109 protein-coding genes and 2 pseudogenes (1 of these 111 cut by a window edge) are annotated in these 109785 nt (G+C 71.7%); 66 read left to right on the top strand and 45 right to left on the bottom strand.

All coding sequences use genetic code 11. The annotated features are described in order from the left end of the window. Positions 1 to 740, bottom strand: partial view of a molybdopterin-dependent oxidoreductase gene (locus ACIPSJ_RS44580; protein ID WP_401354825.1) — the 5' portion only. Its footprint begins 1999 nt before the window's first position; only the first 740 of its 2739 coding nucleotides appear in the window; it begins with the start codon at positions 738 to 740; its stop codon lies beyond the left edge, outside the window. Then, positions 737 to 1549, bottom strand: coding sequence for an FAD binding domain-containing protein (locus ACIPSJ_RS44575; RefSeq protein WP_401354823.1), 813 nt, complete (start codon positions 1547 to 1549; stop codon positions 737 to 739). Before ACIPSJ_RS44575 ends, ACIPSJ_RS44580 begins: the two co-directional genes overlap by 4 nt. Positions 1550 to 1735: 186 nt before the next feature. Here ACIPSJ_RS44575 and ACIPSJ_RS44570 point away from each other — a divergent pair, with 186 nt between their 5' ends. Continuing rightward, the gene (locus ACIPSJ_RS44570; RefSeq protein WP_401354821.1) at positions 1736 to 3211 is read left to right on the top strand and encodes a PucR family transcriptional regulator; all 1476 of its coding nucleotides are present in this window, start codon (positions 1736 to 1738) and stop codon (positions 3209 to 3211) included. Between the two features lie 30 nt (positions 3212 to 3241). Here ACIPSJ_RS44570 and ACIPSJ_RS44565 read toward each other — a convergent pair whose 3' ends face one another. The 4 genes from ACIPSJ_RS44565 to ACIPSJ_RS44550 form a co-directional block, all read right to left on the bottom strand. After that, positions 3242 to 3637, bottom strand: a complete 396-nt coding sequence (locus tag ACIPSJ_RS44565; protein WP_355714591.1) for a helix-turn-helix transcriptional regulator — start codon at positions 3635 to 3637, stop codon at positions 3242 to 3244. Between the two features lie 49 nt (positions 3638 to 3686). Beyond that, positions 3687 to 4220: a hypothetical protein gene (locus ACIPSJ_RS44560; RefSeq protein ID WP_401354819.1), complete on the bottom strand. Its 534-nt coding sequence runs from the start codon at positions 4218 to 4220 to the stop codon at positions 3687 to 3689. A 119-nt stretch (positions 4221 to 4339) separates the two neighbouring features. Continuing rightward, positions 4340 to 6295, bottom strand: a complete 1956-nt coding sequence (locus ACIPSJ_RS44555; RefSeq protein ID WP_401354818.1) for an APC family permease — start codon at positions 6293 to 6295, stop codon at positions 4340 to 4342. 311 nt (positions 6296 to 6606) lie between these two features. Next, on the bottom strand, positions 6607 to 8175 hold the full coding sequence (locus tag ACIPSJ_RS44550; protein ID WP_401354817.1) for a Na+/H+ antiporter: 1569 nt from the start codon (positions 8173 to 8175) through the stop codon (positions 6607 to 6609). 183 nt (positions 8176 to 8358) lie between these two features. On the opposite strand from ACIPSJ_RS44550, the gene ACIPSJ_RS44545 reads away from it, so the two are divergent. Next, entirely contained in the window at positions 8359 to 10857 is a 2499-nt protein-coding gene (locus ACIPSJ_RS44545) for an ATP-binding protein (RefSeq protein ID WP_401354815.1), read from the top strand. 172 nt (positions 10858 to 11029) lie between these two features. Next, complete coding sequence (locus tag ACIPSJ_RS44540; RefSeq protein ID WP_401354813.1) at positions 11030 to 12850, top strand: NAD-binding protein; 1821 nt, start codon at positions 11030 to 11032, stop codon at positions 12848 to 12850. Here ACIPSJ_RS44540 and ACIPSJ_RS44535 read toward each other — a convergent pair. Next, a complete protein-coding gene (locus tag ACIPSJ_RS44535; RefSeq protein ID WP_401354811.1) occupies positions 12828 to 13328 on the bottom strand; it encodes a hypothetical protein in 501 nt (166 codons plus the stop codon). The genes ACIPSJ_RS44540 and ACIPSJ_RS44535 overlap by 23 nt on opposite strands. Before the next feature lie 283 nt (positions 13329 to 13611). Here ACIPSJ_RS44535 and ACIPSJ_RS44530 point away from each other — a divergent pair, with 283 nt between their 5' ends. The 7 genes from ACIPSJ_RS44530 (at position 13612) to ACIPSJ_RS44500 (ending at position 23454) form a co-directional block, all read left to right on the top strand. Next, positions 13612 to 15453 (top strand): APC family permease, encoded by a 1842-nt coding sequence (locus ACIPSJ_RS44530; protein WP_401354809.1) that lies wholly within the window; start codon positions 13612 to 13614, stop codon positions 15451 to 15453. 241 nt (positions 15454 to 15694) lie between these two features. Then, complete coding sequence (gene kdpF, locus ACIPSJ_RS44525; protein ID WP_016434100.1) at positions 15695 to 15784, top strand: K(+)-transporting ATPase subunit F; 90 nt, start codon at positions 15695 to 15697, stop codon at positions 15782 to 15784. 7 nt (positions 15785 to 15791) lie between these two features. Continuing rightward, positions 15792 to 17456, top strand: coding sequence for a potassium-transporting ATPase subunit KdpA (kdpA, locus tag ACIPSJ_RS44520; protein WP_401354806.1), 1665 nt, complete (start codon positions 15792 to 15794; stop codon positions 17454 to 17456). Further along, on the top strand, positions 17453 to 19579 hold the full coding sequence (gene kdpB / locus ACIPSJ_RS44515; protein WP_401354804.1) for a potassium-transporting ATPase subunit KdpB: 2127 nt from the start codon (positions 17453 to 17455) through the stop codon (positions 19577 to 19579). The genes kdpA and kdpB overlap by 4 nt, the downstream gene beginning before the upstream one ends. Before the next feature lie 5 nt (positions 19580 to 19584). Further along, positions 19585 to 20217 (top strand): potassium-transporting ATPase subunit C, encoded by a 633-nt coding sequence (locus ACIPSJ_RS44510; protein ID WP_401354801.1) that lies wholly within the window; start codon positions 19585 to 19587, stop codon positions 20215 to 20217. 11 nt (positions 20218 to 20228) lie between these two features. Next, a complete protein-coding gene (locus ACIPSJ_RS44505) occupies positions 20229 to 20912 on the top strand; it encodes a response regulator transcription factor (RefSeq protein WP_355714560.1) in 684 nt (227 codons plus the stop codon). Between the two features lies 1 nt (position 20913). Further along, complete coding sequence (locus tag ACIPSJ_RS44500) at positions 20914 to 23454, top strand: ATP-binding protein (protein ID WP_401354799.1); 2541 nt, start codon at positions 20914 to 20916, stop codon at positions 23452 to 23454. Positions 23455 to 23458: 4 nt separating this feature from the next. Here ACIPSJ_RS44500 and ACIPSJ_RS44495 read toward each other — a convergent pair whose 3' ends face one another. Continuing rightward, the gene (locus ACIPSJ_RS44495; protein WP_401354796.1) at positions 23459 to 23998 is read right to left on the bottom strand and encodes a universal stress protein; all 540 of its coding nucleotides are present in this window, start codon (positions 23996 to 23998) and stop codon (positions 23459 to 23461) included. 301 nt (positions 23999 to 24299) lie between these two features. Here ACIPSJ_RS44495 and ACIPSJ_RS44490 point away from each other — a divergent pair, with 301 nt between their 5' ends. From ACIPSJ_RS44490 to ACIPSJ_RS44455, 8 genes are all read left to right on the top strand, one after another. Further along, complete coding sequence (locus tag ACIPSJ_RS44490) at positions 24300 to 24647, top strand: SAV_915 family protein (RefSeq protein ID WP_359216696.1); 348 nt, start codon at positions 24300 to 24302, stop codon at positions 24645 to 24647. Positions 24648 to 24685: 38 nt separating this feature from the next. After that, positions 24686 to 26020 (top strand): diaminopimelate decarboxylase, encoded by a 1335-nt coding sequence (lysA, locus tag ACIPSJ_RS44485; protein ID WP_401354793.1) that lies wholly within the window; start codon positions 24686 to 24688, stop codon positions 26018 to 26020. Between the two features lie 88 nt (positions 26021 to 26108). Further along, positions 26109 to 27926, top strand: a complete 1818-nt coding sequence (locus ACIPSJ_RS44480) for an APC family permease (protein WP_401354791.1) — start codon at positions 26109 to 26111, stop codon at positions 27924 to 27926. Between the two features lie 142 nt (positions 27927 to 28068). Then, complete coding sequence (locus ACIPSJ_RS44475) at positions 28069 to 29568, top strand: glycoside hydrolase family 43 protein (protein ID WP_401354788.1); 1500 nt, start codon at positions 28069 to 28071, stop codon at positions 29566 to 29568. A gap of 155 nt (positions 29569 to 29723) precedes the next feature. Next, a complete protein-coding gene (locus ACIPSJ_RS44470; protein WP_401354785.1) occupies positions 29724 to 31019 on the top strand; it encodes an extracellular solute-binding protein in 1296 nt (431 codons plus the stop codon). An 8-nt stretch (positions 31020 to 31027) separates the two neighbouring features. Then, positions 31028 to 32023 (top strand): sugar ABC transporter permease, encoded by a 996-nt coding sequence (locus ACIPSJ_RS44465; protein ID WP_365689518.1) that lies wholly within the window; start codon positions 31028 to 31030, stop codon positions 32021 to 32023. Next, on the top strand, positions 32020 to 32856 hold the full coding sequence (locus tag ACIPSJ_RS44460; RefSeq protein WP_359216713.1) for a carbohydrate ABC transporter permease: 837 nt from the start codon (positions 32020 to 32022) through the stop codon (positions 32854 to 32856). Before ACIPSJ_RS44465 ends, ACIPSJ_RS44460 begins: the two co-directional genes overlap by 4 nt. A gap of 29 nt (positions 32857 to 32885) precedes the next feature. Beyond that, complete coding sequence (locus tag ACIPSJ_RS44455; RefSeq protein WP_401354781.1) at positions 32886 to 33950, top strand: endo-1,4-beta-xylanase; 1065 nt, start codon at positions 32886 to 32888, stop codon at positions 33948 to 33950. Positions 33951 to 34058: 108 nt separating this feature from the next. Here ACIPSJ_RS44455 and ACIPSJ_RS44450 read toward each other — a convergent pair whose 3' ends face one another. Together ACIPSJ_RS44450 and ACIPSJ_RS44445 are read right to left on the bottom strand one after the other, a co-directional pair. Further along, a complete protein-coding gene (locus ACIPSJ_RS44450) occupies positions 34059 to 34265 on the bottom strand; it encodes a DUF5999 family protein (RefSeq protein ID WP_355714643.1) in 207 nt (68 codons plus the stop codon). 417 nt (positions 34266 to 34682) lie between these two features. Beyond that, positions 34683 to 35267, bottom strand: a complete 585-nt coding sequence (locus ACIPSJ_RS44445; protein WP_359216719.1) for a hypothetical protein — start codon at positions 35265 to 35267, stop codon at positions 34683 to 34685. A gap of 556 nt (positions 35268 to 35823) precedes the next feature. On the opposite strand from ACIPSJ_RS44445, the gene ACIPSJ_RS44440 reads away from it, so the two are divergent. Next, the gene (locus ACIPSJ_RS44440; RefSeq protein WP_401354779.1) at positions 35824 to 37344 is read left to right on the top strand and encodes a glutamate--cysteine ligase; all 1521 of its coding nucleotides are present in this window, start codon (positions 35824 to 35826) and stop codon (positions 37342 to 37344) included. Between the two features lie 94 nt (positions 37345 to 37438). Here the strand turns inward: ACIPSJ_RS44440 and ACIPSJ_RS44435 are convergent, their stop codons facing one another. Continuing rightward, a complete protein-coding gene (locus tag ACIPSJ_RS44435; RefSeq protein ID WP_401354776.1) occupies positions 37439 to 39199 on the bottom strand; it encodes a substrate-binding domain-containing protein in 1761 nt (586 codons plus the stop codon). Positions 39200 to 39319: 120 nt separating this feature from the next. On the opposite strand from ACIPSJ_RS44435, the gene ACIPSJ_RS44430 reads away from it, so the two are divergent. After that, entirely contained in the window at positions 39320 to 40120 is an 801-nt protein-coding gene (locus ACIPSJ_RS44430; protein WP_393544192.1) for a CPBP family intramembrane glutamic endopeptidase, read from the top strand. On the opposite strand, the gene ACIPSJ_RS44425 is transcribed toward ACIPSJ_RS44430, so the two are convergent. Next, positions 40110 to 40922 carry a PhzF family phenazine biosynthesis protein gene (locus ACIPSJ_RS44425; RefSeq protein ID WP_401354773.1) on the bottom strand — a complete coding sequence of 271 codons (813 nt, stop codon included), beginning with the start codon at positions 40920 to 40922 and terminating at the stop codon, positions 40110 to 40112. The genes ACIPSJ_RS44430 and ACIPSJ_RS44425 overlap by 11 nt on opposite strands. A gap of 142 nt (positions 40923 to 41064) precedes the next feature. Here ACIPSJ_RS44425 and ACIPSJ_RS44420 point away from each other — a divergent pair, with 142 nt between their 5' ends. Then, entirely contained in the window at positions 41065 to 41967 is a 903-nt protein-coding gene (locus ACIPSJ_RS44420) for an aminoglycoside phosphotransferase family protein (RefSeq protein ID WP_401354770.1), read from the top strand. 167 nt (positions 41968 to 42134) lie between these two features. Here the strand turns inward: ACIPSJ_RS44420 and argG are convergent, their stop codons facing one another. Both argG and ACIPSJ_RS44410 read right to left on the bottom strand, forming a co-directional pair. Continuing rightward, entirely contained in the window at positions 42135 to 43583 is a 1449-nt protein-coding gene (argG, locus tag ACIPSJ_RS44415; RefSeq protein ID WP_355714516.1) for an argininosuccinate synthase, read from the bottom strand. A gap of 64 nt (positions 43584 to 43647) precedes the next feature. Beyond that, entirely contained in the window at positions 43648 to 44745 is a 1098-nt protein-coding gene (locus ACIPSJ_RS44410; protein WP_401354767.1) for an FAD-dependent monooxygenase, read from the bottom strand. A 103-nt stretch (positions 44746 to 44848) separates the two neighbouring features. On the opposite strand from ACIPSJ_RS44410, the gene ACIPSJ_RS44405 reads away from it, so the two are divergent. The 3 genes from ACIPSJ_RS44405 (at position 44849) to ACIPSJ_RS44395 (ending at position 46996) form a co-directional block, all read left to right on the top strand. After that, positions 44849 to 45751, top strand: a complete 903-nt coding sequence (locus ACIPSJ_RS44405) for a LysR family transcriptional regulator (protein WP_401354765.1) — start codon at positions 44849 to 44851, stop codon at positions 45749 to 45751. After that, positions 45748 to 46257: a hypothetical protein gene (locus ACIPSJ_RS44400; protein ID WP_401354762.1), complete on the top strand. Its 510-nt coding sequence runs from the start codon at positions 45748 to 45750 to the stop codon at positions 46255 to 46257. The genes ACIPSJ_RS44405 and ACIPSJ_RS44400 overlap by 4 nt, the downstream gene beginning before the upstream one ends. Before the next feature lie 109 nt (positions 46258 to 46366). Continuing rightward, the gene (locus ACIPSJ_RS44395) at positions 46367 to 46996 is read left to right on the top strand and encodes a PadR family transcriptional regulator (protein WP_355714513.1); all 630 of its coding nucleotides are present in this window, start codon (positions 46367 to 46369) and stop codon (positions 46994 to 46996) included. Between the two features lie 65 nt (positions 46997 to 47061). Here the strand turns inward: ACIPSJ_RS44395 and ACIPSJ_RS44390 are convergent, their stop codons facing one another. Continuing rightward, a complete protein-coding gene (locus tag ACIPSJ_RS44390; RefSeq protein WP_355714510.1) occupies positions 47062 to 47490 on the bottom strand; it encodes an SRPBCC family protein in 429 nt (142 codons plus the stop codon). 125 nt (positions 47491 to 47615) lie between these two features. Continuing rightward, positions 47616 to 47810 (bottom strand): hypothetical protein, encoded by a 195-nt coding sequence (locus ACIPSJ_RS44385; protein WP_355714508.1) that lies wholly within the window; start codon positions 47808 to 47810, stop codon positions 47616 to 47618. A gap of 199 nt (positions 47811 to 48009) precedes the next feature. On the opposite strand from ACIPSJ_RS44385, the gene ACIPSJ_RS44380 reads away from it, so the two are divergent. Continuing rightward, positions 48010 to 48600, top strand: coding sequence for a Clp protease N-terminal domain-containing protein (locus ACIPSJ_RS44380; RefSeq protein ID WP_359216746.1), 591 nt, complete (start codon positions 48010 to 48012; stop codon positions 48598 to 48600). 46 nt (positions 48601 to 48646) lie between these two features. Further along, positions 48647 to 49621, top strand: coding sequence for an EamA family transporter (locus ACIPSJ_RS44375; protein WP_359216749.1), 975 nt, complete (start codon positions 48647 to 48649; stop codon positions 49619 to 49621). A gap of 25 nt (positions 49622 to 49646) precedes the next feature. Here ACIPSJ_RS44375 and ACIPSJ_RS44370 read toward each other — a convergent pair whose 3' ends face one another. Beyond that, positions 49647 to 50339 (bottom strand): pyridoxamine 5'-phosphate oxidase family protein, encoded by a 693-nt coding sequence (locus tag ACIPSJ_RS44370; protein ID WP_359216752.1) that lies wholly within the window; start codon positions 50337 to 50339, stop codon positions 49647 to 49649. 36 nt (positions 50340 to 50375) lie between these two features. Here ACIPSJ_RS44370 and ACIPSJ_RS44365 point away from each other — a divergent pair, with 36 nt between their 5' ends. Then, positions 50376 to 51707 (top strand): aminotransferase class I/II-fold pyridoxal phosphate-dependent enzyme, encoded by a 1332-nt coding sequence (locus ACIPSJ_RS44365; RefSeq protein WP_401354756.1) that lies wholly within the window; start codon positions 50376 to 50378, stop codon positions 51705 to 51707. Here ACIPSJ_RS44365 and ACIPSJ_RS44360 read toward each other — a convergent pair. Further along, positions 51704 to 52675 carry a DMT family transporter gene (locus ACIPSJ_RS44360; RefSeq protein ID WP_401354753.1) on the bottom strand — a complete coding sequence of 324 codons (972 nt, stop codon included), beginning with the start codon at positions 52673 to 52675 and terminating at the stop codon, positions 51704 to 51706. The two genes, ACIPSJ_RS44365 and ACIPSJ_RS44360, sit on opposite strands and share 4 nt — an antisense overlap. Before the next feature lie 74 nt (positions 52676 to 52749). Here ACIPSJ_RS44360 and ACIPSJ_RS44355 point away from each other — a divergent pair, with 74 nt between their 5' ends. Continuing rightward, a complete protein-coding gene (locus ACIPSJ_RS44355; RefSeq protein ID WP_359216761.1) occupies positions 52750 to 53652 on the top strand; it encodes a LysR family transcriptional regulator in 903 nt (300 codons plus the stop codon). Positions 53653 to 53658: 6 nt separating this feature from the next. Here ACIPSJ_RS44355 and ACIPSJ_RS44350 read toward each other — a convergent pair whose 3' ends face one another. Then, on the bottom strand, positions 53659 to 54126 hold the full coding sequence (locus tag ACIPSJ_RS44350; protein ID WP_355714488.1) for a pyridoxamine 5'-phosphate oxidase family protein: 468 nt from the start codon (positions 54124 to 54126) through the stop codon (positions 53659 to 53661). Positions 54127 to 54211: 85 nt separating this feature from the next. Between ACIPSJ_RS44350 and ACIPSJ_RS44345 the strand changes: the two genes are divergently transcribed. Further along, positions 54212 to 54859, top strand: coding sequence for a cysteine hydrolase (locus ACIPSJ_RS44345; RefSeq protein ID WP_401354750.1), 648 nt, complete (start codon positions 54212 to 54214; stop codon positions 54857 to 54859). 3 nt (positions 54860 to 54862) lie between these two features. Here the strand turns inward: ACIPSJ_RS44345 and ACIPSJ_RS44340 are convergent, their stop codons facing one another. Then, positions 54863 to 55360, bottom strand: a complete 498-nt coding sequence (locus ACIPSJ_RS44340) for a Rieske (2Fe-2S) protein (protein ID WP_359216769.1) — start codon at positions 55358 to 55360, stop codon at positions 54863 to 54865. Positions 55361 to 55534: 174 nt separating this feature from the next. Continuing rightward, a pseudogene (locus tag ACIPSJ_RS44335) lies at positions 55535 to 55822 on the bottom strand (response regulator transcription factor); the annotation flags it as partial. A gap of 170 nt (positions 55823 to 55992) precedes the next feature. Here ACIPSJ_RS44335 and ACIPSJ_RS44330 point away from each other — a divergent pair. From ACIPSJ_RS44330 to ACIPSJ_RS44300, 7 genes are all read left to right on the top strand, one after another. Continuing rightward, positions 55993 to 56757: a HipA family kinase gene (locus ACIPSJ_RS44330; protein ID WP_359216772.1), complete on the top strand. Its 765-nt coding sequence runs from the start codon at positions 55993 to 55995 to the stop codon at positions 56755 to 56757. Continuing rightward, positions 56754 to 57203, top strand: a complete 450-nt coding sequence (locus ACIPSJ_RS44325) for a DUF3037 domain-containing protein (protein WP_355714476.1) — start codon at positions 56754 to 56756, stop codon at positions 57201 to 57203. Before ACIPSJ_RS44330 ends, ACIPSJ_RS44325 begins: the two co-directional genes overlap by 4 nt. A 150-nt stretch (positions 57204 to 57353) precedes the next feature. Continuing rightward, positions 57354 to 58115 (top strand): 3-oxoacyl-ACP reductase FabG, encoded by a 762-nt coding sequence (fabG, locus tag ACIPSJ_RS44320; RefSeq protein WP_359216777.1) that lies wholly within the window; start codon positions 57354 to 57356, stop codon positions 58113 to 58115. Between the two features lie 41 nt (positions 58116 to 58156). Beyond that, complete coding sequence (locus tag ACIPSJ_RS44315; RefSeq protein ID WP_359216780.1) at positions 58157 to 58918, top strand: SDR family oxidoreductase; 762 nt, start codon at positions 58157 to 58159, stop codon at positions 58916 to 58918. A gap of 231 nt (positions 58919 to 59149) precedes the next feature. After that, positions 59150 to 60727 carry an ABC transporter substrate-binding protein gene (locus ACIPSJ_RS44310; RefSeq protein ID WP_401354747.1) on the top strand — a complete coding sequence of 526 codons (1578 nt, stop codon included), beginning with the start codon at positions 59150 to 59152 and terminating at the stop codon, positions 60725 to 60727. Between the two features lie 93 nt (positions 60728 to 60820). Beyond that, on the top strand, positions 60821 to 61507 hold the full coding sequence (gene ung, locus ACIPSJ_RS44305) for a uracil-DNA glycosylase (protein ID WP_393544223.1): 687 nt from the start codon (positions 60821 to 60823) through the stop codon (positions 61505 to 61507). Between the two features lie 215 nt (positions 61508 to 61722). After that, entirely contained in the window at positions 61723 to 62259 is a 537-nt protein-coding gene (locus ACIPSJ_RS44300) for a hypothetical protein (protein ID WP_359216789.1), read from the top strand. A gap of 42 nt (positions 62260 to 62301) precedes the next feature. Here ACIPSJ_RS44300 and ACIPSJ_RS44295 read toward each other — a convergent pair whose 3' ends face one another. Beyond that, positions 62302 to 62775 carry a hypothetical protein gene (locus ACIPSJ_RS44295; protein ID WP_401354743.1) on the bottom strand — a complete coding sequence of 158 codons (474 nt, stop codon included), beginning with the start codon at positions 62773 to 62775 and terminating at the stop codon, positions 62302 to 62304. Positions 62776 to 62887: 112 nt separating this feature from the next. Beyond that, complete coding sequence (locus ACIPSJ_RS44290; RefSeq protein WP_359216794.1) at positions 62888 to 63400, bottom strand: DinB family protein; 513 nt, start codon at positions 63398 to 63400, stop codon at positions 62888 to 62890. A gap of 98 nt (positions 63401 to 63498) precedes the next feature. On the opposite strand from ACIPSJ_RS44290, the gene ACIPSJ_RS44285 reads away from it, so the two are divergent. Continuing rightward, positions 63499 to 64410: a Gfo/Idh/MocA family oxidoreductase gene (locus tag ACIPSJ_RS44285; RefSeq protein ID WP_359216797.1), complete on the top strand. Its 912-nt coding sequence runs from the start codon at positions 63499 to 63501 to the stop codon at positions 64408 to 64410. On the opposite strand, the gene lnt is transcribed toward ACIPSJ_RS44285, so the two are convergent. From lnt to ACIPSJ_RS44270, 3 genes are all read right to left on the bottom strand, one after another. Then, complete coding sequence (lnt, locus tag ACIPSJ_RS44280) at positions 64328 to 65902, bottom strand: apolipoprotein N-acyltransferase (RefSeq protein ID WP_401354739.1); 1575 nt, start codon at positions 65900 to 65902, stop codon at positions 64328 to 64330. The genes ACIPSJ_RS44285 and lnt overlap by 83 nt on opposite strands. Positions 65903 to 65978: 76 nt before the next feature. Then, positions 65979 to 66461 (bottom strand): nuclear transport factor 2 family protein, encoded by a 483-nt coding sequence (locus ACIPSJ_RS44275; protein WP_359216803.1) that lies wholly within the window; start codon positions 66459 to 66461, stop codon positions 65979 to 65981. A gap of 92 nt (positions 66462 to 66553) precedes the next feature. After that, on the bottom strand, positions 66554 to 67222 hold the full coding sequence (locus tag ACIPSJ_RS44270; RefSeq protein WP_401354736.1) for a hypothetical protein: 669 nt from the start codon (positions 67220 to 67222) through the stop codon (positions 66554 to 66556). 191 nt (positions 67223 to 67413) lie between these two features. Between ACIPSJ_RS44270 and ACIPSJ_RS44265 the strand changes: the two genes are divergently transcribed. Continuing rightward, on the top strand, positions 67414 to 68154 hold the full coding sequence (locus ACIPSJ_RS44265) for an SDR family oxidoreductase (protein ID WP_401354734.1): 741 nt from the start codon (positions 67414 to 67416) through the stop codon (positions 68152 to 68154). A 13-nt stretch (positions 68155 to 68167) separates the two neighbouring features. On the opposite strand, the gene ACIPSJ_RS44260 is transcribed toward ACIPSJ_RS44265, so the two are convergent. Both ACIPSJ_RS44260 and ACIPSJ_RS44255 read right to left on the bottom strand, forming a co-directional pair. Continuing rightward, positions 68168 to 68347 (bottom strand): hypothetical protein, encoded by a 180-nt coding sequence (locus ACIPSJ_RS44260; protein ID WP_355714438.1) that lies wholly within the window; start codon positions 68345 to 68347, stop codon positions 68168 to 68170. A gap of 251 nt (positions 68348 to 68598) precedes the next feature. Then, positions 68599 to 69429, bottom strand: coding sequence for a helix-turn-helix domain-containing protein (locus ACIPSJ_RS44255; RefSeq protein WP_401354731.1), 831 nt, complete (start codon positions 69427 to 69429; stop codon positions 68599 to 68601). 134 nt (positions 69430 to 69563) lie between these two features. Between ACIPSJ_RS44255 and ACIPSJ_RS44250 the strand changes: the two genes are divergently transcribed. Together ACIPSJ_RS44250 and ACIPSJ_RS44245 are read left to right on the top strand one after the other, a co-directional pair. Continuing rightward, positions 69564 to 70271, top strand: coding sequence for an alpha/beta fold hydrolase (locus tag ACIPSJ_RS44250; protein WP_401354729.1), 708 nt, complete (start codon positions 69564 to 69566; stop codon positions 70269 to 70271). An 82-nt stretch (positions 70272 to 70353) separates the two neighbouring features. Continuing rightward, the gene (locus ACIPSJ_RS44245; RefSeq protein ID WP_401354727.1) at positions 70354 to 70650 is read left to right on the top strand and encodes a DUF4440 domain-containing protein; all 297 of its coding nucleotides are present in this window, start codon (positions 70354 to 70356) and stop codon (positions 70648 to 70650) included. Between the two features lie 14 nt (positions 70651 to 70664). On the opposite strand, the gene ACIPSJ_RS44240 is transcribed toward ACIPSJ_RS44245, so the two are convergent. Beyond that, positions 70665 to 71156 carry a MarR family winged helix-turn-helix transcriptional regulator gene (locus ACIPSJ_RS44240; RefSeq protein WP_401354724.1) on the bottom strand — a complete coding sequence of 164 codons (492 nt, stop codon included), beginning with the start codon at positions 71154 to 71156 and terminating at the stop codon, positions 70665 to 70667. Between the two features lie 96 nt (positions 71157 to 71252). Here ACIPSJ_RS44240 and ACIPSJ_RS44235 point away from each other — a divergent pair, with 96 nt between their 5' ends. Beyond that, on the top strand, positions 71253 to 71834 hold the full coding sequence (locus ACIPSJ_RS44235) for an NAD(P)H-dependent oxidoreductase (protein WP_359216824.1): 582 nt from the start codon (positions 71253 to 71255) through the stop codon (positions 71832 to 71834). Positions 71835 to 72072: 238 nt separating this feature from the next. On the opposite strand, the gene ACIPSJ_RS44230 is transcribed toward ACIPSJ_RS44235, so the two are convergent. Next, positions 72073 to 73059 carry a helix-turn-helix transcriptional regulator gene (locus tag ACIPSJ_RS44230; RefSeq protein ID WP_401354720.1) on the bottom strand — a complete coding sequence of 329 codons (987 nt, stop codon included), beginning with the start codon at positions 73057 to 73059 and terminating at the stop codon, positions 72073 to 72075. A 92-nt stretch (positions 73060 to 73151) separates the two neighbouring features. Between ACIPSJ_RS44230 and ACIPSJ_RS44225 the strand changes: the two genes are divergently transcribed. Then, positions 73152 to 73517 (top strand): VOC family protein, encoded by a 366-nt coding sequence (locus tag ACIPSJ_RS44225; protein WP_359216829.1) that lies wholly within the window; start codon positions 73152 to 73154, stop codon positions 73515 to 73517. Between the two features lie 265 nt (positions 73518 to 73782). Here the strand turns inward: ACIPSJ_RS44225 and ACIPSJ_RS44220 are convergent. After that, positions 73783 to 73896, bottom strand: a pseudogene (locus ACIPSJ_RS44220) (undecaprenyl-diphosphatase); the annotation flags it as partial. Positions 73897 to 74377: 481 nt separating this feature from the next. On the opposite strand from ACIPSJ_RS44220, the gene ACIPSJ_RS44215 reads away from it, so the two are divergent. The 15 genes from ACIPSJ_RS44215 to ACIPSJ_RS44145 all read left to right on the top strand — a co-directional run bounded on the left by ACIPSJ_RS44215 (position 74378) and on the right by ACIPSJ_RS44145 (position 86324). After that, complete coding sequence (locus tag ACIPSJ_RS44215; protein WP_401354717.1) at positions 74378 to 74992, top strand: TniQ family protein; 615 nt, start codon at positions 74378 to 74380, stop codon at positions 74990 to 74992. Between the two features lie 35 nt (positions 74993 to 75027). Further along, a complete protein-coding gene (locus ACIPSJ_RS44210) occupies positions 75028 to 75738 on the top strand; it encodes a hypothetical protein (protein ID WP_401354714.1) in 711 nt (236 codons plus the stop codon). Positions 75739 to 75767: 29 nt separating this feature from the next. Then, positions 75768 to 76007 (top strand): hypothetical protein, encoded by a 240-nt coding sequence (locus ACIPSJ_RS44205; protein WP_401354712.1) that lies wholly within the window; start codon positions 75768 to 75770, stop codon positions 76005 to 76007. A 13-nt stretch (positions 76008 to 76020) separates the two neighbouring features. Further along, positions 76021 to 76335 carry a hypothetical protein gene (locus tag ACIPSJ_RS44200; protein ID WP_401354710.1) on the top strand — a complete coding sequence of 105 codons (315 nt, stop codon included), beginning with the start codon at positions 76021 to 76023 and terminating at the stop codon, positions 76333 to 76335. Between the two features lie 628 nt (positions 76336 to 76963). After that, complete coding sequence (locus tag ACIPSJ_RS44195; protein ID WP_401354708.1) at positions 76964 to 77872, top strand: hypothetical protein; 909 nt, start codon at positions 76964 to 76966, stop codon at positions 77870 to 77872. A 142-nt stretch (positions 77873 to 78014) separates the two neighbouring features. Then, positions 78015 to 78182, top strand: coding sequence for a hypothetical protein (locus tag ACIPSJ_RS44190; protein ID WP_401354706.1), 168 nt, complete (start codon positions 78015 to 78017; stop codon positions 78180 to 78182). A 595-nt stretch (positions 78183 to 78777) separates the two neighbouring features. Beyond that, on the top strand, positions 78778 to 79413 hold the full coding sequence (locus ACIPSJ_RS44185) for a hypothetical protein (RefSeq protein WP_401354704.1): 636 nt from the start codon (positions 78778 to 78780) through the stop codon (positions 79411 to 79413). Between the two features lie 470 nt (positions 79414 to 79883). Further along, entirely contained in the window at positions 79884 to 80387 is a 504-nt protein-coding gene (locus ACIPSJ_RS44180; RefSeq protein ID WP_401354702.1) for a hypothetical protein, read from the top strand. A gap of 900 nt (positions 80388 to 81287) precedes the next feature. After that, positions 81288 to 81629 carry a hypothetical protein gene (locus tag ACIPSJ_RS44175; RefSeq protein WP_401354700.1) on the top strand — a complete coding sequence of 114 codons (342 nt, stop codon included), beginning with the start codon at positions 81288 to 81290 and terminating at the stop codon, positions 81627 to 81629. A 422-nt stretch (positions 81630 to 82051) separates the two neighbouring features. Next, positions 82052 to 83233, top strand: coding sequence for an amidohydrolase (locus ACIPSJ_RS44170; protein ID WP_401354697.1), 1182 nt, complete (start codon positions 82052 to 82054; stop codon positions 83231 to 83233). A gap of 21 nt (positions 83234 to 83254) precedes the next feature. Then, positions 83255 to 84301, top strand: coding sequence for a DUF5937 family protein (locus tag ACIPSJ_RS44165; RefSeq protein ID WP_401354695.1), 1047 nt, complete (start codon positions 83255 to 83257; stop codon positions 84299 to 84301). Positions 84302 to 84323: 22 nt separating this feature from the next. Beyond that, positions 84324 to 84857 carry a hypothetical protein gene (locus ACIPSJ_RS44160; protein ID WP_401354692.1) on the top strand — a complete coding sequence of 178 codons (534 nt, stop codon included), beginning with the start codon at positions 84324 to 84326 and terminating at the stop codon, positions 84855 to 84857. Positions 84858 to 84963: 106 nt separating this feature from the next. After that, positions 84964 to 85179: a hypothetical protein gene (locus ACIPSJ_RS44155; RefSeq protein WP_393814439.1), complete on the top strand. Its 216-nt coding sequence runs from the start codon at positions 84964 to 84966 to the stop codon at positions 85177 to 85179. A gap of 445 nt (positions 85180 to 85624) precedes the next feature. Next, entirely contained in the window at positions 85625 to 85831 is a 207-nt protein-coding gene (locus ACIPSJ_RS44150; protein WP_401354690.1) for a cold-shock protein, read from the top strand. 184 nt (positions 85832 to 86015) lie between these two features. Beyond that, positions 86016 to 86324 carry a hypothetical protein gene (locus tag ACIPSJ_RS44145; protein ID WP_401354864.1) on the top strand — a complete coding sequence of 103 codons (309 nt, stop codon included), beginning with the start codon at positions 86016 to 86018 and terminating at the stop codon, positions 86322 to 86324. Between the two features lie 490 nt (positions 86325 to 86814). On the opposite strand, the gene ACIPSJ_RS44140 is transcribed toward ACIPSJ_RS44145, so the two are convergent. Both ACIPSJ_RS44140 and ACIPSJ_RS44135 read right to left on the bottom strand, forming a co-directional pair. After that, complete coding sequence (locus tag ACIPSJ_RS44140) at positions 86815 to 87027, bottom strand: hypothetical protein (RefSeq protein WP_401354686.1); 213 nt, start codon at positions 87025 to 87027, stop codon at positions 86815 to 86817. 2 nt (positions 87028 to 87029) lie between these two features. Continuing rightward, positions 87030 to 87611: a hypothetical protein gene (locus ACIPSJ_RS44135; RefSeq protein ID WP_401354683.1), complete on the bottom strand. Its 582-nt coding sequence runs from the start codon at positions 87609 to 87611 to the stop codon at positions 87030 to 87032. Here ACIPSJ_RS44135 and ACIPSJ_RS44130 point away from each other — a divergent pair. Together ACIPSJ_RS44130 and ACIPSJ_RS44125 are read left to right on the top strand one after the other, a co-directional pair. After that, positions 87574 to 88410 carry an RHS repeat-associated core domain-containing protein gene (locus ACIPSJ_RS44130; protein WP_401354680.1) on the top strand — a complete coding sequence of 279 codons (837 nt, stop codon included), beginning with the start codon at positions 87574 to 87576 and terminating at the stop codon, positions 88408 to 88410. The genes ACIPSJ_RS44135 and ACIPSJ_RS44130 overlap by 38 nt on opposite strands. Beyond that, positions 88392 to 88838, top strand: a complete 447-nt coding sequence (locus tag ACIPSJ_RS44125) for a hypothetical protein (protein WP_401354678.1) — start codon at positions 88392 to 88394, stop codon at positions 88836 to 88838. Before ACIPSJ_RS44130 ends, ACIPSJ_RS44125 begins: the two co-directional genes overlap by 19 nt. Positions 88839 to 89144: 306 nt before the next feature. Here the strand turns inward: ACIPSJ_RS44125 and ACIPSJ_RS44120 are convergent, their stop codons facing one another. The 7 genes from ACIPSJ_RS44120 to ACIPSJ_RS44090 form a co-directional block, all read right to left on the bottom strand. Continuing rightward, complete coding sequence (locus tag ACIPSJ_RS44120) at positions 89145 to 89597, bottom strand: response regulator (RefSeq protein WP_401354676.1); 453 nt, start codon at positions 89595 to 89597, stop codon at positions 89145 to 89147. 122 nt (positions 89598 to 89719) lie between these two features. Next, complete coding sequence (locus ACIPSJ_RS44115; protein WP_359216875.1) at positions 89720 to 90469, bottom strand: calcium-binding protein; 750 nt, start codon at positions 90467 to 90469, stop codon at positions 89720 to 89722. A 287-nt stretch (positions 90470 to 90756) separates the two neighbouring features. Continuing rightward, positions 90757 to 92022: an alpha/beta fold hydrolase gene (locus ACIPSJ_RS44110; protein WP_401354674.1), complete on the bottom strand. Its 1266-nt coding sequence runs from the start codon at positions 92020 to 92022 to the stop codon at positions 90757 to 90759. Positions 92023 to 92109: 87 nt separating this feature from the next. After that, the gene (locus tag ACIPSJ_RS44105) at positions 92110 to 92808 is read right to left on the bottom strand and encodes a response regulator (RefSeq protein WP_401354672.1); all 699 of its coding nucleotides are present in this window, start codon (positions 92806 to 92808) and stop codon (positions 92110 to 92112) included. Further along, positions 92793 to 94805, bottom strand: coding sequence for a histidine kinase (locus ACIPSJ_RS44100; RefSeq protein WP_401354670.1), 2013 nt, complete (start codon positions 94803 to 94805; stop codon positions 92793 to 92795). The genes ACIPSJ_RS44105 and ACIPSJ_RS44100 overlap by 16 nt, the downstream gene beginning before the upstream one ends. Before the next feature lie 834 nt (positions 94806 to 95639). Next, the gene (locus ACIPSJ_RS44095) at positions 95640 to 95846 is read right to left on the bottom strand and encodes a hypothetical protein (RefSeq protein WP_401354667.1); all 207 of its coding nucleotides are present in this window, start codon (positions 95844 to 95846) and stop codon (positions 95640 to 95642) included. A 510-nt stretch (positions 95847 to 96356) separates the two neighbouring features. Then, complete coding sequence (locus ACIPSJ_RS44090) at positions 96357 to 97232, bottom strand: undecaprenyl-diphosphate phosphatase (RefSeq protein WP_359216916.1); 876 nt, start codon at positions 97230 to 97232, stop codon at positions 96357 to 96359. Between the two features lie 357 nt (positions 97233 to 97589). Here ACIPSJ_RS44090 and ACIPSJ_RS44085 point away from each other — a divergent pair, with 357 nt between their 5' ends. The 3 genes from ACIPSJ_RS44085 to ACIPSJ_RS44075 are packed head-to-tail and all read left to right on the top strand — an operon-like array spanning position 97590 to position 100395. Continuing rightward, complete coding sequence (locus ACIPSJ_RS44085) at positions 97590 to 98747, top strand: Gfo/Idh/MocA family oxidoreductase (RefSeq protein WP_359216919.1); 1158 nt, start codon at positions 97590 to 97592, stop codon at positions 98745 to 98747. Next, positions 98744 to 99673: a PmoA family protein gene (locus ACIPSJ_RS44080; protein ID WP_401354664.1), complete on the top strand. Its 930-nt coding sequence runs from the start codon at positions 98744 to 98746 to the stop codon at positions 99671 to 99673. Before ACIPSJ_RS44085 ends, ACIPSJ_RS44080 begins: the two co-directional genes overlap by 4 nt. Continuing rightward, on the top strand, positions 99667 to 100395 hold the full coding sequence (locus ACIPSJ_RS44075; RefSeq protein ID WP_401354662.1) for a cupin domain-containing protein: 729 nt from the start codon (positions 99667 to 99669) through the stop codon (positions 100393 to 100395). The genes ACIPSJ_RS44080 and ACIPSJ_RS44075 overlap by 7 nt, the downstream gene beginning before the upstream one ends. 7 nt (positions 100396 to 100402) lie before the next feature. Here the strand turns inward: ACIPSJ_RS44075 and ACIPSJ_RS44070 are convergent, their stop codons facing one another. Next, positions 100403 to 100873 carry a winged helix-turn-helix transcriptional regulator gene (locus tag ACIPSJ_RS44070; RefSeq protein ID WP_401354660.1) on the bottom strand — a complete coding sequence of 157 codons (471 nt, stop codon included), beginning with the start codon at positions 100871 to 100873 and terminating at the stop codon, positions 100403 to 100405. A gap of 114 nt (positions 100874 to 100987) precedes the next feature. Here ACIPSJ_RS44070 and ACIPSJ_RS44065 point away from each other — a divergent pair, with 114 nt between their 5' ends. Continuing rightward, positions 100988 to 102160 (top strand): thiolase family protein, encoded by a 1173-nt coding sequence (locus ACIPSJ_RS44065; protein WP_401354657.1) that lies wholly within the window; start codon positions 100988 to 100990, stop codon positions 102158 to 102160. 142 nt (positions 102161 to 102302) lie between these two features. Here the strand turns inward: ACIPSJ_RS44065 and ACIPSJ_RS44060 are convergent, their stop codons facing one another. After that, a complete protein-coding gene (locus ACIPSJ_RS44060; protein WP_359216933.1) occupies positions 102303 to 103064 on the bottom strand; it encodes a VTT domain-containing protein in 762 nt (253 codons plus the stop codon). 333 nt (positions 103065 to 103397) lie between these two features. On the opposite strand from ACIPSJ_RS44060, the gene tuf reads away from it, so the two are divergent. Then, positions 103398 to 104567 carry an elongation factor Tu gene (gene tuf, locus ACIPSJ_RS44055; RefSeq protein WP_393798815.1) on the top strand — a complete coding sequence of 390 codons (1170 nt, stop codon included), beginning with the start codon at positions 103398 to 103400 and terminating at the stop codon, positions 104565 to 104567. A gap of 129 nt (positions 104568 to 104696) precedes the next feature. Next, positions 104697 to 105542, top strand: a complete 846-nt coding sequence (locus tag ACIPSJ_RS44050; protein WP_401354655.1) for a spermidine synthase — start codon at positions 104697 to 104699, stop codon at positions 105540 to 105542. On the opposite strand, the gene ACIPSJ_RS44045 is transcribed toward ACIPSJ_RS44050, so the two are convergent. Then, on the bottom strand, positions 105504 to 106808 hold the full coding sequence (locus ACIPSJ_RS44045; protein ID WP_401354652.1) for an MFS transporter: 1305 nt from the start codon (positions 106806 to 106808) through the stop codon (positions 105504 to 105506). The two genes, ACIPSJ_RS44050 and ACIPSJ_RS44045, sit on opposite strands and share 39 nt — an antisense overlap. A 113-nt stretch (positions 106809 to 106921) precedes the next feature. Next, positions 106922 to 107938, bottom strand: coding sequence for a hypothetical protein (locus ACIPSJ_RS44040; RefSeq protein ID WP_401354649.1), 1017 nt, complete (start codon positions 107936 to 107938; stop codon positions 106922 to 106924). A gap of 190 nt (positions 107939 to 108128) precedes the next feature. On the opposite strand from ACIPSJ_RS44040, the gene ACIPSJ_RS44035 reads away from it, so the two are divergent. Then, positions 108129 to 108566: a DUF4442 domain-containing protein gene (locus tag ACIPSJ_RS44035; RefSeq protein WP_365689919.1), complete on the top strand. Its 438-nt coding sequence runs from the start codon at positions 108129 to 108131 to the stop codon at positions 108564 to 108566. Positions 108567 to 108774: 208 nt separating this feature from the next. Here the strand turns inward: ACIPSJ_RS44035 and galU are convergent, their stop codons facing one another. After that, positions 108775 to 109737: a UTP--glucose-1-phosphate uridylyltransferase GalU gene (gene galU, locus ACIPSJ_RS44030; RefSeq protein ID WP_401354647.1), complete on the bottom strand. Its 963-nt coding sequence runs from the start codon at positions 109735 to 109737 to the stop codon at positions 108775 to 108777. Positions 109738 to 109785: the final 48 nt, after the last annotated feature.

Raw genomic sequence — 109785 nt, 5'->3', positions numbered from 1 at the left:
ACGGTGTCGTCGAGGAGGCGGGTGTCGTCGGGGTCCTCCTCGGGGTGCTCGTGGCGGGCGGTGGAGTAGTGGCGTTCGGGGGCGTCGTGGTGGGTGAGGACCGCGTGGACGCCCGGCACGCGCAGGGCATCAGAGGTGTCGATCGACGTGATGCGGGCGTGGGCGTGCGGGGAGCGGAGCAGCTTCATGTGGAGCAGGCCGGGCACCTCGATGTCGAAGGTGTAGCGGGCCGTGCCGGTGACGACCTGCGGACCGGCGGGGGCGGGCAGGTTGCGGCCCACGGACTCGCCGGCGCCGGGCTCCTCGACGTGCGTGACCCCGCGGACGGCGTCCTCGATGGCCCGGTAGCCGGTGCAGCGGCACAGGTTGCCCTTGAACGCCCTGGGGAGGTCGCCGAGTTGGTCCTCGTCCAGGGCGGCCGTCGTCATCAGGAAGCCCGCGGTGCAGAAGCCGCACTGGAAGCCCTGGGCGTCCAGGAACCTCCGCTGCAGCGGGTGGAGTTCGCCGTCGGGGGCGGCCAGGCCCTCGACGGTGGTGACGGTGCGGCCGTCGGCGCGGAAGGCCGGGTAGAGGCAGCTGTGCACCGGTTCGCCGTCGACGTGCACGGTGCAGGCGCCGCAGTCGCCGGCGTCGCAGCCCTTCTTCACACCGAACCAGCCGCGGTCGCGGAGGTAGGTGCGCAGGCACTGGCCGGGGCGGGGGTCCTCGTCGTGGGACCGGCCGTTGACCTCGATCCTCACCGGGTCATCTCCCGGCGGATCTCCTCCGCGAAGTGGAATGTCATATGACACCGCCACTCCGGCAGACCGTGGATGTCGTCGATCCACTCGTCCTCGGCCACGGCGGAGCCGATCGCCGCACGCAGCGCCCCGGCCGTCGGCGGGAGCGGGAACCACAGCCGCACCGGGCGCACGGTGGACGCGGTGACCGTGAGGGCGAAGGAGTGGTCGACGGGGTCCAGGGTGCCGATGACCAGGACGCCGGAGCGGCCGAGGCCGTAGAGGGAGGCCTGGCGGAACGCGGTGCGGCGGCCGAGGGCGCGGGCGGGCAGGGTGACGGAGCGCAGGAGTTCGCCCTCGGCCAGGTCCTTGCGGCCGGCGCCGGTCACGAAGTCGGCGACCGGGACCCGCCGTCGTACCCCGTCCTGGGCGATCAGCAGGCACTCCCCGTCGAGGGCGGCCGTGAGGGAGATCATCGGTCCGGCCGGGAGGGCGTTGCAGAGGTTGCCGCCGACCGTGGCCATGTTCCAGATCTTGAAGGAGGCGAGGAAGGCCCGGCAGCACTGCTCGACGAGCGGAGCGGCCGGGACCTGCCAGGTCCTCGCGTGGCGCGAGAGCTGGGCGACGGTGCAGGTGGCGGCGATCTCCAGGGCGCCGTCCGCGGTGCCGCGCAGGGGCGGCCAGCCGGTGCGGCTCAGGTCGACCAGGCGGCGCAGCCGCGGCTGGGGTTCGGAGAAGAGGTACGTCCCGCCGCCCAGCCAGGCGTCGCCGGGGCGCCAGGGGGCCGGGTCCCGGGCGTCGCGGATCTCCACCACCGTGTTCAGGTCCATGACGGTCAGTGAAGCAACGCGCGGGTGCCCCGCACGACTGGTGCGGGGCACGGAAAAAACGAGCCGGGCGGGGCCGGTCCTGGATGATTCACCAAAGGGCGTTCCGTCGGCGAAAGACTTGCATTTACGATGCCGTAACTCGCACTCACCTGGTGAATGCGAGGCTGGCGCGAGGAGTCTGAGTACATGCACGTCGAACACCTCCTGAAGGACGTCTCCCTGGGGCTGCGTCTGCTGTGGGCGCGGGACGCGCTGCTGGCGCGGGAGATCACCGGAGTGACGGTCACCGACCTGGAGGACCCGGCCCGCTTCGTACGGCCGGGGGAGGTGGTGCTCAGCGGGCTGGTGTGGTGGTCGCCGGGGAAGGCGGAACGGTTCGTGTCGGGCCTGCGGGAGGCCGGGGCCGCCGCGCTGTTCGCGGGGGAGGAGACCCATGGAGCCGTACCCGGGGAGCTGGTGGAGGCGTGCGAACGGCACTCCGTCCCGGTCGCCGGGGTGCCCGCGCACATCATGTTCCGGGCGATCACGGACACCGTGTACCTGCGCCAGTGGGGCGAGCTGAGCCGGCGGCAGGAGCTGCCGGAGAACGCGCGGGTCCGGCTGAGCCGGCTGCTGGCCCAGGAGGCGGGCCCGGCGGAGGTCCTCGCGGCGGCCTTCGCGCATCTGGACCGGATCGCCGCGTATGTGTTCACGGCCTCGGGGCGGACCGTCGCGGCCACGCGGGCCGCGGCGGGACTGCCCGCGCGGGAGGCGGCGGCGCTGGTCGCGGACGGGCGCGGGATGACCGTGTCCGTGGCCGCCGACAGCGTCTCGCCGTACGAGCGCCGGCTGCTGTACCTGCCGGACCCCGACGGCGCGCCGGCCGGGATGCTGCATGAGGTGGCCGCCGCGCTGGGGCGCTGTCAGGAGACGGCGGTCCGGCGCCGGGCGGCCGAGCACCAGGCGGCCGACGAACTGGGCGCGCTGCTGGCGGGGCCGGGCGCGGGGGAGGCGGCCGTCGAGGCCGCGGTGCGGGAGTGCGGGCTGCCGGGCGAGGGGCCCTACCGGGTGATCGTCGCCGCCACCGGGGCGCGGCGGCCGGGGCTCGCCGAGGGGGCGCTGACGGAGGTCGCCGGGCACGCGTCGGCGACGGCGGCGGTGGGCCGGCTGCCGGACGGGACCGCCTTCGCCGTGCTGCCGGCGGGCGACCTGGGCGATGTCTGGGCGCTGGTCGCCGGCTGTGAGCCCGGCGTCCCGCTGCACGGCGGTACCGGTATCGCGGCGGACGGCACCGCCGGCCTGACCGGCGCGCTGGCGCAGGCGCGTTACGCGCTCGCCTCCGCCCGCACCACCGCCCCCGACGCCTCCGGCCTCACCGACGCGGCCGCGCTCACCAGCCTGGCGGCGCTGCTCACCGGGGTGCCGGCCGAGGTCCGCGAGGCCTACCGCCGTACCGTGCTCGGCCCGCTCCTCACCGGCGAACGGGCGGCCATGGCGGCGCTGTTGAGCACCCTGGAGACCTTCCTGGCCTGCGACGGCTCCTGGGCGCGGACCGCCGAGGCGCTGCATCTGCACGTCAACACCGTGCACTACCGGATGCAGCGGGTGGCCCACTTCACCGGGCGCGACCTGTCCCGGCTGAGCGACCGGCTGGACCTGTGGGCGGCGCTGCTCTGCCGCTGACGCACCCCGGTCGGACCTGGCCGGAAATGGTCAGACCCGGTCGATGTGCACGTTCGTGGACTTCACCCGGGCGGTGGCCTCCATACCGACCTCCAGGCCGAGTTCCTCCACGGCCTCCCGGGTCAGCAGGGAGACCAGGCGGTGCGGGCCGGCCTGGATCTCGACCTGGGCGGCGACGTCGCCGAGCTTGATCGCGGTGACGATGCCCGGGAAGGCGTTGCGGACCGAGGTGTAGGAGGCGTCCTCCTCGCCCGAGCCCGCCTTGGCCAGTTCGACGGAGAACGCGGCGAGGTCCGTGCCGTCGATGAGCCGCCGGCCGCCCTCGTCGCGGTGGGTGGCCATCCGGCCGGCGTCGGCCCAGCGGCGGGCGGTGTCCGGGCTGACGCCGAGCAGCCGTGCCGCCTGGCCGATCGTGTAGGAAGGCATGCGCTCACGATAGGGCCAGGTGGCAGGGGGCACGGACGGGGGCCCGCGGTCAGGTGAGGCCGGACGCCTCCAGGACCGCGCGGGCGTTCGTGTCGTCGATCTCGTGGCCGAGCTGTGCCAGCACCTCGGCGCCCCGGCGCAGGGTGCCGCGCTCCTGGGAGCGCCGGACCCCGGTGTCCAGCTCGTGCCAGAGCAGCGGGTTGGCGTGCAGGACGCCCGGGTCCAGCTCCAGCCGGCTGCCGTGGCTGTCGCGCAGCACCAGATGCGCGGAGACGTCGCCGTACTGGCCGACATAGACGAGGGAGTCGGTACGGACGGTACGGCGGCGGAACGGGCCGCGTACGGCCAGCCAGCCGGGGCCCGCCGTGACGTGTGCCGGCAGCAGCATGCTGAGGATCGCGGCCGACAGGGTGATCCAGAGCAGGGCGCGGGCCGGGCTGAGGGTGCCGGCGTCCCAGTCCACCAGGAAGGTGAGGCCGCCGAAGCCCAGGGCGGCGCCCACGGCCAGGCGGGCGCTGCCGCGCCAGGTGCGGTCACCGGCCGCCCGGCCCCTGCGTCTTCTGTCCTGCACGAGGTCCCGCATGAGGCCGACGGTAGGGGCCGGTGGGCGCGCCGGGGCCACCGCTGACGGGGTTCTTATACGGACCGAGCGGTTATTGACGGGATTCTTACGAGGCAGGGGGCCCGGGGGCCCCGGGATGCTCAGCCGGTGTGGACGCGGGGCCGCCGGGAGCGGTCCGGCTCCGCCTCGCGCAGCACCTCCCGGGTGACCGGGGCGACCTCGCCCTGGCCGAAGAGGAAGAAGCGCAGGAAGTTGGCGAACGGGCTGCCCTCGGTCCACTCGAAGTAGATGTGCGGGATGCAGCCGGTCTCGTCCCGGACGTGCAGCAGCAGGGCGGCCAGGGCGTTGGGGATGGAGGCCGACTCCAGGGTGAGGACGCGGTAGCGGTTGTGCAGGACCTCGCCGCGGACGGTCAGGCCGGCCTCGAACTCGGAGGGGTCGGTGACCGTGACCTCGACGAAGACGAAGTCCTCCTGTTCGGGCATGTCGTTGTCGGCCCGGATCTGGTCGATCTTGTCGCGGTACTCGGCCTTGTCGCGCCGGTCCGGCTCGTTGGCGATGAACCGGATCTTGCGGCTGGCAATGTCGCGGATGAATCGTTCCGCCATGTCGTCGAGGGTCATGCTCGTCACGCGCAGCTCGAAGGCGCGGGCGAGGCGGGAGAGCAGCGAGACCAGGATGATGCCGACGATGAAGCAGGCACCGATCTTCACACCGTCGGGGCGCTCGATGACGTTGACGACGGTCGTGTAGAGGAAGACCGCCGAGATGATCCCGAACCCGATCGTCCACTTGCGCTGGCCGGCCTTGCGGGCCGCGATGGTCACCGCGACGGCGGCGGAGCTGATCAGGACCAGCACACCGGTGGCGTAGGCGCCGCCCTGGGCGTCCACGCTGGCGTCGAAGATCCAGGTGACCAGGAAGGCGATCAGGGTGAAGACGATGACCATCGGGCGCACGGCGCGGGCCCAGTGCGGGGCCATGCCGTAGCGGGGCAGGTAGCGGGGCATGAGGTTGAGCAGGCCGGCCATGGCCGAGGCGCCGGCGAACCACAGGATGCAGATGGTCGAGACGTCGTAGACCGTGCCGAAGGCGTTGCCGAGGTACTCGTGCGCGAGGTAGGCGAGGGCGCGGCCGTTGGCGTCGCCGCCGGGCTTGAACTCGTTCTCCGGGATCAGCAGCGTGGTGATGAAGCTGGTCGCGATCAGGAAGCAGCTCATGATCAGGGCGGCCGTGGTGAGCAGCTTCCTGGTGTCCCGGATCCGGCCCGTGGGCCGCTGCTCGGTGTCGCCCGGGTCGCCCTTGACGTGCGGCATGACGGCGACGCCGGTCTCGAAGCCGGACAGGCCCAGGGCGAGCTTGGGGAAGACGATCAGGGCGACGCCGATCATGACGAAGACGTTGCCGTGTTCCTGGGTGAGGGCGCTGGTCCAGTCGGTGATGACGTGCTCGGCGGTGATCACGTGGTAGAAGCCGACGATCACGACGACGACGTTGAGCGCGAGATAGATGCCGACCAGGGCGACCGCGACGCCGATCGCCTCCAGGAAGCCCTTGAGGAAGACCGCGCCGAGCAGGGCCACCAGGATCAGCGTGATGATCATCTGCTTGCCGTGCAGCGCGTCCGTGAGATGCGGGTTCTCCACCAGGTGGGTGGAGGCGTCGGCGGCGGAGAGGGTGATGGTGATGAGGAAGTCGGTGGCGGCGAAGCCGAGCAGGGTCAGCACGAAGAGCTTGCCCTGCCAGAAGGAGAGCAGCCGCTCCAGCATGGCGATGGAGCCCTCGCCGTGCGGGCTCTCCTCGGCGACGCGGCGGTAGACCGGCAGGGCGCCGGCCAGGGTGACGATCACGAGCACGATGGTGGCGATCGGCGAGAGCAGACCGGCCGCGAGGGCGGCGATGCCCGGCTGGTAGCCGAGGGTCGAGAAGTAGTCCACACCGGTCAGGCACATCACCCGCCACCAGCGCTGGCCCTGGTGCGCGGGTTCCGGCTCCGCGTGGGAGCCGGCGTGGCCGCCGCCCTTGCCCATGTCGGACAGCCCCTCCAGCATCCAGGCGCGCAGGCGACTGGGAGGGGGATGTTCGGTCGTGGCCATGGGGTGGGCTCCTGGTGTCCGGCGCGGTCTGGGTGTGGCGCAGTTCGATTCCGGCCATCACGCGGACGGCGGCACCAGCGTAAGCAGAGAGTGACGCGTGGGCCCACGGATAGGCGCGGGCTGGGCGTCAAGCTTGCGTTAAGAACAGCCTGGCAGGCGGTGGCCGAGCATCAGGAAAGGGTGGCCCGGAGGACGTGACGAGGCGTTCGGCTGTACGGGGGACGGCGAACAGGCGCGGGCAGCCGGACACCGAGCGTTATCCCCTACGACGGTCACGCGCTCCGCCGATCCCCCGCGAACGGGCGCTGTCGTCAGGCGTCCGCCAGCCGCGCCTCCTCCAGGTCCAGCGAGCGCTGCAGCCGCCGTCGTGTCGTGTCGCTGATCGTGTGTGCGTCGTACAGCCGCCGCAGCTCCGCCGCCTCCACCGCGATCAGGTCGCGGCGCAGCTGCCGGTAGACCAGGTCGGCCGACTCGGACGACTCGGCCCCGCGGTCGGCCAGCCGGTCGCGGGCGTCGTCGAGGCGCGCGTGCAGACCGCGGCGGAGGCGGTCGAGGACCACGTCCGGTACCGCCTCCAGTTCGGACAGCTCCTCCAGGCGCCGGATGCCCGCGTCGGCCAGCCGGCAGCGGGCGGCGGCCTCCTCGCGCTCGGTGTGGTCGGGCTCCAGGGCGATACCGGAGCGGCGCACGACGGGGGCCAGGGTGAAGCCCTGGACGACCAGGGTGACGACCACGACGGAGGTGGTGAGGACCAGGACGAGCGGGCGTTCGGTGAGCACGGAGCCGTCCTTCGCCGCCACCGGGATCGACAGCGCGGCCGCCAGCGGCACCACGCCCCGGGTGCCGGCCCAGGTCAGCACCACCGGCATCCGCCAGTTCGGCCGCTGGACGCCGCCCTTGCGCTGCACCACCGCCGACAGCGGGGCGAGCCACAGCAGCCGTACCGCGATCAGCGTGCCGGCCACGGCGAGGGCGTACAGCGGCCAGACCCGGTCGCCGTCGGACAGCGCCCGCACCTGGGCGGGCAGCGCCAGCCCTATCAGGCTGAAGACCACGCTCTCCAGCAGGAAGACCACCGTGCCGTGGACGGCGTGCAGCTGGAGTCTTGTCCGGGCGTCGGTGAGCCGGTCGCCGCGCCCGCCCAGGACCACGCCCGCCACGACCACCGAGGTGACGCCGGAGGTGTGGGCCGCCTCCGCGAGCACGTAGGCCGCATAGGGCGTCACCAGCGATATCACCGTCTCCAGGACCGGGTCCTCGGTGCGCCTTCTGATCAGCGCGACGACGGCGGCGACGAGCGCGCCGATCAGCGTGCCGCCCCCGGCGAGCAGCAGGAACTCGCCCCCCGCGGCCCCCCAGTCCGCCGCCGCCGAGGCCACCGCCACGCTCACCGCGACCCGGTACAGGACCAGGGAGGTCGCGTCGTTGAAGAGGCTCTCCGCCTGCACCAGCATCTGCACCCTCGGCGGCAGCGCCAGCCGGCGGCCGAGCGCGGTCACCGCGACCGGGTCGGTGCTGGCCAGGATCGCCCCGAGGACCAGCGCCATCCGCCAGGACAGCGGGGTCACCAGGGAGGCCACCGCGCCGACGGCCGCCGCCGAGGCCAGCACCAGGCCGACCGCGAGCACCCCGACCGGCTTCCAGACCGCGCGCAGCTCACGCCAGGAGAGCTCCTCGGCGCTGGCGTAGAGCAGCGGCGGGAGGACGACGAGCCCGATCACCTCGGGACTGATCCGGATCTGCGGGGTGCCCGGCAGCAGGGCCACGGCCAGGCCCGCGACCACGAGGAGGGAGGGGGCCGGTATCCGCCACCTCCGGGCGAAGGTCGCCACGACCGTGGCCAGTACCACGAGAGCGAGAACCGTACCCACGCCGCGCATGCCGTCCCCCTGGGGTCCGACGGGAGCCACCCTGACTCCCGGCCGACCAGACTTCCCGGCACACCGCCTTCACCCTATCCGGCCCAGAGGCCGTCAAGACAGTGTCAACGTCGTCGGCGGCGGCGCCAGAGACGCGTCAAGACGGGCCACCCGGGGCGGTGCCGCGCGCTTCCCTTTGAGGTGATGAACGACGTACCGCGCGGACGACTGAAGGTCTACCTCGGGGCCGCCCCAGGGGTCGGCAAGACCTACCGCATGCTCGACGAGGCCCAGCGCCGCGCGTCCCGGGGCGCGGACGTGGTGGTGGGGTTCGTGGAGTGCCACGGGCGCCCGCGGACCGAGGCCATGACCGGCGGGCTGGCGGCCGTGGGGCGGCTGCGCTGCGGCTACCGGGCCGGCGAGTTCGAGGAGATGGACGCCGCCGCCGTGCTGGCGCGCCGCCCTCAGGTGGCGATCGTCGACGAGTTCGCGCACACCAACGTCCCCGGTGGCGGCCGGCACCCCAAGCGCTGGCAGGACGTCGAGGACCTGCTCGCAGCCGGCATCGACGTGATCACCGCCGTCAACATCCAGCACCTGGAATCCCTCAAGGACGTCGTCGAGAAGATCACCGGGGTGCCGCAGCACGAGACGGTGCCCGACGAGGTGGTCCGGCGGGCCGAGCAGATCGAGTTCGTCGACATCCCGCCCGAGGGCCTGCGCCGCCGGATGGCGCACGGCAACATCTACGCCCCCGAGAAGATCGACGCGGCCCTCGCCAACTACTTCCGCCCCGGCAACCTCACCGCCCTGCGCCAGCTGGCCCTGCTCTGGGTCGCCGACCGGGTCGACGAGGCCCTCCAGTCCTACCGCGCCGAACACGCCATCGGCGGGGTCTGGGAGACCCGGGAGCGGGTGGTGGTCGCGCTGACCGGCGGCCCCGAGGGCGACACGCTGGTACGACGCGCCGCGCGCATCGCCGACCGGTCCGCGGGCGGCGACCTGCTCGCCGTGCACGTGGCCCGCAGCGACGGCCTGGCCGCCGGGGTCTCGCACGCCTCGCTGACCCGGCAGCGCCGGCTGGTCGAGGACCTCGGCGGCAGCTACCACTCGGTGGTCGGCGACGACGTGGCCACCGCCCTGGTGGAGTTCGCGCGTGCCGAGAACGCCACCCAGCTCGTCCTCGGCACCAGCCGCCGGGGCCGCCTCGAACGCTTCCTGACCGGGCCCGGCACCGGGGAGACCGTGACCGCGCTCTCCGGCGACATCGACGTCCACCGGGTCACCCACGAACGCGCCGGACGTGGCACCCTGCTGCCCTCCCGCCGCCGGACCCTGTCGACCCGGCGCCTGATCGCCGGTCCGGTCGCCGGGCTCGTCCTCCCCGTGCTGCTCACCGTCGCCCTCGCCCAGGTCCGCGGCAGCGTCAACCTGACCAGCGAGGCCCTGCTGTTCCTGCTCGCGGTGGTGGGCGTGGCCTGCATAGGCGGGGTGACCTCCGCCCTGATCGCCTCCGTCACCGCGTCCCTGCTGCTCAACTACTGGTTCATCCCGCCCATCGGCGCCTTCACCCTCGACGATCCCAACGCCCTGCTCGCCCTGGGGGTGTTCGCGGTGGTGGCCGCCACCGTCGCCGGGGTCGTCGACCGCTCGCTCAGGCTGTCCCGGCGGGCGGCGCGGGCCACCGCCGAGGCGGAGACCATGTCGTCGCTGGCCGGGAGCATCGTGCGGGGCGGCCAGACCATCCCGGCCCTGCTGGAGCGCACCCGCGAGACCTTCGGCATGGACTCCGCCGAACTCGTCGACGAACCGCCGGACGGCGCCGACGCCACCGCGGTGCCCGCCGGACCCGGCAGCCACCTGGTCCTGCGCGGCCGTACGCCCTCCGCCTCCGAACGGAGGGTGCTCGCCGCGTTCGCCGCGCACGTCGGCTCGGCCGTCGAACGGGCCCGGCTCGCCCAGGCCGCCGCCGAGGTCGAGCCGGTGCGCGCCGCCGACCGGATGCGCACCGCCCTGCTGCGCGCCGTCGGCCACGACCTGCGCACCCCGCTCGCCGCCGGCTGGGCCGCGGTCACCTCGCTGCGCAGCCGGGAGGTGGAGTTCACCCCGGAGGACCGCGACGAACTCCTCGCCACCGCCGAGGAGTCCATGGCCCGGCTGAGCCGGCTCGTCGACAACCTCCTCGACCTCAGCCGCCTGGAGGCCGGTGTCCTCACCCTCAACCTGCGGGCCACGGCCCTGGAGGAGGTGCTCCCGGCGGCGCTGGCGGACACCCCGGCGGTGGAGGTGCACGGTGAGCCGGAGAACCTGCCGCCGCTGCTGGCCGACCCGCCGCTGCTGGAGCGGGTGATCGCCAACCTGGTGGGCAACGCGGCCCGGTACAGCCCGCCCGGCGCGCGGGTGCTGGTGACGGCGAGCGCGCTGGGCGACCGCGCGGAGCTGCGGGTCGTCGACCGGGGTCCCGGGCTTCCGGCGGACGGCCGGGACCGGCTCTTCGAGCCCTTCCAGCGGCTCGGTGACACCGACAACACCACCGGTCTCGGCCTCGGACTCGCCCTCGCCCGCGGACTCACCGAGGCGATGGACGGCACCCTGACGCCCGAGGACACCCCGGGCGGCGGACTGACCATGGTCGTCTCGCTGCCGCTGGCCGACCGGGCGCGACCCGTCCGGACACCGCAGCGCGTGGGAGGTGCCTCATGAGCGGGGAAGCCGGTTCCGCCGGTGGGGGTCGCGCCCTCTTGGCATGTTCTTGACGGATATTTGAACGGGTGTCAGGGGCCCGGCAGGAACCGGTGTCACCGCCGGTGCCGTTCTGGCTGATGTGACGTCAACCCTGCCCGCACCAGCGGTATCCGTGGAGCGCACCGGGCACATGGTGATCTGCGGCGACGACGGACTCGCGCACCGGCTCGCCGTCGAACTGGACGCCGTGTGCGGGGAGGTCGTCACCGTCGTGCTGCCGTCCGCCGACGACGTGCACGGCGCCCAGGTCGCCGCCCTGCACCGCGACCCGGACTCCGCCGTCCGGCTCCATGTCTCCGCCCGCCCGGACGAGGCCACCCTGCGCGCGGCCGGCGTCGAACGGGCCGCCGCGCTCGCCCTCACCTACCGCGACGACCAGGTCAACGTCACCGCGGCCCTGCTGGCCCGCGCCGTCAACCCCTCCGTACGGCTGGTGGTGCGGATGTTCAACCGGGAGCGCGGCCGCCATCTGGAACGGCTCCTGGACCGGGCGGCGGGCCTGTGCGACGCGCCCGCGGCGGACACCTCCACCACCGTCCTCTCCGACGCCGACACCGCCGTACCGGAGCTCGTCGCGGCCGCCGCCGTGGGCCACGGCCACACCCTCCAGGTCGACGGCAAGGTCTTCCGCGGGGTCGTCCGGCCCGCGGGCACCCCGCAGCACGCCACCGACCTCGCCACCCTCGCCGTGCTCTCCGGCGCCCACGAGGACGACCCGGCCAGCCAGGACAGCGCCGAGACGGCCGGCGAGGACGGGACCCAGCTGCTGCCGGACGACCACACCGCGTACCACCGGCAGTTCACCCACGGCCGGCTGACGCTGGAGGAGGTCGTCCACCTCCACCCGGCCCAACCGGCCCGCCGCAGCTGGCGTTTCCGGCCGGTGCGCTGGGTGCGGGCGCGGTTCGCCCATCTGCCGTGGCGGGTCTTCCTCTCCCGCCAACTGGCCGCCGTCTACGGCTCGCTGGCGGCCGTGGTCGTCGCGCTGACCACCGCCACCGCGCTCTTCGCCGACGAGCACCCCTGGTGGAAGAACGTCTACCTGCCGCTCCTGGACATCTTCACCATGGGCGACCCGGCCACCGAGGAGTCGCCCGCCCGCCGCATACTCCAGCTCGTCGCCGGTTTCGTCGGACTCGCCGTGCTGCCCCTCGTCGTCGCGGCGACCATGAACGCCACCGAGGCGTTCCGCACCGCCTCCGCGAACCACCCGCCAGGCGAGGACGTCAGCGGCCATATCGTCCTGGTCGGCCTCGGCATGGTCGGCACCCGCGTCCTGGACCGGCTGCGCACCACCGGACACCGGGTCGTCGCCGTCGAGCGCGACCCGCGCGCCCGGGGCGTCGCCCTCGCCCGCGAACTCGGCGTCCCGCTGATCCTGGAGGACGCGGCCGCCCCCGGCGTACTCGAACTCGCCCGGGTCCGGCAGTGCCGCTCCCTGCTCGTCCTCACCCGCGACGACGGCCAGAACCTCGACATCCTCATGGCCGTCCGGGAGTACAACCCCGGGGTACGGGTGGTGGCCCGGCTCTACGACGACGACTTCGCCGCGACCGTCCAGCGCACCCTGCGGGCGTCGTACCCGGACGCGCTGACCCGGAGCAGGAGCGTTTCCGCCCTGGCCGCGCCCTCGTTCGCCGCCGCCATGATGGGGCGTCATGTGCTGGGCGTGATGCCGGTGGAGCGGGGGTCGCTGCTGTTCACGTGCGTGGACGTGGCCGGGCATCCGGAGCTGGAGGGGCGGTCCGTGCACCAGGCGTTCCGGCGGCGGGAGTGGCGGGTGCTGGCGGTCGGGCCGGTCGGCGGGGACACCGGGGCCCCGGGGACGGGGGCCTTCGACTGGCGGCCGGCGCAGGGGCGGGTGCTGGCGGCGGGGGACCGGGTGGTGATGGCCACCACCCGGCGGGGGCTCGACGTGCTGACCGGGTCTACTCCAGGCCCGACGCCCTGAACACGCCGAGCGCGTTCTCCCGCTCGACCTGTTCGCCGAGGCGGCTCAGCGCGAGCGAGCCGCAGAGCAGGGTGCCGGCCGTGGCGGCCCTGCGGGCGCCCTCGTCCACGCGCAGCCAGAGTTCGGGGTTGTCGACGAGGACCTGGGGGTCCAGGGCGAGGCGGTCGCCGAAGGTGTCGCGGAACAGCAGCCGGGGGGAGATGCCGTCCAGGGGGCGGACGGAGACCAGGCGGTCCGTGCGGACCCTGCGGGTGCGGAGCAGCCGACGGGAGGTGAGCCAGCCGTCGCCGGCGCGGACCCTGGCGGGGCAGAGGACCGTGAAGAGGAGCAGGGCGAGGGTGGTCCAGAGGGTGCCGCGCCACCAGGTGAGGGTCCCCGAGCCCACGTCGACGAGGAGGAGCAGGGCGAGGAGGGCGCCTGCGCAACGGGCCGATGCGGAGACGTCTTTGGACCAGCGGCGGTCCTCGGCGGGCGGCATGGGGTGACGGTAGGGAGCGGGGGCGTACGGCGTCAGTAGGTGTGGGGTGTCTTTGATGGGACTCTGACGGGTTGTGGGTCACTGCGGGGCGGTGGGGGCTGGTCGCGCCCACGCGGCGGTAGCCGCACATCAGATACAGCCCCGCGCCCCTTGCGGGGCGCTGATGTCAAGGGCGTGTCAAAGTCGCTGTCTTTCGCGCGAAGAACGCGCAAGGGATCGTCAGGTGTGGTCGGGGCGGGACAGAACCTTGTCGGGCGTTTGTCCCGTTCTTAAGGAGCACCCCATGTCCGTACTGACCGTCGAACCGGGTGCCGTGCCCGCTGGTGAGGAGCCGCCTGACAGTGGGGAACGGCATCGGCTCACCGCTGTCACCGGGCTTGCCGCGCTGTCGTTGGACGCGATGGCGTCGGTGGCGTACGGGCCGGAGGCCATCGTGCTGGTGCTGGCCGCGGCCGGGGCGCACGGGCTCGGCTACACGCTGCCGGTCACGCTGGCCATCGCGGCCCTGCTGGCGGTGCTCGTCGCCTCGTACCGGCAGGTCATCGCGGCCTTCCCGGACGGGGGCGGGTCCTACGCGGTGGCCCGGACCCATCTCGGGGACCGGACCAGCCTGGTGGCCGCCGCCTCGCTGGTGCTCGACTACGTCCTCAACGTCGCCGTCGCGGTCACCGCCGGTGTCGCCGCCCTGACCTCCGCGTTCCCGGCGCTGTACCCGGACCGGCTGTGGCTCTGCCTGGCCGTGCTGGTGCTGGTCACGGGCGTCAATCTGCGGGGCATCGTGGAGTCGGCGCGGGCGTTCATCGTGCCGACGGTGGTGTTCGTCGGGTCGATCCTCGTGCTGATCGTCGTGGGGCTCTTCCGGTCCGCGCCGGCCAGTACGGTCACCGCCGCGGGGCATGCGTCCGTGCTCGCCGACAACGCCACCAGTGTCGGTGCCCTGCTCCTGCTGAAAGCTTTCGCCTCGGGGTGTGCCGCCCTCACCGGCGTCGAGGCCATCGCCAACTCCGTGCCCTCCTTCCGGGTGCCGCGCGTCCGGCGGGCCCAGCACGCCGAGGTCGCCCTCGGGGCCGTGCTCGGTGTGATGCTGATCGGCCTGTCCGTGCTGATCGGCCGCTTCCACCTGCAGCCCGTGGCAGGCGTCACCGTCCTCGCCCAGCTCGCCGACGCCTCCCTCGGCCACAACTGGGGTTTCTACGTCGTCCAGTTCGCGACGATGATCCTGCTGGCGCTGTCCGCCAACACGTCGTTCGGCGGGCTGCCGGTCCTGCTGAAGCTGCTGGCGCGCGACAACTGCCTGCCGCACGTGTTCGCCCTGAAGGCCGACCGCCAGGTGCACCGGCACGGTGTGTTCGCCCTGGCCGTGGTCTCGGCCGCGCTGCTGGTGTTCTCCGGCGGTGACACCAACACGCTGGTGCCGATGTTCGCCATCGGGGTCTTCGTCGGGTTCACCATCGCCCAGGTGGGCATGGTGCGGCACTGGCGGCTGGAGCGCGGCGCCGGGTGGTGGGGGAAGGCGCTGCTCAACGGGTTCGGGGCCGTGCTGACCGGGGTCGCCACCGTCGTGGTCACCGCCGGCAAGTTCGCCGAGGGCGCCTGGCTCGTCGTCGTGCTGCTGCCGTTGCTCGTGGCCGCGTTCGTCGCCGTGCGGCGCGCCTACGCGCGGATCGGGGAGCGACTGGGGCTCGGGCGGATTCCCGAGCCGCCGCACCGGGAGCGGTCGGTCGTGCTCGTGCCGGTGTCGTCGCTGTCCCGGCTCACCTCCGAGGCGCTCTCCGCGGCCGCCTCCCTGGGCGACGAGGTCCGGGCCGTCACCGTCTGCCACCCCGACCCCGAGGACCGGGCCCAGCTGCACGCCCTGGAGCGCGCCTGGGCCGAGTGGGACCCCGGGGTGCCGCTGGTCCGGCTGAGCTGCGAGCGGCGCTCCCTGGGCCGTCCCATCGCCGCGTACGTCCGTGAGGTGAGCGCGGCCGAGCCGGCCACCCGGGTGACCGTGCTGATCCCGGAGGCCGAGCCGGAGCGGCTCTGGCAGCGGCTGCTGCAGAACCAGCGCGGTGCCGTCGTCGCGCATGCCGTGCGGCGGGAGACCGACGCGGTGATCTGCCGGCTGCGGTTCCGGTTGTTCTGAGGCCGGCACGCCTCCGACCTGCGTGATCGTCCCGCCGTAAGAGTCCCGTCAAAGCCGCGTCCACGGCCGTAAGGGAGCCGTCAACGGCGGTCGAAACCGGCCACGAAGGCTGTTTGCTCTAACCGTCCGAGTCCGTTCCCCACCTCATCCAGGAGTTCACGATGGCCGATCTGGCCTTCGTCGTCACCATCCTCGCGGGTTTCGCGCTGGTGGCGCTCGTCGCCAAGGGGGTGACGAAGCTGTGACCGCCGAGAACATCGTCGGCCTCGTCGTGGCCGTCGCCCTGCTGGGCTATCTCGTCCTCGCCCTGATCTTCCCGGAGAGGTTCTGAGACAGTCATGGGTCCCGTACTCGCAGGCGTGCTCCAGCTGCTCGCGCTGATAGGCGCGCTGGCGCTCTGCTACATCCCCTTCGGCACCTACATGGCCAAGGTCTACTCCTCCGACCAGCACTGGCGGGTCGAGAAGTGGATCTACAAGGGCATCGGTGCCAACCCCGACACCGAGATGCGCTGGCCCGCCTATCTCCGCGGTGTGCTGGCCTTCTCGCTCGTCGGTGTCCTCTTCCTCTACCTGCTCCAGCGGCTCCAGGGCGTGCTGCCCGGCTCGCTCGGCTTCTCGTCCGTGAACCCGGCGCAGTCGTTCAACACGGCCGTCTCCTTCGTGACCAACACGAACTGGCAGTCGTACTACGGCGAGCAGACCATGGGGCACGTCGTGCAGACCGCCGGTCTGGCCGTGCAGAACTTCGTGTCGGCGGCCGTCGGCATCGCCGTCGCGGTGGCGCTGGTGCGCGGGTTCGCGCGCTCGCGCACCGGTGAGATCGGCAACTTCTGGTCCGACCTGGTGCGCGGCACGATCCGCATCCTGGTGCCGGTCGCCGCCGTGGCCGCGGTCGTTCTCGTGGCCTGCGGTGCGATCCAGAACTTCTCCGGCATTCATGAGGTCGGTCAGTTCATGGGCGGTTCGCAGCAGTGGAACGGCGGGGCGGTGGCCTCGCAGGAGGCCATCAAGGAGCTGGGGACGAACGGTGGCGGTTACTTCAACGCCAACTCGGCCCACCCCTTCGAGAACCCGACGCCGTTCACGAACCTGTTCGAGATCTTCCTGATCCTGATCATCCCGTTCTCGCTGACCCGCACTTTCGGTGTGATGGTCGGTTCGGTGAAGCAGGGTTACGCGATCCTCGCGACGATGTTCACCATCTGGGTGGGCTTCGTGGCCCTGATGATGTGGACCGAGTTCGCCCACCACGGCCCCGCGCTCCAGCTCGCGGGCGGCGCGTACGAGGGCAAGGAGGTCCGCTTCGGCATCGGCGGCTCGTCGATCTTCGCGGTGTCGACGACGTTGACGTCGACGGGTGCGGTGGACTCCTTCCACTCCTCGTTCACGGGTCTGGGCGGCGGGATCACGCTGCTGAGCATGATGCTGGGCGAGATCGCGCCGGGCGGTACGGGCTCCGGCCTCTACGGCATCCTGATCATGGCGATCATCGCGGTGTTCATCGCCGGTCTGATGGTCGGCCGTACGCCCGAGTACCTGGGCAAGAAGATCGGCGCGCGTGAGATCAAGCTGTCGGCGATCTACATCCTGATCACCCCGGCCCTCGCGCTGGTCTTCGCGGCGGCCTCCATGGCGCTGCCGACTCCGCCGCACTCGATGCTCAACCCGGGGGCGCACGGGTTCTCCGAGGTGCTGTACGCGTTCACCTCGGCGGCGAACAACAACGGTTCGGCGTTCGCGGGCCTGAACGCGAACACCGACTGGTTCAACACCATGACCGGTCTGGCGATGCTGTTCGGCCGCTTCCTGCCCATGGTGTTCGTGCTGGCGCTGGCCGGCTCGCTCGCCGAGCAGCGGCCCGTCCCGGCCACGGCCGGCACCCTGCGCACCGAGAAGCCGCTGTTCACCGGCCTGCTGGTGGGCGCGATCCTCATCATCACCGGTCTGACCTACTTCCCGGCCCTGGCGCTGGGCCCGCTGGCCGAGGGGCTGGCGTCATGACCACCCGAACGGAAGCCCACGAGGACACCATGTCCACTCCCACCCTCGCGCCCCACCAGGACGCGCCCACCGGGCACAAGCCGGCCGAAGGCCGTGTCGGCGCGGGCCTGTTCGACCCCAAGCAGCTGGTCAGGTCCCTCCCCGAGGCCTGCCGCAAGCTCGACCCGCGGGTGATGGTCAAGTCGCCCGTGATGTTCGTGGTGTGGGTCGGCTCGATCCTGACCACCGTCTTCTCCTTCAAGGACCCCGGCGACTGGTTCGGCTGGACCATCAGCGCCTGGCTCTGGCTCACCGTGATCTTCGCCAACCTCGCGGAGGCGGTCGCCGAGGGCCGCGGCAAGGCCCAGGCGGACACCCTGCGCAAGGCCAAGACGGACACGGTGGCCCGCCGTCTGGTGGGGGACACCGAGGAGCAGGTGCCCGGCACCGACCTGCGGATCGGTGATCTGGTCGTCTGCGAGGCGGGCGACATCATCCCCGGTGACGGTGACGTCATCGAGGGCGTCGCCTCCGTGGACGAGTCGGCGATCACCGGTGAGTCGGCCCCGGTCATCCGGGAGTCCGGCGGTGACCGCTCCGCCGTGACCGGCGGCACGAAGGTGCTGTCCGACCGGATCGTCATCAAGATCACGACGAAGCCGGGCGAGACCTTCATCGACCGGATGATCAGCCTCGTCGAGGGCGCGGCCCGGCAGAAGACGCCGAACGAGATCGCGCTGAACATCCTGCTCGCCTCGCTGACGATCGTCTTCCTGCTGGCCGTCGCCACGCTGCCGCCCTTCGCCGACTACGCGGGCACCCACCTGACGATGGTCGTGCTGGTCGCGCTGCTGGTCTGCCTGATCCCGACCACGATCGGCGCGCTGCTCTCCGCGATCGGTATCGCGGGCATGGACCGGCTGGTGCAGCGCAATGTGCTCGCCATGTCGGGGCGTGCCGTCGAGGCCGCCGGTGACGTCTCCACACTGCTGCTGGACAAGACGGGCACCATCACCCTCGGCAACCGGCAGGCCTCCGAGTTCGTGCCGGTCAGCGGGACGACGGAGGCCGAGGTGGCCGACGCGGCCCAGCTCTCCTCGCTGGCCGACGAGACGCCGGAGGGCCGCTCCATCGTCGTACTGGCGAAGGAGAAGTACGGGCTGCGGGAGCGGCACCAGGGCGAGCTGGCGCACGCCGAGTGGATCGCGTTCACCGCCCAGACCCGGATGTCGGGTGTGGACGTGGACGGGCGGAAGATCCGCAAGGGCGCGGCCGGTTCGGTCATCGCCTGGGTCCGTGAGCAGGGCGGCGCGGTCGCCGAGGACGCGGACACCCTCGCGGCGGCCATCTCGCAGGCCGGCGGCACCCCGCTGCTGGTCGCGGTCGAGGATGCCGAGGGCGCCCGGATCCTGGGTGTCATCCACCTCAAGGACGTCGTCAAGGACGGCATGCGGGAGCGGTTCGAGGAACTGCGCCGGATGGGCATCAAGACCGTCATGATCACGGGTGACAACCCGCTGACCGCCAAGGCGATCGCCGAGGAGGCGGGCGTCGACGACTTCCTCGCCGAGGCCACCCCCGAGGACAAGATGGCCCTCATCAAGCGGGAGCAGGCGGGCGGCAAGCTGGTCGCGATGACCGGTGACGGTACGAACGACGCGCCGGCCCTCGCCCAGGCGGACGTCGGCGTGGCGATGAACACGGGTACGTCGGCCGCCAAGGAGGCCGGCAACATGGTCGACCTCGACTCCAACCCGACCAAGCTGATCGAGATCGTCGAGATCGGCAAGCAGCTGCTGATCACGCGCGGTGCGCTGACCACGTTCTCCATCGCCAACGACGTGGCGAAGTACTTCGCGATCATCCCGGCGCTGTTCGCGGCCGTCTACCCGGGCCTGGACAAGCTCAACATCATGGGCCTGTCCTCGCCGGACTCCGCGATCCTGTCGGCCGTCATCTTCAACGCGCTGATCATCGTCGCGCTGGTGCCGCTGTCCCTGAAGGGCGTGCAGTACCGGCCGGTCAGCGCGGACAGGATGCTGCGCCGGAACCTGACGATCTACGGCATCGGCGGGCTGATCGCCCCCTTCATCGGCATCAAGATCATCGACCTGCTCATCTCCCTCATCCCCGGAATCGGCTGATCGCCATGAACAACTCCGTAACCAACACCGCCCGGTTGCTCTGGGCGGGCCTGCGGGCCCTGCTGGTGCTGACCCTGGTGACGGGCGTCGTCTACCCGCTGGTCGTCACCGGCGTCGCCCAGGCCGCGTTCCACAACAAGGCGAACGGCTCCGAGATCAAGGCGGACGGCAAGGTCGTCGGCTCGTCCCTGATCGGCCAACAGGGCTACAGCCTCGACTACTTCCAGGGCCGTCCGGCGAACGGGCTCGGCAGCAACAGCGTCAACACCCGGTACAAGCTGATCCTTTCGGGTGCGACGAACCTCGCGGCCGACAACAAGGTGCTGATCAAGCAGGTGAAGGACGCCAAGGCCGCGGTCGTCAAGGACAACTCGGTGCCCGGCTACACGGTCACGCCGTCCCAGGTGCCCGCCGACGCGGTCACCTCGTCCGGCTCCGGCCTGGACCCGGACATCTCCCCGGCCTACGCCGAACTCCAGGTCCACCGGGTCGCGGCGAAGAACGACCTCTCCGTCGCCCAGGTGGAGAAGCTGGTGAAGGACCACACCTCGGGCCGTACCCTCGGCTTCGTCGGGGAGCCCCGGGTGAACGTGCTCGAACTCAACATCGCGCTCAAGGAACTGACCAAGGGCAGCTGAGAGGCCGACCGATGACCCGAGTGCTGGTCGTGGAAGACGACCCCCAGCTCGTACGCGCACTCGTGATCAACATGCAGGCACGCCAGTACGGAGTGGACGCGGCGCCCGACGGCGCCACGGCCCTCCGGCTGGCGGCCGCGCGTCAGCCGGACGTGGTGATGCTCGACCTCGGACTGCCCGACATGGACGGGGTCGACGTCATCAGGGCGCTGCGCGGCTGGACCCGTGTACCGATCCTGGTGCTGTCGGCGCGGCAGGCCTCCGACGAGAAGGTCGCCGCGCTGGACGCGGGCGCCGACGACTACATCACCAAGCCGTTCAGCATGGACGAACTCCTCGCCCGGCTGCGCGCGGCGGTCCGCCGTACCGAGGACGTGCCGGTCGTGCCGGGGACCACCCTGGTGGAGACGGCCGACTTCACCATCGACCTGCTCGCGAAGAAGGCCGTCCGGTCGGGCCACGACGTCCGGCTCACCCCCACCGAGTGGCATCTGCTGGAGATCCTGGTCACCAACCCCGGCCGGCTGGTCACGCAGAAGCACCTGCTGCGCGAGGTGTGGGGTGTCACCCAGAGCAACAAGACCAACTACCTGCGGGTCTACATGGCCCAGCTCCGCCGCAAGCTGGAGGCGGACCCCTCGCATCCCCGCTACCTGATCACCGAGCCCGGCATGGGCTACCGCTTCGAAGGATGACATGGCACGCGGCAGGCTCCGGATCTACCTCGGCGCGGCACCCGGTGTGGGCAAGACCTACGCCATGCTCTCCGAGGCCCACCGCAGGACCGAACGAGGCACGGACTGTGTCGTCGCGTTCGTCGAGCACCACGACCGGCCGCGCACCGAGGTGATGCTGCACGGCCTGGAGGAGATCCCGCGCCGGGAACTGGAGTACCGGGGCGCGGTGTTCACCGAGATGGACGTCGACGCCGTCCTCGCGCGCCGCCCCCGGGTCGCCCTCGTCGACGAACTCCCGCACACCAACATCCCGGGCTCCCGCAACGCCAAGCGCTGGCAGGACGTCGAGGAACTGCTCGCCGCCGGGATCGATGTCGTCTCCACGGTCAACATCCAGCACCTGGAGTCCCTCGGTGATGTCGTGGAGTCCATCACCGGCGTACGACAGCAGGAGACCGTGCCCGACGAGGTGGTCCGGCGCGCGGACCAGATCGAACTGGTCGACATGTCCCCGCAGGCGCTGCGCCGGCGCATGGCGCACGGCAACATCTACCAGCCGGACAAGGTCGACGCGGCCCTGTCCAACTACTTCCGCCCCGGCAACCTCACCGCCCTGCGCGAACTCGCCCTGCTCTGGGTCGCCGACCGGGTCGACGAGTACCTGAACGCGTACCGCAGCGAGCACCGGGTCTCCGCCATCTGGGGCTCGCGGGAGCGGATCGTCGTCGGTCTCACCGGCGGTCCCGAGGGGCGGACGCTGATACGACGGGCCGCGCGGCTCGCCGAGAAGGGCGCCGGCGGCGAGGTGCTCGCCGTCTACATCGCGCGCAGCGACGGCCTGACCTCGGCCTCCCCGAAGGAACTCGCCGTCCAGCGCACCCTGGTGGAGGATCTCGGCGGCACCTTCCACCACGTCGTCGGCGAGGACGTCCCGGCCGCCCTGCTCGACTTCGCGCGCGGGGTCAACGCCACCCAGATCGTGCTCGGGGTCTCGCGCCGGCGCAGCTGGCAGTACGTCCTCGGACCCGGCGTCGGCGCCACCGTCGCCCGGGACTCCGGACCCGACCTCGACGTCCACCTCATCACGCACGACGAGGCCGGCAAGGGGCGGCTCCCGCTGGGGCGTTCGGCGCGGCTCGGCCGGTCCCGGATCATCTGGGGCTGGCTCACCGGCGTGCTCGGCCCGGTCCTGCTCACCTGGCTGCTGACCGGCGCCGCACCAGAGGTGGGCCTGGCCAACGACATGCTGCTGTTCCTCGCCCTCACGGTCGCGTCCGCCCTGCTCGGCGGTCTGCTCCCGGCACTCACCTCGGCGCTGGTCGGCTCCCTGCTGCTCAACTGGTTCTTCACCCCGCCCGTCCACACCCTCACCATCGCCGACCCCGAGAACATCGTCGCCATAGCGATCTTCGTCGGGGTCGCGGTGTCGGTGGCGTCGGTCGTGGACCTCGCGGCCCGGCGCACCCAGCAGGCGACCCGGCTGCGCGCCGAGTCGGAGATCCTGTCCTTCCTCGCGGGCAGCGTGCTGAGGGGGGAGACCAGTCTGGAGGCGCTCCTGGAACGGGTGCGGGAGACCTTCGGCATGGAGTCGGTGGCCCTGCTGGAACGGGCGGACGACGTGGCGCCGTGGACCCGCGCGGGCAGCGTGGGGCCACGGCCGTGCCGGACACCGGAGAACGCCGACGTCGACATGCCGGTCGGCGACCACCTGACCCTCGCGCTGTCCGGACGGGTGCTGCCCGCCTCCGACCGGCGCGTGCTCGCCGCCTTCGCGGCCCAGGCGGCCGTCGTCCTCGACCGGCAGCGGCTCCGGCAGGAGGCCGGCCGGGCGAAGGAACTGGCCGAGGGCAACCGCATCCGCACCGCGCTGCTGGCCGCCGTCAGCCACGATCTGCGCACCCCGCTCGCCGGCATCAAGGCCTCGGTGTCCTCGCTGCGTTCGGACGACGTCGAGTGGTCCGAGGAAGACCGGGCGGAGCTCCTGGAGGCCATCGAGGCGGGCGCCGACCGGCTCGACCACCTGGTCGGGAACCTGCTCGACATGTCCCGGCTGCAGACCGGCACCGTCACGCCCATCGTCCGCGAGACCGACCTGGACGAGGTGGTGCCGATGGCGCTCGGCGGAGTGCCCGAGGACAGCGTCGAACTGGACATCCCGGAGACGCTGCCCATGGTCGACGTCGACCGGGGGCTGCTGGAGCGGGTCGTCGCCAACGTGGTCGAGAACGCCGTCAAGTACAGCCCGGAGGGCACCCCCGTGCTGGTCAAGGCGAGTTCCCTGGCCGACCGGGTGGAGGTGCGGGTCGTGGACCGGGGTCCCGGCGTCCCCGACGAGGCCAAGGAGCGCATCTTCGAGCCGTTCCAGCGCCACGGCGACTCACCGCGCGGGGTCGGGGTCGGCCTGGGGCTGGCCGTGGCGCGCGGTTTCGCCGAGGCGACGGGCGGCACGCTCACCGCCGAGGACACCCCGGGCGGCGGCCTCACCATGGTGCTGAGCCTGCCGCCGGCGCGGGGGCGCGGACCGGAGCGGCCGGAGCTGCCGGCCGCGGTGACGTCGTAACGTCTCAGCAGGGCAACTTCCGTACATCCAGCGGCAGATGCCAGACATTGCGGCGGTGCGCCGCCGCCAGCGCGTCCTCCAGCGGGGACGGCGGGATCGCGAGGACCGGGCAGCGGGCGTGGGCCAGGCAGTAGCGGGCGACCCGGCCGGAGAAGGCCCGGTGCCAGCCCCGCCGGCCCGCGCCGACGACCAGGACGTCGTCGTCCCGGTCGGCCGTCTCCACCAGGGCCGGACCGGGGGTGGCGCGTACGACGAGACCGTGCAGCGGGACGCCGGACGGCCCCGCCTCGCCGAAGACCTCGTCGAGCACGCCCAGCAACCGCTCCCGGGCGGTCCGCTGCCACTCCTCGACCAGGGGCGGCGGGGCCGGGGCGCGGCGTGCCGCCAGTTCACCGCCCGGCGGCTCCCAGGCGAGCACCGGCCACAGCTCGGCCTCCCGCCGCCGGGCCTCCACGGCCGCCCGGCGCAGGGCCGTGACGCTGCCCAGGGAGCCGCTCACACCGACGACGACCCGGCCGGACGCGCAGCTGTCGTAACCGGACATGTATTCACCGTACTTCCGCGGCGGCCGCCGGGCGTCTCCCGGTGGCGGACCGCCTCCATGACACCCCCGGGCCGGGCCGTGGGCCAGCCCCGACGAGGCTTCTTGGCACGCCTCTGACGTGCGCGAGCGGCGTGGACGGCGCTCGCGTCAGCGTCCCGTCAACGTCGCCGCGATCACCGTCAGCGTCCCGTCAGGAGGTATCTCGGGGCCGCCGGGGACGGGCATAGCGTCCGGAGAGAGCCCCGGTCGGCCTCCCCGCCGCCGGGGCGCTCCAGCTCCTTCCTGTGCCAGGAGGCACCCCATGTCAGAGCTCCTCTGCGGCGACGATCCGGAGCCTTCCGATCGCTTCCCGGCCGGACCCCTGTTCGTACCGGTCCGGCCGGGACCCGTCGGGTACGCGGCCCGGCTGTTCCGCACCCCTCTCGGCGAACGCACCGCCGTCGGTTTCACCTCGGCCCGTCGACTCGCCGCCACGCTCGGCCCCGGCCAGGCCTGGATCCGGCTCGCCGAACCCGCGCTGCGCGCCCTGGCCGCACCGCTCGGCGTCACCACCGTCACGGTCGACCCCCAGCTGTCGGCGCCGGCCCCGACGCCGGTACCGCCGCTCGCGCCCGTCGCCGTGTCCCCGCGGACCGTCCGCACCGTCTGAGAGCGGACCGTCCGCATCGCCCGAGAGGGGAGTGACCCATGACCACCCTGCACGAACCCGTCGTCACCGCCACGCCCGCCGAACTGTCGGTGTGGCCCGCCTCCACCACCGAGCCCCGGCCCGGCGCCCTGACCGTGGGCGGAGTCCCGCTCGCCGAGGTCGCCGACCGCTTCGGCACCCCCGTCTACGTCCTCGACGAGAACGAGGTCCGCGAACGCTGCCGCACCTACCGGCACGCCTTCCCGGACGCCGAAGTCCTCTACGCGGCCAAGGCGTTCCTGTGCCGGGCGATGGTCCACTGGACCGGGGAGGAGGGCCTCGGCCTGGACGTCTGCTCGGCCGGCGAGCTGGAACTGGCGGTCACCACCGGGTTCCCGCCGGAGCGGATCGTGCTGCACGGCAACGCCAAGTCGCCGCACGACCTGGAGACCGCGCTGCGGCTCGGCGTCGGGCGGATCGTCATCGACAGCCCCTCCGAGATCGCCCGGCTGGCCGCCGCCGTCGGACCCGACGGACACCAGAAGGTCATGGTCCGGGTGGTGCCCGGGATCAGCGCGGGCGGCCACGAGAAGATCCGCACCGGAACGGACGACCAGAAGTTCGGGCTGTCCATCGCCGACGGCTACGCCCAGCACGCCATCGCCCGGATCCTGGACCAGCCGCAGCTCGAACTCACCGGCCTGCACTGCCACCTGGGCTCCCAGATCACCAGCGTGAAGCCCTACCTCGCCGCCGTGCGCCGGCTGGTCGGCCTCATGGCCCGGCTGCACGAACAGCACGGGCTGATCCTGCCCGAGCTGGACCTCGGCGGCGGCCACGGCATCGCCTACCGGCCCGGCGAACAGGCCCTCGACCTCACCGCACTGGCCCGGCGGGTCCGCACCGAACTCTCCGACGCCTGCGCGGCGGCCGGACTGCCGGTGCCCCGCCTGGTCATCGAGCCGGGCCGGGCGATCGTGGGGCCCGCCGGGATCGCCGTGTACCGGGTCCTCGCCGTCAAGCGGACCGGCGAGCACACCTTCGTCGCCGTGGACGGCGGGATGAGCGACAACCCGCGGCCCGCGCTGTACGGCGTCCGCTACGCACCCCGGCTCATCGGCCGCGCGAGCGCCGCGCCGACCGCGCCGGTGACCGTCGTGGGCCGGCACTGCGAGGCCGGGGACGTGCTCGCGGCGGACGTGGAGCTGCCCTCCGACCTGCGCCCCGGCGACCTGCTCGCGGTGCCGGTGGCCGGCGCCTACCACCTCTCCATGGCCTCCGGCTACAACCTGGTCGGCCGCCCACCGGTCACCGCCGTCCGCGACGGCCACGCCCGGCTGCTGGTCCGCCGCGAGTCCCTGGAGGACATCCGCCGCCGGGACGTGGGGCTGTAGGACCGTGGCGCCGTCCGCGGGCTGCGGGGGACCGGTCGGCCCCTGAGACTGGTGGCGACCTGTCCCACCCGGCCGTGATGAGGTCCCGATGGCGTATGGCCTGGCACGTCGTGAACTGCGACCGCGCGTCCCGCTACGCCCCGGTGAAGGCGAGAAGCACCATCTGACCAGCCTGGAAGGGCTGGCCGCGCTCTCCTTGGACGCGCTCAGCTCGGTGGCGTACGGACCCGAGGCGATCGTGCTCGCCCTGGTGGTGGCCGGCACCGGGGCGCTGTCCGCCGCCCTGCCCATCACGCTCGCGATCACCTTCCTGCTCGCGGCGCTCGTCGTCTCGTACGGCCAGGTCATCGCCGTTCACCCGGACGGCGGTGGCGCCTACGCCGTCGCCAAGGCCGATCTCGGGGCCACCGCGAGCCTGCTCGCCGCCGCCAGCCTGGTCGTCGACTACGTGCTCACCGTCGCCGTCAGCCTCGCCGCCGGTGCCGACGCGCTCGCCTCCGCCTTCCCCGCCTTCGCCCACGACAAGCTGATCGTCTGTCTGATCGGCCTGGCCATGCTGACGGCGGTGAACCTGCGGGGGGTCTCCGAGAGCGCCCGGGTGCTGATGCTGCCGACCGTCCTGTTCGTCGCCGCGATCCTCGGCGTCGTCCTGCTCGGCCTGCTGCGCCCGCACCCGGTCGCCGTCGTCGGCACCGCCCAGCCCGTGCACGCGACCGAGGCGCTGACCGCGCTGGTGGTCCTCAAGGCGTTCTCGTCCGGCTGCTCGGCCCTGACCGGCGTGGAGGCCATCGCCAACGCCGTACCGACCTTCCGCACCCCGAGGGTCGAACGCGCCCAGCGCACGGAGCTGATGCTCGGCGCGCTGCTCGGGACCATGCTGGTCGGGCTCGCGGTCCTGATCCACCGCGACCATGTCGCCCCGCGCGGCGGGGTGACCGTCCTCGCCCAGCTCACCGCGGGCGCCTACGGCACCGGCTGGCCCTACTACGCCACCAACCTCCTCGTCACCCTCGTCCTGGGCCTCGCCGCCAACACCAGCTTCGGCGGCCTGCCCGTGCTGATGAGCCTGCTCGCCCGCGACCACCGGCTGCCCCACCTCTTCGGCCTGCGCGCCGAACGCCCCGTCTACCGCTACGGGGTGGTGGCCCTCGCCCTGCTGGCCGCGCTGCTGCTGCTCGCCACCGACGCGGACACCCACCGGCTGCTCCCGCTCTTCGCCATCGGCGTCTTCATCGGCTTCACCCTCAGCCAGGCCGGCCTGGTCCGGCACTGGGCGACCGGGCGGCCGGCCGGCTGGAAGCGCCGCGCGCTCATCAACGGCACCGGTGCCCTGCTCACCACCCTGGCCGGCGTCATCCTGCTGTTCACCAAGTTCCTGGAGGGCGCCTGGGTGGTGGTGATCGCCGTGCCGCTGATGATGCTGCTGTTCGCCCGCATCCAGCGCTACTACACCGAGGTGGGCAAGGAACTGGGCCTCGGCCGGATCCCGGAGCCGCCGCCGCGGCGCACCACCAGCCTGGTGATCGTGCCGATCGGCGAGGTCAGCAAGCTGGCCCGGCACGCCCTCGGCGCCGCCCTCGCCCTCGGCGACGAGGTGGTCGCGGTCGCGGTGCACGACGACCCCGGCGCCTGCCGCGCGCTGGAGGAGGCCTGGCAGCGCTGGAACCCCGGCGTCCGCCTCGACGTCATCGACAGCCCGCACCGCTCCCTGGTCCAGCCGGTCGTCGACTACGTGCAGCGCGCCGCCGCGGACGGCCGCCAGGTCGCCGTCCTGATCCCCGAGGTGGAACCCCGGCACCGCCGTTACGAGATCCTCCAGAACCAGCGCGGCCTGCTCCTCGCGACCGTGCTGCGGGCGCGCACCGACGTCGTGGTGTGCATGCTGCCGTACCGGTTGAAGCTCTGACGGCCGCCTTGTCGGGCCTTCGGCCGCCCCCTACAGTGCGCCCGTAAAGTTCGCCGATCCCGCCGAAACTTTCGGCGACTCCTTCGGATGAGTCCTTCGGCGACTTCCTTCGGTGAGTTCCTTCAGGGAGGGGCACGCGCGCATGCGGACGTACGACAACCCGGTCATTCCCGGATTCCATCCCGACCCGAGCGTCTGCCGGGTCGGGGAGGACTACTACCTGGTGTGCTCCAGCTTCGAGTACGTCCCGGGCGTCCCGCTCTTCCACAGCCGGGACCTGGTGCACTGGCGGCAGCTCGGCAACGTCCTCGACCGGCCGCTGCCCGGGGACACACCGGCCTCGGGCGGGGTGTACGCCCCGACGATCCGCCACCACGACGGGCTCTTCCACGTCATCACGACCGAGGTCGGCGGTGGCGGCAACCTGCTCGTCACCGCCGAACGGCCCGAGGGGCCCTGGTCCGACCCGGTCCGGATCGACCTGCCCGGCATCGACCCCGACCTGGCCTGGGACGAGAACGGCGACTGCTGGTGCGCCGTGGCGGGGGTCGCCGTCGCCCGGATCGACACCCGGAGCGGGAAGGTGCTGGAAGGGCCGCTGCCGATGTGGTCCGGGACCGGGCTGCGGGACCCGGAGGCACCGCATCTCTACCGGATCGGGGAGTGGTGGTACCTGCTGGTCGCCGAGGGCGGCACCGCGCTCGGGCACGGGGTGTCCGTGGCCAGGGCCCGCTCCCCGCGCGGGCCCTGGGAGCCGGGCCCCGGCAATCCGCTGCTCTCCCACCGGGGCACCTGGGAGCCGGTCCAGTGCACCGGGCACGCCGACCTCGTCCAGGCGGCCGACGGCAGCTGGTGGGCCGTCCTGCTCGGCACCCGGCCGCGCGGCTGGTTCCCGGAGTTCCACGTCCTCGGCCGGGAGACCTTCCTGGTGCCGGTGGAGTGGGCGGACGGCTGGCCGCGCACGGGTCCGGTGCGGGACCGCCATCCGGCGCCGGCCGCCTGGCACCCGGTCGAACCGCCGCCCGTCCGCGACGACTTCACCGCCCCCGCCCTCGCGCCGCACTGGATCTCCCCGCGCAGCCGGCCGGACGGCTCCTGGTCGCTGGCCGACCGGCCCGGATGGCTGACGCTCACGGCCACCGGGGACAGCCTCGACCGGCCCGGGCACACCTTCGTCGGCCGCCGCCAGCAGCACCCCGACTGCCGTGCCGCCGCGCTGCTCGACCCGGGCACGGGGCGCGCCGGCCTGTCGGTGCGCATCGACGAGGCCCACCACTACGACCTGGAGGTGAGCGGGGGAGTGGCCGGCGTGATCGCCCGGATCGGGCCGCTGCGGCAGCGGCTCGCCGCCCACCCCGTGCCCCCGGGGCCGGTCACCCTCGTCGTCGAGATCCGTACGGCCCCGGTGCCGCCGCCCACCGCCACCGCGCCCGGCGAGACGGTGCCGGGACTGCGCGCCGCCGGCCCCGACGCCGTGACCCTTTCGATCGAAACGCCCGAAAGTGTCGTACGACTGGCCGAACTCGACGGCCGTTACCTCTCCACCCAGGTGGCCGGCGGCTTCACCGGCCGGGTCATCGGCATGTACGTCACCGAACACCGCGCCGCCTTCGACTGGTTCGCGTACGCGCCCATCACCTGATGCGCGACACCTTGACGCTCCTGATCCGCCTTTCTAGAGTCGCCGTTCGGAACGTTCGATGAAAACGCCGAATGTTTCGAACGGCACGACTCGGTTGATCCAACGGCGTGAAACCAGGGCGGCGTCGGTCGTCCCGTAACCCCAAGGAGCGCATCATGGGCGACCCGGCACTGTCCCGTCGCGGGTTCCTGGCGGCCACCGCGGCCGCCGGTCTGGGCATGACCGCCCTCAGCGGCTGTGGCGGCGGCTCGGACGGAGGATCGTCGGGCGGTACCACCACCATCGAGTGGTGGAACATCTCCACGACCAACCCGACGAAGGGCGTGTGGGCCGCCCTCGCCAAGAAGTTCGAGGCGCAGAACCCGAAGGTCAAGGTAAAGATCGTCCAGCTGGAGAACGACGCCTACAAGTCGAAGATGACGGCCCTGACCGCCTCCGGGAAGCTCCCCGACATCTTCCACACCTGGGGCGGCGGGGTCCTGAAGCAGCAGGTCGACGCCGGGCTCGTCAAGGACCTCACCGACCCCACCAGGCCGTGGGCGGACGGCCTGCTCCCGGTCGCCAAGGAGCCGTACCTCCTGGACAGCAAGACCTACGGCATCCCGTTCGACATCGGCATGATCGGCTTCTGGTACAACAAGGCGCTCTTCAAGAAGGCCGGGATCAGCACGCCCCCGGCCACCTGGAGCGCCTTCCTCGACGCCGTGAAGAAGCTGAAGGCCGCCGGGATCACCCCCCTCGCCCTGGCCGGCAAGGAGAGCTGGACCGGCATGTACTACTGGGCCTACCTCGCCATGCGCACCGCCGGGATCGACGCCCTCAAGAAGGCCGACGACGCCAAGGACTTCACCGGCACCGGATTCGTCGAGGCCGGACAGCACCTCAAGGACCTGGTCGGTCTCCAGCCGTTCCAGAAGGGCTTCCTCGGCGCCGCCTACTCCACCCCGACCGGGCAGGCCGCCACCGTCGGCAACGGCAAGGCCGCCATGGAACTCATGGGCCAGTGGGCGCCGGTCGTCGAGGCCGACGCCGGCAAGGGCGTCGGAGCGAACCTCGGCTTCTTCCCCTTCCCGGCCGTCGAGGGCGGCAAGGGCACCGTCACCGAGGTCTTCGGAGGCGGCGGCGGACACGCGCTGCGCGCCGACGCCCCGCAGGCGGCCGTCGACTTCCTGAAGTTCTTCGCCTCCGAGACCACCGATGTGGAGCTGGTGAAGAAGACCGGCGTGATCCCGGTGGTCCCCGCCGCGGAGAGCGCGCTGACCGACGCCAACCTCAAGCTCGTACAGGCCCAGTTGAAGGCCGCCACCGGCTTCCAGCTCTACCTCGACCAGGCGTACGCGCCCGCCGTCGGCCAGCAGGTCAACGACAGCGTGGCCGGGCTGATCGCCGGGTCCAAGTCGCCCGAGGACGTCGCCCAGGCGATCACCAAGACCGCGAAGGAAGAGCAGTAGGCCGCCCGATGACCTCGACCTACCTGCCCGGCACCCGGCCGGGCCCGGACACCGCACCGCGGCCGGGCCCGGCCGCGGGCCGCGCGCGCTCCCGGCGCCGGCTGCTGCACTGGCTCACCGCGATGGGCTTCCAGCTGCCCGCCCTGGCCCTGTTCGGCGTCCTCGTCCTGCTGCCGATCCTGTTCGCCCTGTACGCCTCGTTCTTCCGCTGGGGCGGCTTCGGCATGCCCTCCGACTACACCGGCGCCGACAACTTCACCCGGCTCTTCCAGGACGACGTCTTCCTCGGCGACCTGTGGCGCTGCCTGCTCCTGGTCGTGCTGTCGCTGGCGCTGCAACTGCCGTTCGCGCTCGCCATGGCGGTCCTGCTCAACCAGCGGATCCGCGGCCGGGCCGTCTACCGGATGCTGTTCTTCGCGCCGTACGTGCTCTCCGAGGCGATCACCGGTGTGCTCTTCGGCATGATCTTCGCGCCCGGCGACGGGCTCGCCGACCACCTGCTGAGCGACATCGGCCTGGGCGCGCTCGGCGGCAAGTGGTTCTCCGACCCCTCCACCGTCATGGCCACCCTCTTCCTGGTCATGACCTGGAAGTACTTCGGCTTCCACATGATGCTCTACCTGGCCGGACTCCAGTCCATCCCGGCCGAGTTGACCGAGGCGGCGACGGTCGACGGCGCGGGCGCCTGGCAGCGCTTCCGCCATGTCACCCTGCCGCTGCTCGCGCCCACCCTGCGGATCAGCGTCTTCCTGTCGGTGATCGGCTCCATCCAGCTCTTCGACCTGGTGTGGGTGGTCACCGCGGGCGGCCCCGACCACCACTCCGAGACCATGGCCGTGACCATGTTCCAGTACGGCTTCAAGCGCTACCAGGTCGGCTACGCCAGCGCCATCAGCGTGGCCATGTTCGCCGTCAGTCTCGTCTTCGCCCTCGCCTACCAGCGGTTCGTGCTCCGCCGCGACCTGGCCGGCGCCACCACCACCATGAGGGGAGACGGCGCATGAGCGACAGCCGCAGGACGACCGTACGGAACCTGCCCCTGCACGTGATCCTCGTCGTGGTCGGCGCGGTCATGGTCGTACCCCTGCTGTACGCCCTGCTGTCCGGGTTCAAGACGACGGACGAGCTGTCCGGCAACCCGGTCGGGCTGCCCCGGTCCTGGGTGACCGCCAACTACACCGGCATCCTCGGCTCCGGCACGTTCTGGCGGCTGGTCGGCAACAGCACCCTGATCGCGGTGGCCACCACCGTGCTGGTGGTCGCGGTGTCGGCGCTCGCCGCCTTCTCCTTCGCGCGGTTCGCCTTCCGCGGGCGCGAGGTGCTGTTCACGGTGTTCACGATGGGGCTGATGTTCCCCTTCGCGGTGGCCGCGCTGCCCCTCTTCCTGCTGCTGCGGTCGATGCACCTGCTGGACAACCCGCTGGGCGTGATCCTTCCGCAGGCCGCGTTCGGGCTGCCGATGACCATCATCATCCTGCGCGGTTTCTTCCGGGAGATCCCCGGGGAGCTGGAGGAGGCGGCCACACTGGACGGCTGCGGGCCGTTCGGCTTCTTCTGGCGGATCCTGCTCCCGATGGCCCGGCCCGCGCTCGGCACGGTCTCCGTGCTCGCGGTCGTCACCAGCTGGAACAACTTCTTCCTGCCGCTGCTGGTCTTCACCGACTCCACCTGGTGGACCATCCCGATCGGCGTGCAGCAGTTCCAGGGCCAGTACTCCACCGACACCGCCCGGGTCTTCGCCTACCTGGTCCTCGCCATGGTTCCCGCCCTGGCCTTCTACACGGTCGCCGAGCGCCAGCTGGTCGGCGGCCTCACCGCAGGCGCCACCAAGGGCTGAACACCCCTTCCACGAACAGGAGTCGCACGATGTCCCGCACACGTCTCAGACTCGCCGGAGCCCTCGCGGCCGTACTCGTGGCGGCCTCGGTCGCCGCCGGCCCGGCCGCCCAGGCCCACGACCGGCAGCACCACGGTGGTGCCACCCTCGCCGAACTGGCCGAGCGCCACGGCCGCTACTTCGGCAGCGCCACCGACAACCCCGAACTCACCGACACCGCCTACACCGCGCTGCTCGGCGGCGAGTTCGACATGATCACACCCGGCAACGGCATGAAGTGGTACGCCACCGAACCCCGACAGGGCGTCTTCGACTGGACCAACGGCGACCAGATCGTCGACCTCGCCCGCGCGAACCACCAGCAGGTCCGCGCCCACACCCTGGTCTGGCACAGCCAGCTGCCGGGCTGGCTCACCTCCCGTGACTGGACGGCCGCCGAGCTGCGGGCGGTGCTGAAGAAGCACATCCAGACCGAGGTACGGCACTACCGGGGCAAGGTCTACTCCTGGGACGTCGTCAACGAGGCGTTCAACGAGGACGGGAGCTACCGCGAGACCCTCTGGTACAAGACGCTCGGCCCCGGCTACATCGCCGACGCGCTGCGCTGGGCCCACCAGGCCGACCCGCACGCCAGGCTCTACCTCAACGACTACAACATCGAGTCGGTCGGCGCGAAGAGCGACGCCTACTACGCCCTCGCGCAGGAGCTGAAGGCCGCGGGCGTCCCGCTGGACGGCATCGGCCTCCAGGCCCACCTCGCCCTCCAGTACGGCTATCCGGCCACCCTGGAGGAGAACCTCCGGCGCTTCTCCCGCCTCGGTCTGGACACCGCGCTCACCGAGGTGGACGTCCGTATGCGGCTGCCGGCCACGGACGAGAAGCTCGCCGAGCAGGCGACCTGGTACGCCGACCTCACCAAGGCGTGCCTCGCGGTGCGCCGGTGCGTGGGCATCACGGTCTGGGACTACACGGACAAGTACTCCTGGATCCCGGCGTTCTTCCCCGGCGAGGGCGCGGCCCTGCCCTGGGACGAGCAGCTCGCTCCCAAACCGGCCTACTTCGCGCTGCGCGCTGCGCTCGGCTACAGGGGGTAATCACCCCCGGACGCACGTCGGGGCCGGTGCGCACCATGGGTGTGCGTCCGGCCCCTGCTGGTCACCGGGCGGAGCGGCGGGGCCGCCCGGGCACTGCGGGTGGGTCTGTCAGGCGGCGGTCATCACGCTGCCGGCACCGACCGGGCGGTGCGGAGCGATGATCTGGCCGTCGGGCAGGAGCTCACCGGTGTCCTCGAAGAGGAGAACGCCGTTGCACAGCAGGCTCCATCCCTGCTCCGGGTGGTGCGCCATGAGGCGGGCGGACTCCCGGTCGGCGGAGGAAGCTGTCGGACACGGCGGCTGGTGCTGGCACATGGGTGGGGTCTCTCGCTCGGTCGTGGTCATGTCGTCCCCCGTGATGATGAGTCGGTCGGAAACCAGTCTTGCCCTCCGGGCGTTGTTCCGCAGGGATTTCGCTGCACCGCTTCTCACAGGTTGGAGACGCGTCACCCGCGCGGACGGTTCATCCCCGCCGGGTTGTCAATTCGGATGGTTTTCCATGGCCGGATAGGGCTAGTCCGGGCGGTGGGAAACGGTAAATAGCTCTTGAGAGCGGAGAATTGCTCGAACGAGCGGGCTCCGGTGCCCCAGGCAATGACTTACTGCACAGCCGATGACTTACTGCCCCGGACAATGACTCACGCAAACACGAACGCACCCCGTCACTCGTTTCCGGGTGACGGGGTGCGTACGGTGACGGCCTCGGGCGGCCTGAGGTGGCCTGGGGCGGGCTCAGGCCGGCGTGATGAGCAGGGGGGCCGGGGTGGCCCGGTGGGTGAGCACCGGAAGCAGGTCCTCCACCAGGTGCGGCCGGTGCGCGGCGATGCCGGGCGGGGCCGGTGCCAGCGGGATGAGGAGATCGGTGGCCGCCGGGTGTCCCTCGGCGCCGTCCGCGGTGCGGTCGCCGTGCAGCCACAGGGTGAGCATGTACAGGCTCGGCAGGGACAACAGGCGCGGCTGGTAGGGCTGTTGCAGGGCCTCGGCCTGGTGCAGGGCCCGCTCGGTGGAGGTGATGTAGGGCCCCTCGAAGAAGTGCGAGAAGGCCCAGCCGTCCGGGGTGAGCATGGTGTCGGCCGCGGCCACCGCCCGTTCGCCGCAGCGGATCAGGAAACGCCAGCCGGCCAGCCGGGTGGCGGACATGCCCTCCGGGGTGATCCGGTCCAGGACGTGCACGGGCAACGGGAGTTCGGGGATCGCGGGTCCCTGCGCGGCGCGCAGGGAGGGGGTCCGGGCCTCACGCACCGCGGTGGGGGAACCGAGGGCGGTGAGGACGGAACGCAGTGCGGGCGCGGGAGCAGGAGGGACGTGCAGGGGCATGGTGGGTCGCCTCTCGTTCGACAGGCGCGGTGGCGCGAGGGCAGGGGCGGACGGCGCTGTCAGCTCACGGGGGGTCAGAGAGGCGGGGGCCCGGTTCGGTGAAGAGGGGTGCGGGCGTTGCCTGCCGCACGTCACTCGGACGGCAAAAACCAGGACCGTGGGCGCCAGCCTTCTGCCTTGTTCGCGGAGTTTATACGACGCCTGTTCAGCCGGTGTTTCACCGGGCCGTTTCACAGAACGGAACAAGGCGCAATTCGGCCGTCGATTCGCGGGGAATCCTCCCGGTTTCCCGCCTGCCGGAACCCTGCTGACCTCGGGATTCGAACCTTTCGCGGTCGGCCGAATGTCGTCGGCGTTTTTCACGAGGGGAACGGGGAACCCGAAGATGCGGATGCTCCATGCCCCGTGAATGTGCCGCGGGACACATTCCAACAGAGTAGCGGGTGCCCGTCCCGCGCGCGACGTTATCGATCGCCGCGACGGGGCATCATCCCCGGTGGACCCGGGACACCGGCGGCCGGAACCTCGGTCCGCCCATTCGAGGAGGGACACTTCGATGGGGGAGAAGGTCGTGGCGGGCCGGTTCGACCTGTCCGATCCCCGGCGCTACCGCGAAAAGCTCCGCAGTTGTCTTGCGGGACTGGAGCGGCTGCTGGTGGAGAAGCGGTTCGACCGTCCCAAGAACCTCATGGGCGTCGAGATCGAATTGAATCTCGCCGGTGCCGACGGTATGCCGAGAATGTTGAACGGACAGGTCCTGGAACGTATCGCGAGCCGGGATTTCCAAACAGAACTCGCCATGTTCAATCTGGAAGTCAACATAGCTCCCCATCGGCTCGGCGGCCGGGTTCTCGACCGGCTCGACGAGGAGCTGCGGACCTCGCTGGCGTACGCCGACCGCAAGGCGCGCGAGGTGGACGCCGGGATCGTGATGATCGGCATACTGCCCACGCTCAAGCGGGACGACCTGGTCTCCGCGAACCTCTCCGAGGTGGACCGCTACACCCTGCTCAACGACCAGATCGTGGCCGCCCGCGGGGAGGACTTCCAGCTGGACATCGAGGGCGCCGAGCACCTCGTGTGCACCTCCAAGTCGATCGTCCCCGAGGCCGCGTGCACCTCGGTGCAGCTGCACCTCCAGGTCACCCCGGCCCGCTTCGCCGACGTGTGGAACGCGGCGCAGGCGGCGGTCGCCGCGCAGATCGCCGTCGGCGCCAACTCCCCCTTCCTCTTCGGCCACGAGCTGTGGCGGGAGTCCCGCCCCCCGCTGTTCCTCCAGGCCACCGACACCCGCCCGCCGGAACTCCAGGCCCAGGGGGTACGGCCGCGCACCTGGTTCGGCGAGCGCTGGATCGGTTCGGCGTACGAACTCTTCGAGGAGAACCTGCGCTTCTTCCCGGCGCTGCTGCCGATCTGCGACGAGGAGGACCCGCTGGCCGTCCTCGACGCGGGCGGGGTGCCGAAGCTGGCCGAACTCGTCCTGCACAACGGGACGGTGTACCGCTGGAACCGCCCGGTGTACGGCATCGCCGACGGCGTCCCCCATCTCCGCGTCGAGAACCGCGTCCTGCCCGCCGGACCGACCATCACCGACGTCATCGCCAACGCGGCGTTCTACTACGGCCTCGTCCGCGCGCTCGCCGAGGAGTCACGACCGGTGTGGACCCGGCTCCCGTTCGCCGTCGCCGAGGCCAACTTCGACGCGGCCTGCCGGGACGGCATCGACGCGCGCCTGGTCTGGCCGCGGCGGGCACGGTACGGCGGCGGCACGGCCGAGGTGGACGCGGTCACCCTGGTCCGCGACGAGCTGCTGCCGCTGGCGGAGGCGGGCCTTGACGCGTGGGGCGTGGAGCCTGCCGACCGCGACTTCTACCTGGGCGTGATCGACGAGCGCTGCCGGCGGCGGGTCAACGGGGCGTCCTGGCAGGTGGCGACGTTCCACCGGGCGCTGGAGCAGGGGCTGTCGCGGGAGGCGGCGCTGGCCGCGATGACGCGCCGCTATGCGGAGCTGATGGCGGCGGGGGAGCCGGTGCACACGTGGCCGGTGGGGTTGTTGGAGCCGGTGTTGACGGGGTGAATGCGGTGGTGTGTCGGGTGCGGCTGGGTGGGGGCTGGTCGCGCCCACGCGGCGGAGCCGCATATCGATACTGCCCCGCGCCCCTTCGGGGGCGCTATTCGGTCGCGCCCGCTGCCACGATCGCCTGGAGGATGACCGTGTGGATCTGGGAGGGGTCGTCGACCTGGTGGCCGGAGCCGCCGGTGGCTTCGGCGATCTGTTGGGCCTCTTCCTTGGAGGCGTCGGGGCCGACGGCGATGACGATGAGGGGGACCGGCTTCTCCGGGTCGGCGAGGCGGCGCAGGTTCGCGATCAGAGCGGTGCGGGAGATGCTGCCGGGGTCCTGGTTCTCGCCGTCCGTGAGGATGACCAGGGCGTTGAACTTGCCCTTGGCGTAGGTGGACGTCGCTTCCTTGTAGGCGGCGAGCGTCGTGTCGTAGAGGCCCGTCGCGCCGTCGGGGACCGGCTGGAGGTCGCTGAACGCCGAGGAGAGGAGGTCGCGTTGGGTGCCGTCGGCCTTGCGGTCGCCGAGGCGCTCCGTGGGCACCAGGACGCGGTAGTCCTTGTCGCCGTCCAGCTTGGTGGAGAACTCCCAGAGGCCGATCTCGTCCTCCGGGGTGAAGGTCGCGAGCGCCTGGAGGAGGGACGCCTTGGTGACGTCCATCCGGGAGCGGCCCCCGGAGACCGGCTCGGACATCGACCCGGACGCGTCGACCACCGTGGTGATCCGGGCGCTCTGCACGGTGATCGTCCAGGTGCCCAGCGCGTCCCGGACGGCGGTGTCGGAGGCCGGTTCCACCGCCGGTTCGGCGTACGGCTGCGGGCTGCTGCCCCCGGCGCCGTCGACCAGCGCGGCCGGCGCGCTCACCCCGGCCGTACGGAACCCCGCCTTCGTGAGCAGCTTCCGCTGGGCCGGCTGCTGCACGTACGTCATGAACCGCAGCGCGGCCCGGCTCTGGTCGGTGCTCAACTCCGGCTCGTCGACGAGGGCGTAGGGGTGATCGAGGGCCGGTGAGCCGTCCTTCGGGTAGAAGAGGTCGAGGCGGCGGTCGGAACCGGCCGTCGCGTTGTAGGCGTACGCCGCCTGCTCCGTGAGGACGAGCGCCTGGTTGCGCTTGGGGTTGCCCTGCTCCGTGCCGGAGGAGTCGCGTGGCAGGGTGTCGACGACCTGGGCGTCCGTGTCGGAGACGCGCTGCGAGAGCGTCTTCATCATCGCGGCGGCCTGGGTGGACCCGCCCTTCACCTTCGCCGCGGCCGTACCGAGCTGGGTGAGCGCGAGCAGCCCCGTCGCACTGCGCGCCGGATCCGCCGCGCCCAGCTTCAGCGAGTCGCCCTGCATCGCGGCCCCGACCAGCTCCAGCCAGCTGTACGTCTTCTCGGGCCACCCCAGCGACTTGGCGGCGGCCGGGACCATCGCCACGGCGACCGGCGTCTCGGCCACCTGCCCCACCGACGTCACCTGGGTCGCCGAACCGTCCGCCGCGACCCGGTCCAGCCACAGCGACGAGTCCGGCACCCACACCTGCGCGTCCGGCTTCCGGCCCGCCTGGAGCGTGTCGGTGACCTTGTACGACTCCTGCGCGCTGACCGTGACCGCGATGCACCGCCCGTCGGAGGTGACGTCCTCGGCCCGCGCCTGCTTCGCCGCCGCCGTCAGCGCGGGCGCCAGGTCGGGGGAGGCGGCGACCGTCACCCGTACCGGGTCCTCCTGGCAGGAGGCGCCGAAGGAGAGCAGACCGCTCCGCACGGCCGCCGCCGTGCCGCCCGCGACGACCAGGACGAGGACGGTCGTGACGGCCACCGTGCGGCGGCGGGCGCGGGGACGGGGGTCGGCCGCGCCCGCCCCATGATGATCGGGCAAGCTGTGACGTCCCATGACGGTGGTGCCCCTCCCTGTCCCCCCGACAGCCCGGCGCGCACGGTTTTCGTAACTGCTTTCGAGACACTAGCGGCGCGAAGATGGGCATGGGGCGGGATTGTCCAACTGGAGGCAGGAGTGCAGGTGGAGGCGGATCAGGTGGCCGGTGCATATCCACTGGAGCGGCCCTCGCGACGTATGTTCAGGGACGAGACGCTGCTCGTTCTGGGGCTTTCGCTCGGTGCGAGCGGAGTGTCCGCCCTGATCAGCTTTGTCGGATCGGTCACCAAACCGGGCGGCCTGAAGGACCAGGCGGCGACCCTCAACGCGTCGGCCGCGCCGGGCCGCCCCTGGCTGGATCTCGCCTGGCAGCTGTTCGGCATCGCGTCCGCGCTGGTTCCCGTGCTGCTGGTCGCACACCTCCTGCTCCGCGAGGGCGCGAGCCTGCGCACGCTCGGCTTCGACCGCACCCGCCCCTGGCCCGACCTCGGGCGCGGAGCGGGCGTCGCGGCGGTGATCGGCAGCACCGGGATCGCCTTCTACCTGGCCGCACGCGGCCTCGGCTTCAACCTCACGGTGGTGCCGGAGGCGCTGCCCGACGTGTGGTGGAAGTACCCCGTGCTGATCCTCTCCGCGATGCAGAACGCGATCCTCGAAGAGGTCATCGTCGTCGGCTATCTGCTGCGCCGGCTCGACCAGTTGGGGTGGACTGCGGGAACGGCGCTGGTGGCCAGTTCCGTACTGCGCGGGTCGTACCACCTGTACCAGGGGATCGGCGGCTTCGTCGGCAACATGGTGATGGGCGTCGTCTTCGTCTACCTGTACCGGCGGTGGGGGCGGGTCGGTCCCCTGGTGGTGGCGCATTCCCTCCTCGACATCGGCGCGTTCGTCGGCTACGCGCTGCTCGCCGGCAAGGTGGGCTGGCTGCCTACGGCGTGAGCAGTTCCCCGTCGATCACGGTGACCGCGCGCCCGCTCAGCAGGGTGCGGTCGCCGCGCAGCGAGGTGCGGACCAGTCCGCCGCGGCGGGAGGCCTGGAGTCCGGTCAGGTCGTCGCCGCCGAGGCGCCCGGACCAGTGCGGGGCGAGGGCGGTGTGGGCGCTCCCCGTCACCGGGTCCTCGTCGATGCCGACGTTGGGGAAGAAGCAGCGGGAGACGTAGTCGTAGCCCTTGGCCGGGTCCTGGGCGCGGGCGGTGGCGATGATCCCGCGCGTGGAGTAGCCGCCGAGGGCCCGGTGGTCGGGGGAGAGGCCGAGCACGGTCTTCTCGTCGGCGAGTTCGAGGAGCAGGTCGCCGACGTTCGGTCCGGTGTCGAACCCGGCGACGGGCTCGGCACCGAGCGCCCCGGCGACCCCGTCGGGCACGTCCACGCGGGTGAGCGGGGCGGTCGGGAAGTCCAGGGTGATCACCCCGTCCGCGCCCGCCGAGGCGATCAGCACCCCGCTCCGGGTGGCGAACCGCACGGGCCCTTTGCGTGTCCCCGTCGCCTTCAGCACATGGGCGGTGGCGAGCGTGGCGTGCCCGCACATCGCGACCTCCGCGACCGGGGTGAACCACCGCAACGCCCAGTCGGCGTCCCCGCCCTCGGGCAGGGGGTGCGCGAACGCGGTCTCGGCGTGGTTCACCTCCATGGCCACGTTCTGCATCCAGTCGTCCTCGGGAAAGGCGTCCAGCAGCACGACACCGGCCGGGTTCCCGGAGAAGGCGCGCTCGGCGAAGGCATCGACGATTCGAATCCGCATACCCGGCACGCTAGGCCCCGCACTCGCCCCCCGGCCCGGTCCAATCCCGCAGTCCTGGCCCGATTTCCACCCCATGGGCTCAGCAGGGCCGCCCGGAAAGGCGTTTGACGCCCCACGGTCTCCACTGCTCGACTCAGCCCCCATGACCACAGGACCGATGCACCCCGACATGCATCCCGTCGACGAGGACCTCGTACGACGGCTGATCGCCGCCCAGTTCCCCCGGTGGGCCGGGCTGACGGTGGCGCGGTGGCCCTCCGGGGGCACGGTCAACGCCATGTTCCGGCTCGGCGACGACCTGGTCGTCAGGCTGCCGCTGGTGCGAAGCGGGGCGCCGGACGTGTCCACGGAGCAGGAGTGGCTGCCACGCCTGGCCCCCCACCTGCCCGTACCGATCCCCGAGGTGCTCGCCGCCGGGAAGCCGGGCGAGGGGTACCTGTGGCCGTGGTCGGTGTACCGCTGGCTGCCGGGACGGCCCGCCGAGGCGGGTGCACTGACCCATCCCGTGGGCCTGGCCGAAGACCTGGCCGCGTTCGTGACGGCGATGCGGAGCATCACCCTGCCGACGGCGCCGCCCGCCTACCGGGGCGGACCGCTCGCCTCCCTCGACGCGGCGACCCGGGCGGCGATCGGCCAACTCCGCGCCCTCCCCGCCGAGAACGTCGACTGCGACGCCGCCATCGCCGTATGGGAGCAGGCGCTACGGGCCCCGGCCTCGCAGGAACCCCCGGTATGGCTGCACGCCGACCTCATGCCGGGCAACATCCTCCTCGACGCCGACGGCAGACTGGCCGCCGTGATCGACTTCGGCTGCGCGGGCACCGGCGACCCGGCCTGCGACCTGTTCCCGGCCTGGAACCTCCTCCCGCCGCCCGCCAGGAAAGTCTTCCGCGAGACCTTGTCCCCGGACGACCCGACCTGGACCCGCGCCCAAGGCCGCACCCTCTCCCAGGCCCTCATCGCCCTCCCCTACTACCGCACCACCAACCCCGCCATGGCCCACAACGCCCGCCACACCATCACCACCGCACTCACCACTTCCTGACCACGGCAGCGCGCCCTTCCAGGGGCGCGGGGAACTGCGCGAAACCGCACAGCGGCGCCGCACCGGCCATCCAGTCGCCCGCCCCCACGGCGCTCTCGCCCAACCACCACTCCCGGGCAACGAAAAGGGCCGACCCGGTATCGAGTCGGCCCCTTACAACTGCCCGGTCAGTCCGTGCCCAGCTCCATCGCGGCCCGGTCCAGCAGCTCGTCGTCGTCCGGCGCAGCCTCCCCGCGGGACGCGATCGCCTCGGCGCCGCCCTCCGGCATGGTGCCGATCAGACCGGTCGCCGCCGCCTGCGCCGCACCGATCGCCGGGTTGGCGGAGCCGATCAGCCCCAGCCCGGCGTACTGCTCCAGCTTCGCGCGGGAGTCGGCGATGTCCAGGTTCCGCATGGTGAGCTGGCCGATCCGGTCCACCGGACCGAACGCCGCGTCCTCGGTCCGCTCCATCGACAGCTTGTCGGGGTGGTAGCTGAACGCAGGACCCGTCGTGTCGAGGATCGAGTAGTCCTCGCCGCGCCGCAGGCGGAGCGTCACCTCGCCGGTGACCGCCGCGCCGACCCACCGCTGCAGCGACTCCCGGATCATCAGCGCCTGCGGGTCCAGCCACCGGCCCTCGTACATCAGGCGCCCGAGCCGCCGGCCCTCGTTGTGGTACTGCGCGACCGTGTCCTCGTTGTGGATCGCGTTGACCAGCCGCTCGTAGGCCGCGTGCAGCAGCGCCATGCCCGGCGCCTCGTAGATGCCCCGGCTCTTCGCCTCGATGATCCGGTTCTCGATCTGGTCCGACATGCCGAGCCCGTGCCGGCCGCCGATCGCGTTGGCCTCCATGACCAGTTCGACGGCGGACTCGAACTCCTTGCCGTTGACGGTCACCGGCCGGCCCTGGTCGAAGCCGATCGTGACGTCCTCGGGCAGGATCTCGACCTCGGGGTCCCAGAACCGCACGCCCATGATCGGGTCGACGGTCTCGATGCCGTTGTCCAGGTGCTCCAGGGTCTTCGCCTCGTGCGTGGCGCCCCAGATGTTGGCGTCCGTGGAGTACGCCTTCTCGGTGCTGTCCCGGTACGGCAGCCCGTGGGCCACCAGCCACTCGGACATCTCCTTGCGGCCGCCGAGCTCGGTCACGAAGTCCGCGTCCAGCCAGGGCTTGTAGATCCGCAGGTGCGGGTTGGCGAGCAGCCCGTACCGGTAGAACCGCTCGATGTCGTTGCCCTTGAAGGTCGACCCGTCGCCCCAGATCTGGACGTCGTCCTCCAGCATCGCCCGGACGAGCAGCGTGCCGGTGACGGCACGGCCGAGCGGGGTGGTGTTGAAGTACGACCGACCGCCCGATCGGATGTGGAACGCACCGCAGGTGAGCGCGGCGAGGCCCTCCTCGACCAGCGCGGCCCGGCAGTCGACCAGGCGCGCGATCTCGGCACCGTAGGTGTGCGCGCGGCCGGGCACCGAGGCGATGTCGGGCTCGTCGTACTGGCCGATGTCGGCGGTGTAGGTGCACGGGACGGCGCCCTTGTCGCGCATCCACGCGACGGCGACCGAGGTGTCGAGCCCGCCGGAGAAGGCGATGCCGACGCGCTCGCCGGCGGGAAGGGAGGTGAGGACCTTGGACATAGGAAGATTATGCATGAGACCGCATGGTCATGCAACGTCCCTGCTGGAACCGCCTCGGTCCGGCTCAGGTGGCGGGCGCGGTCGTGAGCATCCAGTGGCTGAAGGCCGCGTACCGCTCCGCGAACTCCTCCGCGTCGACGGCCCGCTCGACGGCGTCCGCGTGCGCCCGGACCTCCTCGAAGCGGGCGCCGCGCGCGGCCTCGTACCGCGCGAGCGCCTTCGCGGTGTCCGGCTCGTCCGCCAGCAGCGCGCGCAGCACGCCCGCGTCCTCGATGCCGAGGGTGCCGCCCGCCGAGATGTGCGGGGACAGGCCGTGCGCCGCGTCCCCGATCAGCGCGACCCGCTCGCTCGTCCAGCGTTCCGGCGGCGGGACGAACATGATCTGGTTCTCCAGGATGGCCTCCTCGGGGGTCTCCGCGATCATCCGCAGCAGGTCGTCGTGCCAGCCGGCCTCGGCCAGGTTCCGTGCCCGCCGCAGCGCCCGGTCCCGCTTGCTGCCGGTGAGCGGACCCGTCTCGAACTGGTTGACCATCCACATGGTCTGTCCGTCCGACACGCGCGCGTAGCCGCCCCGGGTCCGGTCCGCGCCCACCGTGAGCACCGTGCCCTCGGGCCGCTCGGCCCCGGCGGGCACCAGCGCCCGCCAGGCGTAGTGCCCTGCGTGCGGCACGGCGTCGCTGCCCGGCGCGAGCTGGGCACGCACCCGGGAGTACACGCCGTCCGCGCCGATCAACAGGTCCGCGCGCAGTTCCGAGCCGTCCGCGAGGTGTACGACGACCTCCGGTCCGTCCTCGGTGTAGCCGGTCGCGTGGGCGTCCAGCCGGATCCGGTCCCGGCCGACGGCGTCGGCGAGCAGTCCGTTCAGGGCGGGGCGGGGGACGAGCAGGAACCGGTGGTCGCCCGCGTCGAAACCGGCGGCGCGTATCCGGCGGCCGGCGGCGTCGTGGAACCAGGTGTCGATCTCGCGACCCAGGGCGCGGACCGCCGCGCCGACGCCGATCCGGTCGAACTCGCGCAGGGCGTTGGGCCACAGCCCGATCCCCGCTCCGGCGGCCCGCACCTGCGGGGCCCGCTCCAGCACGGTGACCTCGTGTCCGGTCAGCCCGAGAGACGCGGCGGTGGTGAGCCCGACGAGGCCGCCTCCGACGATCACTGTACGCATCGCTGACTCCCCTCGATTCCGGCGCCGTGTGGCGCCGATACCCAGTGAAGGGGCCGGGTCGCATAACTTCAAATGCATGCTTCGGATGAATAGCATTACTCCCATGCATCTGGATCTGAACCTCCTGATCGCCCTGGACGCCCTGCTCGAAGAGCGCGGCGTCGGCGCCGCCGCGGACCGGCTGCGTCTGTCGCAGCCCGCCATGAGCCGTACCCTCGGCCGGATCAGGAAGGCGACGGGCGACGAGATCCTGGTGCGCTCCGGCCGGACGATGCTGCCCACGCCGTACGCCGAGCAGATCCGTGACGAGGTCCACCAGCTCGTCACCCGCGCCCAGGTCGTCCTCTCGCCGACGGCCGAGGTGGACCCGGCCACGCTGGAGCGCACCTTCACCCTCCAGTGCAACGACGTCGTCGCCGACGCCCTCCTCCCGGCACTGGCCGACGCGCTCGCCACCGCCGCCCCCGGCGTCTGCCTGCGGGTGCTCGGCGAGGCGGACACCACCGTCGACGGACTCCGCCGCGGGGCCGTCGACCTCCAGATCACCGACGAGACCCCGCCGCATGCCGACACCCGCTCGACGACCCCGCTCACCGACACGCTGGCCGTCATCGGCCGCCGCGACCTGCCCCACTCCCCGTCCACCTGGGCCGGGTTCGCGGCCCTGCCCCAGGTCGTGGTCTCCCGCCGGGGCCGCACCCGCGACCGTATCGACGACCTGCTGGCCGCCCATGACCTGCGCAGACGCGTCGTGCTCACCGTGCCCACGCTGGCCCTGGCGCTGCGGACCCTGGTGGACCGCGACCTCGTCACCGTCGCCCCCGCGCTGCTCGGCGGTCAGGCGCTCCCGGCCCCGCTGCGCGCCTACCCGCTGCCCGGCGACACCCCGGCCGTCCCCGCCGTCCTGGCCTGGCACGCCCGCCACGACCGTGACGCCGCTCATCGCTGGCTGCGCACGCTGATCGCGGACACCCTGACCGCGATCGGCCCCGGGGTGCGCCCGTGACCGATCGCGCGGAGCGCCCCCTGCTGTTCCTGGACGTCGACGGCACACTGCTGCCTTACGCGGGAGCGCGGCTCCCGACGACCCCGCAGGGGTGGGCGGACTGGCAACTGGCGTCCAATCCCCAGCTGGCGCGCATCGACCGCGGCCACGGTCCTCGGCTGCTCGCGCTGCCCTGCGTGCTGGTGTGGGCCACCGCATGGATGGCGGACGCCAACACGGTGATAGCTCCGCTGCTCGGTCTGCCGGTGCTGCCGGTGGCGGATCTGCCCCCGGCGCCGGACGAGTATCCGGCCGGCACGCTGAACTGCAAGACCCGGGCCCTCGTCCGGACGGCCGCGGGCCGCCCGTTCGTCTGGGTCGACGACTCGATCACCGACCTGGACCGGGCGTGGGTCTCGGCGCACCACCGGGGCGGCCCGGTCCTGCTGCACCGCGTCGACCCCATGACCGGCCTCACGGCCGCGGACCTCGCGGCCGTCGGCGACTGGTTGCGGGCCGCGGGCTAGCCGCCTCACCGGGCTCTTTCGAGGGGCTTGCCATCCGAACACTTCCGATATATCGTTGAGGCATCGCGAACGATACGCGACAGATCAACGATGGAATGGAGTGGTTGTCATGCGTTCCCACGGATTCGAGCGTGGACATGGTCAGGACCGCCCGCACGGCCGGGGCGGTTTCGGAGGACGTGACGGTCGCCGTGCGGCGTTCGGGCCCTTCGGTCCGGGCGGGCCCGGTTTCGGTCCCGGGGGACCCGGTTTCGGACCGGGGCCCTGGGGGCCGCGAGGGCGCGGCGGTCCGAGGGGAAGGGCGCGGCGCGGTGATGTACGGGCCTCGATCCTGGCCCTGCTGAAGGACCGCCCGATGCACGGTTACGAGATGATCCAGGAGATCGCCGAGCGCAGCGGCGGCGCGTGGAAGCCGAGCCCCGGCTCGGTCTACCCCACCCTGCAGCTGCTGGAGGACGAGGGCCTGATCACCAGCGAGAGCGAGGGCGGCAAGAAGCTGTTCTCCCTCACCGACAGCGGCCGCACGGCCGCCGACGAGGGCCCGGACGCCCCCTGGGAAGAGGCTTCCCGCGGTGTCGACTTCGAGGCCCTGAACGAGATCCGCCAGGCCGGCTTCGGTCTGATGGAGGCCTTCGGCCAGGTCTGGAAGACCGGCAGCAAGGAGCAGCGCGAGAAGGCGCTGACCGTCATCAACGAGGCCCGCAAGAAGCTGTACCTCATCCTCGCCGACGAGGACTGAGCCACGGCGCACAGGGCGCCCTCCGGATTGCTCCGGGGGGCGCTTTTCCGTGCGCGGGGGCGGCCTCAGGCCACCAGTCCGCCCAGCTTGCGCAGCGACTCGTTGAGGGCCGCCGTCGCCGAGTCCTTGAGCTTGCCCGCCATCAGCGACACGGCCGCGCCCGTGAACTCGCCGTCGATCCGCACCCCGGTCGCGTCCCCTTCCGGGGTCAGGGTGTAGCGCGTCGCGACGGTCACCGCCATCGGGCCCTTGCCGCGGATCGCCAGCACCCGGGCCGGCTCCAGTTCCTCGATGGTCCACTCGACCTCGGCCGGGAACCCCATCAGCTTCATGTTCTCCTGGAAGGTCCCGCCCACCGCCAGCGTCTCGGGGCCGCCCTTGGGGAAACTGGTGTGGGTCGCGTTCCACTCGCCGTACGCCGACCAGTCGGTGAGCTGTGCCCACACCTTCTCGGCCGGTGCCTGGATGCGTGTCTCCGCGCTGACTTCGGCCATCGGGCCACCCCTTCGTGTCGGGCTACGGTGTCGCGGAACGTAGCCCCGGGGCCTCGAACATTCAATACTGATGAACCGTCAGGAAATGTGCGGGTCCGGCCCCGGGCCGCGCCGGGTCCGGGTTCTCAGCCCACGCGCCGTATCTCCGCCGCGTCGAACAGGTCCCACGCACGCGGAAGCGCGCTCTCGTCATGGCAGTGCCACGCCTCCCAGAACAGGTCCGCGAGCAGCGCGTCCTCCGGGGCGTACACCCGGTACACGTACTGTCTGCCGTCGACCGCCGGCAGGGCGACCAGCCAGCAACCGCACGCGCTCTCCACATCGGTAAGGGACGTAGGACCGGTGCGCGACGGTTGCGCGAGGGGCGCACGGCAAGGCGGCGCGCGCCCCAAGTGGCACCTCGGCCTGATCTCATCCGTAAGGAGGAGATTTGGGCCGTCGCCGTCCACTCTGCGTGGGACGCGAAAATGCTTCCCCCCGCCGATGACTCAGGCCGCTGGGGTTGATGAGGTGGGGGATGTGCAACCCCGTATTCCCCGCCAGCCGGCTCAGGACCAGGGCAGTATCCACGCGGACGACGATGCCGGGCTCGGTGCCGAGCTGGCAGCGGTGGTGGCGGGTGCCCGCCGCCGGGCCGTGCGGGACGGGGACCGTCAGGTCGACACCGCCCATCTGCTGCACTCCCTGATCGAGTACGACCCCGAGGTCCGGGACGTCATCGGCGACGCCCCGCAACTCGCCCGCCTGCTCGGCTACCTCGTGCAGCGCAGCATCGGCTACGGGCTGCGCTGGCAGAGCGGGGTCGAGGACTCCGGCGCGCTGCCGGCCGTCCCGCACGCCGCGGGCAGGGCCGACGGCGCCTGGTCGCCGGTGGCCGCGGCCGCCCTGGAGTACGCCCGCTGCCGCGCCCGGCACCGCGGCGACGGCCCCGCTGACGGCATCGACCTGCTGGCGGGACTGGTCGTCGACCCGGAGTCGCGGGCCGTGGAGGTGCTGGAGCGGGCCGGCGTGGCCGCCCGTGCCCTCGCCGTGCGGATCGACGGTGACGGCGGAAGCCGGGACGCCGGAATCCGGGACGGCGGGGCGGAGCGTCGCTGGTCCAGCCGCTGAGACAGGTGCCATAGGGGGTGACGCTCATGTCGCCCCCTGTCATCATGTGCCGGTGCACATCACTGACAGCAGCCATGGCAAGGGCCTCGGGCTCTCCCTCGCCCTCGGATCGGCGCTCGCCTTCGGGGGCTCCGGCGTCGCCGCCAAGCCCCTCATCGAGGCCGGACTCACGCCGCTGCAGGTGGTGTGGCTGCGGGTGGCGGGTGCCGCGCTGGTGATGCTGCCGCTGGCGGTCCGCCATCGGGACCTGCCGCGCCGCCGGCCCGCGCTGCTCGCCGGGTTCGGGCTGCTCGCCGTCGCGGGCGTCCAGGCCTGCTACTTCGCCGCGATATCCCGCATACCGGTGGGGGTGGCGCTGCTCGTGGAGTACCTCGCCCCGGCGCTGGTGCTCGGCTGGGTCCGCTTCGTGCAGCGACGGCCGGTCACCCGCGCGGCCGCGCTCGGTGTGGTCCTCGCGGCCGGCGGCCTCGCGTGTGTCGTGGAGGTGTGGTCGGGGCTGCGCTTCGACACGCTGGGACTGCTGCTGGCGCTGGGGGCCGCGTGCTGCCAGGTGGGGTACTTCGTGCTGTCGGACCACGGCGGCGGCGAGGAGACCGATCCCCTGGGGGTGATCGCGTACGGGCTGCTGGTCGGCGCGGGGCTGCTGACCGTGGTGGCCCGGCCGTGGGAGCTGGACTGGTCGGTGCTGGGCGGCTCCGCGCGCATGAACGGGACGACGGTGCCGGCGGTGGCGCTGCTGGGCTGGATCGTGCTGGTCGCGACGGTCGTCGCCTACATCACCGGGGTGGTGTCGGTACGGCGGCTGTCCCCGCAGGTGGCGGGGGTCGTGGCCTGCCTTGAGGCGGTGGTGGCCACGGTGCTGGCCTGGGTGCTGCTGGGGGAGCACCTGTCGGCGCCGCAGGTGGTGGGCGGGGCGGTGGTGCTGGTCGGCGCGTTCATCGCGCAGTCGTCGGCACCCGCCAAGGGCTCTGCCGAGCCCTTGGCACGGAGTGAGGGTGTCGTACGGGAGCCGGCCGTCTGAGCGTGGTCGGCCGCCGTGACTCCGGTCAGGCGCCGCTCTTCAGGTACGACGGGACCGCGATGTCCGCCGCCACGTCGTCGTTCGTGATCGGGGCGTCGTAGCCCTTCCGCAGCGGGACCACGCCGGCCCAGTAGGGGAGATCCATGTCCTCGGGCTCGTCGTTGGCGCCGCCGGTGCGGGTCTTGGCGGAGACCTCGTTCAGGTCCAGTCGGATCACCGCGGTCGCGGCCAGCTCCTTCTTGTTGGCCGGGCGGGAGTCGGCGGAGCGCCCCGGCACCACGTGGTCGACCAGGGCGTCCAGCGCGAGGCGCTTCTCCTCGGGGTCGGTGACCTGGTGGGCGACGCCGTGCACCACGGCCGAGCGGTAGTTGATCGAGTGGTGGAAGGCGGAGCGGGCCAGCACCAGGCCGTCGACATGGGTGACCGTCACGCACACCGGGAGCCCCGGGTCGGCCTGCCCGGTCATCCGCAGGGGCCGCGAACCCGTCGAGCCGTGCACGTACAGCACCTCGCCGACCCGGGCGAACAGCGTCGGCAGCACCACCGGCGCGCCGTCGCGGACGAAGCCGAGGTGGCAGACGTAGGCCTCGTCGAGGATCGAGTGCACCGCTTCCCTGTCGTACGACGCCCGTTCGGCGGAGCGGGTGGGGACGGTGCGGTCGGTCCTGGGGTAGGCGGCGGGCTGGGCCGGGACGGTGCCCTGGACGGCGGTCTCCATTTGGCATCTCCATTGCACTAGTGCATAATCTGCTTTGTGCTAGGAGAATATCCGATCGAAGGGCGTGGCGCAGCAGAGATTGCGGCCAGCGTCGAGCGCGCGGTGGGTTCCGGGGAGCTGGAGCCGGGGCAACTGCTTCCGCCCATGCGGGAGTTGGCGACCCGGCTCGGGGTGAATCCCAATACGGTCGCGGCCGCCTACCGCACCCTGCGCGAGCGCGGGGTGATCGAGACCGCCGGCCGCCGGGGCAGTCGTATCCGGCCCAAACCGGCCACCACCGGGCGGGACCAGAGCCGGATCGACGTCCCCGCCGGGGTGCGCGACCTGTCCTCGGGCAACCCCGATCCCGCGCTGCTCCCGTCCCTCGCACCGGCCCTCGCGGCCGTGGCGGCCGAGGGCGACCGGGCGCCGGTCCTCTACGGCGCCGACCCCGTCGAGCCGGAGCTGGAGCGCATCTCGCGTGCCGAGTTCACCGCCGACGGCGTGCCCGAGGGGCCGTTCACCGTCACCTCCGGCTCCCTGGACGCCGTCGAACGCGTGCTGCTGGCGCACCTCAAGCCAGGCGACCCGGTGGCCGTCGAGGACCCCGGCTGGGGCCGCACCCTCGATCTCGTCCCGGCGCTGGGGCTGCGCACCGTCCCGGTGGCCGTCGACGACGAGGGACCGCGCCCCGACGGCCTGCGCCGGGCGCTGGAGTCCGGGGCGCGCGCCCTCATTGTCACGGCCCGGGCGCACAACCCCACCGGCGCCGCGGTGAGCGCCGCACGCGCGCGTGCCCTCCGTGCCGTCCTGCGCGAGCACCCGCACACCGTGCTGATCGAGGACGACCACGGCCACGGCATCGTCGACCTCCCCCTGCACCCCCTGGTGGGCGGCACCCACCACTGGGCCTTCGTCCGCTCGGTCGCCAAGGCCTACGGCCCCGACCTGCGACTGGCCGCCCTGACGGGTGACGCGACCACGGTCGACCGGGTCAGCGGCCGGCAGCGCCTGGGGCCGGGCTGGGTGAGCCGTCTGTTGCAGCGCACCGTGGTGCGGCTATGGACGGACGGCGCCGTGGACGGGCCGGCGGTGGCGGCGGCCTACCGGAGTCGCCGCGACCTCCTGATCGACGCGCTGGCGGACCACGGTGTCGAGGCCCACGGCCGCAGCGGCATGAACGTCTGGGTGCCGGTCCCGGACGAGACGAGTGTGGTGTCCCGTCTGCTGCACGAGGGCTGGGCGGTGGCCCCCGGCGCGCGCTACCGGCTGGCGACCCCGCCGGGCATCCGCGTCACGGTCTCGACGCTCACCCCCGAGGAGGCCGGTCCGCTGGCGGCCGCGGTGGCGGCGGCGGTGGTCCCGGCGCGCGGGCGGGTCCAGGCCTAGGCGGGGCCGGCCTTCCGGGGCCGCACCTGGGTGAGCGCGGCACCGGCCAGCACCACGACCGCGCCCACCGGGGTGCTCCACCGCAGCGACTCGCCGAGCACCGCGACCCCCGCCGCCGTGGCGATGACCGGAATGAAGTAAGTGACCATCTGCGCGGTGGTCGGCCCCACCTCCGCCACCAGGCCGTACTGGATCAGCACCGCGAGTCCCGTGCCCAGGGCGCCCAGTGCGGCGACCGCCAGCAGCGGGACCCAGGACACCTGCCCGGGGAACGAAGTGAACAGCGGTGTGACGACGGCCAGTTGCACTGTCGCCAGCAGCAACTGCGCCCCGGTCATGGAGAGATGCGACTCGCCCGTGCCCGCCAGCGTCCGCCGGACGTAGATCCAGCCGATCGGATAGCTGAGCGACGCCAGCAGTGCCAGCACCGTCCCGGTGGCATCGAGGCCGTGGAACCCCTCCCAGGCGCCCAGCACCGTCAGCACCCCGAGGAAGCCCAGGCCGAGCCCGGCGAAGCGGACCCGGGTCGGCCGGTCCTCCGACAGGGCGACCAGGGACAGCGCCATTCCCCACAGCGGCGAGGTCGCGTTGCAGATCCCGGCCAGTGTGGACGGGATGGTCAGCTCCGCGTAGGCGAAGAGGGAGAACGGCAGCGCGTTGAGCAGGAACGCGGCGACCGCCAGCCGGCCCCAGACGCGGGCCCCGCGCGGCAGCCGCTCCCGCTTCACCGCCATCGCCGCCGCCAGTACCGCCGTACCGAACACCAGCCTGCCCAGGGTGACCTGGAACGGCGCGTACCCCTGGGTCCCGACCTTGATCAACAGGAAGCTGAAGCCCCAGATCAGCGACAGGGCGCCGAAGCGGAGCCGCCAGTCCAGGCGCGGGCGGGAGCGGTCGGTGCCGGGGGCCGACCGACCGGTGGCGGCGGCGGTGGTGCCCGTGGTGGTGGCCGTGGTGACGGTGCTCATGCCCTCCACCCTGCGGGAGCCGACGGCGTAGCACAATCGAGATTTTCCACCCGGTACCTCTTAGAATCACTTACATGTTGAACCTGGAGCGCCTGCGCACCCTCGACGCCCTCGCCCGGCACGGCTCGGTCAGCGGGGCCGCCGAGGCCCTGCATGTCACGACGTCGGCGGTCTCCCAGCAGATGGGCAAGCTGGAACGCGAGGTGGACCAGCAGCTCCTCGCCAAGAACGGCCGCGGGGTGCGGCTCACCGACGCGGGACGGCTGCTCGCCGAGCACGCGGCCCGGATCCTCTCCCAGGTGGAGCTGGCCCAGTCCGACCTGGAGGCGCACCGGGGCCAGGTCGTCGGCGAACTCAGACTCTCCGCGTTCCCGACGGCCGCCCGCGGCCTGTTCCCGACCGCGCTGGCCGATCTGCGGGGCCGGCACCCGGCGCTGCGCGTCCGCTCCACCGAGCTGGAACCGGAGCGGGGCATCGCCGGAGTCGTCCGCGGCGACCTCGATCTCGCCGTCGTCCTCGACTGGTACAACAAGCCGATGCCGCTGCCCGACGGGCTGGTCAAGGCGCCCCTGCTCGACGACCCCGCCGACGTGGCGCTGCCGGCCGGGCACCGGCTCGCCGACCGGGACGAGGTGGACCTGGGCGAGTTCGCCGACGACGAGTGGATCACCTGGGGCGAGGGCGAGTTCTGCCACGAATGGCTGATGTTCACCCTGCGCTCGCGCGGGATTGAGCCGATCGTCGGACACCGCGCGGCCGAGACGCACACCCAGCTCAACCTGGTCGCCACCGGTCTCGGGGTCTGCATCGCCCCGCTGCTGGGCCGCCACCCGGTGCCCGAGGGCGTGGTCATGGTGCCCCTGAAGCAGCGGGTGCGCCGCCATGTGTACGTCGTCTGGCGGGCCGACGCCGACCGCCGCCCCTCGATCCGGGCGGCGGTGCAGGCCCTGCGCGGCGCGGCCGGGACGATCGCCTGAACCTGTCTACGCCCCGCCCAGCTTGCGGAAGTCCCAGGACGCGGTCTTCGTCGGGGTCAGCCGCGCCCAGGCGTGCCGGCCGTCGTGCGGCATCTCGTCCAGGCCGAAGTTCTTGCGGGCGAACAGCGTCTCCACGTAGTCGAGTTCGGCGACCAGTTCGCCGGTGCGCGGGACCTCGCCCACGAACTCGACGGACCCGCGCAGCTCGACCCCGCGCAGACTGTCGTACTCCTCACCGGAGTCGACCACGACCGCCACCCGCGGATCACGAGTGAGGTCCTTCCAGCGCTGGCTGCGCACCACCGAGTACAGCCACAGCGATGTGCCGTCCCAGGCGAACCACAGGGCGCTGACGTGCGGCGCGCCGGACGCCGATACGGTCGCGACCCGGCAGGTGCGCTGTGTGGTCAGGAACTCGTCCAGCTCACCGGGCGTCATCATGATCTTCCGGCCCCGGCGCTGAGTGACGGTCATGCGGCCCCCCTCTTCTTCTCTTCTTCCGTTCCCGCGCGATGGCGGTTAGTGTCGCCCGCCCCGCACCAAGGCGGAAGGGGGCGTCATGCCGTCGTCGTACGAACGGCTCGCGGAGCTCGTCGATCCCGCGAGCACCGTCCTGCTCACCGTCGAGTGCCAGCAGGGTGTGCTGGGCCCGGACAGCGCACTGCCCGAACTCGCCCACGAGGCGCGGGCGTCGGGCGCTCTCAACAACATCGCCCGGCTTGTCGCCGCCGCGCACGACACCGGTGTCCAGGTGATCCACGCGATCGCCGAACGCCGTCCCGACGGCCGCGGCGCGAACCACAACGCCCGGCTCTTCCGCGCCGCCGAACGGCTGCCCGTCCAGCAGCTGTCCGGCACCGCGGCGGTGCGGGTGGCGCCCCCCATCGAGGTCGCGGAGGAGGACCTCGTCGTACGACGGCTGCACGGCCTGTCGCCCCTCCAGGGCACCGACGTCGACCCGCTGCTGCGCAACCTCGGCTGCCGCACCCTGGTCGTGACCGGTGTCTCGGCGAACGTGGCGATCCCCAATGCCGTGTTCGACGCGGTGAACCGGGGCTACACGGCCGTCGTCCCGGCCGACGCCATCGCGGGAGTGCCCTCCGAGTACACCCCCGCGATGGTCCGCAACACCCTCGCGTTGGTCGCCACGGTCGCGACCACGGACGAGGTGCTCGGCTGCCTCAAGCGCCCGCGCCGGCGGACCTGAGTGTCAGGCCAGCGTGATCTGGTCGCCGGAGACGGTGATGTTCGCGGCCGTCAGACCCGTGGTGGCGGGGCCCTTCTTCACGCTGCCGTCCTCGATGGAGAACTGGCTGCCGTGACACGGGCAGACGATCGCGCCGTTGGCCACGCTGGTCACCGGGCAGCCGGCGTGCGGGCACTTCGTCGCGAACGCCTTGTAGGTGCCAGCCGTCGGCTGGGTGACCACCACGGCCTGGTCCTTGTAGATCGTGCCGCCGCCCTCGGGGATGTCCGTGGTCTTGGCGAGCGCGGTACCGCCGGCCGCGGCGGTCGAGCCGCCCGAGCCGTTGCTGTCCTGGGTGGTGGAGCCGGCGCCGGTGGTCGCCGCGCCGTTCGTGGTGCTCGACGAGTCGTCGTCCGACGACCCGCAGGCGGTCAGCGCGGCGGCGAGCCCCGCCGCTCCGGCCGCCGCCATGACGGTGCGGCGGGCCGGGCCGGTTGAGGGGTTGAGCGATGCGCTGGTCATGAGGGGTTCCCTTCCGCGGAGCTACTCGTTGATCCGTCCAGGGGTACGGCCTTCGGGCACCACCTGTTCAGACGGCATCCAGATAGTCATCACCCCGACATGAGGCTCCGATGAATCAGCGCTGTCGGTTCACTGTCGGCGTCACCCGCCGGGGACCGGTTCGCGCCACCGCGGTCAGGTCGGCATGCCCCGCTCGGCCAGGCCGCTCTCGTACGCGATGATGACCAGCTGCGCGCGGTCCCGGGCGTGCAGCTTGGCCGGCAGGCTGCCGACGTGCGTCTTCACCGTGGGCATGCTGATGACGAGACGCTCGGAGATCTCCGCGTTGGACAGGCCGTTGGCGATCAGCACGAGGACTTCCTGTTCCCGCTTGGTCAGGCCGACCAGCCGCGGGGCGGGACGTGCCGTCTCGCCCCGCCGGGAGAAGTTGCCGATGAGACGCCGGGTGACCGTCGGAGCCAGCCCGCCTGACGCCCGGCCGTCGTCGGCCTCGTCCTCGGCGCCACCTCCTCACCCAGGTCGCCCGCCTCCGCGGCGCTCCGCGCCGCCGGTCACCCTTCGTTACTATGCTTCTCGCCCACCTCCGGACCGGTCGTGGAGCGCACGGTGAACAAGACGGGTGGCCTGGGAACATGCTGAAAGCGGTCACCGCGACCCGCTACATCACACCCCTGCGGGAGGGCGGTTCGCTGCCGGGGCTCGTCGAGGCCGACGACCTCGGGATGTACGTCCTGAAGTTCACCGGTGCCGGGCAGGGGCGCAAGACGCTGGTCGCCGAGGTGGTCTGCGGGGAACTCGCCCGCCGGCTCGGGTTCCGGATGCCCCGGCTGGTCACCGTCGAACTGGACCCGGTGCTGGGGCTCGGCGAACCCGAGCAGCAGGTGCAGGACCTGCTGCGGGGCAGCGGCGGCACCAACCTCGGCATGGACTTCCTCTCCGGCGCCCTCGGCTTCGACCCGCTCGCGTTCTCCGCGGGCCCCGAGGAGGCCGGCCGGATCGTCTGGTTCGACGCGCTGATCAACAACGTCGACCGCTCCTGGCGCAACCCCAACCTGCTGGTGCACCGCGGCGAGCTGTGGCTCATCGACCACGGCGCCACCATGATCTGGCAGCACAACTGGCCGTCGGCACAGACCTCCGCCGCCCGGCCGTACGACGCCTCGGACCACGCCCTCGCCCGGTTCGCCCCCGATGTCCGGGCGGCCGCCGCCGAGTTGGCGCCCCGGGTCACCGAGGAGCTGCTCGCCGAGGTCACCGCCGAGATCCCGGACGTCTGGCTGGCCGGCGAGCCCGGCTTCGACACGCCCGACGATCTCCGGCGCGCCTACGCCCGGCCGCTGCTGGCGCGCGCCGCCGGCATCCACGAGCGCATCACCGGCATCGAGGGGACCCCATGAGCGAGACCCATATCCACATGGCCGGGCATGTGACCGAGCGCCACATCACCCGGGCCGGCCAGGGCGGTGACCGGGACGTCTTCGAGTACGCCCTGCTGCGGGTCGTACCCCGCGTGGAGCGCGGCGAGTGCATCAACGCCGGCGTGATCGTGTACTGCCGGGCCAAGGCCTACGTCGGCGCGCGCACCCATCTGGACGAGGCCCGGCTGCTGGCCCTGGACCCGGACGCGGACGTCGCCGGGGTGCGGGCCGCGCTCGGGGCGGTCGAGGGCGTCTGCGCGGGCGGGGCGGCGGCGGGACCCGCGGCGGGCGACGACCCGGGCAGGCGCTTCCGCTGGCTCGTCGCACCCCGCTCGGCCGTCGTACAGCCCGGGCCGGTGCACACCGGGCTGACCCGCGATCCGGCCGCCGAGACGGCACGGTTGCTGGACCTCCTGGTGAGGTAATGGATCACACCCGCGCGGTGTGACGTTGACACCGCGTGCCAGGGCTTCTAGCGTCACGTCTACTGAAGGTACTAAGCGGTCGCTCACCGCGGAGGGGCTCCGCGAGCGGGCTCTCTCGATCAGTTCTCTCAAGGGCGAGGAGACACAGGAATGTCCACCACTGAGCAGCGGGTAGCCGTCGTCACCGGTGCGGCGCGCGGTATCGGCGCCGCCACCGCCGTACGCCTGGCCGCCGAGGGCCGCGCGGTCGCCGTCGTCGACCTCGACGAGGCCGCCTGCAAGGACACCGTCGAGAAGATCACCGCGGCCGGCGGCAAGGCGATCGCGGTCGGCGCCGACGTCTCCGACGAGGCCCAGGTCGCGGCCGCTATCGCACGGGTCGTCGAGGAGCTCGGGGCCCCGACGATCCTCGTGAACAACGCCGGTGTGCTCCGCGACAACCTGCTGTTCAAGATGTCCGCGTCGGACTGGGACACGGTCCTGAACGTGCACCTGCGCGGCTCGTTCCTGATGACCAAGGCCGTCCAGCAGCACATGGTCGAGGCCGGCTGGGGACGCGTGGTCAACCTGTCCTCCTCCTCGGCGCTCGGCAACCGCGGCCAGGCCAACTACTCCGCCGCCAAGGCCGGTCTGCAGGGCTTCACCAAGACCCTCGCCATCGAACTCGGCAAGTTCGGCATCACCGCCAACGCCGTCGCCCCCGGCTTCATCGCCACCGAGATGACCAAGGCCACCGCCGAGCGCGTCAAGATGGGCTTCGAGGAGTTCAAGGCCGCCGCCGCCACCCAGATCCCCGTGCAGCGCGTCGGCGAGCCCGAGGACATCGCCAACGCCATCGCCTTCTTCACGAACGAGGCGGCCGGCTTCGTCTCCGGCCAGGTCCTGTACGTGGCCGGCGGGCCGCTCGACTAGCGGACAGCAGAGACCCATCGGGACTATCGAGGATCACAGACATGACTGAACTGCCCGAGCTGTCCGGCAAGGTAGCCGTTGTCACCGGCGCCAGCCGTGGCATCGGCTACGGCGTCGCCGAGGCGCTGATCGCCCGCGGCGACCGGGTCGCCATCACCGGCCGCAACGAGGACGCCCTCAAGGAGGCTGTCGAGAGCCTCGGTTCCGAGCGGGTCATCGGCATCGCGGGCAAGGCGCACGACCTCGCCCACCAGGCCGAGGTCGTCGAACGCACTATGGAGGCCTTCGGCCGCGTCGACTACCTGGTCAACAACGCCGGCACCAACCCGGTGTTCGGCCCGATCGCCGACGTCGACCTGGACGTGGCCCGCAAGGTGTTCGAGACCAACGTGATCTCGGCGCTCGGCTTCGCCCAGAAGACCTGGCACGCCTGGCAGAAGGAGCACGGCGGCGCCATCGTCAACATCGCCTCCGTCGCCGGGCTCTCCGCCGCGCCGTTCATCGGCGCGTACGGCATCAGCAAGGCCGCGATGATCAACCTGACCCAGCAGCTGGCGCACGAGTACGCGCCCGGCGTCCGGGTCAACGCGATCGCCCCGGCCGTCGTCAAGACCAAGTTCGCCGAGGCCCTGTACGAGGGCCGGGAGGCGGAGGCCGCCGCGGGCTACCCGCTCAAGCGGCTCGGCGTGCCCTCCGACATCGGCGGCGCCGCGGCCTTCCTGACCTCGGAGCAGTCCGACTGGATCACCGGCCAGACGCTCGTCGTCGACGGCGGCATCTTCCTCAACGCCGGCGTCGCCTGACGGCACCACAGGCCGTCCGACCCGCCTCCGGGCGTCGTTTTCGTCACAGACATTCCGTCCCAGGAAAGACGAAACGGCGCCCGGACGGCTGTCCCCGATTCGCACCGTCAAATGACAACGTCGTCATAGCACATTCGATCAACGCCCGTGTTTCCGGGGTGGTTCAAGGCGCGCAACGCTGCGGTATGGTCTGCCGCCGACCCCTGGTGCGGCGGATCGAGGAGTGTGCGCGTGTTCAACCGGAACCGAAGCCTGCGAAGAGCGGCTGCGGTCGCGTCGATATCCCTGGTGGCCGGCTGCGGCGTGTTCTCCGGCAGCAGTACGAGTGACAGCGGGCCGATCGTCGTGGGCACCACCAGCGCTCCCAGCACCCTGGACCCCGCCGGTTCTTGGGACGGCTCCTGGGAGCTGTTCCGGAACATCTACCAGACCCTGCTCGCCTACCCCAACGGCGCCACCACCCCCCAGCCCGACGCGGCCTCGAAGTGCGCCTTCACGGACTCCGGCAACCGGACCTACCGCTGCGAACTGCGCTCCGGCATGAGGTTCGCCGACGGCGACACCCTCGACGCCACGGCCGTCAAGTACTCCATCGACCGGATCCGGAGCATCAACGCGCCCAGCGGCCCGGCCGGCCTGCTCGGCAGCCTCGACCGGGTGCAGGCGCTCGGCGACCGCGAGGTGGTCTTCCACCTCAAGAAGGCCGACGCCACCTTCCCGTTCGTGCTCGCCACCCCGGCCATGTCGATCGTCGACCCCGACGACTACCCGGCCCACTCGCTGCGCAAGGACTCCTCCGTGCACGGCTCCGGGCCGTACACGCTCAAGTCCTACGACGAGGGCAAGAAGGCCGAGCTCGTCCGCAACGACAACTACCAGGGCTTCGCCGACCGGAAGAACGGCGCGGTGACCATCCGCTACTTCCAGGACTCGGCCACGATGGTCAAGGCCCTGCGGTCCGGGGACATCGACGTCACCTACCGCGGCCTCGCCGCCTCCGACATCGTCGCCCTGCAGGCGCACCGGAACACGGACCTGCAACTGATCGACGGCACCGGCACCGACATCAGCTACCTGGTGTTCAACCCCAAGGACCCGTGGGCCAAGCTGCCCGCCGTGCGCAAGGCCGTCGCCCAGCTCGTCGACCGCTCCGCGATCGCCCACAGCGTGTACAAGGGCACCGTCGACCCGCTCTACTCCATGGTCCCGGCGGGCCTCACCGGACACACCACCGGCTTCTTCGACGACTACGGCGACCCCAGCACCTCCAAGGCCCGCAAGATGCTCGCCGACGCCGGCATCACCCAGCGGGTCCCGCTCACCTTCTGGTACACCACCGACCGGTACGGCTCCGAGACCGCCAGGATGTTCCAGCTGCTCAAGCAACAGCTGGACGACTCCGGGCTGTTCACCATCACCCTCAAGAGCCGTCCCTGGAAGACCTACGTCGTCGGCTACCAGAAGGGCGAGTACCCGGTGTTCGGGCGCGGCTGGTTCCCCGACTTCCCCGACGCCGACAACTTCATCGCCCCGTTCGTCGGCGAGCAGAACGCCCTCGGCACGCCCTACCCGTCGCCGGTGATCACCGGCAAGCTGCTGCCCCGGTCGCGTACCGAGAGCGACCGCGGCGAAGTCGTCAAGGACTTCGAGGAAGCCCAGCAGATCCTCGTCAACGACGCCCGGCTGATCCCGATCTGGCAGGGGCGGCAGTACGTCGCGGCCAGCGACGACGTCTCCGGCGGCGAACAGGCGCTCGACCCGTCGACGATCATGATGATGTGGCAGCTGCACCGCAAGACCAGCTGGTGAACCGGCGGTCCGGCACCCGTTGTCAGTGGTCGCCTGTAGGTTCTTCGTCATCGGCAGGAACCGCAAGTGACCGCAATTCGTGAGGACGTTGACGTGACCGACATCGCCATGCTGCCCGAGTCCTGGCGCGGGGTTCTGGGTGACGAGCTGCAGCAGCCCTACTTCAAGGAGCTGACCGAGTTCGTCGAGGAGGAGCGGGCGAACGGCCCCGTCTACCCGCCCCGCGAGGAGGTCTTCGCCGCGCTCGACGCCACCCCGTACGACCGGGTCAAGGTCCTGGTCCTCGGCCAGGACCCGTACCACGGCGAGGGCCAGGGCCACGGCCTGTGCTTCTCCGTCCAGCCCGGCGTGAAGATCCCGCCGTCGCTGCGGAACATCTACAAGGAGATGAAGGAGGAGCTGGGCTGGGAGGCGACGCCGGACAACGGCTACCTGATGCCGTGGGCCCAGCAGGGCGTGCTCCTGCTCAACGCGGTCCTCACGGTCCGCGCCGGTGAGGCCAACTCCCACAAGAACAAGGGCTGGGAGAAGTTCACGGACGCGGTCATCCGCGCGGTGGCCGAGCGCCCCGACCCGGTGGTCTTCGTCCTGTGGGGCGGCTACGCCCAGAAGAAGCTCCGCCTCATCGACGAGACCCGGCACGTCGTCGTCCAGGGCGCCCACCCGTCCCCCCTCTCCGCCAAGAAGTTCTTCGGCTCCCACCCCTTCACCCAGATCAACGAGGCGGTCGCCGCCCAGGGCCACGACCCCATCGACTGGCACATCCCCAACCTCGGCTGAGCGAAGACAGAGGGCGCCTCGAAGCCGACCTGGGGGCAACCCCTAGGGGCGCGGGGCTCTGTCGATGTGCGGCTCCGCCGCGTGGGCGCGACCAGCCCCCACCGGGCTCGCAGCCGTCCACCGGCCTGTGCCCCGACGGCGCCGCCTGACCACAAAACCAGGCGGCTCCACTTAACGTCGGCAACACACAACCGGCCGACAGCCCGGAGGGCCCCGTGGGGGAGCGACAGGAGCGCACGGCACCCGACGCCGTGCTCACACGGATCGGCCAGGTGGTGATGCTGCACCACGCCGGGGACCGCGAGGAGGCCCGCCACCGCCTCCTCGACCTCTGGGCGGAGATCGGCGAGCACGGCGCCCCCCTGCACCGCTGCACCCTGGCCCACTACCTGGCCGACACCCAGGACGACCCGGGCGACGAACTCGCCTGGGACCTGAGGGCGTTGTCGGCGGCGGACGAGGCCACGGACGAGACGGCGGACGGGTCGGCGGACGGTACGGAGGGAGCCGCGGGACTGCGCGGCTTCTACCCCTCCCTGCACCTCAACCTCGCCGCCGACTACGTCAAGCTCGGCCGCACCGAGGCCGCCCGCACCCACCTGCGCCGGGCCCGCGGCGCGTCCGACGCCCTCGGCGACGACGGCTACGGCGACGGGGTCCGGGCCGCCATCAGCAGACTGGCGCTGCGGCTCGGCGAGGACGACGCACCGGGCGGCGACTCCTGGGGCCCGCCACGGCAGCGCCCGAACTAGTGGGCGAACCGGCGGGCGAACGACGGCCTCGGCCCGGCGGCTTCAGTGCCCGTACGTCCGCTCGCAGATCCGCGCCTGCGGACTGTCCGCGCGCCAGCCGCCGTACTGCTTGCCGAGGGCGCAGACGTCCGGAGCCTCCGGTACGGAGCCGGTGACGTCGGGGAGGTCGGTACGCGGAGTGTGCGTGCGGTGCGGCTGAGGGTGCGGCGGGGTGGCGGCGCGTGCGGCCGGCTGCCGGTGCTGGGCCGGGGGAGGGGGCGGTGCGGGAGTGTGCGGCGGGGCGGCCGAGGGGTGCGTCGGGGGCCGGGACGGGCCGACCATCTCCAGGGCCTCCTTGACCGGCGCCTGGACCACCTTCGGTTCGGCGCTGCCGTCCGGACGGGGCACCGACGGCAGCGAGGGCGCCGTCCCCGGCGGGGGGCCCGGCGCCGCCGGACGCTGGACCGTCACACAGCCGGAGAGGGCCGAGACGGCCACGGTGACCAGGAGCGCTGCGATGGTGGTCGTTCGATGCACCCGCGCAACTCTGCTGGCTCGGCACGGGCGTTGACACCGCCGACAGGAGTTTGGTGCCCCGCACGGGTGATCTCGTGCCCCGTACGGGGGACGGGTGGGTGCGAGGCTGACGTCAGTCGCCGGTCGCGCCGTCGATCCGCTCCCGGATCAGGTCCGCGTGGCCGTTGTGCCGGGCGTACTCCTCGATCATGTGCGTGTGGATCCAGCGCAGGTTGAACTGCTCTCCGGTGCGGTGATGGCGGCCCTTGGAGAGGTCGTCCAGGCCGAAGCCGGCCGCGGCGCGCCGGGCGGCCTCGATCTCGGCCTGCCACTGCGCGTACGCCTCCTGCCAGGTGTCCGCCTCGGTGAGGTGGAAGTCGCCGTCCGGGTCCTCGTCGCTCCAGTGGAGCGGCGGCGCCGCCTCGTCGGAGAGGACCCTGCGGTACCAGGACCGCTCCACGTCGGCCATGTGCCGCACCAGCCCCATCAGGGACAGCGGGGACGGCTCCACGGAGGCGGTCCTGAGCTGGGCGTCGGTCAGACCCTCGCACTTCACCGCGAGGGTCTGCCGGTGGAACTCCAACCAGCCTTCCAGCATGGTGCGTTCGTCGGCGTCGATGGCGGGCGCGTTGCGTTCGGTCGTCATGCCCCGCATCCTCCCCGAGCCCGCTCGGTGCCACCACGGATTTTCGGCGCCGTATGCTTCGGGACAGGCACGCGTAGGCAACCGCTAGGGGAGCGCCAGTGAAGGTCGGCTGCATCGGACTCGGTGACATCGCGCAGAAGGCGTATCTGCCGGTCCTGGGCACGCGGCCGGGGCTCGAACTCCACCTCCAGACCCGCACCCCGGCCACCCTGGACCGGGTCGCCGACAGCCTCCACCTGCCCGCCGGCCACCGGCACCGGACCCTCGACGACCTGCTCGCCCAGGACCTCGACGCCGCCTTCGTGCACGCGCCCACCGGCGCCCACCCCGAGATCGTCACGCGGCTGCTGGAGGCCGGCGTACCGACGTACGTCGACAAGCCGCTCGCTTACCGGCTGGCCGACTCCGAGCGGCTCGTGACGCTCGCCGAGGCGCGGAACGTGTCGCTGGCCGTCGGCTTCAACCGGCGCCACGCCCCCGGCTACGTCCAGTGCGCCGACCATCCGCGCGAGCTGATCCTGATGCAGAAGAACCGCGTCGGGCTGCCCGAGGAACCCCGCACGATGATCCTCGACGACTTCATCCACGTCGTCGACACCCTGCGCTTCCTCGCCCCCGGTCCGGTCGACGACGTCACCGTCCGGGCCCGCGTCGCCGACGGTCTGCTGCACCACGTGGTGCTCCAGCTGTCCGGGGACGGTTTCACCGCGCTCGGGGTGATGAACCGGCTGAGCGGCTCGGCGGAGGAGATCCTGGAGGTCTCCGGGCAGGACACCAAGCGCCAGGTCGTCAACCTCTCCGAGGTGATCGACCACAAGGGGCAGCCGACGGTCCGGCGGCGCGGCGACTGGGTGCCGGTCGCCCGGCAGCGCGGCATCGAACAGGCCGTGCTCGCCTTCCTCGACGCCGTCCGTGCCGGCAAGGTGCTCAGCGCCCGGGACGCACTGGCGACCCATGAGCTGTGCGAGCAGGTGGTACGAGAGGTTCGCCGGCACCCCGGCGCAGCCTGACCGTCCGCAGCCCCTCGGACAGGCAGTAGACCGCAAGCACCAGCAGCGCGCCGTCCACCGGCCAGTCGCCGTAGCGCACGAACGGGGTGACACCGCGGGCGATCGGCACCGTGTAGAGCTGTGCCGTGCTCGCGTCCGTGCCGAGCCAGGGGCCCACCTGTTCCCCGCTCGGGCCGTACACGGCGGAGACTCCGGTCAGGGTGGCGTGCACCATCGTGCGGCCGGTCTCGGCGGCCCGCAGCGCGGCCAGCGAGGCGTGCTGCTCGGGGGCCCAGCTGTGCTGGAACGACGAGGTCGAGGACTGGCCTATCAGCACCTGGGCGCCGTCCTGGGCGAGGTGCCGGCTCATGTCGGGGAAGGCCGTCTCGAAGCAGACCAGCGGGCCGACCCGCAGTCCGTGGCCTACGTTCATCACCACCTGCTCGGTGCCGCGCCGCCGGTCCTCGCCGGCCGCCTTGCCGACCGAGGTGGCCCAGCCGAACAGCGAGCGGGCGGGTATGTACTCGCCGAACGGGACCAGCCGCATCTTGTCGTACCGCTCGCCGGTCGGGCCGTCCGGGCCCACCAGGATGGAGCTCTTGTAGATGCCGGGCCGGTCGGAGCGCCGGGCGTCGACGTTGACCAGGATGTCCGCGCCGGTCTCCCGGGAGAGGACCGCGATCCGCCGCGCGAGATCGGGCCGGTCCCCGAGGTCGTACCCGACGCTGCTCTCGCCCCATACGATCAGGTCCGGACGCTGTCCGACCAGCTGCCTGGTCAGCTGCTCCTCGCGGTCGAACCGCCGGTCACCGCTGTCGCCGCCGTCGACGACGCCGGGCTGTACGACGGCGATCCGGACGTGCCCGTCGACGTCCGGGCGCGGCGCCCACACCCAGGCGGCGGAGGTCGCGGCGGCCGTGGCCACCAGGGAGGCGACCGCCGGTACCCGCGCCTCGCGCACGGAGACGAGCACCGCGACGGCCACGTTGACGGCCACCACCAGGAAGCTCAGCAGCCACACCCCGCCGACGGAGGCCAGCCGCAGCGCCGGCGTCACCTGCCACTGGGTCGCGCCGAGCATGCCCCACGGACCGCCCAGCCCCTGCCAGGACCGCACCAGCTCCACCATCAGCCAGCCCGACGGCAGCACCAGCACCGCGACCGCGGCCCGGGCCGGCGACGGCTCCCCGCCCAGCAGCCGGTGCGTCAGCCAGCCCCAGGGCGCCCAGAGCAGGCTCAGCAGCCCGGCGATCAGGAAGATGAAGACGTGCAGGCTCGGCAGCAGCCAGCTGTGCACCGCCACCATGAACCCGAACCCGCCGCACCAGCCGTCGTAGGCCGCCCGCCGCCCGGTAGGCGCCGAGCGGGCCAGCAGCAGCCAGGGAACCAGCGCGACATACGCCAGCCACCACAGCGACGGCGCCGGGAAGGCCAGGACCGGCAGCGTGCCCGCCAGCGCCCCGGCGCAGGAACGCCGCCAGGGGGAGGTGAGCCAGCGCTCGACGGTCCTCATGCGTCGCCTCCTGCCCGCGGGTCCTTCCAGTGTGCGGGACCGGGCGGGATCTCCGACAGGGGGCATGGGAGCGGGCTCAGTCGGTCAGGGCGGCCGTGCGCTCGGTCATCTTCCGCCACTTCTCCTCGACGACCACCCGGCGCAGCCGCCAGCCGTCCCGGGTGCGCAGCAGCGTGAAGGAGTAGCGGCCGCCGCACACGAAGTCGGGGGCGGTGGAGACGCCGTCGCCGCCGGCGAAGCGCATGGGGTTGATGTAGTCGGCCTGGACCTGGGCGCTGTCGCCGGTGTCGTGCTCCAGCACCCCGAACCGCGTCCGGCGGTTGACGATCAGATGCTGGCGCATCGCGAACAGCGCGAGGCTCTCGGCGAGCCACCCGGAGATCTGCTCCGCGTCCCCCTCGATCCCGCCGGCGGACCGGTAGTCGGCCCGCCCGTCCGCGGCGAACAGTCCGCGGTACGCGGCCCAGTCACCGTCGTCCACGGCCACCGCGTACTGGGTGACCACCTCGTCCACGGCCAGCCGGTCCATCACGGTCGCGAGCTCCACACGCTGCGTCATCGGCACAGTGTTGGGCACGGCGCGGGCCGAGCCAAGGGGTACGGGCGATTTTCGGGAGGTGTTCGATCTCGGCCGCCGGGAAGAGACCGCGGTCACTCGGCTGCCGGCACCTCGCCGAGCTTCTTCAGCTGTGCCCTGATGACCGCCTCCGGCACGGCGGCGGGCTCCTTGCCCCTCGGCCCGCTCGGCAGGTTGAAGGTGGTGAACATGGCGACCGTCGCTCCCTGACGGACCGCCACCACCGCGTACGGCACCCGCACCGGCTCCTCGTCCGCGCTGCCGGCGGCCAGTTGGGTCAGCCGCAGGGACACGGACTCGTCGCCGTAGCCGGGGTCGGGCCGGACCTGGACCTCGTCGTAGTCGAAGTCCACCAGGACGTCCTTGAAGGTCCTGCACCGCTCGGCGGCCGTCCGCAACGCGTCGATCACCCGCTCCGCGTCCCCGGAGCCGTGCGACGAAAGGGTCAGATGCGCACTCGGTCCGTGCGCCTTCGAGGAGACGATCCGGGCGGTACGCGCGGTGGCGGCGAAACCGCTGCTGCCGCCCACCGCCTGCACGGCGGGGGCGCATTCGGCGGGCTCCGCCGTCTTGCGGGACGCGGAGGTGGCCGCCAGGTCCCGCAGCACCTCGTACCCGTCGAGATCCGTGCCCGTGAGCGTCGCCTGCTCCAGTGCCGCCTTGCTCAACGGCTTGGCCGAGGTGCCCTCCTGGGCATCCTGCCCCGTTCCGCAAGCGGCGAGCACCCACGCCAACGAGGTCATGACCACGGCCATCGCACTACCGGCATGTCTTCGGCGAACCACTGTTTCCCCACCCGTTTGTCTCCGGAACGCGAGCCCGCGATCCCGGCTCGGAGCATCGAGCAGCAGCGTAGATCGTCGGACGGGGAAGCGAACCGGGTTTTCGCGGACGCCCGTAGGATCTTGGTCCGGTCCGCTTTCAGGAGGTTCGCATGACACGTCCCGTCACGGTCGTCACCGGCGGCAGCCGGGGTATCGGCGCCGCGACCTGTCTGCGGCTCGCGGCCGACGGGCACGATCTGGTGATCGGGTACCGCCGGGACGCCGACGCCGCCGAGGCGGTCGCGGAGGGGGTGCGGAAGGCCGGGGCGCGCGGTGTCGTCGTACCGGTGGACACGGCCGTGGAGGCCGATGTGGAGCGGCTCTTCGGCACGGCGGAGGAGCGGCTCGGGCCCGTCACGGGGCTGGTGAACAACGCGGCCGTGACCGGCCCGTTCGGGCGGCTGGTGGATGCGGGGACCGCGGATCTGCGGCGGGTCGTGGAGGTCAACCTGCTGGGCACGCTGCTGTGTTCGCGGCGGGCGGCGCGGCTGATGGCGGCGCGGGGGAGCGGGGCCATCGTGAACGTGTCCTCGGCGGCGGCCACGCTCGGCAGCCCCGGCGAGTACGTCCACTACGCGGCGACCAAGGCGGCCGTGGACGCGCTCACCGTGGGCCTCGCCAAGGAACTCGGCCCGGACGGGGTGCGGGTGAACGCGGTGGCGCCCGGCGTGATCGAGACGGAGATCCACGCGGCGATGGGCGACCCCGGCCGGGCCGAACGGGTCGGCGCCACCACGCCGTTGGGCCGGGCCGGCCGGCCGGAGGAGATCGCCGGCGCCATCGCCTGGCTGCTGTCGCCCGAGGCCTCCTACACGACGGGCGCGGTGCTGCGGGTCTCCGGCGGGCGCTGAACCCGGCGCCGGGTCAGGCCGCCTCGATGATCCGCTCGCGGATCGCCTCGGCCCACTCGACCACCAACAGCTCGTACTCCGCCCGCTCCTGGGCCGACAGAGTTCCGCCCGCACGCAGCCACAGCGCCCGGATGTGCTCGTTGACCTCGGCAGCAGACCGCGCGGAACCAGGGGTTCGGGAATCGGGGGACATACGGAACAGCGTAGGGGCAAGAACTGACGGTGCGCTACCGGGCCACTACGCAGACCGTATGGGGTTGGTCACGGGCGATACGGCGGGCGGGTGGCCATGCCGGGGCATTTGCCGGACGGGTGGTCACGGCACGGACCCGGCTCTGGGCCCCTGGGCAGGCCTTCGCCCCCGCCGGAGCCGATACGGCGGCCCGACGCCCGCGAGAACGGGGGGATTTCGGGGTTGGCCGAGATACGGCGCCCGGGCCGGACTCACGCCGTGTGTGCCGCGGAGGCGAGCAGGGCCAGCTTCTCCGCGCTGTCGCTGCCCGGGTCCGGGTGGTAGACGACGAGCGTCTGGCCGGCCGCGCCGCTGACGCCCAGCCGCTCCCGGTGCAGCCGGAGCCGGCCGACCTGAGGGTGGTCCAGGCACTTGGCGGCGCCCTCGCAGGCGGCCACGTCGTGCCGGGCCCAGAGGCGGCTGAACCGCGGGCTGGCGAGGCAGAGTTCACCGATCAGGTCGATGACGCGGGGATCGTCCGCGTCGGTCCCGACGGAGCGGCGGAAACCGGCGACCATGCCCGCCCCGGCGTTCTCCCAGTCCGGGTGCAGGGCCTGCTCGGCGGGGTCGAGGAAGGTGTCCCGCAGCCGGTTGGCGCCCACCGTGAGACGGGGTGACAGCGCGGTCGCCAGGGCGTTGACGGCGAGCACGTCGAAGTAGCGGCCCTCGACGACGGCGGGGAGCGGCAGCGCGGCGACGAGCTGGGCGATGCCGGGCGGGACGGTCTCCCGGCGGGCGCGGCGGCGCCGCCGGGGCCTTCCGGCGCCCGGGCCGGCCAGGCCGAGCAGATACGCCGTCGCGGCCTCGTCGAGCAGCAGCACGCGGGCGAGGGCCTCCAGGACCTGTACGGACGGATTGCGGTCGCGGCCCTGTTCCAGACGCAGGTAGTAGTCGGCGCTGATCCCGGCCAGCATCGCGACCTCCTCCCGGCGCAGGCCCGGCACCCGCCGTGTCCCGAGCACGGGGAGGCCGGCCTGCTCGGGCGTGACGAGCTCGCGGCGGGCCCGTACGTAGGCGCCCAGCAGGTTCGGTGCGTCGGTCATCCCGCCACGGTAGTCCGGGCCGCCGGGCCCGTGCCTGGTCCTGTCACCCCCAGGATCGCCGGGGCTCTGCCGCGGCCGGAGCCGGGCCGCAAGCGTTGTCGGCGACAGCCGCGAACGACCCGAGGAGCACGATCATGTCGACGTATCTGCTGGTGCACGGTGCCTGGCACAGCGGGGAGTGCTGGGAGCGGGTGGTCCCGCTGCTGACCGGGGCCGGGCACCGGGTGTACGCGCCCTCCCTGACGGGACACGGCGACAAGGCCCGGCTGCTCGGCCCCGACGTCGGCCTGGACACCCACGTGGACGACATCGTCCGGCTGATCACGGACGAGGGCCTCGACGACGTCGTCCTCGTGGGACACAGCTACGCGGGGCTGGTCGTCTCGGCCGCCGCCAACCGGGTCCCCAGCCGGATCGGCCACCTCGTCTACCTCGACGCGATGGTCCCGGAGCACGGCGAGACCGCCGCCGACATCCAGCCCGTGACCCGGGCCCTGATCGAGCGCACCCTGGCCTCCGGCGACGGCTGGCGGGTCCCGCCGCTGCCCGAACTCCCGCCGCCGTACGGCCTGTTCGGGGTCACCGACCCGGCGGACCTGGCGTGGCTGCGCACGATGCTCACCGACCACGCGGTGCGCTGCTTCCAGCAGCCGGTACGGCTGGACGACCCGGCCGTGCGCGCGATCCCGCGGACCCACATCCACTGCGTGGCCGCCGTACCGGAGGGCGTCGTCCGCCGCCCGGTGCCCGCGGAAGAGCGGGTGTGGGAACTCCCGACCGGCCACGACTGCATGATCACCATGCCCGCCGAACTCACCGAGCTGCTGCTCAAGCTCGCCTGAGCACCGGAGAACCCGCCGGGACCGCGCGGCGATCCAACGTAGGCGGGCGATCGACGCCGAGTCGAGGCTTCTCGGTCCCGAGGTGTGCGCCCGCCCGGACCTCGTCCTGGAGCTGTTCGACCCGGAGTTCACCGAGGCCGGGGCCTCGGACCTGCGCCGGGACGCGCGGTCGATCCTCACCGTGACCGGCGGCCGTCCGGTGTCCCCGGACTCGCCGGTCGTGGTGACGGGGATGTCCGGCACCGTCCTCGCGCCGGGCATCGTCCACCTGACGTACTTCGGGGACGACCGGGGCCGCCGCGTGTGGCGCGGCCCCCTGCGGAGCCTGACGCGGACGGGCCGGCGCATGCGCTGCCACCAGGGCACGCCGGCGGCCTGAGAGCACCCGGGGGCCTAAGGCTCGCTGCCGACGGCGGCCCCGTCGGGGCGAGGCGGCTCGATGCGGTCGATCGTCTGCTCGCTCCAGGTGCGGATGACCGTGGCCTGTTCGGGGGTGAGCGAGTCCAGGAAGTGGCGGCGGATGTTGCCGGCGTGCCCGTCGATGGCGCTCTCCGCGGCCCTGCGGCCCTCGGCGGTGAGACCGATCCCGGTACGGCGGCCGCCGGCCCCGCTCTGGGTCGTCTCCACCAGGCCGCGGCTCTCCATGCGGGTCAGCTGGTGGGAGACGCGGCTCTTCTCCCAGTCGAGCGACTCGGAGAGCTCACCGACACGCATCTCGCGGCCGGGGGCCCGCCACAGCGTCACCAGCACACTGAACTCCGGCTTCGAGATGCCGCAGTCGCGCTGCAGGCCGCGCTCCAGCTCCCGGGCGAGCAGCCGCTGCGCGCGCATCCAGGTGTCCCAGAACTCCCACTCCTCCGGGTCCAGCGTGCGCGTCTCCACCATGGCCGGAATCGTACAGGGAGAGCGAGTTGACGCGTCAACTCCACGTGTCTAGAGTGAAGCGGAGTTGACGTATCAACTCTCGGAAGGATGCTCCACATGGCACTTCGCATCGGCATCGTCCTCGGCAGCACGCGCCCGGGGCGCCGTGGCGAGCAGATCGCCTCCTGGGTGCTGGACACGGCGCGCGCCCACGGCGGCGCCGACTACGAACTGGTCGATCTCGCCCACCACCGCCTCGGCAACCTCGACGAGGGCGGCAACCCGAACCTCCGCCAGTACCAGCACCCGCACACCCACGACTGGTCCCGGGTGGTCGACGGCCTCGACGGCTACGTCTTCCTCGTCCCGGAGTACAACCACTCCTTCCCGGGCGCGCTGAAGAACGCGCTGGACTACGTCTACCGGGAGTGGAACGACAAGGCCGCCGGCATCGTCAGCTACGGCGGCTGGGCCGCCGGGGTGCGGGCCGCCGAGGCGCTGCGGCTGGTCCTCGCCGAACTGCAGGTGGCCACGGTCCGAGCCCAGCCGGCCATCCCCACGATCCCCGCCTTCGCAACCGGTGCCTTCGTCCCCGGCGAGGGCCTCGACGCCTCGGTCCACGCAATGCTGGACCAGGTCATCGCCTGGGCGGACGCGCTGCGCGGAGTGCGCGAGAGCAGGGCGGGGGCGGCGGCTTGAGAGCGGGTGCCCCCGCGGGCGTGACCGCCGGGCAGCACGCGAGGACGGCGATCAGGTGCCCGGCCGCCCCGCACGGAGTCGGAAGGTCCGCGTGGCCACCCGTCATGACCGGTCAGGCCGGCTTCAGTCGAGCCGTACGCGTCCCGGCGGACCGGTCGTCTCCAGAGTCAGGTGCGATGAGGTGGTCGAGCGTCTCCGGCAGTGTCAGTCCCGGCTGGACCCGCGCGAGCGTGATGTCCTACGTCACCGCGCAACTGCCGGCGGACGTTGGTGACGGCGCGTAGTGGTGGGCAAGGCTGGTGGCGAGGTCGCTGAGGTGAGCCCTGGCTTTGGCGGGGCCGTGCACGGTGACGGCGCTCCCGAACGGCAGTAGTGTCCGCAGGTCCTCCAGGTGCAGGAAGCGGATCAATACCTTGTGGCCGGTGGCGGATTCCTCATGGCCGTCGTGGACGAGCCGTTGGCCGAGGATCCGTCGCGCCCGCTCGATCTGGGTGTGGTCGATGGTGGCGCTGACCTCTACCGCGTGGTTGTGTTCCCACTGGTCAACGAGCGCCGCGGCGACGGTGGCCAGGGTCTGGTTCTCGCGGATCCGTCGTGGCCGGCCGACTTCTGTCCACGCCGTGATCCGTTCGAGTCGGTACATCCGTGGCACCCGGGCGCGGTCGGCGACGAGGTACCAGATGCCGGCCTTGGCGAACAGCCCGTAGGGATCCACGACCAGGTCGCGTGGGCATGACTCGCGTGGGCTGTCGTACGCGATCCGCAGCCGGCGGCCGCGCCGCACCGGGCCGATCAGCGAAGCGGGAGTCGTGCCGGAAGCAGGGGCCTGGAGCCAGGGACGGCTGTCCACGTGCACTACGTCGGCGAGCGGCAGGAGTTCATGAACCCGACGTGGCCGGGCAGCGGCGATCTTGGCGAGCGCGCGCCGGCTCTCGGCCGATGCGCTGAGCTCCGAGCGTTGCTTCTCGTCCAGCCCGGCGAGCGACAGATGGTCACGCTCGCCCGGTGTGAGGCGCGTGAGGTCGAGTCCGGACCCGGGCAGCAGGGTCACGCCTCCGAGGCGGCCCCGTTGCGCGGTCACCGGCAGACCGGCGTCGCGGAGCCAGTTCAGGTCCCGGGTGATGGTGCGAAGGGACACCCCGAGCGCCGAGGCGAGTTCCTGTGTGGTCACGGCGTTCCTCGATGCGAGGAGCAGCATCAGGGAGAAGAAGCGGTCTGGGGTCACCCGCCGATTTTTTCAGGAATTGCGACAGGACACGGCGCATATCCCGGCCAGGCTGATGGACGCGCACCTGCCACCTGCGAGAAGGAACAGCCATGACCACGTCCGTCGTGTCCATCGTCTACGTGAACGACGCTCCCGCCGCAGCGCGTTTCTACGGCGGCCTCCTCGGTATGAGGCCCTCGTTCGAGACGCCGGGATACATCACCTTCGCCCTCGGGCCAGGCGCTGACCTCGGTCTGTGGTCCGGCCAGTTCGAGGATCTGTCACCGGACGTCCCGCGCACCAGCGAGGTGTGCCTGGCCATCGACAGTGGACCCGACGAGATCGACACGATCTTCAAGCAGTGGAAGTCCAAGGGCGTCACGATCCTGCGCGAGCCTCATGACGCGGGGTTCGGACTGACCTTCCTCGCAGCCGACCCGGACGGGAACCGTATCCGCGTCGCACCGCGGGACTGACCGAAGGCGACTCCGGCATGGGTCATCGAGCAGATCCAGTCCCGGCACCGTGAGCGCAAGTGGTCCGCGCAACGGATCACCGACGCACGTGTGAGTATCGGGTTCGTGATCAACCGGCGAACCGATGTGAAGAAGGCAGCAGCCGCTGCCCGTCGTCGCCATCGATCGCTCGCACATGCTCAGCCACGAGGACGACGGATGGCCACTGCCGGCCACGTCTCTCAAACGGCGCGGCACTACAGGCCGGAGGCCGACCGACCCGGCTCTAGCTCGCCGACTCCGCCGCGTGCGGGCTCAGTACGTCCGCCGAGACCAGGGCGATGATGACGATGCCGAGGGCGACGCGGTACCAGACGAAGGGCATGAAGCTCTTATTGGAGGGCCGCCATCGGGGACGCACTCGGACATCCTGTGCTGCAAGTCAGGGCCCACATCTAACGCACGTCAGCCCGCGAGGAACCCGACATCACGAGTTCAAGTTCAGCAGTCCCTACGGCGATGGCTTCACAGGGCTCCGCAAGAGTTAGTTCTTGGAAATGTGGGCATGCACGGCAAAGGCCACGGCCTGTTGCTCGAGGTACCGGCCGGAAGCATGAGGGTCGTCTTGATTGTCCACTGCGACATCGGTGACGCCTAGCGCTACAGCGGCCAGACCTGTACCGGCTGTGACAGGGTCGTAGGGATCGAAGATGTTCAGCCAGTCGACACGACAGCCTCCCCCTCACCCTGGCCGGATCCGCTGGCCGCGACGGCGGCGCAGGCGAAATCCCGCCGGTCCCCAACCACCGCCCGTCCGCAGCCCAGCCGGTGCGGCGCCGCAACACCGCCTTCGACGACCGCGGGCCCGCCGCAGGAATAGCGTGAACACCCACCTGCCGCGCAGCCTCGTCCCCCACCCGGACGAGCTCCTGCCCGGTTACCTCCTGCGCCTGTCCGACCGGCTCGCCACCACCCCGCTCGCTGTTGCTGAACGCTGCGGCCTGGCCACCGCCACCGGCAAGGGCTTTTCCACCGCCCACCTCGTCCGTCTCGACGACGACCACCTCAGCCTCCTCACCCAGGCCACGCGCCTGACCGTCTCCGAGGCCCACCGGCTCACCCTGGCCGGGCAGTTCCCCGGATACCCACCGGTCGGCCGCACCTACCTGGGCCGCCCCCGACGCCAGAGCGCCATCGCGCACGACGGCTGGGTCTTCACCTCCTTCTCCCGCTACTGCCCCGACTGCCTCGCCGCCGAGCAGCCCGTCTGGAAGGCCGCATGGCGCCTGCCGCACCTGTTCTGGTGCCCCGACCACCGCCGTCTCCTGCACTGGCGATGCCCCGCCTGCCACGCTCCGGCCTTCTCCGCCGGCCCCCGCGACGACCGGGCCCCACGCCCCGCCCACCTGGTGCCCGCGCCCGAACCCGCCTGTCACCCACCTCCTGCCGATGCGACCGCGGCCGGCCCCAGGACCGCTGGTGTGCTGCAGAGCTGACGCACACAGGCCCGCCCGCCCCCGCCAGCGCCGCAATGCGCCACGCCTACACGGCCCTGGCCGCGACGGCGAAGGGCGCACCCGCCGCCTCGCTCGGCCACCGCGTTACGGCGCCCGTCTTCTACAACGACCTGCGCCTGATCAGCCTGCTGCTGTGCGGCGCATGGCCCGCACCGCTGCACATGCTGACCGTCGGCCCTGTCCACCACGACGCCCTGGACCGGCACGCGGCAGCCCAGAACCGGCCGCTGTCCGAGCGCCCGCTGATGCAGGACAGCCACGTCAACCGGGCCCAGGACCACCCTCCGGCGGAACCCGCCGCCGCGGCCGCCCTGGCCGTCCTCGCTCTTGACGCTCTCAAGCACCCCGATGCCGCCGACGTCATCGCACAGCTCGCTGCCGTCCCGGCCACCTACTGGGTCGGATGGGCCCGCCTGCCCGCGCTGCTGCCCCACTGCTCTCCGGCCCTGATCCGCGCGGTCGAGGGCGCCGCCCGAACACGGCGCGCCACGTACGGGGCGAGCGCCCTGCTCAGCTCGTTCGCCCAACCAGCCACCCATGTCGGGCTCCTGGACCCCGCCCGCATCCCCCAGCACCTCCCCGACTACTGGACCGGCCCGCTCGCCGACCTCGACGTACCCGACCATCACGCCCTGCGCCGCGACGCCGCTGTCCGGCTCCTGCAGATGGCCACACCCACCACCCCGACAACCCCCACGCCTACCAAAGCGCACTGGCCGCAATAGCCCACACCATCACCACCACAGCCGACGCGGTGAACTACGAGCACCGGCGCGAGCAACTGCGCGACTGGAACCTCCCTGAGACCGACTGGACCTACCTGCGCAACCGCACCCGCATCACCGACCCCCGCTACGACACCCCGCTGGACAAAGCAGTGGCTGGTGCATTCGTCTACCGCGTCCGGCCGGCGCATGAAGCGGCCGAGTATTTCGCTGCTGGTCGCGCTCGGTATCGTTGCCGTCTCCGTTACTGGGTGCGGGAGTTCCGATGACGAAGGGCTGCCGGTGCACGTGGTCAACGAGTCGGCCTGGGATGCCCACGTGTTCGGTTGTCCAGGGTGCGGGAAGCTCGGCGTTGTGGTCGAAGGGGAACCTGACCGAAAGCCCGGCGAGAGCGGCGGTTCCGTCATGGGGTGGACCGAGGGACGCGCGTGGCCTACGACATACAAGGTCGTTGTCCGCGGAGTGCAGTCGGTCTGCCCGTTCATCGACCCCGAGCCTGGTAAGGCGGAGGGCGCGGTGGGGACCCGTGACGTCATCTACATAGTGGACGAGAGCGGGAAATGCGTCGAAGGCCCGGGGAGCATGGACGAGATCTGACACCAGCGGCTGACATCGACAAGCGCGGACAGCGGCGGTCAGCACCAGACCTCAGGCGAGGGACCGCGCCACTCTGGTGCCAGAACACGCGGGGACTCACGGGGAACCGGGGTTCGCCAGGACCGTGCCGACAGCCCACGCGCAGGGCAGAGAATCCCCAGGTCCCGCTCACGACGACTGTTCTTGAGTTCGCTCGGGGGCGGTTGGCGAGATCCCGCTGATCTTCATGATCGGTCGGGATCTTTGTCGTTTTCGGGGTGTGTTCGATGTGGTGTCCGAATGTGTGGGACGTCACGGGTGGTCACTGGTGGGGATTCCGCCGAGGAATCGGTGCTGATTCGGTGCGGGAGGAGGGGCGTGCACGTCGCGGGGCAGGCCGAAGCCCAGGTCGTGGCGCGGCGGTGTCAGGTCGCCTGGGTGGTGCGGGGGCCGGCAGGCGGTGGAATCCCGAAGGTCGACGAGACGGGTGGCCGTTGTCCGTCGCTCGGTAGAGATCTCGGACTGTCGTGATGACCTGGGGCGCGAGGTTCGCGAGGCGCTGTTGCGATTCACCCCGGGACGCGTACTCGGCAAGCGGTGTCTGACCCACGCGACACGTGGCCCATCCTCACGCCGGTAGTGTGGCGCGGTGGACATCCTGGCGTTCGACGCGCTGAAGGGGGTCTTGCGCGCCGCAGCGGCAGGCAGCCCGCAGGACCGCTTTGCGGCCGGAATGTTTCTGTTGGTCTTCGCAGGGATCAGCGGGTACGGCCTGCTCTGGCTGATGGTCAGGCGTAGCGGTGAGGCGCAGATGCGGGACTGTCTCGTGCAGTTGTGGGACACCCTCCCGCACAGGTCGCGGCCGGTCGAACCGCACCTGCTGCAGGGCGTACGCGACCCGGTCACCATCGCCGGTCGTACCACGGCCGGCCCGGCGGGGACGTTGACCGCTCCGCTGTCGGGCTCGGCATGCGTCTGGTACCGGGTTCGAGTTACCCGTGACGACGAGGTGGGCTCGAACAGCGGTACTTGCCATGGTGTTCTCTACAAGGACCACTGCGAACCCGACCTGGTCACGGTCGCGGTCGCGGACGCCACCTCGGTCTTGCTGGATCCGGGCCTGTGCGCCCGCAGCCTGGTACCGGGCCGGGAACACGACCTGGTCGAACGCACCATCGAAGAGTGCACGTCGCCGCCCTCGGGCAGGCAACTGCCCCTCAACCCCGGCCCGCACCTGGCGAGCCTGATCGAGGCCGGCCGGGTCGACGCCGCCGCACTCAAGCGCAATGTGCGGTCGAGCACCAACAGCTTCACCGTCACCGAGGATGTCGTCCGGCCCGACACCGACGTCCTGGCCACTGGGGGCGCCACCGCAGTCGGCGGGACGCTCACACTGACCGCCCGCGACGGGCACCGTGACGGCGTAACCGCAATGGGCCCCGCGCAGATCACCGATCACATCGCCGCACGCCGCCGCTGGCAGAAGGGGGTGGCGTTCGCACTCCTGGCCGCGACGTCGTTGTTCTGCACGTTCGGGATGCTCCTGCTGTCCCGGTAACTTGGTGGGCTGGTGTGCCGCACGGCGTTGTCGGACGGCACCCGACCTCGACGGCGGTGTTCACCGTGGCCCTGACGAGTCTCAGGGGAGTGCCATGAACCAGGTGTGAGCCTCCGCGAGCAGGCACCCGATGAGTCCAACGATGGATCAGCGGATCGAGACCTTGGGCAGCGTGTCGCTCGCCGTGGCCGACAGCAATGTTCAGGGTGCCGACGTGAGGTCGATGCCGGTGTCGCCGAACGGTCTGTCAAGCGAGCTGCTGGAGGAGCTGGCCACGCTCGCGGCCGGGAAGGTCCGCGGACACCTGTGAGGCGGACCGAAGAACGGATACGCCCGCTGGTACGCCACCACCAACACCCCCACCTCCCTGGTGAAGGCCATCACTCAGAGCGTGTCCGACCCGGCGCCCCTGCCGCGCTGGAGAGATGCTTCCTGGGCTGCGCGAGGCTGCCCAGCTCACGCCCGTCACACCGAACGTGCCCTCGGTTCCGACCCCGCTCGACATCCAGCGCGCCCGCACCCGACGGCCGCCGGCACTCGGCACCCGCAGCGCCCCGCGCTGGATCATCGCCACCCTTCCTCCGGCGCCCGCTGCCCCACATACGGCCACACGCCGCCGATCCGTCGCTGCCCATGACCGACAACACCCGCCCTGAGAAAGGATCTTGTGATGCTCAGCCCGCTGATTGCTCTCGACGACCACGACGTGGTCGAGTTCCTGCCCCGCCACTTCTTGTCAACTCTGGGCGTGTTGCTGCCGCTGCGCTGATTCCGGTGAGCGCTGCTGGAACTGCCCGATCCCCCTGCCCGCACCGCCGGCCCGAAGCTGCCCGACCATCCGCGCCTCGGCACAACAACCGTCCAGGGCAGGGTAATTGACGACAAACGGTGGTCTACTGCATGACATGCGCCTTACGGACGACACGCGGGACACGCTGTTGATGGGTGCGGCCGGTGGAGGGTTCGCGGCGGTGCTCCTCCTCGTCGTCGAGTTGTTCATGCGATTGCCGTGGCAGTGGATGGTGCCCCTCCCCGCCGGCGCGCTCGTGTTCGGTGTTCTGCTCGCCGCCACGTCGTTGGGCGACGAAGAGCGCGAGGCGGAGCGGCGGGAGGGCAGTCGCGTGTGCCTGCTCGCCTGGGCGTGCCTCAACGGGGGGCGTTGCGAGACCGACCCGGCGGCGTTCACCACCGACGGGGAAGGGTGGGAGCTGCCGGCGAGCCGGCTTTTCCGCGGCACACTGCTGGCCGTGGGCCACCGGGAGGGCGTCGAGGTGGGCATCGCCTGCGCCATGAGCGAGGACCCCAGTGCGGAATACTTTTGGTACATGACGGTCCTGGTCCGCCTCCGTGAGGAGCATTCGCCGGCACGGGTGCACCACCGGAAGACACACCGACTGGGCCTGCCGTCGGAGGTGGAGTCGGTGGCGATGGCCGACCGGGAACTGTGCGTGCGGTACGCGGGCTGGCCGACGGATTTTGTGGCGCTGAACAGGCAGGTCGACGCAGTCGTCAGGCTGGCGGCGAGCCTGCCGGAGGCATGACGCGGACGCAGACTCGTGCACTGTCCCGGCTCTGGCTCCCCTCCGTGAACGTTGCTCGCCTGACCTGCAAGTCCGCAAGATCCTCAACGGACACTGGCAGCGGGTGCGGCCCTGGTCGGGGAGCGCGCTGACGATCTCCCGTATCTCGTACCGGCCCTGGTGACCGCTGGCCGAGGGGCGCACGGCCTTCCATACTGTCGGCGACCACCGGTTCGATCGGCGCCCGCTGCTTCGTCGGGCAGGTCAGTCTTGTGGGGCTTGCGCTGCGCGCAGGGGGTTCTGCCCAGCGGGCCCGAGCCCGCTGACCAGTTGTGATGCCGCAACCTCACGCGTTCAGGTGGCGATAAATCACCTGTCAACTCGCTTGCCGCCCTCTCGAAGGCGCACCTGCTCGGGGCCGGGCCTTGTTTCAGTCCACCAGATCCTCCAAACTCCTTCAAAAATAGGCGAGTTGAAGTGAGGTCCCGGCCTTGAACACCCTCTTGTGGATCGCACAGTGGGTTATCGCCATCAGCCTGCTGGTGTCGTTCCTGGCGATGCCGTCCCTCATCCGCAGGGGCGTGGCCCGGAACAACGCGACGGCCGTCCTCATGTCCTGCTTCGGTCTCGCCTGCGGCATCGGCCTCGTCGTGCCGTGGTGGACCGGACGGGCCATGCCGGTGACCCCGGTGGCCGCCTCGCTGGTGGTACTCAGCTCGCTGGCGGACGGTCTGACGAACCGCATGCCGACCGGTGACGCCTTCTACCTCGTACTCCTCGTCGTCATGAGTGTCGCAGTCGCGCTGGGCCGCTTCCGCTCCTTCGGCCGCTGGCATGCCTCGTTCGGCGACTGGTTCTTCGTTGTCGGCGGGACTCTGCTGCTGGTGGTGTGTCTCCTCGGAGCCCCGGCGGGTCCGACCAAAAACAGATGGATCCAGGCCGGAGGGGGACTGGCCGGCATCCTGGGCGGGGCCCTGGGCATGCTGGAAAGCTGATCCGTTCTCGCTTCCCTCGGCAGGCGCCATGTTTGCTGCCACAATGATCGGATCAAGGTGGAGCGCCGCAGGCGAAGCCGAGGACGAACGACCCCGCCCCGGGACGCGGGGCGGCCGTCATCACGGCCCGAAGAAGGAGCCGGCCCCCTCCAGGTGGCCTCAAAACTCGCATACATTTCATGCTCCGACAGGCAGTAACTGGCTCCCGAACTCACTTACCAGCGGACCCCGTTCTCACCTGCGAAGCCACGGACGGCAGTGGCAGCGCGCTGCTCTTCAGGCGGCTGCCAGGGTGACTGCCGACGCCTTGATGCGGCCACGCGGCCTGAACGGCCTCGGTCCTCGTTCTCATGCGCCGCAGCCTGCGCCAGTGCCTGGAGCGTCAGGCTGACGAACAGAACCGCCGTCGACTTCATCGACGGCATCCGCGGACCACCACACCCGCGGCACCGCATCATGCGCATCCGCGATCACGACCGGCCGCAGCCGTGGAACGCCTCCCCTGCCCACGCGGCGAACCATACGCATACCCGTCCCATCCTCCCAGCACGGGACAGGACAGCAGGTGTGATGTGAGTCGGCGCCCACGGTAAGACCACATGCGGTGAGAGAGGACTTCGACATGCTCGACGGACCGGCCAAGGCTTCCCGAAGTCGAGTTCAGTTCCGCGCCGGGCGGTCTGATCAGCGCGCAGGAGGGTCTCGCCGGGGTGTTGCCCGGTGTGACCCGGGATCTGGTTCCCGACATGGTTGGTATGGACTCCGAGCCGGACTGGGCTGACGAAGCCATGGTGCCACTGCGCAGTGGCTGGAGGCCATGAACTACGAACTGATCTCCCGCGCCCACGCCAACCCGGCACTGCCGCCACCCGACGACCACGCCCCTCCAGCGATCTGGTCGTGGACCGGATCACGTTCGACCGGCAGTCCACGGAGATGCCGGCCGATCGTGTTGGCGAGGATACTGTTCGGCGGGTCCGGACTCAGCTCGGTGAGCTACTGCGCAACCTCATCGACATTTCCGTCGCACAAGGCTCCACCCTGGCTCAGGAATGGACCGGATGGGCATTACTGGCCGCGATGAGCGCCCAGCAGATCTACGAGAGCGAGCTTCCCCACCCCGCCAGGACGGCGGCGCCCGCTCTGAGTCGCACACTCGCCTTCACCGCCTGCAACACCGGCCGAGCACTGATCATCGCAACCGCAGTGGACCTCATCGACGTGGCGGAACTGGCAGCCTGACCCCGCCGAGCCAGCCCTTCACAGCGGCGACACTGTGGCGCGAACCAGTCGTGGCCATGCCCATCAGCAGCAGATCCCATCGCCATCCAGTTCCCTGCGCCGTACGCCGAATCGCCGCCCTTTCCGGCATGAGACCGCACCGTGTCCCCGCGGATCGGATTCGGCGCGGTGAGGTCACGACTTCGCTCAGGAGGAGCCGCACTCAACTGTGTTCCCGCCGCCGATCGTGACATTCGTGGTGTCGCGTAGATCGGCTGCGCCGTCCCCACGTCGTGTTCATGGATACCCGGCCGTTCGTCCGGTCGGTGAGGGTTGCCTGGGGCGCGGTAATCGGCGGCAACGCGCTCGTGCCCGGCCGCAGGCTCGTCATACCTGAAAGCACGTCACTCCGTGCGTCGTACGAGGGGAGTCCCATGTCATCCTTGAAAGCGCCCTCTGTGAAGGCGCTGTCCGCCGAATTGGCCGTGCTGCGGCCCCGCATGGACGCCGTCAGCCTGTCCATCCACGCGCGTCCCGAGCTGAAGTTCGCCGAGTTCCACGCCCGGCAGGTGCTGACCCGATGGCTCGGCGAGGCGGGCTTCACGGTGACCGCCCCCGTGGACGGCCTCGACACCGCCTTCGTGGCCCTGCACGAGGGCAGCCGCTTGGGACCCCGCGTCGCCGTGCTCGCGGAGTACGACGCGCTGCCGGGTGTCGGCCACGGCTGCGGTCACAACCTCATCGCGGCCGGAGGGGTGGCGGCGGCCCTGGCCGTCGTACGGGCGCTGCCCGCGCATCCGGGCACAGTCGCGGTGATCGGCACCCCGGGTGAGGAGATGGGGGGCGCGGGCAAGGTGCGTCTGGCCGATGCGGGGGTCTTCGACGGAGTGGACGCGGCGGTGATGTTCCATCCGGGGGACCGCTGGCTGACCGGTCGACCCGGGCTCGCGGCGGCGCACCTGCGGGTCGAGTTCACCGGGGTCGGCGCGCACGCCTCGGTGTCGCCGTGGCAGGGGCGCAGCGCGCTGGCCGCCGCCCAGCTGTTCCTCAACGCCCTTGATGCGCTGCGGCAGTTCGTCCCGCCGAGCGCCCGGCTGCACGGCATCGTCGTCGACGGCGGTCAAGCGCCCAACGTGGTCCCCGCGCATGCTGCGGTCGACCTGTACGTACGGGACCGTACGGCCGCGTCGGCCGCGGCGCTGGTGGAGCGGGTACGGGCCGCAGCGGCGGGGGCCGCGCTCGCCACGCAGACGCAGGCGGAGGTCTCCGAGACCGGGCCGCTGTATGCGGAGCGACGCAACAACGCCGTTCTCGCGGAGCGGTTCGGGGCGACGGTGCGCGCGCTGGGCGCAGGCATAGGGCCCTACGACCCCGACGGCCCCGCCGGGTCCTCCGACATCGGTAACCTCTCGCAGCTGATGCCGGTCATCCACCCCTACGTTCAGATCGCCGACGCCGGTACGCCCGCACACTCCGAGGCCATGCGGGAAGCCGCAGCGACGCCGCTGGCTCACGACCGCACGCAGGTCGCGGCGACCGGGCTCGCCGAGGTGGTCGCCGCACTGCTCACGGAGCCGGAGGTGCTGGCGGCTGCGCGGGCCGAGTTCGAGGGGGCGGCGGGGTGAAAGCGCCGTACACTCCCGCTCATGTCGGTCGTGATCGTCCTGGAAGGTACCGCCTCCGACCGGTTCACGGTCACCGTGTACCCGCCCGCCGAGCTGGCCGCGAGCCTGCATGTGCTGACCGGACATGGCCACCACACCGAGCACGCGGCCTGGGCCGAGCGGACCATCGCCGCCGGGCCGGCCGCCTTCCGGGCCGGCCTCGGACGGTTCGCCCCGCTGTGGACCGCGCTGCGCTGGCGGGGGTTCTACCCCGGGCTCCAGACGCCCCCGACGGAACTCACGGTGGACCGGTTCGCCGAACTCACCGCGTACACCTGCGCCAGCGGCTACCGCGCCTTCGACTTCGGCCGGGTGCTCCACGACCCGGCACAGGCGCGTGCGCTGCGCCAGACCGCGTCCGGACTGCCGGATCCGCACTCCGCCCTCGCCGAGGACCTGCTACGCGACCCGGAGTCCCTGCGCGCCGACGTGCTCGACTTCCTCGACCTGTGCCGCCGCGTCTACTTCGACGACCTGTGGGCGCGCACCGAGCCCGTCCTGTCCCGCACTGCCCACCGGGTGCGCCAACGACTCGCGGACGAGGGGCCCATGGCAGCGCTGCTCTCGCTCAGCCCGTCCAGCGCCCGTCTGGACAGCCCCGCGCGGGTCGTCTTCGACAAGGTGCACCACGCGGTGATCAGCCCCGCCCGTACGCCCCTGCTGCTGATCCCCACCCGGTACGGCGCCCCGCACCTGCTGGTGAAGGACGAGCCGGGACTGCCCCCCGTCGTGCACTTTCCCGTCGACGTCCCAGGGATCGGCGTCACCCTGGCGCGCAGCCGTATGCTGGCGCTCACCGATCCGCGTCGGGTACGCCTGTGCCGCCTCATCGCACGCCAGGCGATGACCACCGCCGACCTGGCGGACCGGCTGTCGATGACCCGCCCGCAGGTCGCGCGGCATCTGCGCACCCTGCGCGACCTGGGCCTGGTCCAGGTGGAGCGCCACGGTCGTTATGTGCACTACGGGCTCGACCTCGCCACCGTCGAACGCATCGGACAGGACGTGGCGACGGCCCTGCAGTACTGAGCAGGACCATGGGGCGGTCCGCGTGACAGACCGATATCCGATCGTCCGCCACCGCGAGCTGCGCCCTCGGTGGCGGTGGAGCGCGTGGCGCGAGCGGCGCCATCCACTGATCGCCGGGCGCGGTCAGGTACTCGTACACGTCGTCGAGGGGGCGTACACGACCGAGACGGCCGATCCCACACGGTGCAGCGTCGTGACCCTGGTCGATGTCCGTCCCAAGCATGTGTCCGTCCACTGGGAGCTGACGGCGTCCGGCAAGGACTGGGACTTCCCCGTCACGGTGACCTTCCGCTGCACGGTCGTCGATCCGGCCGCGGTCGCCCGCAGCCGGCGCACGGGTGCTCGCCTGTGGGACGTGCAGCACGTTCTCGCCCAGGATCCCAGGCCATCGAGGCTGATGCGGGTACACCCCGTGGGCGACGAGGACGGCCTGAGCCTGGCCCTGACCGCGATGCTCCAAGCACGACCGGCCCACCAGGACATCCCAGGGGTGCGGGTCAACCTCGTGGAGGTGAGCGTGGGACCGGCCCGAGACTGGATCGACGACGAGGCGTAAAGCATCGAGGTGACCGCCGGACGCGTACGAAACTGCCGTCTGGCGGCACGATTCCGGGAAACGATCTCCAGTAAGACGGGAAGCGAGCTTCAAACGGCCATGGCCCGTGGACGAGAACGGCATCCCCACGTCCTGCTTCATCCCCAGCATCAGCGCCGTCGCCGCCGGCGAAATCGACAACCAGACCGCGCTCTACAAGCCCATCACACCCGACACCAGCGAACTCGACGCCTTCCTCTGCGCCAGCCGCAACGAAGCACACACCACCATGACCGAAGAACTCGGCGCATGGATCGTGAACGAGATCATCGCCAACAGCTGACCCTTCTTACGGGGCCGACTGAGCCATGGCCGGCCGTGCCCGAGCAAGCGTTCGATCGTGAGGGGGCGCTGTCGAGGTGATCATCATCGAAGGCGATTTCCACTCCAGAGCGAAACTGAGCGTCGAAGTTGTCCATCCGGGCCACCTATCGCGCTCAGTCACAGCAACGGAGCGAAACGGGCTTGATTCAGGGGCCGCGGGCGCGAGTGTGAGGTGCGTCTCATTCTTCATTCCTCCCCCGTACGGCGGCTGCTTTCGGCGGAAGGAGCGAGGGGTATCGGGGGCGACGATGACGGCCGCAAAAGGGCCGGGGTGGCGCCGGCAGGGGAACCGGCGGGTCGGTAGACCGTCTGCGGCAACCGGGGTGGAAGACTCGTCAAGATCGCGGCGAGGTGCCCTCTGGGGCGTCTCGGCCAGGGCATTCATCACAGATGCGGGAGTTGCAATGGCGCAGGGAACGGTCAAGTGGTTCAACTCGGAGAAGGGGTTCGGATTCATCACCCCCGAGGGCGGAGGTCCCGACGTCTTCGTGCACTACTCCGAGATCCAATCCCGGGAGTTCCGGACCCTGGAGGAGAACCAGCGGGTGCAGTTCGAGATCGGCCAGGGCACCAAGGGGCCACAGGCCACCGGCGTCACGGTGATCGGCTGACGTTCCGTTCACGGGCCGGCGAGCGCAGTCGGTCTCGCCGGGGCATAGAAAGCAATGCGGTCCCCGGCGAACCCAGCCAGAGCCAGTGGCCTTGGGGCAGTTGCGTGAGTGACACCCTGGCGACGCCCACTCCGGCACCGGCACCGCCCGCGGGATAGCCCGTGGACGGCTCAACAGCACATAAATCAAGTTCGACGGCCACCGGACGGTCGTCTGGCGGGAGAGGGGCACGGTCCGGTTGCAGGCCCGCTCCGGGCGCGACGTCACCGCGGTGTGGATGGACCTGGCCCTGGCGGCCTTCGACATGCTCCCGCCGGGCACCGTCCTCGACGGCGAGGCCGTGATCTACGCCCATGGGAGGATCGACTTCGGCGCGGCGCAGTCGCGTGCCCTGTCCGCTCCGGCCCGGGCGCGCCGCCTCGCACGCCACCAGCAGACCATCACTGCACGGCCAACAGGACGGATTTCAAGGGGACTTCACCAAAATGAATGAAGATCACCAACAGCATCGAACTTGGGGAGCGGCAGCGGAGAGTTGCCGTGGGATGTCGACGGGGCGTCGTCATCACGAGCGATCTGCGCGCTGTACACCGTCGTAGCCGCCACCATCGTAGATCGTTTCCAGCTGGTGTTGTCCTCACCGCAGGAGCTCACCATGCCAGTGATGTACAAGTCCGGGGACTGGCTGACGGTTCTCGACGGACCGGACGAAGGTGCGACGTTGCAAGTGGCTTCCGTCCGGATGTTCGCTGCGGACCCCGGGTACTACCTTGTTGGTGGCGCGGGACTCTACAGCCCGGGAATGGTGGCGCCGGCCCGAGAGCGCAGCGAAGGCAATCCGTGCGGGAGTCCGTGTCACGATCGCCAGCACGGTGAGCTGATGACCTGCGATCATTGCCGGGGCGTGTACCTCTGTCACCTTGCTCGCGAGCCCATCGCAGGCGTCCGCCGAGCGTGACGCCCTGCGTGTCCCACTGCGGCGCTCACCTGTCGTGTCCTTCCTGATCGGCGGCGTCGGCGGGCGGTGCCTGCCAGACCGGGGTCTGAAGCGGCGGCCGCAGCTCGCGCGGCCGGGGCAGCGGAGCCGCGGTTGCGGACGCCGCGTCGCTGAACAAGGCCTGGGCCTGCGGCACGGTGGTGGTGGGCCGGAGTGCCTGCGGGCTGCCGGCGGGTGCGTGGTGGCGTGGCTGCGGCATCGTCACATCCTCCCGAACGCGATGCTGCTGCAGCCGGAGCACAGCAGTTCCTGCGAGCCCTCCGGCAGGGGGTCGCTGCAGTCCTGGCAGAGCACGAGGTCGGCGTCGGTGTAATCCTCGGCGCAGGCGAAGCACAGGGTGGCGGTCTCGTCGGGCGCCGCGACGGTAACCGCCTCCATGACCAGGGCGTTGGTGGAGCAGTTCGGGCAGGCCCGTACCGGGGCGTCCTCGTCCTCGCCCGGCGCGGGGCCGTCCTGGCCCAGCACGATCCAGGCGTACTCGGCGGCGGCCACGGACGGGTCGTCCCAGCTTTTGAGGCAGAACCGGCAGGCGGGAAGGTCCTTGTCGCCGAGAACCAATGCGTGCTGGGCGCACTCGGGGCAGACCACCGTGGCGGCGGTCACCGCAATGAGCTCGGCGCGCAGGTCGTCCATGCGGGTCTTGAGATACGACTCGGTGCCCCGCAGCTGGCTGCGGACGAGGGTCAGGGTCTGCTCGACGGCGGCGGCCTGCGGCTCGTCGAGGCCGGGCAGCAGGTGCTCGGTGATGAAAGGCAGCAGCGGCGGAGACCTGGACGCGATCACCAGCGCGTCAGGCGACACCGTCCTGCAGCTGACCGACATCCATGGTGATGTGACCGTCCGACTACCGCTGGACACCTCCCAGGCGGTCACCGCGCTCGCCTACGACGAGTACGGCAACGCGGAGGGCGACACCTCCACCACCCGCTACGGCTGGCTCGGCGGCAAGCAACGGTCCAGCGAGACGGTCACCGGCGCCACCCTCATGGGGATACGCCTCTACGACCCGACCACCGGACGTTTCCTGTCCGTCGACCCGGTCCCCGGGGGCTCGGCAAATGCCTACGAGTACTGCAACCGCGATCCCGTCAACAACTACGACCTCGACGGCAAGAGTTGGTGGCGTCGGGCACTGAAGTACACCGCGATCGGAACTGGCATCGCTGACGCAATTGCATGCGGCGCCTCGGTCGTCTGCGGTATCGCTGTGGGCGCGGCAGCAGGCGCCGGCGCCCACGCTGCCTCGCACGCGGGACGGCGAAGCTGGAGATGGGGCGGATTCGCCAGGGCAACGACCGTCGGAGCCCTCAGCGGTATCGGATGGGGCGGTTTTACCCGCGGCGCCGGCCATGAAGGCATACGCTTCGCCTGGCGTGGCGCAAGGCGCTTCGGAGTAAGCTTCACCAAGAAGGCATCCGCACGCGGCAGTAATTTCTGGTGGAACCGTGCCGGAAGATACAGCAACAAATTCCGCATCCACAGTCACCGCATTCCGGGAATGTCGCGCTGGAAGTTCGTCCACTGCCACCGTCGCGGAAACAGAAACATCGGAAATCACAGGCCATGGCAGGGAAGGTGGTAACCACGAACAACGAGCAAGGGCAAGCGGACATCGCGGTCTCCTTTCCGATCGTTCTGATCGACGACGGTCAATGGCTGACCGTGTGCGGATCCTTGCCGGACCTGCAACTGGCCGTCGAGCCGGATTTCCTCGATGACATCGTGGCTGGATATGATGCGCTGGCTCGCCCTCTGCAGCTCTTCGCGCAAGAGAAACAGGGCAGTTGGGGCACGAGGGATGCTGACACGATGGTCCGGGTGTCAGGAGCACCCGAACCGGAAGCACTTCAGCGAGACGTTCGGAGCTTCTTTTCGCTCTGGACCGATGAAGAGGCACCCGAGTTCGGTGACGATCTGCTGCAGTACATCAACTCCGTAAAGTCCCGCACAGAAACAGTGCGGACCCGGAGAAAAGCAAGAAGGCCAGAGGATCAGATTTGGCGCCGGTGACGGCCCGCCATATTTCTTGCCGGGCCGTCACCGGTCTCCTGACATCATGGCCCCGGGAATGGCCCCACCCGATATCAGGTGACAAGGCATAGGGCCCAGGAGCCGGTTGGCTCGTGGACCCTGATCATGATGGTCACAGGGGTGATGTGCGGGAGCCCATGAATATCCTCCGCCTCGGAGATACGCCTACGGTGCGGCCAGGAAGTGAAACGGGTACACCTCCGACAGCCACGTGATCACCTGATCCAGCGATAGCACCACACCTGTTGCAACGATTAGGCTCAGGCGAGCCGGGGCTGAGCTGCATCAACCGGAACGTCCCGTCACCGCTACGCTCCGAACCCCTGGAGAATTGCAGTTGGCCTGTCCCCGGGCGACCAGGGCGAGGACTTCCCGTTCCCGGTCGGTGAGCGCGGCCAGGCGGCTGCGCTGGGCGGGCGCGGACGTGGGGGACTGCAGGACGAGGTGTTCGACCAGGCGCCGGGTGAGGGAGGGCGCCACCATGACCTCGCCCCGCAGCACCGCCCGGACGGTCACCAGGATCTCCTCGGCGGGGGCGTCCTTGACGAGGAAGCCGTTCGCGCCGGCACGCAGGGCCGCGTAGGCGTACTCGTCGAGGTCGAAGGTGGTGACGACGAGGATCCGGGGCCCATGGTGCCGCGCGCGGAGATGTTCGGTCGCGGCGAGCCCGTCCAGGCCGGGCATGCGAACGTCCATCAGGACGAGGTCCGGCTCCAGGGCGGCCACACCCGGCCCCATCTCCCGCTCCGGCAAGCTGATCCAGCCGGGGATACGCTCACACCACGGCGCGACCCTGCCCGCCCACAACTCCTCATCGCGGACGTGCCGCTACCGAAAGTTCCTGGCGCTCGCCGGCTGGGTCAGCGTACGTCGATGTAGTCGCCCGTGGCCCTGGCCGTCGAAGTGGTCGTGTCGCCGGGGAAGTACCAGCGCCAATAGCCGTCGGCCGTGGCCCTGACCGTGGTCTTCAAAGTGCCGCCGCTGCCGCTGGTCACCGTCTTGACCGTGGTGTACGTGGAGGTGCCGGCCTTGCGGAACTGAAGCTTCACCTTACGGCCGGAGTAGCCCCCGTACTTGTGGGTCTCCCAGTTGGCGCGGGTCAGCTTGCCGGTCACGGTGAGCGTGGCGTTCTTCCTCACCGGCTCCGGAGAGGCGTTGGCCGTGAGCTTCGCCTGCCGCCGCACCGTGAACGTGGCGGCCTTGTCCGCGCTGAGCCAGTCGCCGTCCTTGCCGTACACATAGGCCTCGATGTACCAGGGGTCGTCTGCCGGGCCGTTGCCGTAGAAGTTGCTTGTGTCCACCGTCCAGGAGCCGCTGCACGTCGTGGTCGTGGCGCTGTCGGCGGTGCAGGTCAGGCCTCGGTCCGACGCCCGGTAAATGTAGGACGGCAGCCTCACATGGAGGTTCATTTCCCTGATGCCGGAGTTGTCCCGGGCTGTGACGCTCACCTTGAAGGTCTTGGGGGCGGTGGGGCCCAGCGCGAGCTCGGCACCGCCGTTGACGACCACGTCGGTGATCGTCGTGTCGCCGTCGGCGTGAGCGGCCGGGACCGCGAGGACCGAGAGGGCCAGGGCGCCGGTCAGCGCGGTAGCCAGAGAACGTATACGCATTCATTGCCTCCACATTGGTTACGGAGCACGTCCACTGTTCCAGGTATCGACCAGGAAATGATCAGTGAAAGTACGTAACCGTATACGCATTTGGGGCTTCCTGGTACGTCTGAATGACGCGCGCCCCTCAGCGAGTCCCTCGCTTGGCTCGTCCAGCGGCAGACTACGAACAAGGACACCTGAAGCCGACGATCGAACGTTCCGACACGGTCAGATATCCCGCCCTTGGCAGGACCGCAACAGGTACTGAGCCGGGAGGTCACGCCACTTTTTGTGTCGGTCCCGGCTCAGCCGGTGCCCGCCGGTAGCGGTTCGTCCAGGAGGAAGGCCCGCAGCAGTGCGGTGTAGCGGCCGGGCTGTTCGCCCGAGACGGAGTGTCCGGCTCCCTTGACGGTCACCAACTCGGAGCCTGCGAGGGTGTGCTGGTATTCGGCGGTCACGGCGGGCTTGATGAAGTCGCACTCCCCTCGCATGATCAGGGAGGGGACGCGCAGGGTGCGCAGACGGGGCCGGGGGTCGGGAAGCTGCTCGAAGTCCCTGACGGTCATCTGGTTGCTGTAGAAGCCCTGCGGGTTGTCGTGCGCCGTGGTGGGCGCCGCGCCCTTGCACGAAGTGCTGTCTTTTCCCTGGAGGGCGACTTCGTGCATCCAGTGGTCGACCTCGCGGTCGCCGACCAGCGCGTGCGCGGCGCCGGGGTTGATCCGGAGGAGCAGGCTCGCCGCGATGATGCGAGGTGCGCTGTTCAGCCGGTCGAGCCGTGCCTTCTGTGCGGGGGAGAGGCGGTTCCAGGGTTCCCCGGCCTTGGGGCCGGGGTATTGACGGCCCCACAGCGCGCCCGGCGAGGTGAAGACCGCTTTGGCCACGTGCTCGCCATGGGCGGCAAGGTACTGGGCGGTGAGTGATCCGCCCCAGGACTGGCCGACCAGGATGATCCGGTCGGCGCCGAGTGTGCGCCGGATCGCTTCCAGGTCGGCGACCTGGCGGGCGACGGTGTATCCGGTGACGTCCCGCAGCCGGGTGGAGCGGCCGGCGCCGAGCTGGTCGTAGGCGTAGACGTCGAAGCCGTCCGCCGCGAGTTCACGGCCCCCGGTCGGGACGCCCTCGCCGGGGGTGCCCGGACCGCCGTGCAGGAAGATCACCGGGGTCGGTCTGGCCTTGCCGGTGGCGGGGGCGTGGACGTAGGCGATGCGTGAGCCGGTCGGCAGGTCCCAGAACCGCACGCCGGGTGGGGCGGGGGCGGACGTTGTGGTGGGCATCGGATGGAGGACGGTGACGGCGGCGAGGACGGCGACGGCCGCGGTCAGGCCGAGCGTGAGGAACGCGGACGCCCGCAGGGCCGGGCGGCGGGCGAGGCCGAACAGGGCGAACGCCGCCCGGCCCAGCAGCCCGCCGGCCAGGGCGCCGCAGACGAGGCCGATGATGACCAGGACCGGCACGCTCACGGTGACGAACGCCGCGGCGAGGAAACCGGCCACCGCCACGACAGGGGTCAGCAAGAGCGCGAGGAACAGCAGGACCCCGCCGGCGACACGGCGGAGAAGTATGCGTGACATGCCTTCGAGACTAGGAAGCCGACGCGGGCGATCCGTCCGGCTCAGGGACGGTCCCGCCGCGTGCGGGGGCCGCCTTGCGGCGGGGTGTCACCCCCACCTCACGGCGGGGTGCCGATTCACCTCACGGCCCGCCACCGGGCCGGGCCGGATCAGCCCCGTCTCGTACGCGGCGATCGTCGCCTGCACCCGGTCGCGTACGCCGAGTTTGCCGAGGAGGACGGAGACGTGGTCCTTCACGGTGGGCGGACTCACCCCCAGCACCGCCGCGATCTCCGCGTTGGACAGCCCTCGCGCGACCTGCCGCAGCACCTCCGTCTCGCGCGGGGTGAGCAGGTCGAGTCGGGCCGCGTCGAGCGGGCCGGGCCCGTCCGTGAACCGGTCGATCAGCCTGCGGGTCACCGCCGGATCGAGGAGCGCGGCGCCCCCGTGGACCACCCGTACCGCGTCGATCACCCGCTCAGGCTCGGTGTCCTTCAGCAGGAAACCGGCGGCCCCGGCGCGCAGCGCGGCGAACAGGTAGTCGTCGAGGCCGAAGGTGGTGAGCACCAGAACCCGGGTCGCGGGGCTGCGTCCGGTGATCGCGGCGGTCGCCGCGAGCCCGCCGATCCCCGGCATGCGGACATCCATCAGCGCGACGTCCGGCCGCGCCGACAGCGCGAGTTCGACGGCCGTGTCGCCGTCCGCCGCCTGCCCGACGACGCACAGGTCGGGTTCGGCGTCGAGGATCGCCGCGATCCCGGCCCGTACGACGGCCTGGTCGTCCGCGACGGTCACTCTGATCGCCATGGGAACGCCTCCGGGAGCCACACGTGTACCGCACCGCGGCCGGTCGTCGAGAGGGTACCGCCGGCGGCGTCCGCGAGGGCGCGCAGCCGCCGCTCCACCGCGGGAACGGCGGGTGCCGGACCGGAGACCTCCACGCCGTCGGGGAGCGTGCGCACGGTGAGGGTGACGCCCACGGCCATGAGCGCGGAGGCGGTCCGGTACGCGAAGACCTCCACGGCGGCGGGCAGCGGACGGCGTGCTCCGACGTACCGGACGACGGCGCCGTGGCGCGCGGCCAGCGCGGTGATCCCGGAGACGGTGGGCGGAGGGGCGTCGTCCGCGTCGTCCCCGGTGCGCAGCCCGGACAGCAGGTCCCGCAGCGCGGTCAGTCCGGCGCGAGCCTCTTCCCGCACGGCCCGCAGGTCCTTCTCCTCCGCCGCGGCGACGACCGCCCGCGCATGCCGGAGCGCCGTGTCCCGCAGCCCGGTGGCGAACAGCAGACGCTGCGCGGACGCCGCCGCGTCGGCGTCCCCGTCGAGCAGGACCCGCCGCCGGGCGTCCGCGGCCCGCAGCCGCTCATGCCGCCGGGCGGTCCGGCGCCCCCATGACCAGACGGCGAGGGCGGGGAGGGCCAGCACGCCCGCCAGTACGGCCCAGGCCGCCGTACGGCCGCCGGTGATGCCGCTGCCGCTCGCCAGCGCGAGCCCGCCCACGGCGGCCACGGCGAGCGGCGCGCACAGGCCTCGGCGCCACGGCAGACGCACCCCGACGCTGTGGACGAGCGTCAGCTCGACCCACCCGTACACCAGGAAGATGTCGCTCACCGGCGGCTGGGTCCAGCCCGCCCGGTCGCAGGCCCACCACAGCAGCAGCGCCGACAGCACCGCCGCGAGCGCGCGGCCGGGCGCCCGTGAGCGCCAGGCCAGCGGCACGGCGTGCAGGCCCGACAGCACGACGGTCACCAGCGCGGGCAGCACATCGCCGAATGGAGCCGGCAGGTCGGCCGACAGCAGGCTCGCACCGAGCGACAGCGCGATCGCCAGGGCCACCAGCGCGTAGTCGAGCGCGGCCGTCCCACGCCACAGGGGCCACCGGCGGAGGGGAGGAACCGTCGCCGCGGGCAGCGAGGCCCGCACGCTCCAGCCCGCTCCCTCACCATGAGGTCCGGCGCGGAACGTCCCGCCCGCCGCGGTGACCGTGGCCGCCAGCCCCGCGAGACCGCGCCCGGTCCCCAGGCCCGGCTCGACGGCCGTACCGCCGTCGTCCGTGACGGTGACGACGAACAGGTGATCGCCGCCGGCCCGTACGGGCTCGTCCCGGTCGTCCGTCGGCTCGATCCGGACGCGCACTGCCGCGCCCTCGGCGTACCGGGCCGCGTTGGTCAACGCCTCCCGGACGACCCGGTACGTCGCTTCCGTACTGCCCGCCGGTGCCTTGCCGACCGTGCGCCGGTAGTCCACCGCGTGCGCGGCGGCCAGCGCGTCGACCTCGGCGAAGCCGGCCGCGGTCGCGTCCAGCCCGGTGAGGCGCTCCAGTTCGCGGACGGCCTCCCGGCCCGCCTCGTCGGCGTGGCGCAGCGCGTCACCGGTCCGTTCCCGGTCGGCGAGCCTGAGCGCGGCGCCCGCGGCCACCACGATCCCGGTCAGCCGATGCGCGGCCACGTCGTGCAGCTCCGCCGCCAGCCGGTCCCGTTCCGCCAGCGCCGCGAACAGCGGGACCGCCGCCGTGCCGGCCTCGTAGTCCGCCCGCGCGGACCGGCGGGCCGACCGGTGCCGGCGGGAGCGGCCCGTCGCCCAGACGACCGCCACCACCCCACCGGCCGTCAGCGCGACCCCTGCCGCATAGTGCGGCGGTTCACCGCGTACGGCGGGGATCGCGGCGACGGCCAGCGTGAGCACGACGGCTCCCGTGAGGGACGAACCGGCGGTCCTGCGTACGGCCAGCAGATGGACCGTGATCAGCGCGCAGACCGCCGCGACGAGGGCGAGGACCCACACGTGCCCCGCGAAGCCGTTCATGGCACCAAGCCGACGACGGGCGACCGCTCGACGCTCCCCATTACGGCAGACTACTGACCTCCTCGGCTTGTTGTCGGGAGATGAGTGAGGGGCAGTCCGGTGCCAGCAAGGCAGCCGTCGATGAGGTCAGGCCGTAGCTGGATATGACGCAGGCCGCGGCGGGGAGTTTATTCGAGGTGTTCGTCAGCGTCGACTGGATGTCGCGTGGATCGCCGATGGGCTGCGGTCACCGGATCCGCGAGCGGACCTGACGTGCGGCCTGGTGATCGAGGTTCTGGTGGTGAACCGGCTGACCGCTCCCGCGCCGCTGTGCCGCGTGGGTGACTGGGCGTACCCGTGTGAGGCCCTCAGGGGTCCTGGTGGAGGCCGACGCGTGTCCCGGCCGGTGCATCGGCGGGTCTCATCGGTGTCCTGCTGGGGGCTTCGGCGATCAGCGTCGTTGTCGCGTCCGGCCGGTGGCAGCAGGGTGTCTCCTCGGGGACGCCACCGGAACCCGGGGATGTCCGTGGCGAGACGCCGACGTATCGAGAGCAGCTCAGGCTCACCTTGCGAGAAGCATCCTCCGCGGTCCTCTACAGCGAGGACCCGGGGGACGACCGTCGGCCACTCCCCGTCGGCGAAGAGCACGACGGCACAGGCGGCCTGCGCTGGCCTGAGGACAGGCCCGGGAACGCCTCGGTGAGCGTCAGGGAAGTCGCAGGGTGGTCTCGGCCTCGTGGGGCGATGGTCCGCAGGCTGGTTCCGCGCGGCCTGTAGGGGCCGGTGCGGGACTGCCTCGACGGCGTCCTGGGCGGCTGGCGTGTTCCTGACGTGTGGCTGCTGCTGGTGGGCCGGTTACAGGCGTTTCGCTGTGCGGTCGCGCAGCAGCAGCCACAGACGCGCGTCGGCGCCGCCCGGGCGCGCAGCCGGTCCGTGCAGCAGCACGGCGTAGGCCGTCCTCTCCGCCTTGTCCGGGGCGGCATGCTGGTCCGGCGCCTCCGGGGCCGGGAATGACCTCGTCATGCCTTTCCAGGCCTGGTCCGCGTTCGGAGTGCTGAGCATCGGCCCTCCCGGGTTCCATAGGGTCAGGCACCGAGCTGCCGCCAACCTGAAGGCGCACCCCTTTGACCTGCGAATTCAGGTTGCCGGAGGCTCACTGAAGGAGGAATACGACTTCTCCGCGGCCTTCTCGCCCATCAAGAAGTGGGGCGGCCTGTCGCAGAACCGGGGTGCATGTCCGCGAACATCTCAGCCGGGGGCAGGGCACCGCGGTGCTCGGCCAGGAAGACGGACACACTCCCTGCCGGGATCGGATTGCGACGTGTCTCCCGCGCATCCGGCCCGGCCATCTCGCCGGCCCACTCACCCATCGCCACGTGACGAGTCTGGCCCTGCCGCTGACGCGGCAGGGCCAGAACCCAAGATCTTCATCAACCTCATAGGCGGGTGCGCCCCGCCCCCCGGGGTGGGAGACGAGTGGGAGATGATCATGGCGTGGTGATGCAGTCAGGTGCGAGGAAATGCCAGATGGCGCCGCCCTGCCGCCCTTCCTGTGGCCGTGCGGGACAGCCCCTAGCTCGCCGATTCGGCAGCATGCGGACTCAGTACATCGGCGCTGACCAGGGCGATGATGACGATGCCGAGGGCGACGCGGTACCAGACGAAGGGCATGAAGCTCTTGTTGGAGATCCACTTCATGAACCAGGCGATGACCGCGTATCCGGAGGCGAAGGCGATCACCGTCGCGAAGAGGGTCGGGCCCCAGTCCACGTGCCCCTCGCCCACCGAGTCCTTGACCTCGAACGCGCCGGAGGCGAGCACCGCCGGGATGGCGAGGAGGAAGGAGTAGCGGGCCGCCGCCTCGCGCTTGTAGCCCATGAACAGGCCGCCGCTGATGGTGGCGCCGGAGCGGGAGACGCCGGGGATCAGGGCGCAGGCCTGGCAGAAGCCGAAGACCAGGCCGTCCTTGACGCTGAGATTCTCCAGGGTCTTGCGCTGCTTGGGCGCCCGGTGCTTGCCGCCCGTCTCGTCGCGGGCGGCGAGCCGGTCGGCTATGCCGATGACGACGCCGACGACGATCAGCATGGTCGCCGTGATCCGCAGATCGCGGAACGGGCCCTCGATCTGGTCCTTGAGCGTCACACCCAGCACGCCGATCGGGATCGAGCCGACGATCACCAGCCAGCCCATCTGGGCGTCGTGGTCCGACCGCATCGCCTTGTCGAACAGCGACCGGAACCAGGCGGAGATGATCCGCCCGATGTCCTTGCGGAAGTAGATCAGCACGGCGGTCTCCGTGCCGATCTGGGTGATCGCCGTGAAGGCCGCGCCCGGGTCCTCCCAGCCGGAGAAGGCCGCGGTCAGCCGCAGATGCGCGCTGGAGGAGACGGGCAGGAACTCGGTCAGCCCCTGGACGAGTCCGAGGATCAGCGATTCAAACCAAGACATGAAGGTACGGCGTCCCAGGGGTGAGGGGGCGGCTGGAGGTCGCGGCGGCGCGCGTGATCATGCGTGTGCAACGGCAGCGTAGCGGGCCCGGATGACAGCCCGGACACAGGGGTTGGGCGGGCGGACCGGGGGCAGGGGCGGGCGGGAGAGCGGGCCGGGGGCGAGTGGGGAGCGGCCGGGGAGGTCGCCATGATCGGCCGGACATCCGAGGGGGTGTTGACCGGTTGAGGTGCCGCCGCTTACGTTTCTGCAGGAGAAAGCGCTTGCTCCCGCACATCGGGGTGCGTGTGCGGCGCACGTCGGGCGGTGGTTCGCACCCATCGTCGGTACACGCCCCGAGGAGTGCTGATCACGTCCATGCCCCGCTCGCCCCGCTCCCCAGCCCCCTTCACCGGCCGGCGCATCCGGGCCGCCGTCGTCGGCGCCGGCGCCATCGGCCGCGGTTCGCACCTGCCCGCGCTCGCCCGGCTGGCCGCGGAGGGCGAGACCGAGGTCGTCGCCGCCGTCGACATCGATGCCAACGCCGTCGGGGAGTTCTGCGCCGAGGCCGGCATTCCGCACGCCTACACCGACCTGGACCGGATGCTCGACGAGCAGCGGCCCGACCTGGTCACCATCGGCACCCCGCCCACCCTGCACAAGGCGCAGACGCTGGCCGCGCTGCGGGCCGGTGCCTGGGTGTGGTGCGAGAAGCCGCCCGTGCCGTCCCTGGCCGACTTCGACGCGGTCGAGGCCGAGGAGGGCGCCGACGGCGGGCCGTACGCCTCGATCGTCTTCCAGCACCGCTTCGGCTCCGCCGCCACCCATGTGCGCCGGCTGCTCGCCGAGGGGGCGCTGGGCCGCCCGCTGGTCGCCCACTGCCAGACCACCTGGTACCGCGACACCGCTTACTACGCCGTGCCCTGGCGGGGCCGCTGGGCGACCGAGGGCGGCGGCCCGGCCATGGGTCACGGCATCCACCAGATGGATCTGCTCCTCGACCTGCTGGGGCCGTGGAGCGAGGTGCGGGCCATGGCCGCCCGGCTGGTGCACGACGTGGAGACCGAGGACGTCTCCACCGCCCTGGTCCGGTTCGCGAACGGCGCCCTGGCGACCGTCGTGAACAGCGTGCTCAGCCCCGACGAGGTGAGCCGCATCCGGATCGACTGCGAGCGCGCCACCGTCGAACTGACCCACCTCTACGGCCACAGCAACGAGAACTGGCGCATCACCCCCGCGCCCGGTGTCCCCGCCGAGGAGGCCGCGGCCTGGCAGGACTTCGGCCCGGACGTGCCCAGCTCGCACCTGGCCCAGCTGCGCGAGCTGATCGCCAGCATGCGGGCGGGGGAGCGGCCGCGCAGCAGCGGCCCCGACGGGCGCACCAGCCTGGAGCTGATCACCGCGCTGTACAAGTCGGCGTTCACCGACACGACCGTGCGCGCGGGCGGGATCGGTCCGGGTGATCCTTATTACACGGCCCTGCACGGGGGCGCCCCGGGCTGGGCACCGGTCGAGCGCGAGGAGGTGTCCGCGTGAGCGGCGAGCTGCGGATCACGCACGCCCACGGCGACCGGGTCACGGTGACCGAGCCGGTCACCGGGGTGCAACTCTTCGCGTACGTCTACCGCCCCGAGGCGGCCTGGGAGGCGCCGCGGCCCTACCTGCACCCGGTGCGCACCCTCGCCGGGGACGTCGTCACCGACTACCGGCCCAACGACCACCGCTGGCACAAGGGCCTCTCCCTGACCGCCTCGCACCTGTCCGGCGCCAACCTGTGGGGCGGCAACTCCTATCTCCACGGCCAGGGTTACGTCGCCATCCCGGAGCGCGTCGGCTCGATGCGCCACCTCGGCTTCGACGAACTGTCCTCGGCTCAGGGGCGGCTCGTCATCGCGGAACGGCTGAGCTGGCATCCGTACGACGGCTCGCTGTGGGCGGACGAGCGGCGCCGCATCGAGGTCCACGACGTCGACCCCGACTCCGGTTCCTGGGCACTGACCTGGGACAGCGCGATCACCAACCGCCGTGGCGAGCCACTGCTGTTCGGCAGCCCGACCACCGCCGGTCGCGAACAGGCGGGCTACACCGGCCTGTTCTGGCGCGGTCCGCGCGCCTTCCGGGACGGCCGGATCATCGGCCCGGACGGGGAGGGCCCGGAACTGATGGGTTCCCAGTCCCCCTGGCTGGCCCTCTCCGGCGAGCACGACGGCGCCGACGGCCATGCCACCGTCGTCTTCGAACACGCCCCGGAGAACGACCACTCGGGCGCGGCCGGCACCCACCCCGCCCACTGGTTCGTGCGCAACGACCCGTTCGCCGGCATCGCCCCCTCCTGGGCCTTCCACGACGAACTCGAACTGGCCCCCGGCGACACCCTGCACCGCCGCTACCGGGTGGTCTTCGCGAACGGCGCCTGGGAGCGCTCGGACATCGCCAAGTACCTGGAGGCGCATCCGTGGTGAACGGCGGGGAGTTCGCGTTCGCGGGCCTGCCGGGCGGGGTCGCGGTCTCCCGCCTGTGCGTGTACGACTGGCCCGCCGCCGACGGCGTTCGCGGCGGAACTCCCCATCTGCACCTGGCCTGTTCGGAGGCGTACGTCGTCACCGGCGGCCGGGGTGCGGTACAGACGCTCACCACCTCCGGGTACGAGGTCACGCCCCTCGTGCCCGGCACGGTCGCCTGGTTCACGCCGGGCACCGTCCACCGCCTCGTCAACGAGGACGACCTGCGCATCACCGTGCTGATGCAGAACAGCGGACTCCCGGAGGCCGGGGACGCGGTGCTGACGCTGCCGCCGGAGTACCTCGCCGACCCGGCGACCTACGCGGCGGCGACCACCGTCCCGGCCGACGCGCCGGAGGCCGAGCGGGAGCGGTTCGCCCGCGCCCGCCGCGACCTCGCCCTGGAGGGCTACCGCGCCCTGCGCGAGGCCGCCGGACCGGAGCCGCTGGCCGCCTTCCACCGGGCCGCCGCGGCGCTCGTACGGCCCCGGCTCGACGAGTGGCGCGAGCGCTGGCGGCGCGGCGCGCGGGCCGCCGCCGAGGCCACGGGGGAGCAGCTCGACCGCCTCGGACGGGGCGATGTCACGCACCTGGCCGAGGCCGTCGTACAGGCCGAACAGCCCTTTGAGCAGGGCCGGTTCGGGATGTGCGGGCGGCTCGACGTGTACCGGCAGGGGCAGTAGGGCCGGGTTACGGGGCGGTCGGGCCGGTGACGGTCCAGCCGGGGGACTGCGGGTGGGCCGTCAGGTCCTCGTGGCGGACCGGGTCGCCGCAGGCCGTGCAGGTGACGACCGGGGTGAGGGTCCTCCCGCAGCTGTGCTCGATCACCATGGGGCGGTCGCCCTCCTGGCGGAGGTGGCGGTCGCCCCAGGCCATGAGGGTCATCAGGACCGGCTCCAGTTCGAGGCCCGCCGGTGTGGGCCGGTACTCGAAGCGCTGCGGGCGCTCGCTGTAGACGCGCTTGGTGAGGATCCCGGCGTCGACGAGCCGGCGCAGCCGGGTGGCCAGGATGTCGCGCGGGGCGCCGATGTTGCGTACCAGCTGGTCGAAGCGGCCGTTGCCCAGGAACACCTCCCGCAGCACCAGCAGCGAGTGCTTCTCTCCGACCAGTGCCAGGGCGTCGGCGATCGAGCAGGGTCGGGGATCCTTCGGGGCGGCCATGCCTGCCAGTCTAGAGGCATTTCCTGGGTGGGTTTGATTTTCCAACCCATAGGGCTACAGTGGGTTCGGATTTCCTACTCACCGGTAGTCAACACTGGCAATCGAGGTCCCGTGATGCGTGACGCAGTCATCGTCGAAGCCGTACGCACTCCTGTCGGGAAGGGCAAGCCGAACGGCTCCCTGGCGCACGTCCACCCCGTCGAACTCCTCGCCCACACCCTGCGCACCCTCGTCGAGCGCTCCGGCGTCGACCCGGCCCTCATCGACGACGTCATCGGCGGCACCGTCGACCAGGTCGGCGAGCAGGCCATGAACACCACCCGGTACGCCGTGCTCTCGGCGGGCTTCCCGGAGACCGTGCCCGCGACCACCGTCGACCGGCAGTGCGGCTCCTCCCAGCAGGCCGTGCACTTCGCGGCGCAGGGGGTCATGTCCGGCGCCTACGACATCGTCGTGGCCTGCGGGGTGGAGTCGATGAGCCGGGTGCCCATGTGGTCCAACGTGCCGGCCGGCAAGGACCCCTTCGGTCCCGGCGTCGCCGCGCGCTACCCGGAGGGCCTCGTGCCGCAGGGCATCAGTGCCGAGCTCATCGCCGCCAAGTGGTCGCTCTCGCGGGCGGAGCTGGACGCGTTCGCGGTCTCCTCGCACCAGCGGGCGGCGGCCGCGTGGGAGGCGGGGCGGTTCGACGCGGAGGTGGCGCCGCTGGACGGGGTGAGCCGGGACGAGTCCGTACGGCCCGGGACCACCGCCGAGATCCTCGCCGGGCTGAAGCCCGCCTACTACGACCCCGGGTTCGCCGAGCGCTTCCCGCAGATCGAGTGGAACGTGACGGCGGGCAACGCGAGCCCGGTCAACGACGGGGCCTCCGCCGTGCTGATCATGGCCGGGGAGACCGCGGAGCGGCTCGGGCTGCGGCCGCTGGCCCGGTTGCACGCGTTCGCCGTGACCGGCTCGGACCCCTTGCTGATGCTGACCGGGGTGATCCCGGCGACGGAGAAGGTGCTGCGGCGGGCCGGGCTCACGGTGGGAGACATCGACCTCTTCGAGGTGAACGAGGCGTTCTCCAGCGTGGTGCTGGCCTGGCGGCAGGAGACGGGGGCCGACCTGGCCAAGGTGAACGTGCACGGTGGGGCCATCGCGTTGGGGCACCCGCTGGGGGCGAGCGGGACTCGGCTGACCACGACGCTGGTGCATGCCCTGCGGGAGCGTGGGGCGCGGTACGGGCTGCAGACCATGTGCGAGGCGGGTGGGTTGGCGAACGCGATGATTCTGGAGGCGGTTCGGTAGGGGGTGCTGTGCGCCTAAGGGGGGCCGCCTTGTGTTGTTGTGCGGCTGCTGCGCCGTTGTGGCTGGTCGCGCAGTTCCCCGCACCCCTGACGGGGCGCTGTGGTACGGGGCGTTGGAATGCGGGGGGCGTTCGGTAGGCGGGCTATTTGGCTCGTAGGTGGTGGCGTTTGCGCCAGGCCACCACTGCGCCGGCGACCGCGGGGATGACGATGGCCGCGACCGAGATCAGGAAGACCGGGGAGGTCGGGGTCGAAGCGCGGGCGCCTGCGACCACGTAGGCGGCCACGTTGGGGATCGAACCCAGGCCCGTGGCCAGCAGGTAGGGGGCGTAGCGCATGCGGGAGACGGCGGCGGCGTAGTTGGCGGCCCAGAAGGGGACGCCGGGGAAGAGGCGTACCGCCAGCATCGAGCGGAAGCCGTGCCTGCTGAACTGGTGGTCGGCGGCCTTCAGCAACCGGCCGCGCAGCAGCGGGCGCAGCGCCTCCTGGCCGAGCATCCGGCCGAGCGCGAAGGAGAGCCAGGCGCCGAGCAGGGTGCCCGCCATGGCCGCGCCCATGCCCAGTGCGGAGCCGAACAGCGCGCCGGCCGCGAGGTTCAGGAACGGCCGGGGCACGAACGCCACCGTGATCAGGCCGTACGCCACGGCGAAGATCACCACCGCGGTGGTGCCCTCGACCTGTGGTGGCCAGCCCCGGGTCATCAGTCTCTGCGGCTCGAAGAGCAGCACCGACGCCCCGGCCGCCGCCAGCAGGGCGACGAGCAGGGCCAGCCGCGACCACGGCGACAGCAGCACCCGGGTGCAGCGCGCGGCGAAGTTCACCGGAGCGGGCAGGACAAGGGGCAGCTCCTCGGCGGCGGCCGGGGGAGCGGCCGTGGCGGTGCCAGAGCGGTTGGCATCGAGCATTCGGTGACAGTAACCGAAGCCGATGTGTGATCGCCGTATGGATGCTGTCCATTGGGCGAACCGGCGCCGGAGAAAACCGTTCGACGTGGGGCGACGCATCGGCAATGATCTGCGTCATGTTCCGGTTCGCCTTCCTCGTCGCAGCATCCGCAGTCGCGGATGCGCCGAAGGCTGCCGTCCCCGTGCTCACGGCCGCTGTCGACGGCGCCCGAAGCTGACCCTCCCCGGATCGCCCGGCGGACCCCGCAGGGGGAGGGTCGGCGGATCACCCGGGGTCCCCGCGTCCCGCCCTGACGAGACGCATCACCGCAGTTCAGGCTTCGAGGTAGAGCCATGCCCAAGACGGCATACGTCCGCACCAAACCGCATCTCAACATCGGCACGATGGGCCACGTCGACCACGGCAAGACGACCCTGACCGCCGCCATCACCAAGGTCCTCGCCGAGCGCGGCACCGGCACGTTCGTGCCGTTCGACCGCATCGACCGGGCCCCCGAGGAGGCACTGCGCGGCATCACCATCAACATCGCGCACGTCGAGTACGAGACCGACACCCGGCATTACGCCCACGTGGACATGCCGGGCCATGCCGACTACGTCAAGAACATGGTCACCGGTGCCGCGCAGCTGGACGGGGCGATCCTCGTCGTCTCCGCGCTCGACGGGATCATGCCGCAGACCGCCGAACACGTGCTGCTCGCCCGGCAGGTGGGCGTCGACCACATCGTGGTCGCGCTCAACAAGGCCGACGCGGGCGACGAGGAGCTCACCGACCTCGTGGAGCTGGAGGTCCGGGAGCTGCTGACCGCGCAGGGGTACGGCGGTGACTCCGTGCCCGTCGTACGGGTCTCCGGGCTCAAGGCCCTGGAGGGGGACCCGCGGTGGACGGCGTCCATCGAGGCGCTGCTGGACGCGGTGGACACGTACGTGCCCATGCCGGAGCGGTACCTGGACGCGCCGTTCCTGCTGCCGGTGGAGAACGTGCTCACCATCACCGGGCGGGGCACCGTCGTGACCGGGGCCGTGGAGCGGGGGACCGTGCGGGTCGGGGACCGGGTGGAGGTGCTCGGCGCGGACGTCGAGACCGTCGTCACCGGGCTGGAGACCTTCGGGAAGCCGATGGACGAGGCGCAGGCCGGGGACAACGTGGCGCTGCTGCTGCGGGGCGTGCCCCGGGACGCGGTGCGGCGGGGGCATGTCGTGGCGGCGCCGGGGAGCGTGGTGCCGGCCCGGCGGTTCTCGGCGCGGGTGTACGTGCTGTCCGGGCGCGAAGGGGGCCGTACGACTCCGGTCTCGACCGGGTACCGGCCGCAGTTCTACATCCGTACGGCGGATGTGGTCGGGGACGTCGACCTCGGTGAGGTGGCGGTCGCCCGGCCCGGGGACACGGTGGAGCTGACCGTGGAGCTGGGGAGGGCGGTGCCGCTGGAGGCGGGGCTCGGGTTCGCCATTCGTGAGGGTGGCAGGACCGTGGGGGCGGGGACCGTGACCGCGGTGGAGTGAGGTCGCGGTGAGTGGGGGACTGCGGGCCGGTGGGGGCCGGTCGCGCAGTTCCCCGCGCCCCTTTCGGGGCGCTGGTGTCGCCGTCGGACAGTGCGCGCTGTGCCTCTTGGGGAGGGCGACAATGGTGTCGTGAGTGAATCCATACCCGTCATCCGTGTCACCGAGCACGGCACCGCCAAGCTCATGCCCGATGTCGATCGGGAGCGGGCCTGGTTGCTGACCGTCGACGGGGCGCCGCAGTCGTATGTCGATCTGGACGAGCCCACGCATCTGGAGTTCGAGTACGCCCGGCGCCTCGGGCATGTGCTGGACGCGGTGGCGGAGACCGGGGCGCCGCTCGACGTGCTGCATCTCGGTGGGGGTGCGCTGACGCTGCCCCGGTATGTGGCGGCGACCCGGCCGGGGTCCCGGCAGGATGTCGTGGACGCCGACCGGGGGCTGCTGGAGCTGGTCACCGAGCACTTGCCGTTGGGGGACGGCGCGGGGATCGCCCTGCATGCCGCGGACGCCCGGGGCTGGCTGGAGGGGGCGCCCGGGGACTCGGCCGATGTGCTGATCGCCGATGTCTTCGGGGGGTCCCGGATCCCCGCGCATCTGACCTCGCTGGGCTACGCGCGGGAGGCCGAGCGGGTGCTGCGTGCCGACGGGGTCTATCTCGCGAACCTGGCGGACTCCGCCCCCTTCGACTTCCTGCGTTCCCAACTCGCCACCTTCGCGGTGGTGTTCGAGGAGCTGGCGGTCATCGCCGAGCCGGGGGTACTGCGCGGGCGGCGGTTCGGGAACGCGGTACTCATCGCCTCGCACCGGCCGCTCGACGCGGGCGGGCTGGCCCGTCGTACGGCCGCCGACGCCTTTCCGGCGCGAGTCGAACACAGCAGCGCGCTCAGGGAGTTCGTCGGCGGGGCCCGGCCGGTCGGGGACGCGGACGCCGTGCCGTCACCCGAGCCCCCCGGCGGCACGTTCGGGATCGGGTGACTCCGAGGACGCGGTGACCGGGAGAGTGCGGCGGGTGAGGTCGCGCACGTCCGGCACCAGGAGGACCGCGGCGGTCACGGCGACGACCAGGCCCGCGCAGCCCCACAGGGCCGGGCTCCGGCCGAACGCGTCCTCGGCGGGGCCGGCCAGGGCCGTCGCCAGCGGCAGCAGGGAGACGGAGCCGAACCAGTCGTACGCCGAGACCCGGGAGAGCTTCTCCTCGGGGATCTCCTGGTGCAGCGCGGTCATCCAGGAGACACCGAAGACCTCGACGGTGGTGCCGGCCACGAACATCACCGCGCAGAGCACCCCGATGGGGACGGGGACCGCCAGCGCCGCCGAGGGGAGGGCGAGCGGGAAGATGCACAGGGTGCCCACGAACAGCAGACGGCGGGGTTTCCAGCGGGTCATCAGCAGGGCGCCGGCCACCGTGCCCGCGCCGAAGGCACCCAGGGCGAGACCCCAGGGGCCCGGTCCGCCGAGGCTGTCGCGGGCGACCAGCGGGCCGTAGACCGCGTCGGCGGCGCCCACCACCGCGTTCGCGATCGAGAACTGGACGACGATGCCCCAGAGCCAGGGGCGCCCGGCGAACTCGCGCCAGCCCTCCTTGAGGTCGGCCAGCAGCCCGTCGCCCGGGGTGCGCGGCGGGATGTGGCTGACGTCGAGGAAGGAGCGGAGGGCCCCGGCGATCGCGAAGGCCGCCGCGTCCACCGCCAGCACCCAGCCGGGGCCGATCGCGGCCACCAGCGCACCGCCCAGCGCCGCACCGCCGAGGGCCGCGCCCTGCATCGCCATCCGGAACACCGCGAAGGCCCGGCCCGCCTGTTCCCCGCTCACCGAGGACATCAGCATGCCCTCCGCCGCCGGGCTGAAGAACGCCTGGCCGGTGCCGCCCAGCGCCGTGAGCAGCATCATCTGCCACAGGCGCGGCTCGCCGGCGAGCACGAGGACGGCGAAGGCGCCCTGGGAGAGGAAGTTGAGCGCGTTGGCCGCGACCATCACACGGTGCCGGGGGAAACGATCCGCCACCGCGCCGCCGATGAGCAGGAAGAGCACCAGCGGCAGGGTGCGGGCGGCGGCCACCAGTCCGACGTCCCCGCCGTCGCCGCCCGCGTCCAGCACCGCGAACGCGGCGGCGATCAGCGAGCCGTTGGCGCCCAGGCTCGTCACGATCGCCGCCGCGGTCAGCAGGCTGTAGTTGCGGCCCGCCCAGGCGGGTCCGCGCAGGCGGGAGGGGGTGCCGGGGGAGTCGGAGGTGGAGGTCACCGACCGACTATCCCTGCCGGGAGCCCGGCTTGCCAAACCGATTGTCGGGCATATCGTCGCCCGATCCGGTCAGCCTCCGGCCGGCTCCCGGTCAGCCTCCGGTCGGCTCCCGGTCAGCCTCCGGTCGGGGTGCCGTGCAGTCGGACCGTGGAGAGGATCCTCATGATCGTCGCGGTGGGGACCTCGCCGTTCACGCCCTTGGCGCCGTAGAAGTCCCACGACACCAGGTCGCCGGCCGAGTTCTCGAAGCCGAACGTGATGGCCTTGCCGTCGGTCGCGCACTTCCCCTTGGCGGGGGAGTTCGTCGAACGCGCCCAGGCGTAGGCGCCCTTGAGACCGGACGCGGTGGTGTAGGCGGTGGCCTTCTTGTCGTAGCCGAGGGACTTCTTGTCCGGGTACGTGTAGCCGCCGTACACCCACCAGGGGACCTCCCGGACGGCCGCGTCGCCCGGGGTCTTCGCGCCGCTCTCGCCCTTGGTGCCCACCGCGGCCAGGGCGGTGTCCTCGGTCCTGCCGTCCTTGTCGTCGTCGCTCGTGCACCACTTCGACTTGTACTGGGCCGGCGCCGACATCGTGATGATCGGCTTGCCGTCCTTGTCCTCGAAACCGACGGAGGTGCCCGCGGTGAGGACCTCCCAGTCGGCCGGTACGTCGAAGGCCGTGCCCCACTTGGGGTTCACGACGGCCTTCCAGCCGGCGATCGTCGGCTGTACGGCGTCGTCGTCACCGCGCGTGCTGTCGTCCGTCGAGGCGGAGGCGGACGCGGTGGGAGAGGGAGTCGGTGACTGGCTGGACCGCTGGTCCTTCCCGCCGTCAGCCTTGTCGTCCTTCTTGCCGCCGAGCACCAGGAAACCGGTCACCCCGGCCGCCACGACGACGGCCGCGGCGGCGATGATCGCGACCAGTTTCGTCCGGTTGCCGCCTCCGCCACCGCCTCCGCCCTGCGGTGCCTGCGGCGCGCCCGCCGGGCCGGGTGGCCCCCACTGCGGCTGCTGCCCGTACCCGCCTGACTGCGGATACTGCTGGTAGCCGGGCTGCTGGTACGGATTCGGCTGCTGGTAACCCGGTTGCTGATACGGGTTGTTCTGCGGGTACTGCTCGCCCCCTGGCGGCTGCTGTTCTGGCCACATGGCCCGTAACCCTAGTGCCGCCGGGGACACGATCCGGTCACCGGGCCTCGGCGGAGGCGTACCGAAACGGCCGCCGGGCGGGGGCGCGGCCGCGGCGGCCGTCCGCACCGTGCGACGTCAATCACCATGGCACCGCTATGGTCAGACCCGGCTACCCGTGAGTAACATGCCCGGCATGAGCACTGACCAGATGTCGATCGGCGAGATGCTCGCCGCCACGGTCCCGATGGTGCGGACCCTCAACCTGGAGTACCTGGAGACCACTCCGGAGCGGGCCGTGCTGTCCCTGCCGGACCAGGGCGACTTCCACAACCACATCGGCGGCCCGCACGCCGGGGCGATGTTCACCCTCGCCGAGTCCGCGAGCGGCGCGATCGTCCTCGCCGCCTTCGGCGACCAGCTCTCCCGGGCGGTGCCGCTCGCGGTCAGCGCCGAGATCGCCTACAAGAAGGTCGCCCTCGGCCCGGTCAAGGCCACCGCGACCCTCGGCCGCCCGATCGCCGACGTCGTCGCCGAACTCGACGAGGGCAAGCGCCCCGAGTTCCCGGTCACCGTCGCCATCACCCGCGAGGACGGCGCGGTCACCGGCGAGATGACCGTGATCTGGACCCTCCGCCCCAACGGCTGACCGACTGAGGGGACTTGGAGGCCGACCGGTTGCCGGCCGATGGTGGGTCCCGGTGGCCGGCCGGTGTCGAGCCGTGCGGGCCGGCCGGTGCCGAGCCGTGCGGGCCGGCCGGTGCCGGAGTCGGCCGTTCTGCGGGTCCACCGATCCAAGAAGCGCCGGACGGGGTGAGGGCCGCCGGGCCCTCACCCCGTCCTTCATGGGGGGCCGGTCAGGCGGCGGCGCGGCTCTGTATCCGCTCGGCCCCGTTCTGGTCCAGGCCCGCGACGAACTGCTTCAGCCAGGTCGTGAACTCGGGGCCCAGGTCGGGGCGTTCGCAGGCCAGGCGGACCACCGTGCGGAGGTAGTCGCCCTTGTCGCCGGTGTCGTAGCGGAGGCCGTCGAAGACGACGCCGTGGACCGTGCCGCCCGCGGCCAGTTCCTGCAGCGCGTCGGTCAGCTGGATCTCGCCGCCCCGGCCGGGCTCGGTCCGCTCCAGGACGCCGAACACCTCGGGGTCGAGGACGTAGCGGCCGATGACCGCGTAGTTGCTGGGCGCGTTCTCCGGGGACGGCTTCTCCACGAGGCCGGTCACCCGCACCACTCCGTCCTCCTCGGAGGGCTCGACGGCGGCGCAGCCGTACAGGTGCACCTGCGACGGGTCGACCTCCATCAGCGCCACGACACTGCCCTGGAAGCGGTCGCGGACGTCGAGCATCCGGCTGAGCAGCGTCTCGCGGGCGTCGATCAGGTCGTCGCCGAGGAGCACCGCGAAGGGCTGGTCGCCCACGTGGTGCCTGGCGCACAGCACCGCGTGACCGAGGCCGAGCGGGTCGCCCTGGCGGATGTGGTGGATGTCGGCGAGCCGCGCGGGATCGCGCACGGCGTCCAGCCGCACCGTGTCGCCCTTGGCGGCGAGCGCCTGCTCCAGCTCGAAGGCGTTGTCGAAGTGGTCCTCGATGGCCCGCTTGTGCCGGCCGGTGACCATGAGGATGTCGTCGAGCCCGGCCTTCGCGGCCTCCTCCACGACGTACTGGATGGCCGGCTTGTCGACGACCGGCAGCATCTCCTTCGGCGTCGCCTTGGTGGCGGGCAGGAACCGGGTGCCGAGTCCGGCGGCCGGGACCACGGCCTTGCGCACGGACCTGGGGGGCGTGGGGACGGGGGAGGCGTGCGGAGTGTGGGGGGCGATCATGCGGCCCATGCTGGCCCACCGGGATGGGAGCGGGCCGGGAGAAACATG

The organism is Streptomyces sp. NPDC090088 (assembly GCF_044747345.1).
Lineage (GTDB): Bacteria > Actinomycetota > Actinomycetes > Streptomycetales > Streptomycetaceae > Streptomyces.
Note: the sequence above shows the minus strand (reverse complement) of the source record. Positions and strands in the feature narration are given on the sequence as shown.

Excerpts from the sequence above, each read along its gene's own strand:
- ACIPSJ_RS44550 (WP_401354817.1), bottom strand. The coding sequence starts at position 8,175 with ATGCGCGGCGTGGGTACGGTTCTCGCTCTCGTGGTACTGGCCACGGTC.
- kdpB (WP_401354804.1), top strand. The coding sequence starts at position 17,453 with ATGACCACCCGAACGGAAGCCCACGAGGACACCATGTCCACTCCCACC.
- ACIPSJ_RS44405 (WP_401354765.1), top strand. The coding sequence starts at position 44,849 with ATGCATCTGGATCTGAACCTCCTGATCGCCCTGGACGCCCTGCTCGAA.
- ACIPSJ_RS44235 (WP_359216824.1), top strand. The coding sequence starts at position 71,253 with ATGGCACTTCGCATCGGCATCGTCCTCGGCAGCACGCGCCCGGGGCGC.
- ACIPSJ_RS44275 (WP_359216803.1), bottom strand. The coding sequence starts at position 66,461 with ATGACGCAGCGTGTGGAGCTCGCGACCGTGATGGACCGGCTGGCCGTG.
- lnt (WP_401354739.1), bottom strand. The coding sequence starts at position 65,902 with ATGAGGACCGTCGAGCGCTGGCTCACCTCCCCCTGGCGGCGTTCCTGC.
- ACIPSJ_RS44370 (WP_359216752.1), bottom strand. The coding sequence starts at position 50,339 with ATGGAGACCGCCGTCCAGGGCACCGTCCCGGCCCAGCCCGCCGCCTAC.
- ACIPSJ_RS44085 (WP_359216919.1), top strand. The coding sequence starts at position 97,590 with ATGCCCCGCTCGCCCCGCTCCCCAGCCCCCTTCACCGGCCGGCGCATC.
- ACIPSJ_RS44130 (WP_401354680.1), top strand. The coding sequence starts at position 87,574 with ATGAAAGGCAGCAGCGGCGGAGACCTGGACGCGATCACCAGCGCGTCA.
- ACIPSJ_RS44450 (WP_355714643.1), bottom strand. The coding sequence starts at position 34,265 with ATGTGCCAGCACCAGCCGCCGTGTCCGACAGCTTCCTCCGCCGACCGG.
- galU (WP_401354647.1), bottom strand. The coding sequence starts at position 109,737 with ATGATCGCCCCCCACACTCCGCACGCCTCCCCCGTCCCCACGCCCCCC.
- ACIPSJ_RS44330 (WP_359216772.1), top strand. The coding sequence starts at position 55,993 with ATGCTGAAAGCGGTCACCGCGACCCGCTACATCACACCCCTGCGGGAG.
- ACIPSJ_RS44240 (WP_401354724.1), bottom strand. The coding sequence starts at position 71,156 with ATGGTGGAGACGCGCACGCTGGACCCGGAGGAGTGGGAGTTCTGGGAC.
- ACIPSJ_RS44560 (WP_401354819.1), bottom strand. The coding sequence starts at position 4,220 with ATGCGGGACCTCGTGCAGGACAGAAGACGCAGGGGCCGGGCGGCCGGT.
- ACIPSJ_RS44555 (WP_401354818.1), bottom strand. The coding sequence starts at position 6,295 with ATGGCCACGACCGAACATCCCCCTCCCAGTCGCCTGCGCGCCTGGATG.
- ACIPSJ_RS44165 (WP_401354695.1), top strand. The coding sequence starts at position 83,255 with ATGTCGGTCGTGATCGTCCTGGAAGGTACCGCCTCCGACCGGTTCACG.
- fabG (WP_359216777.1), top strand. The coding sequence starts at position 57,354 with ATGTCCACCACTGAGCAGCGGGTAGCCGTCGTCACCGGTGCGGCGCGC.
- ACIPSJ_RS44225 (WP_359216829.1), top strand. The coding sequence starts at position 73,152 with ATGACCACGTCCGTCGTGTCCATCGTCTACGTGAACGACGCTCCCGCC.
- ACIPSJ_RS44440 (WP_401354779.1), top strand. The coding sequence starts at position 35,824 with ATGGGGGAGAAGGTCGTGGCGGGCCGGTTCGACCTGTCCGATCCCCGG.
- ACIPSJ_RS44350 (WP_355714488.1), bottom strand. The coding sequence starts at position 54,126 with ATGACCGTCACTCAGCGCCGGGGCCGGAAGATCATGATGACGCCCGGT.
- ACIPSJ_RS44290 (WP_359216794.1), bottom strand. The coding sequence starts at position 63,400 with ATGACGACCGAACGCAACGCGCCCGCCATCGACGCCGACGAACGCACC.
- ACIPSJ_RS44420 (WP_401354770.1), top strand. The coding sequence starts at position 41,065 with ATGACCACAGGACCGATGCACCCCGACATGCATCCCGTCGACGAGGAC.
- ACIPSJ_RS44125 (WP_401354678.1), top strand. The coding sequence starts at position 88,392 with ATGGCAGGGAAGGTGGTAACCACGAACAACGAGCAAGGGCAAGCGGAC.
- ACIPSJ_RS44035 (WP_365689919.1), top strand. The coding sequence starts at position 108,129 with ATGTCGATCGGCGAGATGCTCGCCGCCACGGTCCCGATGGTGCGGACC.
- ACIPSJ_RS44260 (WP_355714438.1), bottom strand. The coding sequence starts at position 68,347 with ATGTCCCCCGATTCCCGAACCCCTGGTTCCGCGCGGTCTGCTGCCGAG.
- ACIPSJ_RS44445 (WP_359216719.1), bottom strand. The coding sequence starts at position 35,267 with ATGCCCCTGCACGTCCCTCCTGCTCCCGCGCCCGCACTGCGTTCCGTC.
- ACIPSJ_RS44250 (WP_401354729.1), top strand. The coding sequence starts at position 69,564 with ATGTCGACGTATCTGCTGGTGCACGGTGCCTGGCACAGCGGGGAGTGC.
- ACIPSJ_RS44540 (WP_401354813.1), top strand. The coding sequence starts at position 11,030 with ATGGTGATCTGCGGCGACGACGGACTCGCGCACCGGCTCGCCGTCGAA.
- ACIPSJ_RS44360 (WP_401354753.1), bottom strand. The coding sequence starts at position 52,675 with ATGAGCACCGTCACCACGGCCACCACCACGGGCACCACCGCCGCCGCC.
- ACIPSJ_RS44390 (WP_355714510.1), bottom strand. The coding sequence starts at position 47,490 with ATGGCCGAAGTCAGCGCGGAGACACGCATCCAGGCACCGGCCGAGAAG.
- ACIPSJ_RS44475 (WP_401354788.1), top strand. The coding sequence starts at position 28,069 with ATGCGGACGTACGACAACCCGGTCATTCCCGGATTCCATCCCGACCCG.
- ACIPSJ_RS44455 (WP_401354781.1), top strand. The coding sequence starts at position 32,886 with ATGTCCCGCACACGTCTCAGACTCGCCGGAGCCCTCGCGGCCGTACTC.
- argG (WP_355714516.1), bottom strand. The coding sequence starts at position 43,583 with ATGTCCAAGGTCCTCACCTCCCTTCCCGCCGGCGAGCGCGTCGGCATC.
- ACIPSJ_RS44105 (WP_401354672.1), bottom strand. The coding sequence starts at position 92,808 with ATGGCGATCAGAGTGACCGTCGCGGACGACCAGGCCGTCGTACGGGCC.
- ACIPSJ_RS44315 (WP_359216780.1), top strand. The coding sequence starts at position 58,157 with ATGACTGAACTGCCCGAGCTGTCCGGCAAGGTAGCCGTTGTCACCGGC.
- ACIPSJ_RS44510 (WP_401354801.1), top strand. The coding sequence starts at position 19,585 with ATGAACAACTCCGTAACCAACACCGCCCGGTTGCTCTGGGCGGGCCTG.
- lysA (WP_401354793.1), top strand. The coding sequence starts at position 24,686 with ATGACCACCCTGCACGAACCCGTCGTCACCGCCACGCCCGCCGAACTG.
- tuf (WP_393798815.1), top strand. The coding sequence starts at position 103,398 with ATGCCCAAGACGGCATACGTCCGCACCAAACCGCATCTCAACATCGGC.
- ACIPSJ_RS44505 (WP_355714560.1), top strand. The coding sequence starts at position 20,229 with ATGACCCGAGTGCTGGTCGTGGAAGACGACCCCCAGCTCGTACGCGCA.
- ACIPSJ_RS44070 (WP_401354660.1), bottom strand. The coding sequence starts at position 100,873 with ATGGCCGCCCCGAAGGATCCCCGACCCTGCTCGATCGCCGACGCCCTG.
- kdpA (WP_401354806.1), top strand. The coding sequence starts at position 15,792 with ATGGGTCCCGTACTCGCAGGCGTGCTCCAGCTGCTCGCGCTGATAGGC.
- ACIPSJ_RS44110 (WP_401354674.1), bottom strand. The coding sequence starts at position 92,022 with ATGTCACGCATACTTCTCCGCCGTGTCGCCGGCGGGGTCCTGCTGTTC.
- ACIPSJ_RS44095 (WP_401354667.1), bottom strand. The coding sequence starts at position 95,846 with ATGCTCAGCACTCCGAACGCGGACCAGGCCTGGAAAGGCATGACGAGG.
- ACIPSJ_RS44265 (WP_401354734.1), top strand. The coding sequence starts at position 67,414 with ATGACACGTCCCGTCACGGTCGTCACCGGCGGCAGCCGGGGTATCGGC.
- ACIPSJ_RS44270 (WP_401354736.1), bottom strand. The coding sequence starts at position 67,222 with ATGACCTCGTTGGCGTGGGTGCTCGCCGCTTGCGGAACGGGGCAGGAT.
- ACIPSJ_RS44470 (WP_401354785.1), top strand. The coding sequence starts at position 29,724 with ATGGGCGACCCGGCACTGTCCCGTCGCGGGTTCCTGGCGGCCACCGCG.
- ACIPSJ_RS44060 (WP_359216933.1), bottom strand. The coding sequence starts at position 103,064 with ATGCTCGATGCCAACCGCTCTGGCACCGCCACGGCCGCTCCCCCGGCC.
- ACIPSJ_RS44190 (WP_401354706.1), top strand. The coding sequence starts at position 78,015 with ATGGATCAGCGGATCGAGACCTTGGGCAGCGTGTCGCTCGCCGTGGCC.
- ACIPSJ_RS44565 (WP_355714591.1), bottom strand. The coding sequence starts at position 3,637 with ATGCCTTCCTACACGATCGGCCAGGCGGCACGGCTGCTCGGCGTCAGC.
- ACIPSJ_RS44495 (WP_401354796.1), bottom strand. The coding sequence starts at position 23,998 with ATGTCCGGTTACGACAGCTGCGCGTCCGGCCGGGTCGTCGTCGGTGTG.
- ACIPSJ_RS44395 (WP_355714513.1), top strand. The coding sequence starts at position 46,367 with ATGCGTTCCCACGGATTCGAGCGTGGACATGGTCAGGACCGCCCGCAC.
- ACIPSJ_RS44435 (WP_401354776.1), bottom strand. The coding sequence starts at position 39,199 with ATGGGACGTCACAGCTTGCCCGATCATCATGGGGCGGGCGCGGCCGAC.
- ACIPSJ_RS44140 (WP_401354686.1), bottom strand. The coding sequence starts at position 87,027 with ATGCCGCAGCCACGCCACCACGCACCCGCCGGCAGCCCGCAGGCACTC.
- ACIPSJ_RS44425 (WP_401354773.1), bottom strand. The coding sequence starts at position 40,922 with ATGCGGATTCGAATCGTCGATGCCTTCGCCGAGCGCGCCTTCTCCGGG.
- ACIPSJ_RS44535 (WP_401354811.1), bottom strand. The coding sequence starts at position 13,328 with ATGCCGCCCGCCGAGGACCGCCGCTGGTCCAAAGACGTCTCCGCATCG.
- ACIPSJ_RS44460 (WP_359216713.1), top strand. The coding sequence starts at position 32,020 with ATGAGCGACAGCCGCAGGACGACCGTACGGAACCTGCCCCTGCACGTG.
- ACIPSJ_RS44465 (WP_365689518.1), top strand. The coding sequence starts at position 31,028 with ATGACCTCGACCTACCTGCCCGGCACCCGGCCGGGCCCGGACACCGCA.
- ACIPSJ_RS44100 (WP_401354670.1), bottom strand. The coding sequence starts at position 94,805 with ATGAACGGCTTCGCGGGGCACGTGTGGGTCCTCGCCCTCGTCGCGGCG.
- ACIPSJ_RS44570 (WP_401354821.1), top strand. The coding sequence starts at position 1,736 with ATGCACGTCGAACACCTCCTGAAGGACGTCTCCCTGGGGCTGCGTCTG.
- ACIPSJ_RS44340 (WP_359216769.1), bottom strand. The coding sequence starts at position 55,360 with ATGACCAGCGCATCGCTCAACCCCTCAACCGGCCCGGCCCGCCGCACC.
- ACIPSJ_RS44530 (WP_401354809.1), top strand. The coding sequence starts at position 13,612 with ATGTCCGTACTGACCGTCGAACCGGGTGCCGTGCCCGCTGGTGAGGAG.
- ACIPSJ_RS44325 (WP_355714476.1), top strand. The coding sequence starts at position 56,754 with ATGAGCGAGACCCATATCCACATGGCCGGGCATGTGACCGAGCGCCAC.
- ACIPSJ_RS44500 (WP_401354799.1), top strand. The coding sequence starts at position 20,914 with ATGGCACGCGGCAGGCTCCGGATCTACCTCGGCGCGGCACCCGGTGTG.
- ACIPSJ_RS44040 (WP_401354649.1), bottom strand. The coding sequence starts at position 107,938 with ATGTGGCCAGAACAGCAGCCGCCAGGGGGCGAGCAGTACCCGCAGAAC.
- ACIPSJ_RS44210 (WP_401354714.1), top strand. The coding sequence starts at position 75,028 with ATGCGCCACGCCTACACGGCCCTGGCCGCGACGGCGAAGGGCGCACCC.
- ACIPSJ_RS44480 (WP_401354791.1), top strand. The coding sequence starts at position 26,109 with ATGGCGTATGGCCTGGCACGTCGTGAACTGCGACCGCGCGTCCCGCTA.
- ACIPSJ_RS44065 (WP_401354657.1), top strand. The coding sequence starts at position 100,988 with ATGCGTGACGCAGTCATCGTCGAAGCCGTACGCACTCCTGTCGGGAAG.
- ACIPSJ_RS44355 (WP_359216761.1), top strand. The coding sequence starts at position 52,750 with ATGTTGAACCTGGAGCGCCTGCGCACCCTCGACGCCCTCGCCCGGCAC.
- ACIPSJ_RS44255 (WP_401354731.1), bottom strand. The coding sequence starts at position 69,429 with ATGACCGACGCACCGAACCTGCTGGGCGCCTACGTACGGGCCCGCCGC.
- ACIPSJ_RS44115 (WP_359216875.1), bottom strand. The coding sequence starts at position 90,469 with ATGCGTATACGTTCTCTGGCTACCGCGCTGACCGGCGCCCTGGCCCTC.
- ACIPSJ_RS44090 (WP_359216916.1), bottom strand. The coding sequence starts at position 97,232 with ATGTCTTGGTTTGAATCGCTGATCCTCGGACTCGTCCAGGGGCTGACC.
- ACIPSJ_RS44545 (WP_401354815.1), top strand. The coding sequence starts at position 8,359 with ATGAACGACGTACCGCGCGGACGACTGAAGGTCTACCTCGGGGCCGCC.
- ACIPSJ_RS44150 (WP_401354690.1), top strand. The coding sequence starts at position 85,625 with ATGGCGCAGGGAACGGTCAAGTGGTTCAACTCGGAGAAGGGGTTCGGA.
- ACIPSJ_RS44575 (WP_401354823.1), bottom strand. The coding sequence starts at position 1,549 with ATGGACCTGAACACGGTGGTGGAGATCCGCGACGCCCGGGACCCGGCC.
- ACIPSJ_RS44120 (WP_401354676.1), bottom strand. The coding sequence starts at position 89,597 with ATGGGGCCGGGTGTGGCCGCCCTGGAGCCGGACCTCGTCCTGATGGAC.
- ACIPSJ_RS44410 (WP_401354767.1), bottom strand. The coding sequence starts at position 44,745 with ATGCGTACAGTGATCGTCGGAGGCGGCCTCGTCGGGCTCACCACCGCC.
- ACIPSJ_RS44185 (WP_401354704.1), top strand. The coding sequence starts at position 78,778 with ATGCGCCTTACGGACGACACGCGGGACACGCTGTTGATGGGTGCGGCC.
- ACIPSJ_RS44345 (WP_401354750.1), top strand. The coding sequence starts at position 54,212 with ATGCCGTCGTCGTACGAACGGCTCGCGGAGCTCGTCGATCCCGCGAGC.
- ACIPSJ_RS44490 (WP_359216696.1), top strand. The coding sequence starts at position 24,300 with ATGTCAGAGCTCCTCTGCGGCGACGATCCGGAGCCTTCCGATCGCTTC.